Source organism: Micromonospora rifamycinica (assembly GCF_900090265.1).
Lineage (GTDB): Bacteria > Actinomycetota > Actinomycetes > Mycobacteriales > Micromonosporaceae > Micromonospora > Micromonospora rifamycinica.
Genome location: NZ_LT607752.1, coordinates 5917601 through 6032943 on the forward strand (window position 1 = coordinate 5917601; position 115343 = coordinate 6032943).

Genomic DNA, 115343 nt, shown 5'->3' on the forward strand with positions numbered 1-115343 from the left:
ACGGTCGGACGTACGCCGCGGCGAGCGTCGCACTGCCCTCGTTGACCGTGACGGCGCTCCAGCTCGCGGTGGCGTCGGCGGCGGCGGCCGGGGCGACCCGGCTGGAGGCGGCGGTGGTGGTGACCGAGGCGTCGACGCTGGACGGGGCGGGTCACGCCGCGGTCCGGGACCTGGCCGCCGACGCGCCGATCCACGTGGCCGCGCCGGACGGGACCGTCCTCGGCACGGTGGTCGAGTGACCGGGGTGGAGCAGCGGCCGTACCGGGCGGGTTTCGGGTGTTTCGTCGGACGGCCGAACGCCGGCAAGTCGACGCTGACCAACGCGATCGTGGGCACCAAGATCGCGATCACCTCGAACAAGCCGCAGACCACCCGGCACGTCATCCGGGCGGTGCTGCACCGGCCGGAGTCGCAGCTGGTGCTGGTCGACACCCCGGGTCTGCACCGGCCGCGCACCCTGCTCGGCGAGCGCCTCAACGACCTGGTCCGCACCACCTGGACGGAGGTCGACGTGATCGGCCTCTGCATTCCGGCGGACGAGCCGGTGGGCCGAGGCGACCGGTTCATCAGCGGCGAGCTGAGCGAGCTGAAGGCCACCGTCCTCGCCGTGGTCACCAAGACCGACCTGGTCGACAAGCGACGGCTGGCCGAGCAGTTGCTGGCGGTCAGCGAGCTGGGTGACTTCGCCGCCGTGGTGCCGGTCAGCGCGGTCTCCGGGCACCAGGTGGACACCCTGGTCGACGTGATGACCGGCCACCTGCCGCCGTCGCCGCAGCTCTACCCGGACGACATGCTCACCGACGAGCCGGAGCAGGTGCTGGTCGCCGAGCTGATCCGGGAGGCGGCGCTGGAGGGGGTCCGCGACGAGCTGCCGCACTCCATCGCCGTGGTGGTGGAGGAGATGATCCCGGAGGGTCAGCTCACCAAGATCTACGCCGACCTCTACGTGGAGCGGCCCAGCCAGAAGGCGATCGTGCTCGGCCACCGGGCCAGCCGGCTCAAGGAGGTCGGCACCACCGCCCGTAGGCAGATCGAGGAGCTGCTCGGCACCCGGGTCTATCTGGATCTGCACGTGCGGGTGGCGAAGGAGTGGCAGCGCGACCCGAAGCAGCTGCGCAAGCTGGGTTTCTGAGCCGGTCGGCGGCCGGGGGTAGGTCGGGGACTGATATGGGAATTTTCACGTCAGGGCCTCATTAGCAGCTGTTTCACAGGTCGGGTGCGCAGGGTAGGGGTCCTTCATCCCGCCCCCCACATAGATGCAGCCTGATGCGTAACCGATATCTGGACCTGCTCCGTTTCCTGGCCATCGTCCGGGTCGTGGTCTACCACGTCACCGGACTGGCCACGCTGACGCTCGTCTTCCCGGCCATGTCGATCATGTTCGCGCTGGCCGGGTCGCTGATGGCGGCGTCGCTGGACCGGTCCGGCGGGGCCGCGCTACGGCGTCGGCTGCGCCGCCTGCTGCCCTCGCTCTGGGTGGTGGCGATGGTCTTCGTGCCGGCCATGCTGCTCACCGGGCTGGTGTTCACCCCCCGGGTGCTGCTGTGGCTGTTCCCGGTCACCGACCCGCCGGCCAACTACTGGGGTGGGCTCGCGCTCAGCCCGATCTGGTACCTGCGGGACTACCTGTGGTTCGTGCTCGCCTCCCCGGCGGCACTGTGGCTCTTCCGCCGCGCGCCGCTGCCCACCCTGGCCGCCCCCTACCTGCTGCTGGTCGCGATCGAGGTGGGCATCCTGCCGACCACCTCGGCGGTGCCGCGCGACTTCGGTCTCTACTTCGGCGCCTGGCTGCTCGGCTTCGCCCACCACGACGGCATGCTGCGCCGGCTGGCCGACCGGGTGCTGGTGCCGGTGGCGGTGCTGCTGGCCGGAGCCGGCGGGGCCTGGATCCTCAGCCACCCCGGACCGCGCGGCTACGACCTCAACGACATCCCGCTGGGCAACGCCCTGTGGTCGGCGGCGTTCATCCTGGTGGTGATCGGTCGTGCCCCGGCCGCCGCCGCCTGGGTGGACCGCAACCGCGCCTTCGGCCGGCTGGTGACGTTCACGAACCGGCGGGCGCTGACCGTCTACCTGTGGCACATGCCCTTCGTGGTGGCACTCACCCCGCTGGTGGGCCTGGTGGGCTGGTCACCCCGCGACCCGTGGGGGCTGGCGATCCGGGTGGTGCTGGTCTTCCTGCTGGTCGGCGTGGTGACCCTGCTGGTCGGCTGGGTGGAGGACGTGGCCGCCGGCCGCCGCCCCGAGCTGGTCCCCGGTGGTCGCCCCGATCCGGCCCCCGGCCGTCGGTCGTCCCGGCCGGAGCCGGTGTCGCCCGGCCCGGCGGTGTCGCCGGACCCGGTGTCGCCCGGTGGCGAGCGGGCCACCGCCGTGCCCGGCCCCCGGGTGCCCGGACCGGGGGCCGTCGAGGCCCGGTGAGACACGTCGGCCGGCTCAGCGCTGCACGACGGTCACGTTCCCGCTGCCGGTCGCCAGGTCCAGCAGCAGCGGTGCGCCCGGGTCATTGGTGACCCCGATCTCGGTGTCCCCCGAGCCGACGTCCGCCTTCACCCGGTACCGGCCGGTCGGCACGGTCAGCTCGACGTCCCCGCTGCCCGCGTGCGCCCGCGTCGAGGCCGGCTTGGCCAGGGTGAGGGTGATGTTGCCGGAGCTGGTCTCGGCGGAGACCTCGCCGCCCAGCCTGGTCCCGGTGACGTCGCCGGACGACGCCCGCAGGTCGACCGGGCCGGTGACGTTGACCACCTCGATATTGCCCGATCCGGTCTCCACCCGCACCGGGCCGGTGACGTCGACGACCCGGATGTCGCCCGAACCGAGGGTGAAGTCGACCGACCCGGTCCTGCTGAGCTCCACCTCACCGGAGCCCGCCTCGCCCTGCACCCGTACCCCCGGCGGGGCGGTCACGTCGTACGACACCGAGCAGCGGGGACCGCACTCGGTGTCCAGCACCAACTCGTCACCGGTGATCTCGTACGTGGTGTCGGGTTGCTCCCCCTGGTAGCGCAGCACCCGCTTGACGCGTACCCCGGTGGCCGGACCGGTGGCGCGGACCGCCACGTCCCCGGAACCGGGCCGGACGGTGATCCGGGCGATCTTCGCCGGCTCGGTGGTGTCGAAGTCCAGCCGCCGGAACGCCAGCGTGTCGCACCCGGTGGCGAGGATGAGGGCGGCGGTCGCACCCAGGGCGACCATGCTGCGGGGATGAGCCATGCCCAGCAACCTACGACCGCCCCCACCTGCCGCACATCCGGGGCGAAGCGCCGGGCCACCCCGAGCCGACCCTGATTTCCCACCCCGAGGGAGAATGGCCCGATGGCCGGGTACCGCCGACAGCTCTACCGCGACGACGCGGTGGTGCTGCGTGTGCAGAAGCTGGGCGAGTCCGACCGGATCATCACCCTGCTGACCCGCCGGCACGGCCGGTTGCGCGCGGTGGCCCGGGGGGTACGCCGCACCACCAGCAAGTTCGGCGCCCGGCTGGAGCCGTTCGGCCACGTCGACCTCCAGCTCGCCGGTGACCCGAAGGGCAACACCGGCAGCTCGCTGCACAGCGTCAGCCAGGTCGAGGGCATCGACCTGTACGGCAAGCGCTTCCTCGGGGACTACCCCCGGTACACGGCGGCCAGCGCTATCGCGGAGACCGCCGAGCGCCTCACCCCGGTCGAGCGGGAGCCGTCGCTGCGGCTGTTCCAGCTCACCCTCGGCGCGCTCAAGGCGCTGTCCCGGGGCGAACACGCCACCACGCTGGTGCTCGACGCGTACCTGCTGCGGGGGATGACCCTGGCCGGGTGGGCACCCGCGCTGACCGCCTGCGCGGTCTGCGGCACCCCGGGGCGGCACCGGGCGTTCTCCGTGCCGGCCGGGGGTGCGGTCTGCCCGGACTGCCGGCCACCCGGCGCGGCCCACCCCGCGCCGGCCACCATCGACCTGATGTCCGCGCTCACCAGCGGCGACTGGCAGGTCGCCGACGCCACCGAGACCGGGGTACGCCGGGAGTGCAGCGGCCTGGTCGCGGCGCACCTGCAGTGGCACCTGGAACGCGCGCTACGCTCGCTGCCGCTGGTCGACCGGGGCGGCCCGACGGGCGGCGGTCCGGGGCGACCGCCCCGGGCCGGTGTGGAGGGTGGGCACGTCGGTGTGCAGGGTGGGGACAAGGAGATGACCGAGTGATCCGATCGTTGAGGGCCGGCCGGCGGGAGCCGGTGCCGCCGACGCCGCACCCGTCGGGCGCCCGGCCGCCGGTGCTGCCCGCCGAGGCGCTGCCGAAGCACGTCGCGGTGGTGATGGACGGCAACGGCCGCTGGGCCAAGGAGCGCGGCCTGCCCCGCACCAAGGGCCACGAGCAGGGCGAGTACAGCCTCTTCGACACCGTCGAGGGGGCGATCGAGCTGGGCGTGCCCTATCTGTCGGCGTACGCCTTCTCCACCGAGAACTGGCGGCGCTCGCCGGACGAGGTCCGGTTCCTGATGGGCTTCAACCGGGACGTCATCCGCCGCCGCCGCGACCAGCTCGTCGACCTGGGGGTGCGGGTGGTCTGGTCGGGGCGGGCCGGTCGGCTGTGGAAGAGCGTCATCGCCGAGTTGCAGACCGCCGAGGAGATGTCCCGGGGCAACTCGACGCTGACCCTCCAGTTCTGCGTCAACTACGGCGGCCAGGCCGAGATCGCCGACGCCGCCGCCGCGATCGCCCGGGAGGTGGCCGCCGGCCGGCTCGACCCGGACAGGGTCACCGAGAAGACCGTGGCGAAGTACCTCTACCACCCGGAGGTCCCCGCGGTGGACCTCTTCCTGCGCCCGTCCGGCGAGGAACGGATCTCCAACTTCATGCTCTGGCAGTCGGCGTACGCGGAGCTGGTGTTCCTGGACACCCTCTGGCCGGACTTCGACCGTCGCCACCTCTGGTACGCCTGCGAGCTGTACGCCCAGCGGGACCGCCGCTTCGGCGGCGCGCTGCCCAACCCGGTCGCCCCACCGCGCTGACCGGACCACGGTTGGTGATCTCACCGACGGGGTATCCCCTGGTGACCAGCCAATCGCGGAGGTGAGCACTCATGATTCAGAAGCGGATCGCACAGTGGGCGGTCATGGCGGTCGCCGTGCCGCTGGCCGCGGCCGGTGCCCGTCGGCTGAGCCACACCCTGGAGTCCCGGCGTGGACCCAGCGGGGTGAGCCGGATGCTGACCCGGGGCGCCGACGTGCTGCGCCCCCGCAAGGCCGCCCGGCGTCGCCGGTTCTGGTGACCACCCGGCACCGGCTTCCCCGGTGACCAGCGGTCACCACCGACCTCACGGCGAACGCCCCGCCACCCGGTTGTCACCGGGACGGCGGGGCGTTCGCGTGGCACTGGTGCGGGGCCGGCGGGGGACACCGCGGCACGCCGGGAAGGTGTGGTGGGTCAGCCGGCCACTTCGGCGCGGTCGGCGGTCGCCCACAGGGTGTGGAACGCGCCCTCCCGGTCGACCCGGTGGTAGGTGTGCGCGCCGAAGTTGTCCCGCAGGCCCTGGATCAGGGCCGCCGGCAGCCGCTCCGCGCGCAGCGCGTCGAAGTAGGCCAGCGACGAGGAGAAGGCCGGGGTGGGCACGCCGGCCCGCGCCGAGTCCGCCACCACCCGCCGCCAGCTCGGCACGCCGTCGCTCACCGCGTCGGCGAAGTACGGCGCGACCAGCAGCGTCGGCAGCTCCGGCTGCGAGTCGTACGCCTCCCGGATGCGGTCCAGGAAGCGCGCCCGGATGATGCAGCCGCCCCGCCAGATGGTGGCGGTGCCGCCCAGGTCGATGTCCCAGTGGTACTCGCGGCTGCCGGCCCGGATCTGGTCGAAGCCCTGCGCGTACGCGACGATCTTGCTGGCCAGCAGTGCCCGGCGGACGTCCTCGACGAAGGCGTCCCGGTCCTCGACCTGCCACTTCTCGCCCGCGTCGCCGAAGGTGCGGCGGGCCGCCTCACGCTGGCCGGCGTGCCCGGACAGCGACCGGGCGAAGGTCGCCTCGGCGATGCCGGTGATCGGGATGCCCAGGTCGAGGGCGATCTGCACCGTCCAGCGGCCGGTGCCCTTCTGCTCGGCCTGGTCGAGCACCACGTCGACGAACGCCTTGCCGGTGGCGGCGTCGGTGTGCGCCAGCACGTCGGCGGTGATCTCGATGAGGAACGACTCCAGCTCGCCGGTGTTCCACTCCCGGAAGATCTCCGCGATCTCCGCCGGGGTCGCGCCCAGCCCGGCCCGCAGCAGGTCGTACGCCTCGGCGATGAGCTGCATGTCGGCGTACTCGATGCCGTTGTGGACCATCTTGACGAAGTGGCCGGCGCCGTCGGGGCCGACGTGCTGGCAGCATGGGACGCCGTCCACCTGCGCGGCGATCTTCTCGAACATCGGCCCGAGCTTCTGGTAGGACTCCGCCGAGCCGCCCGGCATGATGCTCGGGCCGAGCAGCGCGCCCTCCTCGCCCCCGGAGACGCCGGTGCCGACGAAGTGCAGCCCGTGCTCGCGCAGCGTCTCCTCCCGGCGACGGGTGTCGGCGAAGTGCGCGTTGCCGGCGTCGACGACGATGTCGCCCTCCTCCAGCAGCGGCACCAGCTCGTCGATGACCGCGTCGGTGGGGGCACCCGCCTTGACCATGACGATCACCGCGCGGGGCCGCTCCAGCGAGCCGACGAAGTCCGCCAGGGACTCCGACGGCACGAAGGTGCCCTCGTCGCCGTGCTCGGCCACCAGGCTGCGGGTGCGCTCCGGGGAGCGGTTGTGCACCGCCACGGTGAACCCGTTCCGGGCCAGGTTCCGGGCCAGGTTGCGACCCATCACCGCCAGCCCGGTCACGCCGATCTGCGCCGTCGCCTGTTGCGTCATCCGTACCCGCCACCTCTCACGTCACCTGTGTGCTGCGACGGTATCGTGCGCGCCCGAGGGCCGGCAGCCGCCGTCCACCCAGTGTCACAGGGTGGTCGCGTCGGCACGCCGGCACGGTGCCGGGCGTCGGGCGGAAAAGCGGGTGCGCCGGCCGGCCGGGTCGGTTAGCGTGACGGCATGCGTATCTGACGCCCTTTCTGAGAGCCGACCCGCCGCCGTGGCCGCGGGTCCGCGTGCTCGGGCGTCCGCGTCTTCCACCGTCCCGTCGCAGGGGTGTCGGGTGGGCGGCGTCCGAGGCCGATCCCTGTCCGTCGCCCGCCCGCCCGCCGTCCGCGGGCCGGTGTGGTCCTCCGCACCCAGAAGGAGGCAGCGTATGCCCACCAAGCGCAGTCCGAAGAAGTCCCGCCGTCCCGGAACCGCCCCGCTGGAGGTGGATCCGGCGGTGCTCGCGGCGCTCACCGTGACGCCCGCGGATCCGGTCCCGCTGGCCGTCGCGCCGGCGCAGGCCGGCACCCGGTCGACCCCGCCGCCGCCGTCCCGGGCGCGGTCGGCCCGGTCGGTCCGGGCCGGCTCCACCACCGTCCAGGGCCAGAACCGCCGGTACGCCTTCCGGCGGAGCTGACCGGGCCACGGGCCGGGTGAGCGGTGCACGCCCGGCGCACCAGCGGTGCGCGGTGCACGCCCCGGAGCACCAGCGGTGTCCGGTCCGCCGTGACGCCGCTGGTGCGCCGGGGTGCCCGCCGTCGTGACGGTCAGCCGATCAGGGGGCGGAAGGTGCCGAGCGTCACGCTCACCGCGAGCGCCCCGCCGGCCAGCACGGCGGCCCCCACTATCAGCAGCCAGTCGGCCGGGCCGAACACCTGCCGGCGGGCCACCGTGCGCGGGAAACCGGCGTCGAAGCCCCGGGCGTCCATCGCCACCGCCAGCCGGGTGCCGCGCCGGATCGCGCCCACCAGTAGGGCGAACGCCGTCGAGACGAAGAGCCGCAGCCGGGCCAGCGGGTTGCGGCCGGCGTCCACCCCCCGGGCCCGGCGGGCCATGGTCAACATCTGCCACTCCAGCCCGAGCAGCGGCACCAGCCGGAACGCGGCCAGCGCGCCGATCGCGAACCGGGCCGGTGCCCGCGCGTTCTGGACCAGCGCGTCGGCCAGGTCGGTCGGATCCGTGGTGGCGAAGACGATCACGCCCGGTAGGGCCACCGCGAACATCCGCAGCACCAGGCCGAGCGCGGTGACCAGCACCCCCGAGGTGACCAGCAGCGGCCCGGCCGCCCACAGCACCGGGCCGGACCGGTCGGCGGCGAACAGGACCAGCGTGACCAGGACGCCGACCGCGCCGGCCAGCAGCGGCAGGGCGCGGCGGGCCAGCACCCGGTAGCGGATGCCGAACAGCGGCAGCAGCGCCAACTCGACGGTGATCGCGACCGCCGGTGCCACCGGATCGAGGCTGGCCACCAGGACGAACGAGAAGACCAGCCCGGCGGCCAGCTTCGCCACCGGGTTGCGCCGGGCCAGCGGCGCACCGGGCGTCGCGACGGGTCCGAGGCCGATCACGACCCCTCCCGGGCGGAGTGCAGGGTGACCGTCCGGTCGGCGAGCGCGGCCACGAAGTCCACGTCGTGGGTGACGCAGACGACGCCGTGCCCGCCGTCGCGCAGGTCGGCGAAGAGGTCGACCAGCTCGCCCCAGGTCCGGCGGTCCTGGCCGAAGGTGGGTTCGTCGCAGATCAGCAGCCGGGGCGCGGTGGCCAGGGCGGTCGCCACGCTGAGCCGGCGGGCCTCCCCGCCGGAGAGGGTGTACGGGTTGGCCCCGGCGAGCCGGGTCAGCCGCAGCCGCTCCAGCAACCCGTCGACGGTGGCCCGGACGGCGGTCTCCGGGCGGCCGGTCCGGCGCGGGCCGAGGGCCAGCTCGTCGCGGACGGTGCCGGTGACGAACTGGTGCTCCGGATCCTGGAACACCGAACCGATCCGGCCGGTCAGGGCCGCGGCCCGCCACCGGTGCGGGGGCGTGCGGGTGTCCCCGCCGGCCAGCGCGGCGGTGGCGGTGGACCGGCCGGTGCCGGGGCGGAGCAGGCCGCCGAGCAGCAGGGCCAGGGTGGACTTGCCGGCCCCGTTGGGGCCCCGGACGGCGAGCGCCTCGCCGGCGCGTACCACCAGGTCGGTGGGGGCCAGCCGGGGCGGCAGGCCGAGCCGGTCGACGGTGAGCAGCTCCGCGCCCGGCGGCCCGGCGGCCCGCCGGGGCACGGTGGGGTGGCCGGGCACCCAGACGCCGTCGGCGGCGAGCGCGGCACCGTGGGCGGCGAAGACCGCCTCCGGTGGCCCGTCGGCCCGGACCCCGCCGCCGGGGGCCAGCACCACCACCCGGTCGACCAGGGCGAGCGCGTCGGCGACCCGGTGTTCGACCAGGACCAGGGTGGTGTCGGCGTCCAGCGCGCCGGCCACCGCCCGGCGGACCAGCTCCGCGCCGGCCGGGTCGAGGTTGGCGGTCGGCTCGTCGAGCAGCAGCAGCCCGGGGCGCAGCGCCAGCACGCCGGCCAGCGCGAGCCGCTGCTGTTCGCCGCCGGACAGCGCGGCGGTGGGCCGGTCCCGGTGGTACGGGAAGCCGACCCGGCGCAGCGCCTCGTCCACCCGGGGCCAGATCTCGTCGCCGGGCACCCCCCGGTTCTCCAGGCCGAACGCCACGTCGTCGCCGCTGCGGGCCATCACCAGCTGGGACTGCGGGTCCTGGAACACGGTGCCGACCCGCTCGCGGGCCTTGGCCGGATCGAGGCCGTCGACCTCGACGGTGCCCTCCTGCTCGCCGGAGTCCGCCGGCAGCAGCCCGGCCAGCGCGGCCAGCAGGGTGCTCTTGCCGGCCCCGGAGGGACCGAGCAGCAGCACCCGTTCGCCGTGGTCGACGCGCAGGTCCACCCCGCGTACCGCCCAGGCCCGCCGCCCGGCGTGCCGCCAGCCGAAGCCGGCCAGCCTCACACTCGCCACGTCGCCGGCACCTCCATGGTCGCCAGGGGAGGGTCAGACCAGGCTGCGGTCACGCCCGGCGGGGAAGCGGTCCAGCACCCCGGTCTCGGCCAGCGCGCGGGTGAGGTACCAGCCGCCGAGCCCGGCGACCACGGCGGCGCTCACCACGGTCAGTGCCGCGTACGGCAGGCGGTAGCTGGTCAGCGCGTACTCCGCGTTCCAGACGAAGAAGTCGAACAGGGCGGCGCTCAGCCCGGTCAGCGCGCCGGCCAGCACCGCCACCGGCAGCCGGTACGACCGGTAGCGGAACGCGGCGAAGGCCAGCTCCGCGCCGAGCCCCTGGATCAGCCCCTGGACGATGGTGACCCCGCCCCACTCCGCGCCGAGCAGCGCGGAGACGGTGGCGGCGACGGCCTCGCAGAACAGGGCCGCCCCGGGCTTGCGGATCACCAGGCCGCCGAGGACCGCGGGGACCAGCCAGACGCCGTACATCACCGCCTGGCTGGCCGGTGCGGCGGCGAACGCCGGGTCGGCGGCCTTCCAGACCAGGCCCCAGGCCCAGAAGATGACGCCGAAGGCCACGGCGATCACGGCGGCGACCACGATGTCGATGGTGCGCCACCGGTTGCTGTCGGTGTGCTGCATGTCGGTACTCCCAGTCCAGCGAGCGAACCAGGAGAAGACGCACGCCGCGCCCGGTTGCTGCCGGACGGCGGCGCGGCTGGAGGTCGACCGAACTCCCTGCGCTGGCATTACCCAGATCAGGTTCGAGGGTCTGCGGGCGGTGCCCGCACTCTCAGCGCTGTGCGCTCCCCTGTCGGATGTGAAGTTGTCTCGGCAGACGCTAGCACCGACCTGCGGCGACGACCCAGCAGGCCACGGTTCCCGGCATTCGTCCCGGTCCGCCGGGCGTCCGGGTCCGCCGACCACCGGCGGGCGTCCGCCCGGGGTGCGGCACCGTCGGGGCTGGGTAGGCTGCCGGTCATGCGGGTACCGGCGCGGGGGCTGACGTTCGACGTTCGGGCGGGCGGCCCCGATGGTGGCGCGGTCGTGCTGCTGCACGGCTTCCCCCAGCACGGCGGGGAGTGGGACGCGGTGGTGCCCGCCCTGCACGCCGCCGGGCTGCGCACCTACGCCCCGGACCAGCGGGGCTACTCGCCCGACGCCCGGCCCGCCGGGGTGGCCGGGTACCGGCTGCCGGAGCTGGTCGCCGACGCGGTGGCGGTGCTGGACGCGCTGGGCGTCGACGCCGCGCACGTGGTGGGGCACGACTGGGGCGCGATCGTCGCCTGGGCGCTGGCCGCCCGGCACCCGGAGCGGGTGCGTACCCTCACCGCGGTCTCGGTGCCCCATCCGGCGGCCTTCGGGTACGCGCTGACCGCCGACCGGGCGCAGCGGGCGCGCTCGGCGTACATGGCGTTGTTCCGCCGGGCGGGCCTGGCGGAGAGGGTGCTGCTGGCCTGGCGGGGGGCGGTGCTGCGCCGGTTGCTGGCGGGCGTCGGCGATTCCGCCCGGGTGGCCCGGTACGCCGGGCCGATGCTGCTGCCGGGCGCGCTGACCGGGGCACTGAACTGGTACCGGGCGATGGCGGGGCGGGACCTGAAGGAGGTCGGCCCGGTGCCGGTGCCGACCAGCTACGTGTGGAGCGACCGGGACGTGGCGGTCGGGCGTACCGCCGCGCAGGCCTGCGCCCGGCACGTGTCGGGGGACTACCGGTTCGTGGTGCTGGCCGGGGTCAGCCACTGGATTCCCGACCGTGCCCCGGGGCCGCTGGCCGAGGCGATCCTGGCCCGGGTGCGCGGGGCCGGCTGACCTCTGCCGGACAGCGGGGTCACGCCCGATCCCGGTAGTGCCCGATCCCGGTAGTTGTGCTCGATCCCGGTAGTAGTGGTGCTCGATCCCGGTAGTAGTGGTATCCGTGCGGAGGGAGGCCACTACGACATGGATCGAGCACGATCTTGCGGAGCGGGGATCGTGAATCGGTTTCGGTCAGGTATCGATGGGGCACAGGCGTTGCTGCCGACGGGGACGCCCCCGCCGGCCGTACGTCTCACCCGGAGGTAGCGCGTGTCGAAGGAATCCGAGAAGCAGCGCTGGCAGCGCAACTTCGCCGATCTGCTCCAGGAGCTGCGGGTCGCCCAAACCGGCGTGCAGATCCTCTTCGCCTTCCTGCTGACCCTCCCGTTCAGCAACGGCTTCACCCGGACGAGCGAGTTCCAGAGGGACGTCTACATTCTCGCGTTGCTGTCCGCCGCCGCGGCCACCGCGATGATCATCTCGCCGGTCGCCTTCCACCGGGCGCTGTTCCGCCAGGGTCGCAAGCCGGAGCTGGTCCGCTTCGCCCACCGGATGGCGACCGGCGGCCTGGCCTTCATGCTGGTCGCCATGGTGAGCGCGGTCCTGCTGATCGCCGACTTCGTGCTCGACACCGGCATCGCCGTGGTGCTCACCGTGATCACCGGCCTGTGGTTCCTGACGTTCTGGGTGGTCCTGCCGTTCGTCCGGCGTAACTGGGGCGAGGACGACATCGACGACGACGATGACGACCCGGTGGTGCTGAACGGCGACTGACCCTGCGTGGGGTGGTGGATGGTGTGGGCCGGGGGCTCACCCGGGCCGACGGTGGCCGGGGTGAGCCCCCGACGCGTGGCGGGTGGCCGGGTCTCCGGCGTGTGGCGGGTGGCCGGCGCGTGGCGGGCCGGCGTGTGGCGGTGGCCGGCGCGTGGCGGCCGGTGTGTGTCGGCGGGTGCGTCAGCGGGCGACGGCCCAGGCCAGCACGGCCGCCAGGATGAGCCCGTTGAGCAGGGCCAGCACCAGGTACGCCTGCGGCGGGATCTTGCGTCCGCGCCGGACGAAGCTGACCAGCACGGCGGCGTACGCCAGCAGCAGCACGGCGATGACGATCAGGAAGTAGAGCACCGCACCACCCTAGACGAGCCGGTGCCGGTGCCCGGCGGCCGACCGTGACCGCCCCACGGCCCGGCGGCACCCACCCCGGTGCGTCGGATCCACCCGTCGTGGCTGATCAGGGGACGCGGTGCGCGGATCGGCATCGAGTAGTATCGATTATTATCTCTTCCTGCCCCGGGTGCGTCACCGGCCCTGCCCTCGTTGCCGGGCGCGGCAGCCGTCCAGCTGGGGGCGGGCCGGCACCAGCGACGAGGAGTGGACCATGAGAGCAGCGCGACGACGGGTCGCCGGACTGGGCGTGATCACGCTGGCGGTCCTCGCCGGCGGGGTGGCGGTCGCGGCCGGTGCCGGGGCGGCGGCGGCCGGCTGCCGGGTCGACTACAAGGTCACCAGCGAATGGCAGGGCGGCTTCGGGGCGGACGTCACCATCACCAACCTCGGCGACCCGGTCTCCGGCTGGACGCTCACCTGGGCCTTCGCCAGCGGACAGCAGGTCACCCAGGCGTGGAACGCGACGGTCACCCAGAACGGGACGGCGGTCAGCGCGAAGGACGCCGGGTACAACGCCGCCATCGCGACCGGGGCCGGCGTCAGCTTCGGCTTCAACGGCGGGTGGACCACCGCGAACCCGGTCCCCACCGCGTTCGCGCTCAACGGGGTCTCCTGCACCGGGGCGACGCCGACCGCCACGCCCTGCCCGCCACCGTCCACCCCGTCGACCCCCACCCCCACGCCGACCCTGACCCCGACGCCCACGCCGACGACGACCCCGACCCGGACGCCCACGCCCACCCCGACCCCCTCGACGCAGGCCAAGGTCACCGTGTGGCTGGCGGGCGACTCCACGGTCGCCAACCCCTCGTCCAGCGGCGTCTGCCCGGTCGGCTGGGGCAACCAGTTCGGCCAGTACCTCAACGGCAACGCGACGGTGGTGAACAGCGCGGTCGGCGGACGCAGCATCCAGACCTGGCTGTACGACCCGAACGTCACCACCACGATGAACTCGGCCGGCGAGTGCGTGGTCAGCCCGCAGACCTACTCGACCCGCTGGCAGGCCATGCTGAACGCCAACGGCGGGATGAAGGCCGGCGACTACCTGTTCATCCAGTTCGGCATCAACGACGGCAGCACCACCTGCAACCGGCACGTCGGCTCGGCCCGCTACAAGGAGCTGCTCGGGGTGATGGCCCGGGCGGCCCAGCAGCGCGGCGCGTACCCGGTCTTCCTCACCCCGGCCGCCGCGATCACCTGCTCGGGCAGCACCGCCGTCGGCAACCGGGGCTTCCTCACCGAGACGTTCGACGCGGGCCGGGCCAACAACGTCCCCGTCATCGACCTGCACAAGCTGAGCTACACGCTCTACAACACGCTGCGGCTCTGCCCCAACAACGGCGACTACAACTCGGGCGCGGTCGGCGCGTTCTTCTGCGCCGACCACACCCACTTCGAGACGGCGGGTGCCCGGCAGATCGCCGGCGTGGTGGCCACCGCGCTGCGCAACCAGCAGCTCGGTCTCGCGGCCTACCTGCGGTGACGGTACGCGGTCCGGCCGGACCGCACCGTGGCCGCCGGTGCCGTGGTCCGTCGCCCCCGGGCGACGGACCACGGGTGGCGGTCAGGAGAGCGCGCAGGCGGTGCCGTTGAGGGCGTACCCGGTGGGGCGGTTGTTGGTGCCGGCGACGTCGGCGAGGAAGCCGAAGCTGACCGACCCGCCGGCCGCGATCGTGCCGTTCCAACCGGCGTTGGTCGCCCGGACGGTGCCGCCGCTCTGCGTGTAGCTGGCGTTCCACGCCTGGTTGACCCGCTGGCCGTCGGCGAACGTCCACTGGAGCGTCCAGCCGTCGACCGGGACCGCGCCGGTGTTGCGGATCGTCACCTCGCCCTGGAAGCCACCCTGCCACTGCCCGGTGACCGCGTACCCGACGGCGCAGCCGGTGCCGCCGGCCGGCGGGGTGGTCACCGGGGGCGTGGTGCTGGGCGGTGCGGTGGTCACCGGCGGGGTGGTCACCGGGGGCGTGGTGGTGGTGGGTGGCACGGTGGTGGGGGTCGGCGTCGGGGTGGTGGACAGCTGCGCGGCGATGACCGGGGCGAGGCGGGCCGTGATCGCCCGGTGGCCGGCGTCGTTGGGGTGCACCGAGTCGCTGAGCCCGTCGGCGGGCAGCCAGCCGGTGGTGTCCACGTAGAACACGTTGCGGTCGCCGCCCCCGGTGACCGCCGTGACGGCGGCGGCGGTCTCGGCGGCGTACCGGCCGCTGAAGGTGCGCAGCGCGAAGATCGCCGCGCGCGGGTACCTGCCCCGCACGGTACGGATGAAGGTGGCGTACTGGTTCTGGAAGTCCGCGCCGCTCACCCCGTGGCTGCGGTCGTTGGTGCCCAGGTTGATCACCACGGCGTCCGCCTGGTAGCGGCTGAAGTCCCAGGCGGGGCTGTTCGCCGCGTACCCGGTGCGGAGGAACTGGGTGGCCACGCTGACGCAGCCGTCGGCGGTGGCCACCAGGCAGCCTCCGCCGTAGCCGAGCTGGGTGTGCTCGGTGCCGAGCTGCTCCCCGGTCAGCCACCCGTACGCGGTCAGCGCCGTCCGTGACGAGGTGGTGCCGAGGGTGATGGAGTCGCCGACGAACTCGATCAGCCGGGGCCGGACCGCCGCCGGCAGGGTACGCGCGCCGGAGTCGAGGGTGAGCCCCTGGAACACCGCGTCCCCGGTGTAGGAGCCGGCGACCACCCGGTACGACACCACCAGCGTGTGGTTGCCGGCGCGCAGCGGGGTGGGGGTCAGGTTCACCGTGCCGCTGACGTTGGTCAGGTACCGGAAGTCGGCCCCGTCGATGCTGTAGTAGAGGTCGATGGTGCGGCGTTGCCGCAGTTTGACGGTGGTGCCGGTGAACCCGGTCTTGAGGTAGGCACCGGCCCAGTTCGGCACGTACGCGGTGCTGTTGCTGCGGTCCCAGCGACCGACGAAGGCGATGTTCGCGTCGGTGGGGGAGCCGTCACCGGTGGCGGCGCTGGCCGGGGGCAGGCCGATGAGGGTGGCGGCCAGCACCGCCACCACCCCGGCGGCTCCCGCCGCGAGGATCGACCGACTGCGGGACACGGGCATGGGGACGCTCCCTCTCCGGGCCGTCCGTGCCGACGCACGCCGACGGCCTGCAGACCTAAGACATTTACCATCATCTAAGCCTGCGGGCCGGGGGGACACAACAGGTGACGGTGCCTAACGGCCGCCGCGCAGGCCGAGTCGACGCAGCTCCAGGGCGGCGAGCGCGTCGACGGTGGCGTCGTCGCCGCGCCGCCACGCCTGGGCCACGTCCGGATCGATCCTGGTCAGCCGGCGCAGCGGCTGGCTGGTCAGCGCGCGCAGCGCCAGCAGGTCCCGACCGGCCGGGCCGGCGGCGAGCGCCTTCGCCGAGGCCGCCCGACGCATCCAGCGCAGCCGCAGCGGCAGCCAGCCGAACAGCACCAGCCCGAGCGGGAAGACCAGCACCGCGACGCTCAGCGCCAGGGCGAGCTGGCCGACCAGCTCCTGCTGGTCACGGCCCGCCTCGGCCATCGCCCGGGCGGCGTCGGCGGCCTTGGTGAACGGCCCGGTCAGCTCGTCGCCGACCAGCGGCACCCGGCCCACCTTGCCGCCGGCGTCGGCCAGGTTGTCGGCGAGTCCACCGCCGGCCCCCTCCAGCTTCCGCCCCGGTACGGCGAGCTTCTCCACCAGGTCGTACAGCCACAGCGCGAAGCGGACCGCCGCGTAGACCCAGACGACGACGAGCAGGTCGGTGAGGAACTGACGGAGGGCGACCGGAAAACGGTCAGCGTAGATCTTCACGGCCGACAGCGTGCCACGACGCGGGCCGCCCGGCACCCCCCGTACGGCCGGCCGCCGGCTCGCCGGAAGGTGACGCCCCCTCCCCGGCGTGACTGACCGCGTCCGCCACGATGTGCGCGACGTGCTCGTCGACCAGGGCGTAGGCGATCTCCCGGCCGCGTCGGGATCCCCGCACCACTCCGGCGCCGCGCAGCACCCGCAGGTGCTGGGAGACCAGCGGCTGCGGTGCGCCGAGCTGCTCGACCAGCTCGTGCACGCACCGTTCACCCTGGGCCAGCTCGCTGACGATGGCCAGCCGGATCGGGGCGGACAGCGCCCGGAGCAGCTCGCCCGCGCCCTCGAAGGCGTCGTAGCCGTGGGTGCCGGTCACCCCGTAACGGTAACCAATACCGGTGACGACGCACCGGTCGGCGTCACCGGAGCACCACCTCGTGCGGCTCCGGCGTGCCGGCCACCACCGGGGCGGACCGGCGGCGCAGCACCCGCCAGGCAGCGGCGGCCAACGCCACCACCAGGAAGGACGCGATCGCCAGCAGCACCACCGAGGCGCCGGGGGCGGTGTCGGCGGTGGCCGCCACCCAGATCCCCGCCCCGGCGGCGAACAGGCCGAGCGCCATGGCCGCCGTCATGGTGCTGCGGAAGCCCCGGGTGACCTGCTGCGCGGTGGCCACCGGGACCACCATCAGGGCGCTGATCAGCAGCACGCCGACGGCGCGCATGGCGATGGTGACGGTGACCGCGGTGGCGACCGCCAGCAGCAGGTTCAGCGCCCGGACGGGCAGCCCGGCCACCCGGGCGTACTCCTCGTCGTGGCAGACCGCGAAGAGCGCCGGGCGCAGCGCCAGCATCAGCACCGCGATGGTCGCGCCGAGCACCGCGATGGTGGTCAGGTCGGCGGGAGAGGTGGTGGTGAGCGACCCGAACAGGTAGGCGTTGAGGTTGGCGCTGCTGGCGTCGGAGAGGCCGACCAGCATCACACCACCGGCGATGCCGCCGTAGAACAGCAGCGCCAGCGCCAGGTCGCCGGAGGTGCGCCCGCGGGCCCGGACCAGCTCGATGGTGACCGCGCCGAGGATTGCCGCGACCACCGCCACCAGCACCGGCGAGCGGTTGAGCAGCAGGCCCGCGCCGACGCCGGTGAGCGCGACGTGACCGATGCCGTCACCGATCAGGGCCAGCCGTCGCTGCACCAGGTAGATGCCGAGCGCCGGGGCGGTCAGCCCGATCACCAGCGCGCCGAGCAGCGCCCGCTGCATGAAGTCGTACTGGAAGAGGTCCATCGTTCAGCTGCTCCACAGCCCGGCGGGCTCCTCGGGACCGTGCGGGTGCACGTGGTCGTGGTCGGGCTCGGCGTGGTGCCCGGCCGGTTCCGGCACCGCGCCGTCGTGACAGACGCCGCCCTGGTGCACCACCACGGCCCGGCTGATCAGCGGACGCAGCGGCCCCAGCTCGTGGGCGACCAGCAGCACGGTGCCCCCGGTGCCGAGGAAGTCGTGCAGCGCCCCGGCGAACGCCTCCTGGCTGGCCGCGTCGACCCCGGCGGTCGGCTCGTCGAGCACCAGCAGCTCCGGCTCGCCGGCCAGGGCGCGGGCGATCAGGGTGCGCTGCTGCTGGCCGCCGGAGAGGGTGGCCACCGGGTCACCGGCCCGGTCGGCGAGCCCGACCGCGCGCAGCGCCGCGGCGACCGCGGCCCGGTCGGCGCGGCCGGGTGGGCGCAGCACCCCCCGGCGGGCCAGCCGCCCGGAGGCGACCACCTCCCGGACGGTGGCCGGCACGCCGCTGCCGGCGCCGAGCCGCTGCGGGACGTACCCGATCCGGTGCCACTGCCGGAACCGCCGCTGCGGGACGCCGAACAGCGTGACCGTGCCGGTGCCGAGCGGGACCAGCCCGAGCACGGCGCGGATCAGGGTGGACTTGCCGGAGCCGTTGGCCCCCAGCACCGCCACCACCTCGCCGGCGGTGACCGTCAACGAGACGTCCCGCAGCACCGGTCGGCCGTCGTAGCCGACCGAGGCGTGCCCGACCTGGATCACGGGTGTGGTCACGAGCACCCCAGGGCGGTACGGAGCGTGGTCAGATTCGCGCGCATCACCGAAAGGTAGTCCCCACCCCCGTCAGTGGAGAGCCCTTCGATCGGGTCGAGCACCGCGGTCTTCGCGCCGACCTCGGCGGCGATGGTCTCGGCGACCTTCGGGCTGACCAGCGTCTCGAAGAAGATCGTGGTGGCCTTGTGCTCGCGGGCCTCCCGGGCGACCTCGGCCAGCCGCTGCGGGGCGGGCTCGGTGTCCGGGGTGAGCCCGGTGAGGCCGATCTGCTCCAGCCGGTAACGCTCGGCGAGGTAGCCGAAGGCGGCGTGGCTGACCACGATCTCCCGGCGCTGGCAGGTTGCCAGGCCGGCGGTGTACTCGGCGTCGAGCTTGTCCAGCTCGCCGCGCAGTGTCCGGGCCCGGGTGGTGTAGTCGGCGGCCCGGTCCGGGTCGACGGCGCCGAGCCGTTCGGCGAGCTTGTCGGCGACGGTGGCCAGCCGGGTCGGGTCCAGCCAGAGGTGCGGGTCCTTGCCGCCGTCCTCCTCCTCGGCGTGACCGTCCTCACCCTCGTGGTCGTGTCCGCCGGCCGCCGCGTCGCGCAGCGGCACGACGGTGGTCACGTCGAGGGCCCGGTCGGCGGCGTTCTGCGCGACGGCCTCGTCCACCGCCGGCTGGAAGCCCTTGAGGTAGAAGACCAGCTCGGCGTCGCTGACCTGGCCGACCTGCCGGGGGTTGAGCTCCAGGTCGTGCGGTTCGGCGCCCGGCTTGGCCAGGTTGGTGACGGTGACCGCGCCGCCGCCGACCCGCTCGGCGACGTACTGGAGGGGGTAGAAGGCGGCGACCACGTCCACCCGGTCCGGGTCGGCTCCGGCCTGCGAGGTCGAGCAGGCGGTCCCGCCGGCCAGGACGAGCAGGGCGGTGGCGGCGGCGGTCAGGGCGCGGGGGAGGGTACGGGCGGTCATGTCGGCAACTGTCCGTGAAAACGAGAATGATTGTCAAAAACGCATGCGTGCATGTCAGAAGATCTTGACCAGGGCCACCGTGACCAGCAGCGTCACCATCACCAACCGGAGCACCCGGGTCTGCGGCGCCTGCACCGGCCAGGTGACGGCCAGCAGGTAGACCAGCCCGGTGGCCAGCGCCAACAGCAGCACCCCGCCGACCGGGCCGGGCGCGAAGAGCGCCACCAGCACCAGCGCCAGGGCGGCGAGGAACACCGACGTCGGGTTCACCCGGGCCAACCGGACCAACAGGGGGCGCTGCGTAGGCTGCATCCCACAGACTCTACGAGGAGGAACCCGGTGCTGGTCACCAACCGGTTCGTGGTCGCCGTCGAGGCGGCGGACGACTTCACCGTCCGGGCGCACGCCGCGCTGGCCGCGCTCGCCGCCCGCCCCGGCTACCGGCGCGGCGAGCTGCTGCGCGCCCTCGACGACCCCCGGCACTGGTGCCTGCTCACCGAATGGGAGTCGGTCGGGACCTACCGCCGGGCGCTCGGCGGCTTCGACGTCAAGATCACCGCCGTGCCGCTGCTCGCCGAGTCGCTCGACGAGCCCTCGGCGTACGAGACGCTGGCCGGCGCCGCCCCCGAGGGCGAGGTGGTGGTCGTGGAGAGCGATCGGGCCGCGCGTCCGCAGCGTTGAGCCCGGGGGCACTACCCTGCTCCTATGACCGCTCCCGGCCCGGCAGCCCCACCGCCGCACCCCGCGACACCCGGCCCGGGCGGCAGCCCGCCGCCGGCCGCCCCGGGCGTGCCCGCCCCGCCGGGGGCCGCGGGGACGTTCGACCCGCCCGGGGCCACCGGGATGCCCACCCCGACCGGTGACCCGGGGGTGCCCGCTCCGCCCCCCGGCCCGGGAGTGGCACCGCCGTTCGCCGCCCCGCCCACCGAGGGTGGCCGCAAGCGGCTCTGGCTGGGGCTCGGCGTCGGGGCGCTGGCCCTGGTGATCTGCTGCGGCGGCGGTGGCGCGGCGGCCGTCGGGCTGGTGGTCAGCAACGTGCAGGCGATCGAGGAACAGGGCCAGGCGGTCACCGACGACTACTACCGGGCACTGGTCGACAAGCAGTACGGCAGGGCGTACGAGAAGCTCTGCGACGACGCCCGGCGGCGGGAGTCCCGGGGCGAGTTCACCCGCCGGGTCGCCGAGGAGCCGGCGGTCGCCAGTTACCGGGTCGGCGACGTCGACCCGCAGACCCTGACCGTGCCCGTCGACGTCACCTTCAGCGGCGGCGGGCGGGGCACCCAGCAGGTCACCCTCGCCGCCGACCAGCAGACCGGCGGCATGGAGGTCTGCGGGGTGAGCTGAGCCGGCACCGGTATTCTGCTGGGTCCGGGGCGCTGCTGGTCGTACCGTTGTCCCGGACCGTCCGGTCCCACCCACCTCGAAGCCACGCCGACCGCCAGCCGGCGTAGGAGGAAACATGCCAGCCGACCGTATCGACGCCGTCGTCAGCCTCGCCAAGCGCCGAGGCTTCGTCTTCCCCTCCAGCGAGATCTACGGGGGCACCCGGTCGGCGTGGGACTACGGCCCGCTCGGCGTGGAGCTGAAGGAGAACGTCCGTCGGCAGTGGTGGAAGGCCATGGTCCAGCAGCGCGACGACGTGGTCGGCCTCGACTCGGCCGTCATCCTGGCCCGTCGGGTCTGGGAGGCCAGCGGCCATCTCGCCGAGTTCGTCGACCCGCTCACCGAGTGCCAGTCCTGCCACAAGCGGTTCCGCGCCGACCACCTGGAGGAGGCGTACGCCGAGAAGCACGGCAAGCCGCTGACCTCGTTGCAGGAGCTGAACTGCCCCAACTGCGGCAACAAGGGCACCTTCACCGAGCCGAAGATGTTCAACGGCCTGATGAAGACCTACCTCGGCCCGGTGGAGAGCGACGAGGGCCTGCACTACCTGCGCCCGGAGACCGCCCAGGGCATCTTCGTCAACTACAACAACGTGGCGACCGCGGCCCGCAAGAAGCCGCCGTTCGGCATCGCGCAGACCGGCAAGTCGTTCCGCAACGAGATCACCCCGGGCAACTTCATCTTCCGCACCCGCGAGTTCGAGCAGATGGAGATGGAGTTCTTCGTCGAGCCCGGCTCCGACGAGCAGTGGCACGAGTACTGGTTGCAGGAGCGTTGGAACTGGTACCTCGACCTCGGCCTGTCGGAGGAGAACCTGCGCTTCTACGAGCACCCCAAGGAGAAGCTCTCGCACTACTCGAAGCGCACCGTCGACATCGAGTACCGGTTCCGGTTCGGCGGCACCGAGTTCGCCGAGCTGGAGGGGGTGGCCAACCGCACCGACTTCGACCTGTCCACGCACAGCAAGCACTCCGGCGTGGACCTGTCGTACTTCGACCAGACCCGCAACGAGCGCTGGGTGCCGTACGTCATCGAACCGGCCGCCGGCCTGACCCGCGCGGTGCTGGCCTTCCTGCTGGAGGCGTACGACGAGGACGAGGCCCCGAACACCAAGGGCGGCGTCGACAAGCGCACCGTGATGCGGTTCGACCCCCGGCTGGCCCCGGTCAAGGTGGCGGTGCTGCCGTTGTCCCGCAACGAGGCGCTCTCGCCGAAGGCCAAGGGGCTGGCCGCCCAGCTCCGCAAGCGCTGGGTGGTGGAGTTCGACGACTCGCAGGCGATCGGTCGCCGCTACCGCCGGCAGGACGAGATCGGCACCCCGTTCTGCGTCACCGTCGACTTCGACACCCTCGACGACGACGCGGTGACCGTGCGGAACCGGGACACCATGGCCCAGGAGCGGGTGGCCCTGGACCAGGTCGAGCGCTACCTGATCGAGCGGCTGCCCGGCTGCTGACCCCGGTCGCCGTCGTGCCGGCCCCGCCCGTCCACGGAGCGGGGCCGGCGTGCGTTCCGTCGATCTCTGGCCGTCCGGTCCTTGAGCCGGTGGGTGGGCCGTGCCAGCATTCCCGGTGCTGGATCTCTACCGGGGGTGGGCATGACGGGTGCGGCGCGACCTGACCACGATCACTCCCCGGACCGTCGCCGGCTGCTGCGCCGGGCCGTGACGGTCGCCGTCGCCAGCGCGGGCACCGGCGTCGCCGCCACCGTCGGCCTGGTCGGCACCGCCCGGGCCGCCCCGGGCGACCACCTCACCATGGGTACGACAAACGACTCCGGCCCGGCGACCACCACGCTCGACGTCGGCTACGCCGGGCTGACCCTGCGCAACACCGCCGGTGCGCCTTTGCGGCTGGTGCCCGGCGAGCAGGTCTACCCGCAGGTGCAGGATGCGGTGGCCGGCACCGTCGCGGTGGACCCGGCGGGGGACCTGTTCGTGCGGGCCGGTCCGCCCGGCGGGGAGGTCGACAGTTGGCTGTGGACGAGCGAGTGGGCGACCACCTCGGTCCCGGTGCGGCCGACCCGGGTGCTCGACAGCCGGGATCCGGACCTGCGCCGCACCATCGTCTCGGGGGCCTCGACGCTCGACCCGACCGGCCGGCTGACCCCCGGCAACCCGATCGTGCTGAGCCTGGACCACCTGGTCCGGGACGGCCGGGCCGTCAAGGGCAACGTGACGGTGGTCGGGATGGCCGGTCCGGGCTTCCTGACCGCGTGGGGCAGTGGTGCCAGGCCGACCGCGTCGACGGTGAACTGGTCGGCCGCCGGTCAGATCCTGTCCAACTTCCTCTTCGCCGAGCTGGGCACCGTCGGCGGGTACCGCAGCGTGCTGACGGTGCAGGTCTCCGCACCGACCCATGTGATCGTCGACCTGACCGGTCTGCTGGTCGGCCACCCGGGCCAGGTCCCCGCGGGCACCGCCGCTGCCGCCGCCGCGCCCCCGGTGGAGCCGGCCCGGGTGGCGGTCGCCCCCGGTGAGCCGGTCGTCATCGGCGTGCCGAACAGCCCCGGCGTCACCACGCTGACCAGTGCCGCCCCGGACGGCGCCGCCACGCTGGCGCTGCGGAACCCGACCGGGGCGACCCTGGAGCTGACCCCGGAGGCCGGTCGCCGTCCCGGCATGCTGGACGTGGGCGTCGTCGGCGTCGACCCGGGCGGGCTGTACGTCGGCGACGGCAGCTCCGGCGGGCACACCGCGTACAGCACGGCGAACGCGACCATGCTGGTGCCGGTCCCGCCGACCCGGATCCTCGACACCCGCAGCGCCGCCGGTCGGTCCCGGCTGCTGGAGGGCGCCGCCCGGATCGACGCCCGGGGCCGGGTGCTGGCCGAGACGCTGCTGGTCGTGCACCTGCGCGGCCTCGTCGAGTACGGCGACGGGATGCTGGGGAACCTCACCGTGGCGGACACCACCCGGGGTGGCTTCGCCACGGTGTGGGGGACCGGCGGCCTGCCCGTCGCATCCACCGTCAACTGGTGGACCGCCGGCCAGCTGCTGTCCAACGGGGTGATCACCCAGCTCGGCGACTACGAGACGGTCGGCGGCGACCACTACCCGGATGTGGTCGGCATCCACCTCCAGAAGAGCGCGGCGGCGGTGGTCCTCGACCTGACCGGCCTGCTGGTCCACCACCCGGACTCCGCCGTCGGCGCCCGTCCGGGGCCGGCCCGCACCACCGCCGGCTCCGCCGGCCGCCGGGCGCGGGCCCGGGCGATCAGACAGGCCGCCGCGCCCGGCGCTCCGGTGGTCGGCGGGCAGACCAACGACGCGGGTACGGCCGAGACGGTGCTGGTCGGTGGCTCGGCGACGGCCCCGACGCTGGCGCTGCGGGGCACCGGCCCGATGCTGCGGCTGTTCCCCACGCCGGAGAGCGCCGTCCCGGTGGAGCTGCCGACCGGTTCCCTCGCCGTGACCCCCGTCGGCGATCTGGTCGTCGGTGGCCGGGACGGCCGGCGGGCGTACGTCCACACGTCGCGCTGGGCCAACCGGACGGTGGCCGTCCCCCCGGTGCGTCTGCTGGACACCCGGGCACTGGCCAGCTATTCCGCCAACGTCCTCGCCGGTGCCGACGGGGTGGTGTCGGGCAGGTTGCAGGCGGGCCGCACCCTGCACCTGACCCTCGGCCGCGTCCCGTCGGTGCCGGACGGGGTGGCGGTCGGTGCCTTCCTCAACGTCACCGTTGCGGACACGGTCGCCGGGGGAGTGCTCACCGCCTTCCAGGCGGGGGTGACCAGGCCGGAGACCTCCTCGCTGAACTGGTGGGGGCCGAACCAGGTCCTGTCCAACCTGGTGGAGGTGCCGCTGGGCGTCCACGACGGCGAGCCGTTCGCGTTCGCCGTCCACGTCCGGGCCGCGACCGCGGTGATCGTGGACGTCTCGGCCCTGATCCTGTCGCGTCCGGGCAGGGGCTACTGACCGGCGGCCGCCGTCGCGGTGTGGCTTCGCCCACCGTCGGGTCGGTGGACCGGCCACCGCGGGTGGGCGGTCCACCGACGGCATGGGATTCTGGGGTACGTGACCAGTCCCGCTGCGGTCCCGCGCCCGCTCACCATCGGCCCCCACCAGGTGTGGCCGCCGGTGGTGCTCGCGCCGATGGCCGGCATCACCAACGTCGGTTTCCGGCAGCTCTGCCGGGAGCAGGGCGGTGGCATCTACGTCTGCGAGATGATCACTACGATCGCGCTGGTCCAGCGGAACCCGAAGACCCTGCGCATGATCGCCTTCGGTGCCGACGAGCAGCCGCGCAGTCTCCAGCTCTACGGCACCGACCCGGAGGTCACCGCGGCGGCGGTGCGGATCGTGGTGGAGCGTGACCTGGCCGACCACATCGACCTGAACTTCGGCTGCCCGGTGCCGAAGGTGACCCGGCGGGGCGGCGGGTCGGCCCTGCCCTGGCGTCGCCGGCTCTTCGCCCGGCTGGTCCGGGCCGCGGTGGACGCCGCGTCACCCGCCGGGGTGCCGGTCACGGTCAAGATGCGCAAGGGCATCGACGACGACCACCTGACGTACGTCGAGGCGGGGCTGGCCGCCCAGGACGCCGGGGTCGCGGCGGTCGCCCTGCACGGGCGTACCGCCGCGCAGCGGTACTCCGGCACCGCCGACTGGGACGCCATCGCCACCCTCAAGCAGGCGCTCGACGTGCCGGTGCTCGGCAACGGCGACATCTGGGAGGCCGACGACGCGCTGCGGATGGTGGCCCACACCGGGGTGGACGGGGTGGTGGTGGGCCGGGGCTGCCTGGGGCGGCCGTGGCTCTTCGCCGACCTGGAGGCGGCGTTCGACGGCCGGCCGGAGCGCCGGCTGCCGACCCTCGGCGAGGTCGCGGTGACCATGCGGCGGCACGCCGAACTGCTGGTGGACCAGTTCACCGCCGGTTCACGCACCCCGGCCCGGGGCGAGCGGGACGGCTGCACCGACTTCCGCAAGCATGTCGCCTGGTATCTCAAGGGCTTCCCGGTGGGTAGCGGGCTGCGCCGGGAGCTCGCCATGATCGAGAGCCTGGCCCAGCTGGACGACCTGCTGGGCAAGCTCGACGCGGCCGAGCCCTTCCCGGTGGCCGCCCTCGGCCAGCCGCGCGGCCGGACGAACTCCCCCGGCAAGGTCTTCCTGCCCGAAGGCTGGCTGGCGAGCCGGGACGACGACACCGTCCCCGAGGGCGCCGAGCTGGACGACTCGGGCGGCTGAGACCACCGGCGGCGTCCCGGCCACCCTTCGGCGGCGCTGCCTGCCGGCCGTGCCGTCTCGTGACCGTGCTGCGCGGCGCCGCACGGCGAAGGGCCGGCCCCTCGGGGTCGGCCCTTCGCCCGTGCCGGGTGGGACGGGTCAGGAGGCGTAGCCGCGACTGGCGATCCAGTGGGCCAACTCGTCGACGTCGATCCGGTAGGCGGCGGTGTCCGGGTTGGCCGAGTCGGCGATCGTCACGACCCGCCCACCGTCGCGGTAACCGACGACGCTGATGTAGTGCCCGCCCTCGAAGGAGTGGGTGTTGCCGTCGGTGTCGGTGGCGGTGCCGGCGATGTTGGCGACCACGGCGCGGCCGTCGTCCACCGCCCGGACGATGTCGGCGCGCAGCTGCTCCACGCGCTTGCCGTCGACCTTGCCAGCCGGGATCTCGGTGCTCCGGTAGGCGTCCTTGCGGCCGGTCTCCTTGTTCAGGATCGGGGTGATGTCGTTGATGCTGTCCGTGCCGCTCTCGGTGGTGCCCATCTCCTTGGCCATGGCGTCCACGTCGATCTTCTTACCCTGGACGCTCAGCGCGTTACGGGCGGCGGCGGGGCCGCAGTAGTAGAAGTTCGGCTGGGCCGCGTAGTCGACCTTCAGCTCCCGCTCGTCGGCGGGCCGGCGGTCGGTCTGCACCACGGCGGCGGGCCGGTTGGTCTCGGCGGCGTGCGCGGCCAGCGCGGGGCCGGCGATGCCACCGGCGGTGACGGCCAGGCCGGCAGCGGTCAGCACGGTCTTACGCAGGATGTCGGTACGCATGGCGGGGGTGCTCCTCTGCATCTCGGGGGTCCACGCCCGGACACGTCCGCAGGGGGTGCGGGACGGGCATGGTCGCGCCGTGGGGCAGGTGAAGAGGTAGCTCGGACCGGCGGTTCGCGGGGTGCCGGCCGGGGATGTGTAACCGAGCCGGTGGCGCAGGCATTCCGCGCCCGCCCGGCCGGCTCGCTGGCGCAGCGCATCCGCGCTGGGCGCATCCGCGCTGGGCGCATCCGCGCTGGGCGCATCCGCGTCCGGGCCAGGCCGGCCGGGGGACGGGATCGCGCCGATGCCAGGTGTAACGACCCCGCCCGGCCGACGATTCCACCCTGCGGGTGACCCCCGTCACCCGGACCGTGGCCGATCCGCCAGCGCAGACCCCGCATCCGACGACACCGTCACCGACCCCCAATCCGGTCACTGAGCGTCATGGACCACACCCCCACCCCTGACCCGTCCCCATCCTTTGCTCTGCCGCCCTCGGCGCGACAGTCACGGCGGGTGTCTGGTGCGTATGTGGCGGCAGAGCAAAGGATGGGGACGGGGGTTGGTGGTGGTTGCTGGGGTTGGTGGGAACGGGCAGGTCAGGCCAATTCAAGGGGCGGAGGGGTTGGGTGGCCTGCTCGATGAGGTCGAGAATTGCTCACTCTGCGTAGTTGTGGGCGGTCTCCGTCTGGATGTGACGGAACGTGGTTCTGGGGCCATCGGGTCGGGGCCTGGGCCTGCCGGCGGATCGGAGAGGTACAGCAGCCGCCGGTCAGGAGGTGCGGGTGTCGTTGGCCCGTGGCACCGGCGCCGGCATCGGCTGCGGTGTCTCGGGGGCGGGTGTGTGAGCGGGTGAGGGCTGGTCGAGGGCGGGACTGCGGGGCGCGTCTGCGGCGGGGGGAAGGTGCCGGCTGGTTGCGGTGTGTGTGGGGCGGGAGGTGGGTGCGGTGCGGGGGAGGTGGCGGACGGGCGGTGCAGCCGGCCAGGGGATCTCCGGGGACGGGTGGAAGGCGATGCCGGCGGCGTGCCAGCGGGGGCCGTGGCCGGCGAGCCGGTCCCGGAAGCCGGCCCAGCTGCGGGTGGACGGGGTGGACCAGGCCACCTCGGCGAGGGCGGGCAGGCGGGGGAGGAGCAGGAACTCGATCTCGGCCATCGAGGTCACCGACTCGGTCCAGAGCGGGGCCTCCAGGCCGAGCACCGCCTCGGCGGGGACGCCGGCCAGGTGGGTCGCCGGATCCCAGTGGTACGCCCGGTGCACGTCGATCAGGCCCGCCCAGTCGTGTCCGAGCGGGGTGTCCGGGGTGTACTTCATGTCCAGGTACGCGTGGTTGCCGGGGGAGAGGATCAGCCGCGCGCCCCGCCGTACCGCCTCGGCCACGGTGGGGTCGTCGCCGTCGGTGCCCCACCACTGGAGCACCCGGCCGTCGACCTGCCCGGCGGGGGCGATCTGGTGCCAGCCGACCACGGTCCGGCCGAGCCCGGCGACGATCCGCTGCACCCGCTCCACGAAGCCGGTGTAGGCCACCCCCTTGACCTTGTACGCCTCGTCGCCGCCGATGTGCAGCCACGGCCCGGGGGTCGCCGCGGCCAGCTCGCCGAGCACGTCGGCGACGAAGGCGTACGTCCGCTCGTCGGCGGGGTCGACATGGCTGAAGCCGACCTCGGTGCCGGTGTACGGCGGCGGCGCGACCTTGTCCGGCGCGAGTTCGGGGTACGCGACCAGCGCCGCATTGGTGTGGCCGGGCAGGTCGACCTCGGGGACGACGGTGATGTGCCGGCGGGCGGCGTACTCGACGATGCGCCGGTAGTCGGCGGCCGTGTACCAGCCGCCGGGGCCACCGCCCACCTCGGTGCGCCCGCCGACGGCGGTCAGCCGGGGCCAGGAGTCGACGGCGATCCGCCAGCCCTGGTCGTCGGTGAGGTGCAGGTGCAGGTGGTTGAGCTTGTACCGGGCCAGGTGGTCGAGCACCCGGCACACGTCGTCGACCCCGAAGAAGTGCCGGGCCACGTCGAGCATCGCGCCCCGGTAGGGGAAGCGGGGTCGGTCGACGATCGTCCCGCCGGGTACCACCCAGCGTTCGGCCACCGGCGTCCGGCTCTCCACCGCCGTGGGCAGCAGTTGCCGCAGTGTCTGTACGCCGTGGAAGAGGCCGGTCGCGGTGTCGGCGGTGATCCGTACCCCGTCGGGGTCGACGTCGAGCCGGTATCCCTCCTCGTCGCCGGCCGCCGCCCCCGTCGGGCGGGGCGCTGCGGCAGCGCCCAGGGTGAGCTGTAGCGGACCCGGGGCGGTCGGCAGGTCGGCGACCGGGAGCGGGTAGCCGGTGGCCGGGCGGAGCAGCTCCGCGAGGTGCTCCGCGACCTCCCTGGCGGCCGGGTCGGCGCTCACCCGTACCGCCGCGTCGGCGGGGAGGACGAGGTCGGCGGCCGGCCGCGGGCGCACCGACACGGGCGCGGGCACCACGTCACCCAACCCGACGGTCGGCCGGGCGAGCAGCCGACCGGCGGCCTCCGCCGCGCTACGGGCCAGCGCGGTCGCGGACGGCGTCACCGTGGGCGACCCCTGCGGCGTGGCCGTCGCCGCCCCTGCCGGCGTCACGGTGGGCGACCCCTGCGGCGTGACCGGGGCCGGTGCGGCCAGCGGTGCGGCCGGGGGTGGGCCGGCGTCGGCCCGCCGCGGCTGCTCGGGGACGGGGGCGACGCCGGTACGTGGGGTGCGCGACACGGGGCGGCTCCGGGGGTGTATTCGCGAGGGATATGGCAAAGGTCAGGTTTGGCGAAACCGGTGACGTCAAGGGTACGAGGAGAAACCGGAATTGCGTGATCGTGCTCGTGGAAGCGTTCCCAGAAACCCGCGCGAACGCGGATAGTCGTGACGGCTGTGCCTATTGTCACCGAACGGTCCCGGGCCGCCCGATGTTCGCTTAACCTTCGCCCACCGATCGCTGACCAGGCCCGATGGCCGCAGGTTGGCCCCGGGGTAGGTCAGAACTGAACCTTCGTTAAGTGTCAATTCCGGCGCGCGTGGGAGGCTTCTGGTGACAGTGCAGGAGAAGGCTGGCGACAAGTACGTCTACGACTTCGCCGAGGGCAACAAGGAACTCAAGGACCTGCTCGGCGGCAAGGGGGCCAACCTCGCCGAGATGACCAACCTCGGCCTGCCGGTGCCGCCCGGCTTCACCATCACCACCGAGGCCTGCCAGGCGTACCTGGCGACCGGACGGGAGCCGGACGGGCTGGCCGGGCAGATCGAGACCCACCTGGAGGCGCTGGAACGTGGGATGGGCCGGCGGCTCGGCGACCCGCAGGACCCGCTGCTCGTCTCGGTACGCTCCGGCGCCAGGTTCTCCATGCCCGGCATGATGGAGACCGTCCTCAACGTCGGCCTCAACGACCGCAGCGTCGAGGGGCTCGCCCGGCAGGCGAGCAGCGCCGACCCGGACTCCTCCGGCAGCGCCGACCGGTTCGCCTGGGACTCCTACCGCCGGCTGATCCAGATGTTCGGCAAGACCGTCTGCGAGGTGCCGGGCGAGCAGTTCGAGCACGCCCTCGACGAGGCCAAGCGCGCCAAGGGCGCCCACGACGACCTCGACCTCGACGCCGACGACCTGCGCGGACTGGTGGAGACGTACAAGAAGATCTTCGCCGAGCACACCGGGCGGGAGTTCCCGCAGGAGCCGCGGGAACAGCTCGACCTGGCCATCCGGGCGGTCTTCGCGTCGTGGAACGCCGAGCGGGCGATCCTCTACCGCCGCCAGGAACGCATCCCCGCCGACCTGGGCACCGCCGTCAACGTGGTGGCGATGGTCTTCGGCAACCTCGGCCCCGACTCCGGCACCGGGGTCGCCTTCACCCGCGACCCGGGCAGCGGCGCGCAGGGCATCTACGGCGACTACCTGGCCAACGCCCAGGGGGAGGACGTCGTCGCCGGCATCCGCAACACCGTGCCGTTGCAGGAGCTGGAACGGCTCGACCCGAAGTCCTACCGCGAACTGCTCGACATCATGGCCCGGCTGGAGGGTCACTACCGGGACCTCTGCGACATCGAGTTCACCATCGAGCGGGGCAAGCTGTGGATGCTCCAGACCCGGGTGGGCAAGCGCACCGCCGCCGCCGCGTTCGTCATCGCCGGCCAGCTCGTCGACGAAGGCCTGATCGACCTGGACGAGGCGCTGCACCGGGTCAACGGGGCGCAGCTCGCCCAGCTCATGTTCCCCCGCTTCCAGCTCGACCACGAGTTCGAGGCGGTCGCCCGGGGCATCGGGGCCTCCCCGGGGGCCGCGTCCGGCGCGGTGGTCTTCACCTCGGCCCGCGCGGTCGAGCTGGCCGCCGAGGGGAAGTCGGTGATCCTGGTCCGCCGGGAGACCAACCCCGACGACCTCAACGGCATGATCGCCGCCCAGGGCATCCTCACCTCGCGCGGCGGCAAGACCAGCCACGCCGCCGTGGTGGCCCGGGGGATGGGCAAGACCTGCGTCTCCGGGGCCGACGGGCTCGAGGTCGACGTGCCGGCCAGGCGGTTCACCGTCGGCGGGCACACCGTCGTCGAGGGCGACGTCGTCTCCATCGACGGCACCACCGGCAGGGTCTACCTGGGCGAGGTGCCGGTCACGCCGTCCGAGGTGGTGCAGTACTTCGAGGGCAGCCTCGACCCGGAGCGGACCGACGACGCGCTCGTCCGGGCCGTACACCGGATCATGACGCATGCCGACACGCGACGGCGGCTGGCCGTGCGGACGAACGCCGACACCGGGGCCGACGCGGCGCGTGCCCGGCGCTTCGGCGCCGAGGGCATCGGCCTGTGCCGCACCGAGCACATGTTCCTCGGTGACCGGCGGGAACTGGTCGAGCGGCTGATCCTCGCCGCCACCGACGCCGACCGCACCGCCGCCCTCGCCGCTCTGCTGCCCCTGCAGCGCCGGGACTTCGTGGAGATCTTCCGCGAGATGGCCGGGCTGCCGGTCACCGTCCGGCTGATCGACCCGCCGCTGCACGAGTTCCTGCCCCCGCTGGAGCAGCTCGCGGTCAACGTCGCGGTCGCCCAGGAACGCGGCGAGGACGTCGCCAAGGAGGAGGCGCTGCTCGCCGCCGTCCGGCGTATGCACGAGGAGAACCCGATGCTCGGCCTGCGCGGCGTGCGCCTCGGCCTGGTCATCCCCGGCCTGTTCGCGATGCAGGTCCGGGCCATCGCCGAGGCGGCCGTCGCGGTCACCCGCGACGGCGGCACCGCCTGCCCGGAGATCATGGTCCCGCTGGTCGGCGCGGTCCAGGAGCTGGAGACGGTACGCGCCGAAGCCGAGAAGATCATCGCCGAGGTGGTCGGGGACAGCGGGGTCGAGGTGCTGATCGGCACGATGATCGAGGTGCCCCGGGCGGCGCTGACCGCCGGCCAGATCGCCGAGGCGGCGCAGTTCTTCTCCTTCGGCACCAACGACCTCACCCAGATGGGCTGGGGCTTCTCCCGCGACGACGTCGAGGGCGCGTTCTTCTGGCGCTACCTGGAACTGGGCATCTTCGGCATCTCCCCGTTCGAGTCGATCGACCGTGACGGCGTGGGCCGGCTGATCCGGATCGCCGCCGAGGAGGGCCGGGCCGCCCGCCCCGGGCTGAAACTCGGCGTCTGCGGCGAACACGGCGGCGACCCCGACTCGGTGCACTTCTTCCACGAGGTGGGGCTGGACTACGTCTCCTGCTCGCCGTTCCGGGTGCCGGTCGCCCGGCTGGAGGCCGGCCGGGCCGCCATCGAGACCGCCGGCTCCGACAGCCGCTGACCGCCCGCGACGCCCACCGGCCGCTTGTCGGTGGGCGTCGCGCGTCCGGCGTCTGGCTGTCCGGTGCCCTGTGCCCGGTGTCTGGTGCCCGGTGTCCGGCGCGGCTGGGCGTCCGCGTCCCGATGCCCGGGCTGTCCGGGCGCGTCGCGGCGTAACCTGGGTGCCCACGACCACGGGGTACGACCGGGAAGGGTGGCCGGATGGTGGAGTTTCCCGCCGCACCAGCCGCCGGGCAGGCGTCCGACGCCCAGGGGTTCGACGCGCAGGCGTTCGACGCGCAGCGGTGGGCCGAGGAGCCGCCGAAGGACACCGGCCACGGCCGGTCGCCGTACGAGCGAGACCGGGCCCGGGTGCTGCACTCGGCGGCCTTCCGCCGGCTCGCCGCGAAGACCCAGGTGCACGTGGCCGGGACCGACGACTTTCTGCGTACCCGGCTGACCCACTCGCTGGAGGTGGCCCAGATCGCCCGGGAGATGGGTGCCCGGCTCGGCTGCGACCCCGACCTGGTGGACACCGCCGGGCTGGCCCACGACCTCGGGCACCCGCCGTTCGGGCACAACGGGGAGGACACCCTCGACGGGCTCGCCGCGTCCTGCGGCGGCTTCGAGGGCAACGCGCAGACGCTGCGGGTGCTCACCCGGCTGGAGGCCAAGGTGCTCGCCCCGGACGGCCGCCCCGCCGGGCTGAACCTCACCCGGGCCGCGCTCGACGCGGTCAGCAAGTACCCCTGGCCCCGCCGCCCCGGGCTGCGCAAGTTCGGCGTGTACGGCGACGACCGCCCGGTCTTCGACTGGCTGCGCGCCGGCAGCCCCGCCACCCCGTCCGGCGTCGGTGTGCCCGGTGCCGGGGTGGCCGCCGGCGGGGACAGGGCCGGCGTGGACCCGTTCGACGGTGCCCGTCGCTGCCTGGAGGCGCAGGTCATGGACTGGGCCGATGACGTGGCGTACTCGGTGCACGACGTCGAGGACGGCATCCACGGCGGCTACGTCTCGCTGCGTCCCCTCCTGCACGACCCCGACGAGCGCGCCGCGCTCTGCGCCGACGTGGCCGCCGTCTACTCGGGGGAGTCCCCGGACGACCTCGGCGAGGTGCTGGTCGAGCTGCTCGCCGATCCGGCGCTCACCCCGCTGGCCGGGTACGACGGCAGTCACCGGGCGCAGGTCGCCCTGAAGGCCACGACCAGCGTCCTCACCGGCCGGTTCGTGGCGACCGTCGTCGGGGCCACCCGGGAGCGCTTCGGCCCCGGCCCCCACCACCGGTACGCCGCCGACCTGGTGGTGCCGCGCCGGATCAGGGCACAGTGCGCGCTGCTCAAGGGCATCGCCTGGCGGTACGTCATGTGCCGCCCCGACGCCCGCGCCCGCTACCTGCGACAACGCGAGGTGATCACCGAACTGGTCACCGCGCTCACCGACCGCGCCCCGGACGCCCTCGACCCGGTCTTCGCCCCGCTGTGGCGGCAGGCCGCAGACGACGGTGCCCGCCTGCGCGTGGTCATCGACCAGGTCGCCTCCCTCACCGACCCCGCCGCCCTGACCTGGCACACCCGCCTCACCTGAACACCCTCCACCCGCCCCACCCCACCCGCCCCCGCCTGCTCGCCTCGTCCCGCCTGCTCGCCTCGGTCCACCCGCCCCGCCTGCTCGTCCCGCCCGCCCCTCGCCCCGGCCCGGTGATCAAGAGATTTGCGTCAGGTGATCAAGAGGTCTGCGTCAAAGTTGATCACTAACGTGACGCAAACCTCTTGATCACGGGGGCCTGGCGGGGTGGGTGCGGCGGGGCGGGGGGAGAGGGGGAGGGAGGGAGGGGTGGGGGGAGGGAGGGGTGGGGGGAGGGAGGGGTGGGGGAGTTAGGGTAGCCTTAGTTTTATGGCGGAGCGCTCCAAGATGGTTACTGCGGCACGGGTGGTGCGGACCGGACGGCCCACCCCGCACCTGGTCCGGCTCGTTCTCGGTGGGGAGGAGTTGGCCGGGCTGCCGGTGGGGGATTTCACCGACCACTACGTCAAGCTGGTCTTCCCGCCCGAGGGGGTGGAGCTGCCGAGGCCGTTGGACCTGACGGCGGTCAAGCGGGAGCTGCCCCGGGAGCAGTGGCCCAGGCTGCGGGCGTACACGGTGCGGGCCTGGGATGCGGCGGCCGGCGAGCTGACCATCGACGTGGTGCACCACGGGGACGAGGGGTTGGCCGGGCCGTGGGCGGCGCGGCTGCGTCCCGGCGACGAGGTGCTGTTCGTCGGCCCGGGTGGGGCGTACGCGCCGGACCCGACGGCCGACTGGCACCTGCTGGTGGGCGACGAGAGCGCCCTGCCGGCGATCGGTGCCGCGCTGGAACGGCTGCCCGAGGGCGCCCCGGCGGTCGTCCTGGTCGAGGTCGCCGACCCGGCCGACGAGCAGGTGTTGCCCAGCCCCGGCGCGGTGGCGTTGACCTGGCTGCACCGGGCCGGTCGGCCGGTCGGCGAGGCCCTGGTCGCGGCCGTCCGGGAGCTGGAGTTCCCGCCCGGTCGGGTGCACGCGTTCGTGCACGGCGAGGCCACCTTCGTCAAGGAGCTGCGCCGGCTGCTGCGGGTCGAGCGGGGGGTGCCCCGGGAGGCGCTGTCGATCTCCGGCTACTGGCGACAGGGCATGGACGACGAGGGTTGGCGCTCCACCAAGCCGGACTGGAACCGGCAGGTCGAGGCCGAGGAGGCCGCCGCCGTCGGCTGAGCATCATCCACGGATCCGGAGATTGGGCGGAATCACCTGCTGCCGGGGTCATCGGCCGGGACGATACGACCATGGCTGAACGGGTGCGGGACGTCGGTACGCGAGCGGGCGGCAGACCCGACCCGGTGGTGCTCGCCCTGGGCGTCGGCGGGGTGCTGGCGGTCGTGCTCTGGGGGGTGTCCGCGCGCGGTTCGCTGGCCAGCTTCGGCGAGGCCGGGTTGGCCTGGGTGATCGGCACCTTCGGCTGGTTCTTCGTCGTCGCGGCGGATGCCTTCCTGGTGCTCGCGTTGGTCATCGCGGCCTCCCGGTACGGCCGGATCCGGCTGGGCGCCGACGAGGACCAGCCGGAGTTCAACACGGTGGCCTGGATCGCCATGATGTTCAGCGCGGGGATGGGCATCGGGCTGGTCTTCTTCGCGGTGGCCGAGCCGATCCAGCACTACGCCACGCCGCCGCCGGCCACCGGGGTCGCGGCACAGACCCCGGCTGCCGGGGCGGCGGCCATGCAGTACACGCTGTTCCACTGGACGCTGCACCCGTGGGGGATCTACGCCGTCACCGCGCTCGCGCTGGCGTACTCGACGTTCCGCCGGGGGCGGGACAACCGGATCTCGGCTGCGTTCCGTCCGCTGCTCGGCGCGCGGGCCGACGGGGTGCCCGGGAAGGCCGTCGACCTGCTCGCCGTCTTCGCCACGGTCTTCGGTTCGGCCACCAGCCTCGGGCTCGGCGCGCTCCAGGTGGCCGCCGGTCTGGACCTGGTGGCCGGGGTGCCGGACACCCGGGCGGTGGAGCTGATCGTGATCGGCGCGCTCACCCTGGCCTTCGTGGCCTCGGCCTTCTCCGGCCTGCACCGGGGGGTCAAGTGGCTGTCCACCACCAACGTCCTGCTGGCCGTACTGCTGATGATCTTCGTGTTCGTGGTGGGGCCGACGATCTACACGCTGGAGGTGCTGCCCGCGTCGATCGGCGACTACCTCAGCAGCCTGGTGTTCATGTCCACCCGTACCGGCGCGTTCTCCGACCCGGCGTGGCTCGGGTCCTGGACGATCTTCTACTGGGCCTGGTGGATCTCCTGGGCACCGTTCGTCGGCACCTTCATCGCGCGGATCTCGCGCGGGCGGACCGTGCGCCAGTTCCTGGTCGGGGTCCTGCTGGTGCCCAGCGGGGCGAGCGCGATCTGGTTCGCGATCATGGGCGGCAGCGCCCTGCGTACCCAGGCCAGCGGCACCCGCGATCTGGTGGCCGACGTCGGGGCGGGCAGCGAGCAGGCGCTGTTCGGGCTGCTGGACGCGCTACCGCTGGGGACCGTCACCAGCGTGCTGGCCATGGTGCTCATCGCGCTCTACTTCGTGACCAGCGCCGACTCGGCGTCGCTGGTGCTGGGGTCGCTCAGCTCGGGCGGCGCACTGCGCCCGCACCGCGTACTCGTGGTGCTCTGGGGGGTCCTGATCGGCGCGGTCGCCGCCGCGCTGCTGCTCGCCGGCGGCCTGGCCGCCCTGCAACAGGCGACCATCATGGTGGCGCTGCCGTTCGTGGTGGTGATGCTCGGGCTCGCCGTGGCGCTGCTGCGAGACATGGCCCGGGATCCGGCGGTCGACCTGCACCCGGACCGGGGCCGTCGGTCCGGCCTGGCCGCCGCGGTACGGGCCGCCCGGTCGTACGACGAGGAGAACCCGCCGCCGGTCACCCACTGGCTGCACCGGCGTCCCCGCTGAGTCGGGCGTTCGCCACCCGCCCGACGGATCGTCGGTCCGGCAGGGCAGGATGTAGCCCGAGGAGGTGGCGTCGGTGGCTGGCCGGATCCGGGACGAGGACATCGCGTTGGTCCGCGAGCGCACCTCCATCGCCGAGGTCATCTCGGACACGGTGACCCTCAAGTCGGCCGGCGGCGGAAACCTCAAGGGCCTCTGCCCGTTCCACGACGAGAAGAGCCCGTCGTTCAACGTCTCGCCGGCCCGTAACGTCTTCTACTGCTTCGGCTGCGGGGTCGGCGGCGACGCGATCAAGTTCCTGATGGACGCCGAGCATCTCAGCTTCATCGAGTCCGTCGAGCGGCTCGCCGACCGGGCCGGCATCCAGCTCCGTTACGTCGAGGGTGACCAGGCCGCCCCCCGGTCCCGCCCGCAGCAGGGGCAGAAGCAGCGGCTGGTGGCGGCGCACGCCGCCGCCGTGGAGTTCTACCAGTCGCAGCTCAGCACGGCCGGCGCCCGTCCGGCCCGGGAGTTCCTGGCCCGTCGCGGCTTCGACCGGGCCGCCGCGCAGCGGTACGGCTGCGGCTTCGCCCCGGACGCCTGGGACCTGCTCACCAAGCACCTGCGTCAGCAGGGGTTCACCCACGACGAGCTGGTCACCGGCGGGCTGTCCCGCCCGTCCCGCTCGGGCACCCTGATCGACCGGTTCCGTCGCCGGCTGATGTGGCCGATCCGGGACATCGCCGGTGACGTGATCGGGTTCGGGGCGCGGAAACTCTTCGACGACGACGACGGCCCGAAGTACCTCAACACCCCCGAGACGCCGATCTACAAGAAGTCGCACGTCCTCTACGGCATCGACCAGGCCAAGCGGGAGATCGCCAAGCAGGGCCGGGTGGTCGTCGTCGAGGGGTACACCGACGTGATGGCCTGTCACCTGGCCGGGGTGCCCACCGCTGTGGCGACCTGCGGCACCGCCTTCGGCGCCGACCACATCGGCGTACTGCGCCGGCTGCTGCTCGACACCGACGCGGTGGCCGGTGAGGTCATCTTCACCTTCGACGGGGACGCCGCCGGCCAGAAGGCCGCGCTCCGCGCCTTCGAGGACGACCAGCGCTTCGTCGGGCGTACCTTCATCGCGGTCAGCCCGGACAACATGGACCCGTGCGACCTGCGGTTGGCAAAGGGCGACCTGGCGATCCGCGACCTGGTGGCCCGCCGGGAGCCGCTCGTCGACTTCGCCCTCCGACACGTGATCAACCGCTACGACCTGGACACGGTGGACGGCCGGGTGGAGGCGATGCGCCGGGCCGCCCCGCTGGTCGCCAAGATCAAAGACCGGGAGAAGCGCCCCGAGTACGTCCGCAAGCTCGCCGGTGACCTCGGTATGGAGATCGAGCCGGTGCAGCGGGCCGTGCTGGCCGCCGCCCATGCCCCGGGCGAGCGGGAGACGGCCGACCCGCCCCGGGGCCGGACCCGTCCGGCCGCGCCGGCCGTGGACAGTCCGGAGTCGATGGTCGAGCGGGAGGCGCTGAAGCTCGCCCTCCAGGAGCCGGTCCTCGCCGGGCCGATGTTCGACGCGGTCGAGGCCGCCGAGTACCGGCACCCGGTGCACGCGGCGGTCCGTACCGCGATCACGGCGGCCGGCGGGGTGGCGGCGGCCGGCGGCGGCGCGGTGTGGATCGAGGCGGTCCGGGACGCCTGCGCGGACCTCGCCGCCCAGGCGCTGGTCAGCGAGCTGGCCGTGGAGCCACTGCGGATCGACGGCGAACCCGACCCGAGGTACGTCTCCAGCACCCTCGCCCAGTTGCAGTGGGGCTCGGTGACCGCCCGGATCCGGGACCTCAAGTCCAAGATCCAGCGGATCAACCCGGTCAACCAGAAGGACGAGTACTTCGCCCTCTTCGGGGAACTGCTCTCGCTGGAACAGCACGCGCGGGCACTGCGCGAGCAGGCCGCAGGAGGACTCTGATGGGACTGTTCGGCCGCAAACCCAAGCTGCCATCCACCGCCCGTCCCGCGCTGGCCGCCGGTGAACGGGTGCTCGCCTGGGCCGCCGTCACCGGAAACAGCGTAAGCACCACCGCCCCGGCCACCCCGGGTGCCGATGCCACCGCCCCGGCCACCACCGGTTCCGGTGTCGGCGTATCGGCCGCCCCGGGTGACGGTGCCGCCGCCTCGGCCGTCACGGGTGACGGTGCCGCCGCCTCGGCCGTCACGGGTGCCGGTGCCGCCGCCCCGGCCGTCACGGGTGCCGGTGCCGCCGCCCCGGCGAACACCGGTGCCGCCGCCTCGGCCGCCGAAGGTGCCGCTGCGCCGGTCACCACCGGTTCCGGTGCCGGGGTGCTGGTGGCCACCAACCTCGGGCTCTGGCTGCCCGGCCGGGAGGACCGGCTGGGCTGGCACGACATCCTCAAGGCCGTCTGGTCCGGGCGTGAGCTGACCGTCACGGTGGCGGAGACGGTCGCCGAGCGGGACGGCTACCAGGTGGTCGCCGACCGGCCCGCCGGGACGTACCTGCTGCTCGATCCGGGGGACCTGCCGCACCAGGTACGTGCCAGGGTGACCCGCTCGGTGGCGTACACCCAGCAGCACCCGGTGCCCGGCGGCTCGGGCCGGATCGCGGCCCGGAGGGTGGCCGGGGTGGACGGTCTGACCTGGACGGTCCGCTACGACCCCGGCACCCCGATCGACGCCGACGAGGTACGCGACGAGACCGATCAGCTCGTCGCCGCCGCCCGCGCCGCCACCGCTCCCGCCGACCTCTGACAGCCCCAGCCCGCCCGACGCGCCACCGGACGCTGGGTGGTGCACACCCGCCCCCGGGCCTGCCCGAGCCACCCCGCCGCATGGCTGGTGGTGCCGTGCCGGCCTGACCCGCGTCGACTGAACGGCAGGTGGTGCCGCCGAACCGCCGGCCGAGCGGTCACCGGCCGACCGGCGGGTGTCGGTCACCAGCATGCCGTCGACCCCTCGGGTCAGAGTAGATCTTGGAGGGAAATGGCCCCTCTGGGGGCGAGAATCTTCCAAGATCTATCCGCGCCGGGCTTGTCATCGGGTTCGTGCCCACGTCACGATGCGTTCGGTGAGGCCCTGCGGTGTTTCCCCGTCGTGCAGGGTGGCGAAATCGCTCATCGCCTCGCAGAGCAGGGTGCCGAGGTAGACCAGCAGGGCGGTCCGGTCCTCGCGGTACTCCCCGAGCAGCGCCAGCCGGGCGGCGGAGCACGGCCAGGCGGCCCCGCACACCCGGCAACGCCAGGAAGGGCGGGCGGCCACGTGCGGACGGTAACGGGGCATCACCGCAGCCCCGATCCGTCGTGCCCCGATCCGTCGTGGCCCCATTCGTCGTGCCCCGATCGGTGGTGCCGCGAGAGTCCGGTACACGGCCATAGTGGCAGTCGCATGGTCGAGCCTCCGTCCACGATGGAGAGGAGCGCCCGCCGATGTGGTCACCGGCGGACGCTCCCGGCCTGGTTCCGCCCGCCGTCCGATCCCGGGAGCGGTTCCGCTGGGTGACAGTCTGTCGATGCTGCGGCTACGGTGAGGGTTCCGGCCCGTCGACGACGGGGGCGTGAGCCGGTCGGTTTCAGCAGGTACGAGGATGTATGGAGGCTGTCCGTTGGAGCGCTCGTCGATGCTGGACCACTTCGCGGAGGAGTTACGGCTCGTACGGGCCACCCACGGCATGACCCAGGCGGCGCTGGCCGAGGCGCTGAGCTATTCGGGCGCGCTGGTCGCCAAGGTGGAAACCTGCGAGCGTCGGCCGAGCCTGGACTTCGCCCGCCGGTGCGACACGGTGTTCACCACCGACGGCCGGTTCGAGCGCATCCAGAAACGGATCAGCCGGGAAACCGTGGTGCCGTGGGCGCGGGACTGGACGGCGGTGGAGTCGGAGGCGGTGGCCTTCCGCTGGTTCGAGCCGCTCTATGTGCCCGGTCTGCTCCAGACCGAAGAATACGCCCGTGCCATTCTGACCGGTGCCGGGCTCTTCGGGGTCGACGAAATCGAACAGCAGGTGGCCACGCGCATCGAACGTCAGGTCGTGCTTACCCGGGACCGGCCGCCACTGCTCACTGCCGTCATCGACGAGTATGTGTTGCGCCGCCGGGTTGGTCAGCCGGAGGTGATGTGTGCGCAGTTGCAGCACCTGGTGAAGCTCGGCACCACTCTGCCGCGAGTCCGAATCCAGGTGGTGCCCCTGTCCGCCGGTGCCTATCCCGGTCTTGACGGCCCCTTGGTGATTGCCACCGCGCCCACCGGCGAGGACGTCGTCTACCTGGAGGGGCAGCGCCACGGTCAGGTGGTCGACCGCACCGACTACCTGCGGGAGGTGGTCGAGGTATGGGAGTCGATCCGTGGTGAGACACTTTCGCAGCAGCAGTCCATCGAGTTGATAGCGGAGGTTGCGGAAACATGGATCTGAGCGACGCTCGGTGGCGCAAGAGCACCCGTAGCAACGGCGGCGGCGGTGCCTGTGTCGAGGTGGCGGACAACCTGTCCGGCGTGGTGGCCGTGCGTGATTCCAAGGACCCGGACGGGCCGGTGCTGGCCTTCGGCCCCGCGACATGGCAGCAATTCGTGTCAAGCGTGGCGAGGCGCTATCGCAACAGCAGTTCCTCGAACTGATGTCGGAGGTGGCGGAGACGTGGATCTGAGCGGCGCTCGATGGCGATAGAGCACCTGTAGCAACGGTGGCGGCGGTGCCTGCCTCGAGGTGGCCGGCAATCTGCCCGGTGTGGTGGCGGTGCGGGATTCCAAGGACCGGTGTGGGTCGGTGCTGACTTTCGAGTCATCAGCCTGGCGTGCGTTCGTGGCGCGGGTGGGTGGCCGGTCCTGACGGTGGAGATTCGTGGCGTTGCGTTCCCGGGCAGGGCCGCCACTCCGGATTTCCCTCGGGCCGCCGTTTTTTGGGGAGAGTTGTTGTCGCTCCAGCGACAACAACTCTCCCCAAGCCTGCGGAAGCCCCCGGACCTTGGATCTTCACGGATCATGAACCTGGTCGGGACGGCTGATCAAGGGGCGCTCGGGATCAGCCGAATTCCATCCATGTTCTCGGATCTTGTGGCCGAGGCCCGGCGTTCGTGGCCTCGACCTGCCTCGGACCGGTCGTCGTCTGCCGGCGAGGTGACGGGTCTGTGCTGCCGGTTTAGTCGGCGGGGTCGGTGGGGCATGTCGGAGGGCGACATCCGCAGATCCCCGAGGAGGGGCGATGGCCTCCGACGAGACCCACGCCGACCGCGACGACGCGGCCACCGTGGCCGCTGCCCGGCGTGCCCGGGACCGGTCGGGTGACCGACCGGCCGGTGACCGCCCGTCGGGCGAGCGCGTGTCCGGCGAGTCCGTGTCCGGTGACCGGCCGCGAGGTGACCGGCGGGACGCGGACGTCCGTACCCGGCCGGTCGGTCCCGACGACGGCCCGGACAGCCCCGCCGACCTGCACCGAGCGGACTGGAAGGCGGCGCTCAAGCGCACCGGTCGGGAGTTCCAGGAGGACAGCCTGACCGACTGGGCCGCCGCCCTGACCTACTACGGGGTGTTGTCGATCTTCCCCGGGATGCTGGTGCTGATCTCGATCCTCGGCCTGCTCGGCGAGCGGGCCACCAGCGGGGTGCGGGACACGGTCGGCCAGGTGGTGCCGGAGGAGAACATCCGCACCATCATCGAGACCGCGATCGACCAGGCCGGTCAGTCCGGTGGACTGGCCAGCATCGCCGCGATCGTCGGTCTGGTCGCCGCCTTCTGGTCGGCCTCCGGCTACGTGGGCGCGTTCATGCGTGCCTCGAACAGCATCTACGACGTGCCGGAGGGGCGGCCGGTGTGGAAGACGCTGCCGATCCGGCTCGGGGTGACCGCCCTGGTCGGGGTGCTGCTGCTCGCGGCTGCGGTGATCGTGGTCTTCACCGGCGGGCTGGCCGAGCAGGCGGGCAGCGCCATCGGGCTCGGCTCCACGGCGGTGACGGTGTGGAACATCGTCAAGTGGCCGGTGCTGCTGGTGCTGGTCAGCCTGATGTTCGCCATCCTCTACTGGGCCTCGCCGAACGCCCGGCACGGTGGTTTCCGCTGGGTCAGCCCGGGTGGCGTGCTCGCGGTGCTGCTCTGGCTGCTCGTCTCCGGCCTCTTCGCGGCGTACGTGAGCAACTTCGGGTCGTACAACAAGACCTACGGCGCGCTCGCGGGCGTGATCATCTTCTTGATCTGGCTCTGGCTGAGCAACATCGCCATCCTGCTCGGTGCCGAGTTCGACGCCGAGCTGGAGCGGGGCCGAGCCATCGCCGCCGGTCACGACCCCGACGAGGAGCCGTACGTGGAGCTGCGGGACGACCGTAAGCTGCGCAAGAAGCGCAACGCCGCCCCCGGCCGCTGACGCCTCCCGACGTCGACCCGCCCGGCTGCGACGCCCATAGCCGCCGGCACCCCCTGACCGCCGACATGCCCGGCCGTCGGCACGCCCGGCCGCTGACTCCGCAGACCTCTTCCGCCCCGCCGCGCTCCCTGCGGCGGGGCGGAAGTTTGCCGCGACACGGCCTGCTCTGGTAGGGGTTTCGCCCCCGTCGCCGGCCCGGTGTGTGAGGGTCACCACCGGGGCGGTAGCAGGTCGTTGCGGGTGTTTCTCGTTCTGTCAACCTTTTCTTGATCCACTATTAGCTTTTGTTCGTTCGGACAAAAGTTGCCATCGGAACGACTGAAGGTATGGACACGTGCCTCGGAAGTCTCTTACTGTGTCGACCACAACACAACGGCGTGACGTGAATGTGAACCCTGAGGCGGAGGTGAGTCCCGTGCGGACGGCAGATCCCCTGCACGTGCAGCTCTTGCGGCTGCTCCGTGACGAGGGGCCCGCGTCCCGGGCCGAGTTGGGCGATCGGTTGCAGATGCCCCGCCCCCGGCTCCTCGCCGAGCTGGAACGCCTGGTCGGGCTCGGCCTGGTGGCCGAGGCCGGACTGGCCGCCTCCCGTGGCGGACGCCGGTCCACCCTCGTCGAGTTGAACCCCGACCTCCGGTTCGCCGCCGTCGACATGGGCGCCAGCTCGATCGACGTCGAGGTGGTCAACGGGCGGCTGGAGCCGGTCGCCGCGTACGCCGAGGCCGCCGACATCCGCTCCGGCCCGAAAGTCATCCTGCACCGGGTCAACGAGCTGCTGCACAAGGCCCGGGTGGACGGGGCGTACGAGCGGCTCAACGGGGTGGGCGTCGGCGTACCCGGGCCGGTGAGCTTCCGCGACGGGCTGCCGGTGTCGCCGCCGATCATGCCCGGGTGGGACCGCTACCCGGTGCGCGAACTGCTCAGCCGGGAGCACGGCTGCCCGGCGGTGGTCGACAACGACGTCAACATCATGGCGATCGGTGAGCGGCACGGGGGGGTGGCGCACTCGGTCGACGACTTCCTCTTCGTCAAGATCGGCACCGGAATAGGGTGCGGGATCTACCTCAGCGGCGACGTCTACCGGGGCACCGACGGCTGCGCCGGGGACATCGGGCACATCCAGGCCGACGCCGGGGGGCCGACCTGCTCCTGCGGCAACGCCGGGTGCCTGGAGGCCGTGTTCAGCGGTGCGGCCCTGGCCCGGGAGGCCGGCGTCGCCGCCCGTACCGGCAGCTCGCCGGCGCTGGCCGAGCGGCTCGCCGAGCGGGGCGCGGTGTCCGCCCGCGACGTGGCCGAGGCGGCGATCGAGGGCGACGTGGTCTGCATCCAGCTCATCCGCGACGGGGGTCGCCGGGTCGGGCAGGTGCTGGCCGGGCTGGTCAGCTTCACCAACCCGTCGATGATCGTCATCGGCGGCGGGCTGGCCCACCTCGGGCACATCCTGCTCGCCGAGATCCGCAGTGTGGTCTACCGCCGGTCCCTGCCGCTGGCCACCGGCAACCTACCGGTCGTCCTGTCCGAGCTGGGACCGCGCGCCGGTGTCGCCGGTGCGGCCGTCCTCGCCAGCGACGTCGCCTTCGGGGAGGCATCATGAGCAAGCAACCGACCTCCCCCACCGGGGACAAGGCCGCCGCCGGGGACAAAGCCGCCGCCGGGGACAAGGCCCCGCTGGTCGAGGCACCCGCCGATACCGTCGCCGGTGAGGTGGTGCTGCGGCTGACCGACGTGGTCAAGACCTTCCCCGGGGTGCGCGCCCTGGACGGCGTGCAGCTCGAGGTGCGCGCCGGTGAGGTGCACTGCCTGCTCGGGCAGAACGGCGCCGGCAAGTCCACCCTGATCAAGGTGCTCGCCGGGGTGCACCGGCCGGACTCCGGGCAGGTGGAGTGGCGCGGCGAGCCGGCGCACTTCACCAACCCGCAGGCCGCCATGCGTGCCGGCATCGCCACCATCTACCAGGAACTCGACCTGGTGGACGACCTGTCGGTGGCCGAGAACGCCTTTCTCGGCCACGAGCCGAAGGTCGCCGGGTTCGTCCGGCGGGGGCTGATGGCCCGGCGTACCCGGGAGATCCTGAGCCGGCTCGGCCACGGTGAGATCCCGCCCGGCCGGATGGTCCGCGCGCTGCCGGCCGCCGGCAAGCAGGTGGTCAGCATGGCCCGCGCGCTCTCCCACGAGGCCCGGCTGATCATCATGGACGAGCCGAGCGCGGTGCTGGCCCACGACGAGGTGGACAACCTCTTCCGGATCATCCGGGAACTCACCGCCCAGGGCATCGCGGTCATCTACATCTCGCACCGGATGGAGGAGATCCGCGAGATCGGCGACCGGGTCACCGTACTCAAGGATGGCCGGACCACCGCGGCGAACCTGCCGGCCCGGGACACCCCGACCCGCGACCTGGTCGCCCGGATGACCGGCCGGAACATCGAGTACGTCTTCCCGGACCGCCCGACCGCGCCGACCGCCGGCGACGAGCTGCTGCGGGTCGAGGGGCTGAGCCGGGCCGGTGAGTTCGCCGACGTGTCGCTCAGCGTCCGCCCGGGTGAGATCGTCGGCATCGCCGGTCTGGTCGGCTCCGGCCGCTCGGAACTGCTGGAGACGATCTACGGGGCCCGCCGCGCCGAGTCCGGCACCGTCCGGATGGCCGGCAGGGCACTGCGTCCGGGCAGCGTCGGCGCGGCCGTCCGGGCCGGCATGGGGATGGCGCCGGAGGAGCGCAAGAGCCAGGCGCTGCTGCTCGGCGAGCCGATCCACCGCAACGTCACCCTGGCCACCTTCACCCGGTACGCCCGCCTCGGCTTCACCAACGCCGGGCGGGAGCGCAAGGAGGCGGAGCGGATCGCCGACGACCTCCAGCTGCGGCCCAACGACGTGCGCCGGGCGGTACGCACCCTGTCCGGCGGCAACCAGCAGAAGGTGGTGGTCGGGCGCTGGCTGCTCGGCGACACCCGGCTGCTGCTGCTCGACGAGCCGACCCGGGGGGTGGACGTGGGCGCCCGTGCCGAGCTGTACCGGGTGATCCGCGGGCTGGCCGCCAAGGGGGTCGGCGTGCTGCTGGTCTCCAGCGAGGTGCCCGAGGTGCTCGGTCTGGCCGACCGGGTGCTGGTGATGCGCGAGGGCCGGATGGTGCGCGAGGCGCCCGCCGGCGAACTGGACGAGAACACCGTGCTCGACCTCGTGATGGCGGGGTCTCTGATGGAAGGCGCGCCGGCATGAGCGAGCGCAGTGAGCATAACGAGGTGACCGCATGAGTGAGTCGACCGGTACCGCGACGCCGGACCGGCCGGCGGACCTGCCGGCCCAGTCTCCGCCGGTCGATCCGGCGGTGACCGAGTCGATCAAGGAGAAGCCCAGGACGGGCGGGTTGTCCTTCTGGGCCGGCGACGGGGGCGAGGGGGCGAAGCGCAACCTCGGCCTGATCGGGGTGCTGGTGGTGCTGGTCGTGATCGGCGCCGCCACCCGCTGGGACCTCTACTCCAACCCGGACTGGGTGTGGGGCAACACGCTGACCATCCTCAAGCTCGCCTCGGTGGTCGGGGTGGTCACCGTCGGGATGACCTTCGTGATCATCGGCGGCGGCATCGACCTGTCGGTCGGCGCGATCGTCGCCCTCGCCGGGGTGTGGGCGACCACGGTCGCCACGCAGAGCTACGGCGCGGGCGGCATGATCTTCACGGCGATCGTGGTCGGTGTGGCGGTCGGCCTGGTCAACGGCATTCTCATCTCGTACGGCCGGCTGGTGGCGTTCATCGCCACGCTGGCCATGATGGTCGCCGCCCGGGGTCTGGCCGCCCAGATCTCCGGCAAGCAGACCCAGGTGTCGAGCAACTCCTTCATCAACGGTATCGCCAGCACCGACCTGCTCGGCATCCCGCTGCTGGTCTACATCCTGGCCGCCGTGGTCGCCGCCGGGTGGGTGCTGCTCAACCGGACCACCTTCGGCCGGCGTACGGTCGCCGTCGGCGGCAACCCGGAGGCGGCCCGGCTCGCCGGCATCAACGTCCGGCGGCACACCCTGCTGCTCTACGCGCTCTCCGGCCTCTGCTGCGGCATCGCCGCGATCATGCTGACCGCACAGGCCAACTCCGCCCAGGCGGCCATGGCCAACCTGTACGAGCTGGACGCGATCGCCGCGGCCATCATCGGCGGCACGCTGCTCAGCGGCGGCCGGGGCACCATCGTCGGCTCCCTGCTCGGGGTGCTGATCTTCTCCACCATCACCAACCTCTTCGCCATCAACGGCCTCTCCACCGAGGCGCAGAACATGGTCAAGGGCGGCATCATCGTCGGCGCCGTCCTGATCCAGCAGGTGCAGTTCCGCAGCGTCAGCCAGTTCTTCAGCCGTAACAAGATCACCACTGCCTGACCCGGACGCGTCGCCCCACCGGGCGCGTCCCGCCCCTCCGCAACACCGCATTCCGGCGGCCGCCGACGGTGGCCGGGATCAGTACGCCCCTTTCACCCCACCATCCGTCATTTCAGGAGGTCGTCATGACCCACCCCCGTGACCTGTCCCGTCGCCGGTTGCTCTTCGGCGGCGCGGCGGTCGGCGCCGGTGTGCTCCTCGCCGGCTGCACCAGCAACGAGTCCGCCCCGACCGCAGCGCAGACCAAGGCGGCCGACAACGCGCAGAGCGGCAACAGCGCCCCCGGCAAGAAGGTCACCATCGGCTTCTCCGCGCCGGCCGCCGACCACGGCTGGATCGCCGCCATCACCAACAACGCCAAGGCGCAGGCCGGCGCGTACTCGGACGTGGACTTCAAGACCGTCGAGGCCGGCGCGGACGCGGCGGCCCAGCGGGCGGCGCTGTCCACCCTGGTCGCCCAGAAGCCGGACGTCATCGTGGTGCTGCCGCACGACGGCAAGGAGCTCAACGCCTTCGGCCTGGAGGCGATGAAGGCCGGTATCCCGGTGGTCAACCTGGACCGGGCCTTCCCCGACGCGCTGGCCTACCGGCTGCAGATCATGGGCGACAACTACGGCATGGGCGTGGCCGCCGCGAACTTCATCGTGGCGCAGCTCAAGGCCAAGGGCGTCAGCAACCCGGTCATCGGTGAGATCCCCGGCATCGACTCGCTGGAGCTGACCCAGCAGCGCTCCAAGGGCTTCGCCGACACCCTCGCCACGGCCGGCTTCAAGGTGGCCAACCGGCGCCCGGCGGAGTTCACCGCCGACTCCGGCCAGCAGGCCGCCACCGGCCTGTTCCAGGCGCTGCCGAAGATCGACGCGGTCTGGAACCACGACGACGACCAGGGCATCGGTGTCCTGGCCGCGGTCAACCAGGCCAACCGCAAGGAGTTCTTCATGGTCGGCGGCGCCGGCTCGAAGAAGGCCATGGAGGACATCCAGGCCGACAACACGGTGCTGAAGGCGACCGTGACCTACAGCCCGTCGATGGCCTCCTCGGCCATCTCCCTGGCCCGCCTGATCGGCCAGGGCAAGGGTATGTCCGACCTGGTGGAACTCCAGGTGCCCAAGGAGATCGTGCTCGCCTCGGAGACGATCACCAAGGAGAACGCGAGCAACTACCTCAAGCTCGGGTTCTGATACACGGGGGGAGACCCACCTTGTCCACTCACCACAGCGAACTCCGGGTCGGCATGATCGGATACTCGTTCATGGGCGCCGCGCACTCACAGGCGTGGCGCACCGTGAACCGGGTGTACGAGCTGCCCGCCCGGGTGCGAATGGCGCAGATCTGCGGCCGGGACGCCGCGAAGGTCGCCGAGGCAGCCGACCGGCTGGGCTGGGACACGCACACCACAGACTGGCGTGCCCTGGTCGCCTCGGACGACATCGACGTGGTCGACATCTGCACACCAGGTGACAGCCACGCCGAGATCGCCCTCGCTGCGCTCGCCGCCGGCAAGCACGTGATCTGCGAGAAGCCGCTGGCCAACACGGTGGCCGAGGCGCGGGCGATGACCGCCGCCGCGGCCACCGCCGGTGCCGCCGGGGTCCGGTCCATGTGCGGGTTCAACTACCGCCGGGTGCCCGCCGTCGCCCTGATGCGGCAGCTCGTCGCCGAGGGGCGGCTCGGGACGATCCGCCACGTCCGGGCGACGTACCTCCAGGACTGGATCGTCGATCCGCAGTTCCCGCTGGTCTGGAGGTTGCAGAAGGACAAGGCGGGCTCCGGTGCCCTCGGTGACATCGGGGCGCACATCATCGACCTGACCCAGTACGTGACCGGGCAACTGGTCACCGGGGTCAGCGCGGTGACCGAGACGTTCGTCAAGGAGCGCCCGTTGCCGGGTGCGTCGAGCGGCCTGGCCGCGCAGGTCGACGGCAGTGCGGCGGAGACCGGCACGGTCACCGTCGACGACGCCGCGATCTTCGTGGCCCGGCTCGACGACGGCGCGCTGGCCACGTACGAGGCGACCCGGTTCGCCACCGGCCGCAAGAACGCCCTCCGGGTGGAGATCAACGGTTCGCTCGGCTCGGTGGTGTTCGACCTGGAACGCCTCAACGAGCTGGAGTTCTACGACGCCTCCCGGCCGGCGACCGAGCAGGGATTCACCCGGATCCTGGTCACCGAGGCGGAGCACCCGTACATGTCGGCGTGGTGGCCGCCGGGCCACATCATCGGCTACGAGCACTCCTTCACGCACGAGATGCGCGATTTCGTCGAGGCGGTCGCCAACGGCGTCGACCCCACCCCGTCGTTCGCCGACGCGTTGCAGGTCCAGCTGGTGCTGGACGCGGTGACCCGCTCGGCGGAGGCCGGTTCACAGTGGACCGACGTCGAGCCGGCACTGGCCGCGCTCGTCGTCTGACCAGCCACCTCCGCCGTCGACCGGCGAGGGACCGGCCGCGGTTGCGCCCCGCGGCCGGGCCGGGGTCGACAGCGGAGGGCGTGCACCGGGCCACCCGGCCCGGGACACGCACCCGATGGCCGTCCGGTGCGGCCGGACCGGGATTCCCCGGTCGCACCGGAGGGCCGCGAGACATAGATAATGGTGATTCCGGGTACCGCTGTGGAGCCCGGACCGCCACACCATTCGTCCGGTCGAGGGCGCGCCGCCGCCGTCGGCCGGATGCGGGGAGACAGGGCCGAGACGCCGAACCGGCCCTGCCTGCCGGCCCCGCCCGCACGCCGTACGGGAGCCGGGTGTGGCGTCGACGCCGCCGACGTCGACGCCGCACCCGGCACCACCCCGGACGACCGGGCGGGCGGGGCCACCCGTGCCCCGGCGGTACGACTCGACCGACAGCACGTTCCGCCCGACGGAAGGAGCACCATGCGTACGGGTGTCTGGCTGGTGGGAGCGCGCGGTTCCGTCGCGACCACCGGCATCGTCGGGGGGCTCGCCCTGCGGGCCGGCCTCACCGGCCCCACCGGTTGCGTCACCGAACTGCCCGACCTGCGGGGACCGGCCCTGCCCACCTTCGCCGACCTGGTCTTCGGCGGCCACGACGTGGCCACCACCCCGCTGACCAAGCGGGCCGAGGCGCTCGCCGCCGCCGGGGTGCTGCCCGGCCGGCTGGCCACCGCGCTCGCCGCCGACCTGGCCGCCGTCGAGGACGACCTGCGGCCCGCGCCGACCGGTGGCAGCCAGGCCGAACGGGCCGCCACCATCACCGCCGACCTGACCGCCTTCCGGGAGCGGCACCGGCTGGACCGGGTGGTGGTGGTCAACGTCTCGGCCACCGAACCCGCCCCCGCCGCGCACCCCGGCCACGCCGACCCGGACGCCCTGCGGGCCGCGCTCACCGGCCCGGACGAGGTGCTGCCGCCCAGCTCGCTCTACGCGTACGCGGCCGTCGAGGCGGGCTGCCCGTACGTCGACTTCACCCCGTCCACCGGGCTGCGCCTGCCGGCGCTCGCGGCGCTGGCCGCCCAGCGTGGCCTGCCGTACGCCGGGCACGACGGCAAGACCGGGGAGACCCTGGTCAAGTCGGTGCTCGCGCCGATGTTCGCGATGCGTCACCTCGCGGTGCGGTCCTGGTCCGGGGTCAACCTGCTCGGCGGCGGCGACGGGGCGACCCTGGCCGAGCCGGGCGCCAACGCCGCCAAGGTGGACAGCAAGCAGCGGGTCCTCGGCGAGACGCTCGGCTACGTGCCGCAGGGCGGCACCCGGATCGACTACGTGGAGGACCTGGGCGACTTCAAGACCGCCTGGGACCTGATCACCTTCGCCGGCTTCCTCGGCACCGGGATGCGGATGGAGTTCACCTGGCACGGCTGCGACTCCGCGCTGGCCGCCCCGCTCGTGCTCGACCTGGCCCGGCTCACCGCCGCCGCGCACGCCGCCGGCCGCGCCGGACCCCTGCCCGAGCTGGCGTTCTTCTTCAAGGACCCGATCGACTCGCCCACCCACTCGCTGAGCGAGCAGTGGCAGCGGCTGGTCGACTTCACCCGGGAGCTGCACGCCGGCGGTGCCGGGTGACCAGCCTGGCCGACCTGGCCGAGCTGGTCCGGGCACCGGCCGCCCTCTCGGTACCCGGGGACCTGGTGGCCGGGGCGGCGGCGGCCGGGGTGCTCGGCCCGCGTACCGCCGGGCTGGCCGGCGCGTCGGTGCTGCTCTACTGGGCCGGGATGGCCGCCAACGACTGGGCGGACCACCGGCTGGACGCCGAGGAACGCCCGGAACGGCCGATCCCCAGTGGCCGGGTCAGCCCGGTCGCCGCCGCCGGGGTCGCCGCCGGGCTCACCGCCGCCGGCCTGAGCCTGGCCGCCGCCGTGGGCGGTCGCCGGGCCGCCGCCGTCGCGCTCCCGCTCGCCGCCACCATCTGGGGGTACGACCTGGTGGCGAAGAACACCGCCGCCGGCCCCGCCGTGATGGCCGCCTGCCGGGGGCTGGATGTGCTGCTCGGCGCATCGTCCGGGCGACCGGTCCGGGCACTGCCGGCGGCGCTGACCGTCGCCGCGCACACCTGGACGGTCACCGCGCTGTCCCGGCGGGAGGTGACCGGGGCCGACACCGCGCTGCCCCGGCGTACCCTCGCCGGCACCGCGCTGGTCGCGTTGGCCGCCACCACCCTGCCCCGGCCCGCCGCCCCGACGCCGGCCCCGCGTCGCCGCACCGCGTCGGTCGCCGCCGCGCTGCCGGCGGCGCTGGCCGGCTGGTACGTGGCCCGCTACGGCGGCGCGCAGGCCCGGGTGGCGGCCGAGCCCACCGCCGGCCGGGTCCGGGCGGCCGTCGGCGCGGGGATCACCGGGCTGCCCTCGTTGCAGGGCGCGCTCACCGCACGGGCCGGCGCCGGACTGCTCGGCGCGGTGGTCGCGCTCGCCGCGCCGCTGGGCGGCCGGCTGGCCCGGAAGCTGTCCCCGACATGACCGCCCCGCAGCCCACCGCCCCGCAGCCCACCGCCCCGGCGGCCGTGGACCGGCTCCGGTTCGGCTACGGCACCAACGGCTTCGCCAACCACCGGCTCGACGACGCCCTGACCGTGCTGGCCGACCTCGGGTACGAGGGGGTCGCGCTCACCCTGGACCACGACCACCTCGACCCGTACGCGCCGGGGCTGGCCCGCCGGGTCGACGCGGTGGCGCGGCGGCTGGCCGCGCTCGGTCTCGGCGTGGTGGTCGAGACCGGTGCCCGCTACCTGCTCGACCCGTGGCGCAAGCACGCCCCGACGCTGCTGCACGACGACCCGACCGGCCGGATCGACTTCCTGGAACGGGCCGTACGGGTCGGCGCGGACCTCGGCGCGGAGGCGGTCTCCTTCTGGGCCGGGGTCCGGCCCGGCCACGTCGCGCCGGAGGTCGCCCACGACCGGCTGGTCGCCGGGTGCGCCACGGTGGTGGCCGCCGCCGACCGGGCCGGGGTGACCCTGGGCTTCGAGCCGGAGCCGGGGATGCTCGTCGAGGACATCGCCGGCTGGCGGCGGCTGCGCCACGCCCTCGGCGACCCGGAACGGTTCGGCATCACCCTCGACATCGGACACTGCCGCTGCCTGGAGTCGTCGACCGTGCCGGAGTGCGTGCTGGAGGTCGCCGGGCACCTGGTCAACGTGCAGATCGACGACATGCGCCGGGGGGTGCACGAGCACCTGGAGTTCGGCACCGGCGAGATCGACTTCCCGCCGGTGCTGCGCGCCCTGGCCGACGCCGGCTACCGGGGGCTGGTCGCCGTGGAACTGCCCCGGCACTCGCACGCCGCACCCACCGTGGCGGCCCGGTCGCTGGACTTCCTGCGTACCGCCGCCCGGCAGGCCGGCCTCGACCCGGGCACCCCGCCGGTGCCCGTCGGGGCCGACCGCAGCACCGGGGTGGACTGACCACCGTCCACCGCGGCACGGGTGGACCGACCACCGTCCACCGCACACACCTGGGGAGGGGAGACGGATGACACCGGATCGACTGCGGGCCGCGCTGGAGGGCGTACCCGATCCCGACTGGCTGGCGACCGCGCTGCGGCGCGTCGCGGCCGAGCCCGGCGCGGTGGCGCGGTACTTCCCGGCCGCCGGCCGGCGGTGCGGGCGGCACGAGCTGCCGGGCGCACCGGGCTGGACCGCCGACGAGGCGGCCCGGACGCTGCTGCTCGCCGCGCTCCCCGCCGACCAGGCCGCCGGGCGGGCCGAGGAGGTGTACCGGTACGGCGACGCCGCCGAGAAGCGGGCCGTGCTCAAGGCCCTGCCACTGCTGCCGATCGACGCGGCCGGGGTGCCGCTGCTGCACGACGCGATCCGCACCAACGACACCCGGCTGGTCGCCGCCGCGCTCGGCCCGTACGCCCGGCACCTGACCGCGGAAGCCTGGCGGCAGGCGGTGCTCAAGTGCGTCTTCATCGGGGTGCCGCTGGCCGCCGTGGCCGACCTGGACGACCGGGCCGACGGGGAGCTGGCCACCATGCTCGCCGCGCTCGCCGCGGAACGGCACGCCGCCGGTCGGCAGCTCCCCGCCGACGCCACCGCACTGCTCGACCGGCTCACCATCAGAGAGGCGTGACATGCGCATCTTCGACCCGCACATCCACATGACGTCGCGGACCACCGACGACTACGAGCGGATGGCCGCCGCCGGGGTCCGCGCCGTGGTCGAGCCGGCCTTCTGGCTGGGGCAGCCGCGCACCAGCGCCGCCTCCTTCGCCGACTACTTCGACTCGCTGATCGGCTGGGAGCCTTTCCGGGCCGGGCAGTTCGGCGTCCGGCACCACGCCACCGTGGCGTTGAACCCCAAGGAGGCCAACGACCCGCGCTGCCGTCCGGTGCTCGACCTGCTGCCCCGCTACCTGGAGAAGGACGCCGTGGTCGCGGTCGGCGAGATCGGCTACGACGACATGACCCCGGCCGAGGACGAGGCGTTCGCCACCCAGCTCGCCCTGGCCGTCGACCACGACCTGCCCGCCCTGGTGCACACCCCGCACCGGGACAAGGCGCGCGGTGTCGAACGCAGCCTCGCGGTGGTCGCCGAGAGCGGCATCGCCCCCGGCCGGGTGGCGCTGGACCACCTCAACGAGGTGACCGTCAAGCTGGCCCGGGACAGCGGCTGCTGGCTGGGATTCTCCATCTACCCCGACACCAAGATGTCGCCGCCGCGGATGGTGGAGCTGCTGCGCACCTACGGCACCGAGCGGATGCTGGTCAACTCGGCCGCCGACTGGGGCCGCTCCGACCCGCTGCTGACCCGGGCCACCGGTGAGGCGATGCTGGCCGCCGGATTCTCCGACGACGACGTCGACCTGGTGCTCTGGCGCAACCCGGTGGAGTTCTACGGGCAGTCCGGCCGGCTCGACCTGACCGCCCTGGACGCCCCGGCCGCCGGCACCTTCGAGGGCAACTCGATCCTGCGCGGCGGCGACTGATGCGGCTGCGGCACGCCGACGGCAGCACCGTCCACCTCGGCTACTGCACCAACGTGCACCCCGCCGAGGACACCGCCGGCATCCTCGCCCAGCTCGACACGTACGCCCTGCCGGTGCGGGAGGCGCTCGGCACCGATCTGCTCGGCCTGGGGCTGTGGTTGGCCGCCCCGGTCGCCGCCGAGCTGGCCGCCGACCCGGCCGCCCGTCGCCGGCTGCGCGCCGAGCTGACCCACCGGGGGCTGGAGGTGGTCACCCTCAACGGCTTCCCGTACGCGGCCTTCCAGGCCCCGGTGGTCAAGGGGGCGGTCTACCACCCGGACTGGACCACCGGCCAGCGGCTGCGCTACACCCTCGACCTGGCCCGGGTCCTGGCCGACCTGCTCCCCGACGACGCCGCCCGGGGATCGGTCTCGACCCTGCCGCTGGCCTGGCGGCACCCCTGGGACGCCGGCCACGCCGAGGCCGCCCGCCGCCGGCTCGACGCGCTCACCGCCGGCCTGGCCGAGGTGGAACGCGACACCGGCCGCCCGGTGCGGGTCGGGTTCGAGCCGGAGCCGGGGTGCGTGGTGGAGAGCAGCGGGCAGGCCGCCGCGCTGCTGGCCGACCTCGACCCGGACCGGCTCGGGATCTGTCTCGACCTGGCCCATCTCGCCTGCGCCTGGGAGGAGCCGGTGGCGGCGCTGGCCCGGCTGCGCGCCGCCGGCCTGCCGGTGGTCAAGGTGCAGGTGTCCGCCGCGCTGGAGTCGGCCGACCCGGTCGCCGACGCCGAGGCGCTGGGCCGCTGGGTGGAGCCCCGGTTCCTGCACCAGACCCGCACCGCCGGCTGCGCCCACGCCGCCGACCCGGCCGACCCGGCGTACGCCGCCGACGACCTGGACGCGGCGCTGGCCGCACGGTTGCCCGGGGCGTGGCGGGTGCACTACCACGTGCCGCTGCACGCCCCGCCCGAGCCGCCGCTGACCTCGACCCTGCCGGTGCTGCGCGCCGCGCTGGCCGCGCTGCTCGGCGGCCCCACCGCCGGCTGCGACCACCTGGACGTCGAGACGTACACCTGGGGGGTGCTGCCGGCGGCACGGCGGCCGGGCACCGACGCGGAGCTGGCCCTCGGGATCGCCGCCGAGCTGGCCTTCGCCCGCGACGAACTGGTCACCCTCGGCCTGACCCCGGCCGACGGTGCCGTTCCCGGCCAGCCACCGGCCGACCGTGCCGTTCCCGGCCAGCCACCGGCCGACCGAGCCGTCCCGACGACCCTGGGAGTACCACGATGAGCGAGCAGCCCCGACCCGGGACGAGGTCCCACCGCCGTGCCGGGCGCAGCGGGGTGCCGGCGTGAGCCGCCGGCTGGTGGTGCTGGACGTGGTCGGGCTGACCCCCCGGCTGCTGGCCCACATGCCCCGGTTGCGCGCCGTCGCCGAGCAGGGGTTCTCGGCCGAACTGGGCACCGTGCTGCCGGCCGTCACCTGCTCGGCGCAGGCCACCCTGCTCACCGGTGAGCAGCCGTCCGGGCACGGCATCGTCGGCAACGGCTGGTACTTCCGCGACCTCGGCGAGGTGCTGCTGTGGCGGCAGCACCACGCGCTGGTCGGCGGGGAGAAGGTGTGGCAGGCGGCCCGCCGGGTCGAGCCCGGCTACACGGTGGCCAACGTCTGCTGGTGGTACGCGATGGGCGCGGACGTCGACTGGACCGTCACGCCCCGCCCGATCTACTACGCCGACGGGCGCAAGGAGCCGGACTGCTGGACCGACCCGCCGGAGCTGCACGACACGCTCACCGACGCGCTCGGCACCTTCCCGCTGTTCACCTACTGGGGGCCGGGCGCGGGGCTGACCTCGTCCCGGTGGATCTGCCGGGCCGCCGAGCGGATCCTCGCCGACCAGGCCCCCGACCTGACCCTGGTCTACGTCCCGCACCTCGACTACGACCTGCAACGCTTCGGCCCGTCCTCGCCGCAGGCCGCCGCCGCGGCGGCGGAGCTGGACGCGGTGCTCGCCCCGCTGCTGGACGCCGCCCGGGCCGCCGACGCGACAGTGGTGGCGCTGTCGGAGTACGGCATCACCGACGTCTCCCGCCCGGTGGATGTCAACCGGCTGCTGCGCACCGAGGGGCTGCTGCGGGTCTACACCCAGGACGGCATGGAGTACCTGGATCCGTGGACGTCCCGCGCGTTCGCGGTCGCCGACCACCAGATCGCCCACGTCTACGTGAAGGACCCGGCGGACGTGGCGACGGTGGCGAAGCTGTGCGCCGGGCTGCCCGGGGTGGCCGAGGTGCTCGACGCCGAGGGCAAGGCGGCGGCCGGGCTGGACCACGAGCGGGCCGGTGAGCTGGTGCTGGTCGCCGAGCCGGACTCCTGGTTCACCTACTACTACTGGCTGGACGACGCCCGCGCCCCGGACTTCGCCCGGAACGTGGAGATCCACCGCAAGCCCGGGTACGACCCGGCGGAGCTGTTCTTCGACCCGGCCGCGCCGGGTGCGGCGAAGCGGCGGGCGGGGGTGGCCCTGGCCCGCAAGAAGCTCGGCATGCGGTACCTGATGAGCGTGGTCGGCCTGGACGCGGGGGCGCGGGCGGTCCGGGGGTCGCACGGCCGGCTGCCGGCGGACCCGGCGGACGGTCCGGTGCTGCTCTGCTCCGACCCGTCGCCCGCCCGGGACACCTTCGCCGCGACCGAGGTCAAGGCGTTGCTGCTGGAGCTGGCCGGGTTGGGTGGGGCCACCGCCGCGGCGTCGGCGGCCGGGCCGGCACCGTCGGGTACGCCGGGTGCGGGAGCTGCCGGTGCGCCGTCGTCGACGCCGACCGGTCCGCCGGGCGCGGAGGACCGACGGTGACGGTCATCGCCGCCCCGACCGACGCCAGTGAGCTGCGGACCCGCTTCGACGCCGAGCTGGTGGCCTTTCTCGACCGGCAGGGGCCGGACTGGCCGGACGGCGCTCCGCGGGGCATCTTCACCGCGCTGCACCGGTTCGTGCTGGCCGGCGGGAAGCGGCTGCGTCCGCTGTTCTGCTACTGGGGTTGGCGGGGGGCCGGGGGCATCGACGACCGGCCGATCGTGGTGGCCGCGGCGGCGCTGGAGCTGTTCCACGCGTTCGCGCTGATCCACGACGACATCCTGGACGGCAGCGACCACCGCCGGGGTTCCCCGTCGGTGCACCGGGTCTTCGCCGAGCTGCACACCCGGTCGGCGTGGCGCGGCGACCCGGAGACCTACGGCCGGAACACCGCGCTGCTCTGCGGGGATCTCTGCGCGGCCTGGTCGGACCAGATGTTCCACGAGTGCGGGTTGACCTCCGCGCAGATCTGGCAGGGGTACCGGGTCTTCGCCCGGATGCGGACCGAGGTGATCGCGGGGGAGTACCTGGACCTGGTCTCGGGGGTGGGGGACGGCTCGGTGGCCAGTGCGCTCACCGTGATCCGGATGAAGGCGGCCCGGTACACGGTGACCCGGCCGTTGCAGATCGGTGCGGCGCTGGCCGGGGCCCCGGCGGAGCTGATCGCCGCGCTGGTCGACTTCGGCGACCCGCTGGGGGACGCGTTCCAGCTCCGCGACGACGTGCTGGGGGTCTTCGGTGACCCGGCGGTGACCGGGAAGTCGATCCTGGACGACCTGCGGGAGGGCAAACCGACGGTGATGATGGCGTTGGCCCGGGACGCCGCCGACCGGGGTCAGGCGGCCCGGCTGCGCGACCTGTTCGGCAATCCGGAGCTGGACGCGGCCGGTGGCGCCGAGCTGCGGGCGATCATCGAGAGCACCGGGGCGCGGGAGCAGATCGAGCGCCTGATCCGGGTCCGTGCCGACGCGGCACGGGTCGCGTTGGCCCAGGTGCCGCTGGCGGAGCCGGCGCGGGCCGCCCTGGCCGCCCTGGCCGACCAGGCCGTGCACCGCCAGCACTGAGTCACCCGGCCCGGGCCGGATCTTCCGTTGCGGTGCCGACTACTGCTGTCGCGGTCGAAACTTTCCACTCGGGAACCGAAAGTCCCTGGTGGTCCGGCAGAAGGTATGGACATCGAAATAGATAGGCCTTAATGTTCGTGGCATCACGAGTGTGTTTCGTCGAGGTGAACCGGCGGCGCGGCGACCTATCGACGAGAAGGGCCTTGCGGCGGCGGCTCGCGCCCCGGCCGAAGGGCAGGCTCGGCCGACCGGCACTCGGCCGACCCTGCCACGTCTCCACCACCACCCAACACCACCACCCCCCGGCATCCGGCGCGGCGGCGCGGGCTCCGCCCTGGCCGTGATCCGTCAGGAAGGGACAGCCCAGCAATGTCCACAAAGGACGCAACCACCCACCGTCCCCGACGATGGCTCTCCTCCGCCGCCGTGCTGCTCCTGGCCGCCACGGCCGGCACGGTCACCGCCACCACCGGCCCGACCGCCCTCGGCGGACCCGCCCCGGCCGCCGCGCACACCATCAACGCCAGTGACTTCCAGCAGGTCGAGCTGGCCCGCGGGGTCAACGAGATGGGCGAGCCGATGTCGCTCGCCGTACTGCCGGACCGCTCCGTGCTGCACACCGCCCGCAACGGCACCGTGCGTCGTACCGACTCCGCCGGCGTCACCCGGGTGATCGGCAGCATCCCCGTCTACACCCACGACGAGGAGGGGTTGCAGAGCCTCGGGGTCGACCCGAACTTCGCCACCAACCGGCACATCTTCCTCTTCTACGCGCCGCCGCTGTCCACCCCGGGCGGCGACGCGCCCGCGACCGGCAGCAACTGGTCCGCCTGGCAGGGCGTGAACCGGCTGTCCCGGTTCACCCTGAACGCCGACTTCACCATCAACCAGGCCAGCAAGGTCGACGTGCTGGACGTCGGGACCGACCGGGGCATCTGCTGCCACGTCGGCAGCGACATGGACTTCGACGCCGCCGGGAACCTCTACCTGTCCACCGGCGACGACAGCAACCCCTTCGACTCCGCCGGCTACTCGCCGCTGGACGAGCGGACCAACCGCAACCCGGCGTACGACTCGCAGCGCGGCGCCGGCAACACCAACGACCTGCGGGGCAAGCTCCTGCGGATCAAGATGAACCCCGATGGGACGTACTCGATCCCGAGTGGGAACCTGTTCCCCCCGGGCACCGCGAAGACCCGCCCCGAGATCTACGCGATGGGCTTCCGCAACCCGTTCCGGATCAGCGTCGACAAGGCCACCGGCGTCGTCTACGTCGGCGACTACGGGCCGGACGCCGGCAGCACCAACGCCAACCGGGGCCCCTCCGGTCAGGTCGAGTTCAACCGGGTCACCGGCCCGGGCAACTACGGCTGGCCGTACTGCACCGGCACCAACACCACGTCCGAGACGTACAACGAGTGGAACTTCGCCACCAACTCCACCGGCCCCAAGTACAACTGCACCGGCGGGCCGACCAACAACTCGTTCCGCAACACCGGCCTGACCACCCTCCCGCCGGCCAAGCCCTCCTGGATCCGGTACGGCGGGGACGCCGGCAGCCCGGCCGCGTTCGGCGGCGGCTCCGAGTCGCCGGCCGCCGGCCCGGTCTACCGGTACGACCCGAACAACCCCTCGGCGACGAAGTTCCCGCAGAGCTTCGACGGGCAGTTCTTCGCCACCGAGTTCGGTCGGGGCTGGGTCAAGCCGATCCACGTCAACGCCGACGGGTCGCCCGGCACCATCGACAGCTTCCCCTGGGTGGGCAAGCAGGTGATGGACTCCGCGTTCGGCCCTGACGGGGCGTACTACCTGCTCGACTACGGCACCGGCTACTACAACGGTGACGCCAACTCCGCCCTGTACCGCTTCGACTACGTCGGTGTCGGCAACCGGGCACCGGCGGCCCGGGCGAGCGCCGACCGGACCTCCGGCCCCGCACCGCTGACCGTGAACTTCTCCTCGGCCGGATCCGCCGACCCCGAGGGCGGGGCGCTGACCTACTCGTGGGCGTTCGGCGACGGCACCACCTCCACGGCGGCCAACCCGACCAAGACGTACACCACGGACGGCTCGTACACCGCGACGCTCACCGTGCGGGATCCGCAGGGGGCGACCGGAACCACCAGCGTGACGATCAACGTGGGGAACACCGCCCCGACGGTCAGGATCAACAGCCCGGGTGACGGCTCGCTGTTCTCCTTCGGGGACACCGTGCCGTTCAGCATCACCGTCACCGACCCCGAGGACGGCGCGGTCGACTGCACCAAGGTCAAGATGACCTACGTGCTCGGCCACGACCAGCACGGTCACCAGATCTCCTCGGTCGACGGCTGCTCCGGCACGATCACCATCCCGGTCGACGGCGAGCACGACGACGCGGCGAACATCTTCGCGATCTTCGACGCCGAGTACACCGACGCCGGTGGGCTCACCACGCACACCCAGTACACCCTCCAGCCCCGGCACCGGCAGGCCGAGCACTTCAAGACCTCGTCCGGCGTGACCCTCTACGACAAGACCCCCGCCGAGGGCGGCAAGACCGTCGGCAACATCGAGAACGGGGAGTGGATCGGGTTCTCCCCGTACCAGATCGGCAACGTCACCTCGTTCACCGCGCGGGTCTCCTCGGCCGGTGCCGGCGGAACCCTCCAGATCCGCGCCGGCTCGCCCACCGGCACCGTGCTCGGGCAGGCCAACGTGCCGGTCACCGGCGGCTGGGAAACCTTCACCACCGTCACCGGTACGGTGTCCGGCGCACCCACTGGCACCACCACGCTCTACCTGACCTTCGCCGGTGGCACCGGACTGCTCTACGACGTGGACGCGTTCACCCTGAACACCGGCACCGTCCCGCCGCCGACCAACGGCACCGGGCCGATCAAGGGGCTGGGCGGCAAGTGTCTGGACGTGCGTAACGCGGCCACCGCCGACGGCACCCAGGTGCAGATCCTCACCTGCAACGGTGGGGCCGGGCAGACCTGGACGGTGACCCCGAACGGCCCGATCAAGGCGCTGGGCAAGTGCCTGGACGTCAACGGCGGCGGCACCGCCGACGGTACGAAGATCCAGCTGTGGACCTGTACCGGTGGCAGCCCGCAGGTCTGGTCGTCCCAGTCCGACGGCACCCTGCGCAACCCGGCGTCGGGCAAGTGCCTGGACGTCTCCGGCAACAACTCGGCCGACGGCACCGTGGTCCTGCTCTGGACCTGCAGCTCCTCCGCCGCCAACCAGAAGTGGACCCTGCCCTGACCTGCCGGGCGCGGGACCGGCGGTGTCCGGTCCCGCGCCCCCCGGCGTACTGGAGCACGACATGAGACTCTTCCGACCCCTTCTCGGCGCGGCCACCGCCGTCCTCGCCGCCCTCGCCTGCACCGCCCCGGCCACCCCCGCGACCGCCGCCGACGTCGCCTACGACGTGCTGGTCTTCTCCAAGACCGCCGGCTTCCGGCACGACTCCATCGCGGTCGGCACCCAGGCCATCCGTGACCTGGGCGCGGCCAACAACTTCACCGTCACCGCCACCGAGGACGGTGGCCAGTTCACCACCGCCAACCTCGCCCGGTTCGAGGCGGTGATCTTCCTCAACACCACCGGTGACGTGCTCAACGCCAGCCAGCAGAGCGCCTTCGAGTCGTACATCGCGGCCGGCGGCGGGTACGTCGGGGTGCACTCCGCCGCCGACACCGAGTACGACTGGCCGTTCTACGGCAACCTGGTCGGGGCGTGGTTCGCCTCCCACCCGGCCATCCAGCAGGCCACCGTCCGGGTGGAGGACCGCGCGCACGCGGCCACCGCCCACCTCGGCCCGACCTGGCAGCGCACCGACGAGTGGTACAACTTCCGCACCAACGCCCGCTCCACCGCGCACGTGCTGGCCAACCTCGACGAGTCGTCGTACTCGGGGGGTGGGATGGGGGCCGACCACCCGCACGTGTGGTGCAAGACGTACAACGGCGGCCGGTCGTTCTACACCGGCGCCGGGCACAACCAGTCGGCGTACTCCGAGCCGGCCTTCCGGGCCCATCTGCTCGGCGGCATCCGGTACGCGGCCGGCCGGACGAAGGCCGACTGCCGGCCGGAGACCGGCTACACCGCGCTCTACAACGGCTCCACCAACGGCTGGTCGCAGGCCGGGCCGGGCAGCTTCACCAACACCAACGCCACCCTCAGCTCGGTCGGCGGGCTGGGCATGCTCTGGTACAGCGCGAAGCAGTTCACCAACTACTCGCTCAAGCTGGACTGGAAGGTCGACGGGGACGACAACTCCGGCGTCCTGATCGGCTTCCCGCCGTCGAGCGACCCGAACTCGGCGATGGACAACGGCTACGAGGTGCAGATCGACGCCACCGACACCGTCGACCGGACCACCGGTTCGGTCTACTCGTTCCAGGCCGCCGACCAGGCGGCCCGGGACGCGGCGCTGAACCCGCCGGGGGAGTGGAACACCTACGAGCTGCTGGTCGAGGGGGAGCGGCTCCAGGTCTTCCTCAACGGGTCGAAGATCAACGACTTCACCAACACCGACCCGGTCCGCTCGCTCGCCGGCCACATCGGCATCCAGAACCACGGCACCGGTGACGACGCCTCGTTCCGCAACATCCGGATCAAGGAGCTGGGCGGCACCACGCCGACCAACGGCACCGGGCCGATCAAGGGGCTGGCCGGCAAGTGCCTGGACGTGCGCAACGGTTCCACCGCCGACGGCACCCAGATCCAGATCTTCACCTGCAACGGCAGTGCCCGGCAGACCTGGACGGTGACCCCGAACGGCCCGATCAAGGCGCTGGGCAAGTGCCTGGACGTCTCCGGTGGCGGCACCGCCAACGGCACCAAGATCCAGCTCTGGACCTGCACCGGTGGCAGCCCGCAGGTCTGGTCGTCCCAGTCCGACGGCACCCTGCGCAACCCCGCCTCGGGCAAGTGCCTGGACGTCAACGGCAACAACTCGGCCGACAGCACCGTGGTCCTCCTCTGGACCTGCAACTCCTCCGCCCCCAACCAGAAGTGGACCCTTCCCCAGTAACCCCACCCGATCCCGCCCCCGGCCGCCCACCTCCGGCCGGCCGGGGGCCGCGCTTCGCCCGGGGCTTCGCCCGGGGCCTCGCTCGGGCCTCGCCCAGGCCTCGCCCAGGCCTCGCTCGGGCCTCGCTCGGGCCTCGCTCGGGCCTCGCCCAGGCCTCGCCCAGGCCTCGCTCGGCCCTCGCTCGGGCCTCGCCCAGGCTTCGGTGATCAAGAGGTTTGCGTCACGACGGGGCAACCCGCATGACGCAAACCTCTTGATCGTCGCGGGCGGGCGGCGGGCGGCGGGCGGCGGGCGGGCGGCGGTGGGCGGTGGGTGGGACGGGGTTGGGCAGGCGGGGGTGGCTGGGCGGTGGAGTGGGCGGGTGGGGGCGGGGTGCGGTGGGTGTGGGAGAGGGGTTTCGTGGGGGGTGGGGTGGGCTTAGAGTGGTGGGCGGCGACCCGTGGGTGGCCGGTGACCCGACGGGAGGCGCAACCCGTTGGGCCCAGGTGCGTGTGCACCCACCGGTGACCCGGCGCGGCCGTCGACGTACCGGCCCGGCCCGGTCACCCTCGCCCCGGTCCGCTCAGGAATCCCCACCACAACAGGGGAGAGAGACAGACGATGGCGCGACCGATCACGCTCTTCACCGGCCAGTGGGCCGACCTGCCGTTCGAGGAGGTCTGCCGGCTCGCCTCCGAATGGGGCTACGACGGGCTGGAGATCGCCTGCTGGGGCGATCACTTCGAGGTGGACAAGGCGCTCGCCGACGACTCGTACGTCGAGCGCAAGCGGGAGACACTAGCCAAGCACAACCTGAAGGTCTTCACCATCTCCAACCACCTGGTCGGCCAGGCCGTCTGCGACCACCCGATCGACGAGCGGCACCAGGACATCCTGCCCGCCCGGATCTGGGGCGACGGCGAAGCCGAGGGGGTACGCCAGCGGGCCGCCGAGGAGATCAAGGACACCGCGCGGGCGGCGGCGAAGCTCGGCGTGGACACGGTGGTCGGCTTCACCGGCTCGTCCATCTGGCACACCCTGGCGATGTTCCCGCCGGTGCCGCCCGCGATGATCGAGCGCGGCTACCAGGACTTCGCCGACCGGTGGAACCCGATCCTCGACGTCTTCGACGAGGTGGGGGTGCGGTTCGCCCACGAGGTGCACCCCAGCGAGATCGCGTACGACTACTACACGACCAAGCGGACCCTGGAGGCGATCGGCCACCGGCCCGCGTTCGGGCTCAACTGGGATCCGTCGCACTTCGTGTGGCAGGAGCTCGACCCGGTGAACTTCATCTTCGACTTCGCCGACCGGATCTACCACGTCGACTGCAAGGACGCGAAGGTGCGGACCGGGGACGGCCGGCGCGGCCGGCTCGCCTCCCACCTGCCCTGGGCGGACCTGCGGCGCGGCTGGGACTTCGTCTCCACCGGTCACGGGGACGTCCCGTGGGAGGACTGCTTCCGGGCGTTGAACGCGATCGGCTACACCGGCCCCATCTCGGTGGAGTGGGAGGACGCCGGGATGGACCGGCTGGTCGGCGCACCGGAGGCGCTGGAGTTCGTCCGTCGGCTCGCCTTCGACGCCCCGACGGCGGCGTTCGACGCGGCGTTCAGCAGCGGCAAGGACTGAGACGCACGTCGGGCCGGTCGCCGAGTGGCGACCGGCCCGACGACGTACGGATGATCAGAGCGTGCTGCCGTTGGCACCGGTACCCGGGGCCTTGGGCTTCGGGGTGGTCGTCGACGAGCTGGTCGGGGTGACGCCCGACGTGGCGCCGACACCGGCCGGGGTGCCCGCGAAGACGTCGTCCGCCGGGGTCAGCTCCGGCTTGCCGGTGGTGCCGGTGTGCAGCTTCTCGCCGAGCCTGGACTGGCCGAGCTTGTCCTTGCCCTCGCTGTACAGGCGGGTGGCCTGGGCCTGGGCGACCCCGGCCGCCTCCTGGACGGTCGGGTGGTCGAGCACCTTGCGGCCCCGCACGACCAGCTCCTCGTACTTCTCCCGGCCGGCACGGGCGCCCAGGACGAAGCCCGCAGCCAGCCCGCCAAGAAACATGATCTTTCCGCGCATGGCGGCTCCTTCCGTACCTGACGCTCCCGTCGTTCCCCGCCGGTGATTCCCGGCCGGGACCGACCATCTTCGCGCCCCACGTTTTTCTCGGTCTACAACTCAGTACCCATCCTGCTCCGCGCTCATGCCTGGTTGCGCCAGGATGACGATTTGTCCGTCTTGGTGGTGTCGAGGATCCCGGGCCATGACGGTGTGGCCGAATGCGGCAACCCCCTGGACCGAACCCCCCCGAAGTCCTGTACTCTTGTGCCGTCGCCGAGCGCCGGAGAGATCCGGTACGACGCGGCGCAGCAGTCCCCCGTAGCTCAATTGGCAGAGCAGCCGGCTGTTAACCGGCAGGTTTTTGGTTCGAGTCCAAACGGGGGAGCACAGCCTCCCACTCACGCCCGTCGGCCCTGCCGGCGGGCGTTCCCTTGTGTCCGGTGCGCGCCCGCTCCACCGCCGGCCGGATCGGCCGATCGGGTCGCCGGTGCTCCGGGAGCGGGGGCGGATGGGCGGTTTCGGCTCCGAACGGGGTATTCGGACGGCAGGATGACAACTGTCGACTTAGACTCCCGCTGCGTCGATCGGCGCGTCGAATCGAGGGGTGGGCCGGAAGATGGCCGGTGGACGGGGCCGGGGCGCGGCCACGCTGACCGCCGTGGCGGTCGTCCTGGCCTGGCTGGTCGTCGGCGCCGTCGCCGGGCCGTACGCGGGGAAGCTGGGCGACGTCGCGACCAACGACAACGCCGCCTTCCTGCCCGCCGACGCCGAGGCGACCCGGGCGCAGGAGCTGGCCGCCGGCTTCGTCACGGAGCCGACCACCCCGGCCCTGGTGGTGTACGCGCGCAGCACCGGCATCACCCCCGCCGACACGCAGCGGGCGGTCGCCGACAGCACCCGCTTCGCCCGGGTCGCCGGGGTGGTCGGGCCGCTTCCCCCACCGATCGCCAGCCAGGACGGGCAGGCCCTCCAGGTGGTGGTGCCGATCGACGACTCGCAGGGGGAGCGGATCGGCCAGGTGGTCGACGAGCTGCGGACCATCGCGGGAGGCGACCGCGACGGGCTCACCGTCGACGTCGCCGGTCCGGCCGGGCTGCTCGCCGACCTGATCGAGGTCTTCTCCGCCATCGACGGGCCACTGCTGCTGGTCACCCTGGTGGTGGTGCTGGTCATCCTGCTGATCGTCTACCGCAGCCCGGTGCTCTGGGTCTTTCCGCTGCTGGCGGCCGGGATGTCGTACGCGCTGGCCTCGGTCTTCGTCTACCAGCTGGCCAAGAACGACGTGATCAAGCTGAACGGGCAGGCGCAGGGCATCCTCACCGTGCTCGTCTTCGGCGCCGGCACCGACTACGCGCTGCTGCTGATCGCCCGCTACCGGGAGGAGTTGCACCGGCACCAGCGGCCCTGGGACGCCATGCGCGCCGCCTGGCGGGGTGCCGCCCCGGCCATCGGCGCCTCCGGCGCGACCGTCATCGTCAGCCTGCTCTGCCTGCTGCTGTCCAGCCTGAACTCCAACCGGGCGCTCGGTCCGGTGGCGGCCATCGGCATCGCCGCGACCCTGCTGGTGATGCTGACCTTCCTGCCCGCCCTGCTGGTGCTCGGCGGCCGGTGGGCGTTCTGGCCGCGTACCCCCGGGGTGGACCGGGCGGACCCGCAGGCCGAACACGGCCTGTGGTCCCGGATCGCCCGCTTCGTCGCCCGGCGGGCCCGGGTGGTCTGGCTGACCACGGCCGGGGTGCTGGCCCTGCTCGTCCTCGGCCTCACCCAGCTCGGCGCGACCACCCTCGGCCAGTCCGAGCTGTTCACCGACCGCACCGACTCGGTCGCCGGGCAGGAGGTGATCGCCCGGCACTACCCGGCCGGCACCGGCAGCCCGGCGACCATCTTCACCCGGCAGCAGACCGCCGGCCAGGTCGCCCAGGTCGCGCAGGGCGTCGCCGGGGTGGCCGCCGTCCGCCCGGTCACCGGGCGGGACCAGACCGGCCCGCCGGACCCGAACGCCCCGCCCCTGGTCGTCGACGGACGGGTCCAGCTGGAGGCGACCCTGACCGACCCGCCGGACAGCGACGCGGCCGAGCTGACCATCCGGGACCTCCGCGAGGCGGTGCACCGGGTGCCGGCCGCCGACGCCGTGGTGGGCGGATTCACCGCGATCGACGTGGACACCTCCGACGCCTCCACCCGGGACCGCAACGTGATCATCCCGGTCGTGCTGGCGGTGATCGCGGTGATCCTGGCGTTGCTGCTGCGGGCGCTGGTCGCGCCGCTGCTGCTGATCGCGACGGTGGTGCTGTCGTTCCTGGCCACCCTCGGGCTGTGCGCGGTGATCTTCCGGTACCTGCTGGACTTCCCCGGGGTCGACGCGTCCTTCCCGCTGTTCGCCTTCGTCTTCCTGGTCGCCCTGGGCATCGACTACAACATCTTCCTGATGAGCCGGGTCCGCGAGGAGTCGGTCCGCCGGGGCACCCGGGCCGGGGTGCTGGCCGGGCTGACCGTCACCGGCGGGGTGATCACCTCGGCCGGCATCGTGCTCGCCGCCACCTTCTCCGCGCTGGCCGTGCTGCCGCTGGTGGTGCTGGTGGAGCTGGGCGTGGCGGTCGCGGTCGGCGTCCTGCTGGACACCATCGTGGTCCGCTCGCTGCTGGTGCCCGCGCTGGCGTACGACATCGGGCCGAAGATCTGGTGGCCGAGCCGGTTGTCCCGGTCGGCGCGCGACGACACGGAGGTGGAACGTGCCCGGTGAGACGGACGTGGTGATCGTCGGCGGTGGCCTGGCCGGGCTGGCGGTCGCCCGCCGGCTGCACCGGGCCGGAGTGCCCTGGCGGCTGCTGGAGGCCGGCGACCGGCTCGGCGGCCGGGTCGCCACCGACCTGGTCGACGGGTACCTGCTCGACCGGGGTTTCCAGGTGCTCAACACCGCCTACCCGAGGCTCGGCACCCTGCTCGACCTGGGCACCCTCGACCTGGGCTGGTTCACCTCCGGGGTGCTGGTCCGCCGGAGCGACCGCCTCCACCGGCTGGTCCACCCGGTACGCGAACCCGGCGGCACACCGGCCACCGCGCTCGCCGGCATCGGTTCGCTGGTCGACCGGCTGCGCTTCGCCGCCCTCGCCACCGGCTGCGCCACCCTGCCGGCGCACCGACTGCTCACCGCGCCGGAGACCACCAGCGAGACGGCCTTGCGCCGGGCCGGGCTCTCCGACACCATCATCGAGGAGTTGATCCGGCCGTTCCTGTCCGGCGTGCTCATCGACCGGGAGCTGGAGACCTCCAGCCACGTGCTGGCGATGATCCTGCGTTCCTTCGCCCGGGGCCGGATCGGCCTGCCCGCCCGGGGGATGGCCGCGCTGCCGCAGGCCGTGGCCGCCCCGCTGCCCGCCGACCTGATCACCTGCGCCGCGCCGGTCACCGGGGTCGCCCCCGGCCGGGTCCGTACCCCGACCGGTGAGATCCGGTGCCGCGCCGTGGTGGTCGCGGTCGATCCGGCGGCGGTGGGCACGCTGCTGCCGGCCCTGCCCCGGGTACGCACCCACAGCTACACCACCTACTACCACAGCACCCCGGAAGCGCCGTTGGGCGAGCCGATCCTGCTGGTCGACGGCGACCGGCGGGAACTCGTCGCCAACACGGTGGTCGTCAGCCGGGCCGTGCCGTCGTACGCCCCACCCGGCCGGCACCTGGTGGCGACCTCCGTGGTCGGCCCGTCCGCCCCGGCCGAGCCGGTGGTCCGGGGCGAACTGGAGCGCCTGTACGGATGCTCCACTGCCGACTGGGAACACCTGAGCACGGTGTCGATCCCGGACGCCCTGCCCGCCGCGCCACCGCCGCAGGGCCGGCTGCGCAAGCCGGTGGCGCTCGGCGACGGGCTCTTCGTGGCCGGCGACCACCGGGACAGCCCGTCCATCCAGGGGGCACTGGCCAGCGGCTGGCGTACGGCCGGGGCGGTGCTCGCGGAACTCCGCGCGGCGGGCTGAATCGGGTGCCGCCGGGGTGACTGCTGACTGTTATTCTCGCGTAGCCCATCGTGCCGTCAGGTGTCGCCGGGCGTACCGGTTCGGTGGTGGCCGGTGGTCCGCCGGGCGGGTTACGATCCGGCCCGGCATCGGGGGCGGTAGCTCAGCGGGTTAGAGCAGGGGACTCATAATCCCTCGGTCGCGGGTTCGAACCCCGCCCGCCCCACCAGCGAGAACGCTGGATCGGCGATTTTCGCGTGGGGCTGTTCGTGGGGTGAGCGCGGCACGGTCTGTCCCCGTGGGGACAGCGAACGGGCGTGCGGAGCGGCAGCGAGGCGAGATCGAGGAGCTGCCCAGCGGCTCATTGCGGGCGAAGCGCTACGCGGGCATCGACCCATCACCACAAGGTGGCACTACCTGACCGAGGTGATCCGCAGATGCCAACGTCGTGAGGCGAATCAACCAGTTGAGCTGGGGAAACGCATGTCTATCTTGCTAGACTGAGTGCGTCTAGCACGCTAGACTGCCGGCATGAAGCGGGCCGACCTCATCATGAAGATCGGCAAAGCTGCCGCGAACGCCGGCATCGGCTTCGACCTCATACGCGAGGGTTCCCACCACAGCATCTACCGCTACGGCAGCCAGCACGTCGTCATACCGCGACATAGGGAGATCAACGAACTGACCGCGCGAGGTATTCTGCGCGACCTCGGCCTGAGGTAGAAGGGACTGACGCCGATGACGAAGTACACCGCCGTATGCGTGCGTTCGGGGAAGTGGTGGTCAATCAGCGTCCCCGAGCTGCGTGGTGTTCACTCGCAGGCGCGCAGGCTCGACCAGGTTGAGGACATGGCTCGGGAAGCTGTCGCCCTGATGCTCGACGTGTCGCCGCGCAGCTTCGAGGTTGAGGTTCGACCCGAAGTCTCGGCCGAGGTAGCAGCGGCCCGACAGGCGCGGGCCAAGCTGGTGGAGGCTGAGCGGTCGGCGGAGAGGGCAACGGTTGACGCGGCGAAGACGCTGCTGGAACAGGGTTACACGGTGCGGGATGCCGGGAGTCTGCTGGGCATCTCTCCGCAACGGGTCTCGCAACTGACGTCACCGCTTCGGCAGGTGAGGCGGGCCGGTCGGAGCCCTCAGACGGCGCGGTCAGCGGCACGGAAGCGTAAGGCTGTTTCCTGATTTGTGCCACCGGTAGGCCGGCCATCGGCCAGTAGTCGGATCCGGAAACGCCGAACTGCCGGCCGAACAGCAGATCCCCGGATCCGCCGCCCGACCCGAACCGGGTCGGGCGGCGGTCCACCTCCGGAGGTGACAGTCCACCTCCGGAGGTGGGTCGCGCCGGTCAGGCGACCGTGCAGGCGGCGCCGTTGAGGGTGAACGAGGAGGGCTTGGCGGTGTTGCCGGTGTGGTTGGCCTGGAATCCGATGTCGACCGAACCGCCGGCCGGGATGGCGGCGTTGTAGCTGGCGTTCCGGGCCGTCACCTGCCCGGACGAGGGCGCGTAGGAGGCGTTCCAGCCGGAGGTGATGGTCTGCCCGCCGGGCAGGGTGAAGACCAGGGACCAGCCGCTGACGGCGCTGGCACCGGTGTTGGTGATGGTGATGCTCTCGGTCAGCCCGGAGTTCCAGGCGTTGACGGTCGCGGTGACCCGGCAGGCCCCGGAGGCCGGCGGCGTGGTCGGCGGCGGGGTGGTGACCGGCGGCGTGGTCGGCGGCGGCGTGGTGACCGGCGGCGTGGTGACCGGGGGCGTGGTCGGCACCGGCGGGGTGGTCACCGGCGGCGTGGTGGGCGTCGGGTTGGTCAGGCCGAAGAACTGGAGGGCGACGGCGGCCATCCCGCCCGAGGGCAGGCTGTGCCCCGCCCCCTGGACGCTGTACGCCTCGACCAGGACGTTACCGCTGGCGTCGGCGTACCGGCGGCGGTTCCAGTTGGCCTGCGGGGTGTCGGTGGAGGTGGGGGTCTGGCTCAGCCCGAACACGTTGGTCCACTGCTCGATGGTCTCCTGGAGCAGGGAGTACGGCACCAGCGTGTCGGCGGTGCCGTGCCAGAGCTGCACCTTCGGGCGGGGACCGGAGTAGCCGGGGTACGCCTGTTGCCGGACCGCGTCACCCCACTGCTGCGGGGTGCGGTTCATGGTGCCGTTGGTGCACTTGCTGGCGCCGGGCGGGTAGTCGGCCGCGTTGGCGAAGCAGTTGTAGGGAACCCCCATGAACGCGGCGCCGGCGGCGAACACGTCAGGGTAGAGCGCCAGCATGTGGTTGGTCATCATGCCGCCGGACGAGCTGCCGGTGGCGTACACCCGACGGGGGTCGCCGCCGTACTGTCGCTGGGCATAGTTGATCATCGAGACGATCGACACCGGGTCGCTGCCGCCGCCGCGCCGCTTCGCGGCGTCCGACCAGGTGTCGAAGCAGTTGCCGAAGCCGGCCTGCTGCATCGCGGACGGGTAGATCACGATGTATCCGTACCGGTCGGCCAGCGAGGCGAACTCGCTGCTGGAGTAGAAGCCCGGCCCGGTGCCGCCGCAGCCGTGCATGGCCACCACGACCGCCGGGTTGGCCGGGCGGGTGTCCGGCACGTAGATGTGCATCCGCATCCGGCCGGGGTTGTCGCCGAAGTTGGTCACCTCGACCAACGACGCGGCGTACGCCGGTTGGAGCGTCGGTATCACCAGGGCCGCCGCCGCCAGCGTCGCCACCAGTGGCGCCGCCAGGGCGAGCAGCATCTTCCGTCTGATCTTCATGGGCGTGACTCCCTCACAGGTCGAGATCGGCCGCGCGCCCCTGCGGCACGGGTGCGCCCGGTTGCCCGTGTCGTTCGCGCCGGCCTGTTACCGCTGGCATGCCCTGCCCCGGCCCAGGTGGCATTGCATGGCACTTAGTGTTCTCCTCGGCCCGACAAGTGTCAATCGAATGACCTCGATACACTGGGCGGTCGTCGAGGTCGCCCCGGATCCACCCTGGACCCGCGTCCCGGTAGGCGTGCCCGGCGGTGCCGTCTACAGTCGGTGCCACCGTCACCGAGCCGAGCCCGGAGCGTCCCCGTGCCACACCCGTTCGACATCGAGGAGATCTTTCCCGACGACGGGGACCACCCGGTACGGCTGCCCCGCCGGCAGGCCGGCAACTCGCCGCAGGGTGTCGCGGTGACCCTGCTGGCCGACTACACGCTGCGGACCCGGGCCTGGCTGCCGTCCGCCGCCATCGTCGCGCTGCTCGCCGAGTCGCACGTCAGCCTCGCCGGGGCGCGGACCGTGATCAGTCGGCTGGCCCGCCGGGGCGTCCTGGAGGGCAGCCGGCAGGGACGGCGCAGCTCGTACCGGCTCAGCCGGTCCGCCGCCGTCAGCCTCTCGGTCGGCGGGAGCTGGGTGATGGCGGCCACCACCACGACCCAGGCATGGGACGAGTGCTGGACGCTGGTCGCGTTCTCGCTGCCCCAGGAGCGCAGCGCGCAGCGGCGGGCGCTGCGCGGGCAGCTCCGCTGGCTGGGCTACGCGCCGCTGTACGACGGGCTGTGGATCTCGCCGCACGAGCTGACCCCGAAGGCGCGGGCCCAGCTCACCCAGCTCCACCTCGGGGCGGTCACCGTGTTCCGCGGTCGCCGGGTCGACCTCGACGCGGTCGCCGGCCGTGACCCGCTCGACGCCTGGGACGTCGCGGCGGTCGCCGAGCAGTACGAGAGCTTCCTGCGGCGGTGGCGACCGCTCCTGCCACGGATCGCCGCCGGCCAGGTCGACGGCGCGGAGGCGGTCCGGGCCCGGACCGAGGTGATGGACACCTTCCGTCGGTTCCCCACCCTCGACCCGCAGCTACCGCTGCGGCTGCTGCCCGCCGGCTGGCTGCGCGGCCCGGCCCGGGAGACCTTCGCCGCCGTCTACGACGGACTCGCCGACACCGCAGAGCGGCACGTCCGGGCCGTCGTGGCACGGTTCGCCGACGGTACGCACGCCGACGTCCGGGCGCACACCACCGCCGACCTCCTCGCCGGCCTCTCCGCCACCGAACCCCGGGGTGCCGCGCCCGCGGCCACCGACCTGGCCGAGTCGTCCCCGTCGTACTGACCCGGCCCCGCTCTAGAGCTTCAGCCCCTCGACGGTGCCCAGGTCGTACCAGGTGAGGGAGAACTCGCTGCCGGAGGGCGGGACGACCGGGAACACGCCCCAGCTCTCCAGGACCGCACCGGAGCGCAGGGTGAAGTCCTCACCGGGCCGCTGCGAGGTGCAGTACGTGTCGACCGGGTAGACCTGCTTTCCACCGGCCAGCGTGAGACGCGACGACCGGAGATCCGCGGCCGGTTCCGGGCAGCTCAGCGACCATCCGTTGGCCGCACTGCTCTGGTAGCGCAGTCGTACCCGCAGCTTTCCCTCCGTGGTCACCTCCAGGCCGGTGACGGTCGCTCTGTTCGCTCCGTCGTCGTAGAGGAGGCGACTCGTCGGCCGGAGGCCGGTGCCCGCCGACTGCGGGGCGGCTGTGCTCCCCTCTGCGGCGGGGTCGGCCCCGCCGGTCGTCGGGGCAGGGCTCCCGGAGGCCGGCGGCGCGGAGTCGGAGAGGGCGTCCGCGACGGATGACCCGAGGTCCGGGTCCGTGGAACCTGGCTCCGGCCCGCCGAACTTCAGCCAGGCCAGCACGGCGGCGCCGAGCACCGCGACGACGACGCCGACAATCACCTCGACCAGGTGCTTCCGCAACATCGATGATCCCTTACTGCCGGTGGACAGGCGCCCTCCACGCTAGGCGTCAGCAGCAAACCTGGCCACCGGGCGGACACCCGCGCGCCGTTCCCGGCCGGCTGGGACCGGGCTGGATCGGGTGCACGGACCGCCCGTCCGGGCTCACCGGCGGCGGGCCCGGTCCAGCACCTCCTCGGCGGTGAGCGGGCTGCGGGGATGGTGGCTCAGGCACAACGGTGCCTGGAGTTTGGTGAACTCGCTTCCCTCGACGGTGGCGTAGAATTGTCCTGCTCGCAGCCGGGCGACATCGCTGATCTCGCTGCCCTTGGCCCGGGCCAGTTCCTTCGCCGCGTCGATCTGGGCAGGGCTGTTCAGCAGGCCGAAGAACTGGGTCGCCGCGTTTCCGGGGATCTGGTTGTGTAGACCCTTTGGTGCCTGGGTTGCGAAGACTAGGCCGAGCCCGTACTTGCGGGCCTGCGATGCCAGCGCGAGCGTACTCTGGGTGCAGGCGGTCAACGCCCCGGACGGGGCCAGGGTCTGCGCCTCGTCCATCACGAACAGCCCGCCGAGCGGCCGGTCTCCCGCCGGATTCCGCTTGATCCAGGCAAAGAGCGACAGCTGGAGCTGATTGACGAAACTCTGGCGTTGTTGATCATCGGGTAGGCCGACGAAGCTGATCACCGACACCCGGGCACGTCGGCCCGGTGGAGGAGTCAGGAGCACACCCGGGTCTACCGGTGCGCCGGTGCCGCCGAACAGCGGGTCATTGACCATTGCCGCAGTCAGCAACTGAGCCATGTTCGCGCCCAGCCGAGGTGCGTCGTCCAACAGGCTGACACCATCCGGGAGCGCATTGAGCAAGCCGATGAAACCCCGTAACTCGCTGGCTCCGGTCCGCGCGTAGCTCCTGAGTGCTTCGCGTAGCACGGCCCGGCCCAGCCTGGCCTTGTCCGTCCCGCCGTCCACCCGGGCATGCGGGGCGAGCGAGGCCACAGCGGCGTCCACACCAGCGGCGAATGCATCCGGGTCGTCAAGGATGTCGGCGAAGTTGGGCAGCGGCTGAAAGGTCAGTGGTCGTCCACCCGTCAGGCGGGGAGTCCACACGGTCACCTCGGTCTGTGCGAGGTAGGCCGCTGCCCGCTCGGTGTCCGCGTTCTCCCATGCGTCGGGTGGAGTGGGCCATCGGTCGCCGAGTCGGGCGAGGTCGTTGTTCGGGTCGAGCACGATCGAGGAGACCCCCCGCAGGGCGCACTCCTCGACCAACCGCCGGATCAGCACTGTCTTGCCCGAGCCTGACCCGGCGAAGATGGCGACGTGCCGTCGCAACACCTCCAGATCAATGTCCACGGGCGTGCCGTTTGTGACCATCCGCCCGATCGGCAGGGCCGCACCCGGAGTTGGGGAGACAGCTGATGCTGGAAGGTCATTGCCGTCGGAACGCCCTGCCCCGGGCGGCATCGTCGTTTCGGACCGGCCGGCCGCCTCGGACGGTCCCACCACCGCTGGTGGACCGACCGGTTCGGCAGCGGCGGCCGCCCTCGACGAGGCGGCGTCGGGTGGGACGGTGACATCGGCGAACGCTTGGCGGAAAATGACCACCTCATCGGCCGGGCAGCGGGTGATGAACCACTCCCGGAGGCCCTCCAGCCCGAACTCGCCGATCAGATCACGCAACGCCATGAGCCGGACCACATCCGGTTCATCGAAGGGCAGTGTTCTTCCCCCGGCGTCCTGGAACGCCTTGATGACTTCCTGGGTGCGGGTTCCCGGCGACCATGCAGGCGTGCGGAGCAGGAACAGCCGGCGTTCCGACACTCCGGCGGTGAGCCCTGCGGTGGTGACGGCGTTCCGGATCCGGTTCAGGGCGGCGATGTGGTGTGGTGCGCGGACAGCGCGGAACGACCAGTGCTCCTGGCGTTCGGTCTCCTCGTCGACATTACGCCGCAGCCGCGCATGGAGTGCGGGCTTACCGCCGGCGCGAGGGTCGATGCTGAACGGTCGTGTGGTCGGGCCTTGCGCGGCGATCCAGGCAGTGAGACCGGCCGTGAGTAGTTCGGGTACTACCGCGTCCTCGGTCTCCGGTCGCAGCGCCGAGGAAGGATCCACCTGCGCCAGCAATTCAGCGAACCGGCTGTCGATCCGGCTCGGGTCCCCTTGACCCGCTATCGGTCCGGAGGTCTCGTCAACGGTCCGAACCGGTGCCCGTGCTGCGCCCGCGGACTCCGTCAGGTGTGCCAGCTCATGGACCTCGCCACCGGACAGGCAGGCTCGGATGTGTGCGTCGACCGTGCGGAGCAACTCACGCGGGGTGAAGTCCACCGCCTCGTCGAAGGCGCCCGGCAACACCGGCCAGGTGTCGTACGGCGGAGTGAAGTCCACCTCCGCGAAGCAGCGGGCGAATCGCCGAGCGACCAGATCGCGGGCGACCTCTGCGGAGGGGAGCCCATCGAGCTGGATGGCCTCCCGGAACCGGTCCTGGACCGTGTCTGTCGCCTCATTCTTGATCTTTGCCCACACCTGGGGAAGGCAGGAGACCACCGACAGCGACCGGCGGGTGTGCTCCCGCAGCGCCATCAGCCCACCGGCGATCTGCTCCAGCAACAACGTCGCCTGCCAGCGGGCCTGCTCGTCGTGAGCCTGCATCTTCTCCGACTGGTTGACCAGGATGTCGATCTGGTCGACGGCGATGACCGTCGGTCCGGTCAGGGCCAGGAGGCGGGACACGTCCCGAACGACCTCCTGGGCGGACCTCTTCCCTCGCCGCATGCCCCAAGCCGCCCGCTGGCCGGACTCCTCCTCGTCGTTCGAGCAGAGGAACTCGTAACCGATGTCCTGAAGTCGCGGATTCTCCGCAGCCTGGAGGACGAGGGCGCGGATGGTGTCCTGGCACTCCATTCCAACCTGACGGTCGAGCTTGCGGATCAGGTCGACGAAGGCATCGAGATTCGGTCGGGTCAGCTCGGTGTCCCCGATCACCGCCCGACGGACCGCCCGGGGTGCGCTGACCTGCTCCGCAAGTCGGCGCAGGAAGGTTCTGAGCTGGGTCTCCCCGCTGGGTAGCTCGCGGAAGAAACCGTCGAGGACGGACAGCGCCGTGCTGCGCCAGAACGCGCTTGCCTCCAGCAGGCTCACCAGGAAGAAATAGCCGCCCTCCGCATGCACCTGCTCCCTGACCGCGCCCAACAGATGGGTCTTGCCGGTGCCGCGAATACCGAGGATGGCGAAGCCGATCGGACTGGAGTCGCCGGACTTGCTCGCCTCGGCGACCCCGCCGAGAACCTGGCGCAGGATGCCGTCATGCAGCGCCGGGACGTGTACGTCGGTCAGCGGTTGCCAGACATCGTCCGGCGTGGGAGCCCAATCGAAACGGAGCGCCGTCAATGCGCGCTGGTGCGCCTCGTCCATCACGAGGTGATGGAGATCAGGTGCCGGTCCTGGTTTCCGATGCGGACTGCCGCGGCGCGGTCCTCGGCGGTGAGATCCCCCTGCTGGGAGTTGGGGATAATCTGTACGCCCGGTTCCCGGTTCATCCGGACGAGGGTGGCATCGATCTGGCTCTTGAGCGCGGTGCGCAGTTGGGTGAGGGGGAGCAACTCCCCGCTCTGCGCCACCGTTCCGTACGCCTCGCGGATGGCGGATGCCACGTCGAGCCGCGTGGTGGTGGAGGGCTCAGCCTGGGCCGGAGCCAAGGTGGCGTCGCTGGCGGCGAACCGTAGGGTGAACAACTCGGATGGCGCGACCTCCAAGTGGTCGAGGAGGCTGCGGAGGAATCCCAGTGCGATATAGAGCGCACCGCCGGCCGCGCCGGCCCGGGGCGGAACACTCCCGCCCAACTCTTCAATCGCCTGACCCCACCCTTTCTCGGTGAGTTCCAGGACGAGCGGCTTCTCGGTGACGGCGATGAATCCGCGATCGCGCAGATCATCGCGGTATGGTCGGCTCAGGCTGATGCCGGCGACGTTTCGGAGATAGGTGTTCGGCACAGCGCTGCCTTTGATCATCAGGGTGATCAGAACGAACCGCTGGACGGATGACAGCTCTGCGCCGGCCATGCGGACGCTCCTTCGGGCAGGGAACACGGTTTTTGTCGAAGTCGACAAGCCGAGGGTTGCTCGGCACCTCGCCGATTCTGCACACGGTGTGGGGACCGCGCAAGCTCCACGAATAGCTGCCGATATCCGACAGCTGACCGCTGCCTGGACAGAAAAACCGCTGCTCACCAGGTGTTTGGCAAGTCGAGAGGGAGGCATGAGCGGGGCTTGTGGGCGGGGCTTGTGCGCTATGGTCGGCGATCTGTCCTGGTTGCTGCGGCCGGCCCGGCGTGCTGCCGACTGCCTGCCGATCCGCCCGCTCCGAGGCTGCGTGCGGATGAGCGACGAGAGGTGACGTAGGTGTCCTCCGAGGTTGTCAGTTACGAGTTGGCCGATACGTCGACGGTGCGGTTCGAGATCGAGCCGGTCGCGGGGTTCCAGCCCGCTGGAGTAGGGGACATCGCCGGTTGCGTGAAGGACGCCGCGGGCCAGGCGATCGAGGCTGCCCGCGAAGTGCTTGAGCAGGTCAGGTCCCTCGCCCCCGATGGGGTCGATGTCAAGTTCGGTATCAAGGTGACCGGCACCACGAACTGGTTGGTGGCCAAAGCGGCCACCGAGGGCAATTTTGAGATCACCCTCTCCTGGCGGCCGGGAAGCCCGTTGGCCGTCGCCGATCGGGCGGAGGGCTGAGAGCGGTGCCGCGATGACCGCGCCGGTGGACCCCTGGGCCGTCGCCCTCCACATCGGTGGGCGGAGCATGCAACCGCCGATTGGCTCCGGAGTGGTGATCGACACCAATCTCGTGCTGGCCTGCGAGCACGTGGTGTGCCGCAACGGTGAACTGCGGGACGATCTGTGGGTGTCGTTCCCCAGGGCCGCAGGGGTCGGCTACTGGGACCGGCGACAGGTGGGTCAGTGTCTGCACAACGGCAGGGTGGACAAGAATGTCGACCTGGTCCTGCTGGAACTCGTCGAGCCGGTACCCGCATCGGTCATCCCCGCGAGGCTGCGGTGTCTGACCTCGAAGGAACTGCTGGAAAAGCCGTGGTGGGCGTATGGCTTCCCGGCGCATACCGAGGGCGGTCGTTCCGCCCAGGGGACGATCCGCTCCGAAGGGGGATGGGGGCGGGTCCACCTGGTGCCCGACTCCGGCACCGAAGTGGTCGGTGGTTTCAGCGGGGCAGGACTCTGGTCCCCCGACTACCACGCAGTCGTGGGCGTCATCATCGAGGCGGCCGGCCAGACGGGCGACGGGCACGCGCTCACCCTTGCCCACGCCGAGGAACAGTTGCCGGAGTTCAAGCTCTCCGCGTTCGCCGCCTGGCGGGTCGAGGATGCGGGTGACTCCGCCCTCGCTGCCTGGGGCTGGTCGCTCAGCAGCGATGAGGAGGCGGGGCGGCACTGGTCACCCCGGGCGCGTGGGGTGGCGTCCAACACCGAGGGAGGATCGCGCTTTCGTGGTCGTACCGTGGCGCTGCGCCGGCTGGTCGACTGGCTCGACCAGCCGCTTGCCGCCGGTCGGCCCCTGGTCGTCACGGGATCACCCGGGGTCGGAAAGTCGGCGGTGCTGGGTCGGATCGTGACCACTGCGGACTCCAGCTTCCGGGCCATGTCCCGCGCCGACGACACGGCGGAGCGGGCGACCATCGGCTCGGTCTCCTGCGCAGTACACGTCAAGGGCAAGACGGCCTTGGAGGTGGCGACGGAGATAGCCCGGGCAGCAGCCGTGGCGCTGCCCGCAGCCCCGGTGGACCTGGTACCCGCTCTGCGGGACCGGTTGGCGTTGCATCAGGACCGCTTCACCCTGGTGGTCGACGCGCTTGACGAGGCGGTCGCGCCGCAACACGCGAGGAGCCTGATCAGCGACGTGCTCGCCCCGCTCGCCCGGACAGGCGGCGTGCAGGTCGTCGTCGGGATGCGGCGGGCCGACAGCCGTGGGGACCTGCTCACTGACTTCGGGAGCGACGTGGAGATCGTCGACCTGGACGCACCCGAGTTCTTCGCCGAGACAGACCTTGCCGACTACGCTCAGGCCACGCTCCAACTCCTCGGGGCGGAACGTCCTGACAACCCGTACCGGGATGCCAAAGTCGCGGCACCGGTCGCCCGCCGGATCGCTAGCCTGGCCAACGGGAACTTCCTGATTGCCGGACTGATCGCCCGTGCCCGTGCCCTGCGGGACACCGAGGCCGTCGCGCCGCACCGGGTCGACTTCACCGCCACGGTGGCGGACGCCCTTGACACCTACGTGGCGGGGCTGCCACCGATCGGTGTGTTGCCGGCCCGGTTGGCGCTCACCGTGCTCGCCTACGCCGAGACGCCGGGCCTGCCGATCGCTCTGTGGCAGGCAGGGACCGAGGCGCTCGGTGGGGTGGTGAGTGGATCCCAGCTCACCGAGTTCGCCCGGACGTCGGCGGCGAACTTCCTGGTTGAGTCGGGCGGTGCCGGCAGCCCCACTTACCGCCTGTTCCACCAGGCCCTCAACGAGGCGCTACTGGCCAACCGGGAGGAGGTGGGCATTCGGTTGTCCGACGAACAGCGGCTCGTGCGGACCTGGATGACTCTGGGTCGTTCGGGTGGCTGGGAGGCCGCTCCTGAGTACCTGCTCCGTTCGTTGCCCCAGCACGCGGCGCACATCGGCCTGGTGGACGAACTGCTGACCGACGACGGCTATCTGCGGCACACCCACCTCGACCGGCTGATGCCGTTCGCCGAGGCGGCAACCGGCACGTCGGCGCGAGCCCGCGCCCAACTGCTGTTGCGTACCCCTGCCGCACTGGCCGCCCGTCCCACTGAGCGGGCCGCCCTCTGGTCGGTGGTCGATCGGCTCGACCAACTCGGTGGAGAGGTGCCCGCGGACGATGCCCCGTACTTCGCCCGCTGGGCGAACACCCCCGCGCGCACCGAGCGCACCGTGCTCGAAGGGCACTCCCAGGCGGTACACGACGTGTGCGCGGTGCCGGTAGGCGGCCGTCACCTGTTGGCCTCGGTGGGGGAGGACGGCACCGTCCGGCTTTGGGACCCACTGACCAACCAGAGCGAGTACGCCTTCGACTGCCACGACGACTGCGTCCGGGCCGTTCATGCGGTGCACCTCGGCAACGAAGCACTTGTTGCCACGGGAAGCCACGACGGCACCGTCGCCCTCTGGGATCCGCTCACCGGGCTGCGCTCGCACGAACTGCGTGGGCACCAGGACTGGGTCCGCAACCTGTGCACCGTACAGACAGTGGACGGCCCGCTGCTTGCCTCGGCAAGCGATGACCGCACGGTCCGGCTGTGGGATCCCGTCACCGGAACCTTGCGCCACCTCCTGACCGGCCACCGGGGTTGGGTGACCGCCGTGACCGAGGTGCCGGTGGCGACGGGGTCGCTTCTCGCCTCCACCGGATTCGACGGAACGATCCGGCTCTGGAACCCGGTGACCGGCCGGCAGGTGCGGGTACTGGGCGGCCATGGCGGCTGGGTCACCACCCTGTGCGCGGTGCGCTCCTCCGGACGGGTGCTGCTGGCCTCGGCCGGCTACGACGGGGTGGTACGGCTGTGGAATCCATTCGACGGTGAGCTGGTCGATGAGTTCTCGGTTGGCGGCAGTCCCCTCACCGACCTCTGCACGGTCGACGGTGACGACAGGTGCCTGCTCGTTGCCACGGGGGAGGACGGTGTGATCCGGCTCTGGGATGCCGGCACCGGCCGGCACGAGAACAGCCTGCGCGGGCAATCCGACTGGATCCGGGCCGTCTGCGAGGTCCCGATGGCGGATCGGAAGCTGATCGCTACGGCTGGTGATGACGGCATGGTGCGACTGTGGGATCCCCGCAGCTTGGCCGCCGCCCCGGTGGTCAGCGGCGGGTGGTCCGGACCGGTCACCGCCGTCTGCGCGGTACCGACAGCCGGTGAGGCGCTCGTCGCCTCGGCCGGTCTGGACGGCTCTGTGCGGCTCTGGTCGCCGGTCGACGGCAGTTCCCGGGGGGAACCGCTGACTACGGGTGGCGAGGGCGCGATTCATGATCTGTGCGTCATCGATGACGAACCTCAGCAACTGGCTGCCGCCTACGAAAACCATTTCGTACAGCTCTGGGAAGTCGACTCAGGCCAGGCTGGCTGCCGAATGGCAGAGCACTACGGCGCGGTCAACGCGGTTCGGGCCATCCACACGGCGGCCGGGATGACCATGGTTTCAGCCGGGGAGGACGTGACCCTCCGGCTGTGGCATCCCTTGCGGGGCCTCATCCGTAATCGACTCACCGGGCACAGCGACTGGGTGACCGCACTGGCGGTCGTCGAGTCGGCGGGGGTCCAGATGCTCGCCTCGGGCGACAAGAGCGGCGTCGTACGGCTCTGGAGCGACGACGGGAGCCAGCGGTGGCAGCAACTCGCCCACCACGACGCGGTCACCGCACTGGGCGCGGTGCCCCTTGACGACCGGGTGTACCTCGCGTCAGCCAGCGCTGATCGGACCGTTGGGCTCTGGGACTGCACGGACGGCCGCCGGCTGCATGCTCTCATCGGACACACCGGTCAGGTCACCGGTGTATGCACGGTTCCGGTCGGCCAGCGGACCCTGCTGGCGTCCACCAGCCGTGACCGGACGGTACGGCTCTGGGATCCGGGTACCGGTCGTGCTGTGCTGACGATTCCGGTTCATCACCCTGCGTTGACCTGCTGCTATGTTGACGACACGCTGGTGGTGGGGCTCGATCGAGGGCTGCTGGCACTGACGATTCGGCCCTGAGGCACTCCATCGAGCCCGAGCTCGGGTCGACGGATGGGGTTGCTGAGCAGCTATGCGTCCGTGCCGGGTTGTCCGTCGGCGAGCGACTGGGCCTGCCGGCTGAGCGACTCGACCCGGGCGGTCAGCGCCCGGACGGCCGCGTCGTCGGTGCCGTCCAGGGTCGCCAACCGGTCGAGCAGGGCGGCGTGGTCCGAGGTCAGCTGCCGGTAGCGGCGGACGAAGCTGCTGTCGTCGCCGTCCCGACGGGCGTTCAGCAGGGCGTACTGCGGATCGAGGTCGATGATCTGCTGGGCGAGCCCGGCGGTGGCGGCGCTGAGCGCGCTGCGGCTGTCGGTCAGCTCGTCGCGCCGGATCCGGCGGGCCGCCGCCAGCCGGCCCGCCCGCCGGCCGCCGAGGTAGAGCGCGGTCGCGGCGGCGACGACGCCCAGCACGGCGGCGACGGCGAGCAGGAAGCGGGGCAGCGACGGGCTGATCGTCCGGGAGCCGTCTGGCACGGTGCCCGCCTTGACCAGCCGGTCGTAGTTGACGGCGATGACCTTCACCGCCTCCAGCGGACGGTCGGCGAAGGTGTCGATGCCCCGGCCGATGATCATTTCGGCGGCGGCGGCCTTGCCCAGGTTCTTCTTCTCGTAGCCGGGCACCAGCGCGCAGCCGTAGGTGTCGTAGTCGTCGCCGTCGCGGCTGAGCACCAGCACGACGGTCCCGTCGGCGGCCCGGGACACCTGCTTGCAGGTGTCCCGCAGGTCGGCGTCGGGGGAGCGCAGCACCACCACCAGCCGGCGGTTGCCGATGATCCGTTCCGCCGCCGCCCGGTCGACGTCGAGCCCCGGGTCGGCGTAGAACGACGAGGTGCGTACGTGCCGGGCGATCGGCCCGTCCAGCGCCCCACCGCTCCACACCGCCCAGCCGGCCAGCGCCAGACAGGCCAGGACGGCCAGGCCGAACGGGGTACCGAGCAGGCCCACGACACGCTGCCGCGGGGAGGGGGCGGCACCGGTCCGCCGGGAGCGGTCGGCGGGCTGCCGTCGGGAACGACCGGCACCGGTCCGCCGGGAGTCGGAACGGGTCATGACAGCCGGCCTCGCAGGTAGTTGTCCGGGCGGTAGCTGGCGATGCCGACCTGGCGGGCGGTGTCGTCCAGCTCGGTCGCCGCTTCGTCGAGCAGGGCGCGTACGTGCCGGGCGGGCAGCTTCTCCTCCCACGCCGACCGGGCCGCCTGGAGCGCGACGATGCTCCGGGTCAGCGCCGGATTGCTGCGGGCGTCGGTCAGCAGGGACACCTCGACGGCCAGCGCGGTCAACCCGGCCAGCCGGACCGGGGCGGCGTCGCGTCGGCGGCCCGGCCCCCGCCCGGGGCGGCGCAGCGACCGGGCCGACAGGACCAGGAACGCCGCCACGCAGCCGGCGAAGACCCACGGCAGCGCCGGCAGCGCCACCCGCAGCGGATCGGCCGGCCGGTACGGCAGGGGCCGCTCGAACAGGCCGGCGTAACGGATGTCGGTGACCCGGTTGAGGTAGACCCCCAGCACGTTGCGCTGCGGGTAGTCGGAGCGGCTGAGCACGCTGGCGAACTGGCCGTAGAAGCTCGCCCCGGCCAGCTCCGCGAAGTCCGCCGCGCCGGGGCCGTGGTACTCGACCCACAGCCCGTACATCACCACGATCGGTTGGTCGGGGAAGCGGGCGCTCAGCGCGGGGCCGTACCGGGCCAGCGGTTCGCCGTACCGCTGCACGGGCAGCGCGACGTACCACGCGCCGTCCGGGAAGGCGTTGCGGGCGGCGGCCTCGGGGACGTCGGTCAGGGTCGCGCCGGGTGCGACGTGCCGACCGGTCGCCCGCAGATCGGTCAGCACGGCGGTCAGCTCCGGCCCGCTCGGCTCGCGCCAGCGCAGCTCGTCCCGGTCGGCCGGGGTGGACTCCTTGCGCAGCGCGGTGATCAGGGCGATCAGCAGGTCGGTCACGTCCCCGGTGGCGAACTGCGCCCGCCAGGCCGGCAACGTGTCGGAGCTGGCCTGGTAGAAACCGCCGCTGACCTCGGTGCCGATCACCCGGATGGTGGCGTTCTCCACGTCCCGGACCCGCTCGCGTTCGTCGGAGTCGAGGCCGGGCGGGGCGACCAGGATCCGGGTGTCGCCGGCCACCTCCCGGACCCGCTGCTCGTTCCAGTACGCCACCGAGCCGGGCAGGCGTACCACCGGCGCGGCGGCGACCAGCGCGGTCATCTCGTCCACCGACGGCACGGTGGCCCGCTCGGTGGTGCCGGCGGTGTCCGTGTCGACCCCCGCCGTCGACGACGGTGACCGTCCGTAGCTGACGTCGATGCCCTGCTGCCGCTGGGCGAGCAGGAAGACCACCAGCACGAGCACGGCGACCCCGAGCAGCGTCCAGCGCACCGGCTCCGCCCAGCGGCGGTACCCCCGGGCGGTCACCGGTGCTCCCGCCACAGCCGGTCGGCCCGGCGGGCGTGCTCGGCCGCCTCCCGCGCCGCGTCCGGCCCGCCGCGGGCGCCCGCGAGCGACTCGGCACGGGCGAACAACCGTTCCGCCTCGGGCACCCGGCCCGGGGCGGCGTCCCGGCTGACGGCCGCGCTGTCGATCGCCGCGCGGGCGGTCGACCAGGCGGTGCGGCGCTGCTCCGCCCGGGCCCGGTGGTGGGGCAGCAGGGTCGTCACCACGCCCGCGGCCACCAGCAGCACCGCGCCGGCCAGCCAGAACAGGTAGGGGTGTGCCATGGGCTCCAACCGTCCGACGGGTCCGGGGAGACTCCCCCGGGGGTGGTCGGACCGAGTCTCGCTGATCGGGTCAACCCGCGCCACACGGCCCCCGACCAGGGCGGTTGCGGCTGCGAAGGGTGGTGTGACGGTGATCGTGAGTGGCCGGGGCGCGGGTCAGCCGTCAGCGAGCTCGCGGGCGTACGTGTCGCGCAACTGCGCCCAGCCGTGGGCGAGGGCGGCGCGGCCCCGGACCGGGCCGACCGGGTCGCCGGCGAGCAGCCGGTCGGCGACGTCGACGCAGAGGTGCCAGCCGGCGGCCACCATCGGCAGCGTCCCCCGGTCGGCGACGGTGTGCCACAGGGTGAGGCGGGTGCCGTCGGCGGTCGGGGTCAGCTCCCAGCGGAGCAGGTCCCCACCCCAGGTGTGTTCCAGCAGGCGCGGCGCCTCGGCCCGGCGTACGGTGGCCGGCTGCGCGTCGGTCGTGTCGCCGTCGACCAGGGTGAGCACCACGTCGCCGGGGGTGCCGAGGTCACGGTCGGCCAGGAACGGCGCCCACTCGCCCAGTTGGGCCGGGTCGGTCAGCGCCGCCCAGACCCGCTGTGGCGGGTGCCGCAGTTCGCGGACGAAGCGCAGGGTCCACCGGTCGTCGGCGGGGGTCGCGGTGACCTCGGCCGGTGGGCCGGGGCGCAGCGGGGCAGGGTCCATGGTCACTCCTTGTCGAGGTGACGCTCCAGGGCGTCGAGGTGGGTCTCCCACATCCGCCGGTACGGGGCCAGCCAGCCGTCCACCGCTCGCAGTTGACGCAGGTCGAGCCGGTAGATGCGGTGCTGGGCGACCGTCCGGCAGGAGACGAAACCGGCCTCGCGGAGCACCCGCAGGTGCTTGGAGACGGCCGGCTGGCTCAGCTCCAGGGTGTCGACCAGCTCGCCGACGCTGCACTCGGCCTGCCGGAGCGTGTCGAGGATGCGGCGGCGACTCGGCTCGGCCAGGACGGCGAAGGCGTCAACGGACACGCAGGCAATATGCCCCCATCGGCATATTCCTGTCAAGGCATATGCTGGTCCGGCGGGGCCTGAGCGGGTGTGCGCCCGGCTCCCTATGCTCGGGGCATGGAACTGCGGATCTTCACCGAGCCCCAGCAGGGCGCCAGCTACGACCAACTGCTCACGGTGGCCCGCGCCGCCGAGGACGCCGGCTACGGCGCGTTCTTCCGCTCCGACCACTACCTGGCGATGGGGTCGGCCAGCGGCGAGCCCGGCCCCACCGACGCCTGGACCACCCTGGCCGGGCTGGCCCGGGACACCTCCCGGATCCGGCTCGGCACGCTGGTGACGGCGGCCACCTTCCGGCTGCCCGGTCCGCTCGCCATCACCGTCGCCCAGGTCGACCAGATGAGCGGCGGCCGGGTCGAGCTGGGCATCGGGGCCGGCTGGTTCGCCGACGAGCACACCGCGTACGGCATCCCGTTCCCGTCGGTGGGGGAGCGCTTCGACCGGCTGGAGGAGCAGCTCGCCGTGATCACCGGGCTGTGGGCGACCCCGGCCGGCGAGACGTTCGACTTCGCCGGGACGTACTACCCGGTCGCCGACTCCCCGGCGCTGCCCAAGCCGGTGCAGCAGCCCCGCCCGCCGATCCTGCTCGGCGGCAAGGGACCGAAGCGCACTCCCCGGCTGGCCGCCCGGTACGCCGACGAGTTCAACCTGCCCTTCGTCTCGCTCGACGAGACGGTGGCCCAGTTCGGCCGGGTCCGCGCGGCCTGCGCCGAGGTGGGCCGCGAACCGGGCACCCTGCGCTGGTCCAACGCGCTGGTGCTCTGCTGCGGCCGGGACGACGCCGAGGTGGCCCGCCGGGCCGCCGTCCTCGGCCGGGAGCCGGCCGAGCTGCGGGAGAACGGCCTCGCCGGCACCCCCGCCGAGGTGGTCGACAAGATCGGCCGGTACGCCGAGGCGGGCAGCGAGCGGATCTACCTCCAGGTGCTCGACCTGGCCGACCTGGACCACCTGGAGCTGGTCGCCGCCGAGGTGATGCCGCAGGTGTGACCCCGGTCGGCGCGGTCAGCGGCGACGGGTGACCCCGCCCGGTTCGCGCAGCACCGTGTCCAGCCGACCGTCCCGGTCGCTGTCCAGGTAGGTGATGTCCGGTACGCCGTCCCCGTCCAGGTCGAACTGGACCACGTCGGCGATGCCGTCGCCGTCCAGGTCCGTCACCACCTGCGTCGACCCGTCCAGGTGGTGGGTGACGATCGAGTGCGCCCCGGTCTCCACCGGCCGGGGCGCGGGCGGCGGCTCGGGTGCCGGCGCGGTCCGGGTCGGGTACGCCGTGGGCGGGGCGCCGGTCGGCTCCGGGCCGATCCCGGTCGGGTCGATCTCCTCCTCCGACGGGTAGACGTCACCGTGCAGGATGGGGTCGGGATAGCTGCTCATCGCGCCATGGTTCCCCGTCGACGGCACCGACAACCGTGCCGGATCCGGTCCGGCCGCGCACCGCCCAGCGGCGGCCGGGCTTCGCCACCGCTGCGCGCGGGTACAGTTCCGACGTGATCGACACACCGGTGGGACACGTCCAGGCGGCATCCGACCCGGCGCGACGCCGGGCCGCCGGTGCCGGCCGCCGCAGCGTGGCCCGGCCCGGGGGCGGTGCGGCGTGAGCGGCGTCGCACGGCGCAACTGGGCCGGCAACGTCCACTACGCCGCCCGTGCCTTCCACCAGCCGACGACGCTGGACGAGCTGCGCCGGCTGGTCGCGGGCAGCGACCGGCTCCGGGCGGTCGGCAGCGGCCACTCGTTCAACCGGATCGGCGACACCACCGGCGACCTGGTCTCGCTGGCCGGGCTGCCGCCCACCGTCGAGATCGACCGGGAGCGCGGCACGGTCACCGTCGCCGCCGGGCTGCGCTACGGGGACGTGGCGACCCGGCTGCACGAGCAGGGGCTGGCCCTGGCCAACCTCGCCTCGCTGCCGCACATCTCGGTGGCCGGTGCGGTCGCCACCGGCACCCACGGCTCCGGCGACGGCAACCGCAACCTGGCCGCCGCCGTGGCCGGGCTGGAACTCGTCACCGCCGACGGGGAGGTGCTCACCGTCGACCGGTCGGCCGGCGACCGGTTCGCCGGCATGGTGGTCGCGCTCGGCGCGCTCGGCGTCGTCACCCGGGTCACCCTGGACGTGCTGCCCACCTTCACCGTCCGTCAGTACGTACACGAGGGCCTGCCGGTCGGGTCGCTGGACGCGGCGTTCGCCTCGGCGTACAGCGTCAGCGGGTTCACCACCTGGCGCTCGACGGACATCGACCAGGTCTGGCGCAAGCAGCTCGCCGACGCCCCGCCGCCGGAGCCGGACTGGCTCGGCACCACCCCCGCCGGGCAGCCGGCGCACCCGGTGCCCGGGATGGACCCGGTGAGCTGCACCCCGCAGTTCGGCGAGCCCGGCCCGTGGCACGAGCGGCTGCCGCACTTCCGGCTCGGTTTCATGCCGAGCAGCGGCGACGAGCTCCAGTCCGAGTACCACCTGCCCCGGTCGGCGGGGGCCGAGGCACTGGCCGCGCTGGACGGGATGCGGGACCGGATCGTCCCCGTGCTGCAGATCTGTGAGCTGCGGACGGTCGCCGCCGACGAGCTGTGGCTCAGCCCCAACCAGGGGCGCGACACGCTGGCCGTGCACTTCACCTGGGTCGCCGACACGGCGGCGGTGCTGCCCGTGCTGGCCGAGGTCGAGGCCCGGCTGGCCCCGTTCGCGCCCCGCCCGCACTGGGGCAAGGTGTTCACCCTCGACCCGGCCCTGGTCGCCGCCACCTACCCCCGGTACGCCGACTTCGTCGCCCTGCTCACCGAGCTGGACCCGGCCGGGGTGTTCCGCACCGACCTGCTGGACCGCTACTTCCCCCGGCCCTGAGCATCCCGGCCGCCACGCCCCACCGGGCACCCGGCCGCCGCTTCCCCGGACCCGGGCGCCCCGACCGCGGCGGGCACCGGAAGTCGGGTCCGGCCGTTGCCGGCCGCCTAGCGTGGAGCACGCAAGGGAGAAGGAGACCAGGTGCTGGACCGGCTGAACGAGGCACTGGCGCATGTGGAACGGCACCTCGACGAACCGGTCGAGGTGGCGGACCTGGCGCGGATCACGCTCACCTCGGAGTACCACTTCCGGCGGATGTTCTCGGCGCTGGCCGGGATGCCCCTGTCGGAGTACGTCCGTCGGCGGCGGCTCACCGTCGCGGCGGCCGAGGTGCTGGCCGGGGAGCGGACGTTGCTCGACGTCGCCACCCGTCACGGGTACGGCTCGACCGAGGCGTTCACCCGGGCGTTCCGCGCGATGCACGGTGTCGGGCCGGGCGAAGCGCGGCGCACGGGGGCCGCGCTGCGTTCCCAGCAGCGGTTGTCCTTCCGGCTGGTCGTCGAGGGGAGTGGCAGCATGCGGTACCGAGTGGTGGAGAAGCCGGCGTTCCGGCTGGTGGGTAAGCGGGCCCGGGTGCCCCTGGTGCACCAGGGGATGAACCCGGCGATCGTGGCCTTCGTCAAGGGCATGCCGGCGGAGACGAAGGCCCGGATCGAGGCCCTGTCCGACCAGGAGCCGGCGGGCATCGTCAACGTCAGCGACCTGCTCGGCGAGGACCGCTCCGAGGGCGTCGAGCTGGACTACTGGTACGGCGCGGTGACCGGCGCGGACGTGCCGGACGACCTGGAGGCGCTCGACGTCCCGGCGGGGACCTGGGCGGTCTTCGACACCTCCGGCGAGTTCCCGGCGGCCGTGCAGAACCTGTGGCGGGACGTGTTCACCCAGTGGTTCCCGTCCAACCCGTACCGCAGCCGGCCGGGGCCGGAGATCTCCAGCACCCGCCTCTCGGCCGACGGCAGCCACGCCGACGCCGAGCTGTGGATCCCGGTGGAGCGGGACGCCGGCTAGCGGTGTCCGGCGGGCTGGTCGCGCAGGCTGGCCCGCTGGACGGCGCGGCTGATGTCGCTGGGGGAGACGATGCCCACGAGCTGGTCACCGGTCACCACCAGCGCCCGGCCGTCGGCACATCCGGTGAGCCGGGGGAGCAGGTCGGTGAGCTGCTCCTCCGGCCGGGCCAGCACCAGGTCGTCGGCCCGGCAGGACACCTCACCCAGCGTGGTGGCGGCCCGCCGGTCGGTCGGGGTGCCCCGGACCCGGTCCAGGGTGACCAGGCCGACCGGCCGGCCGTCCTCGGTGAGCGGCAACGCCGTGTGCCGGTAGGCGAAGAGGTAGTGGTCGACGAAGTCGGCGACGGTCAGCTCCGCCGAGGCGGTCTGCGGCTGCGGGGTCATCACCTCGCCGACCCGGACACCGGACAGCGCGCTGCCCAGCCGGGCCTGGCGTTCCTCCAGCCCGGCCGCGCCGATCAGGAACCAGCCGATCAGCGCCAGCCAGATCCCGCCCACCCCGTAGCCGGCCAGGAACTGCCAGAGACCCAGGCCGATCAGCAGCACGCCGAGCACCCAGCCGGCGCGGGCGGCCACCACCGATGCCCTGGCCCGGTCGCCGGTGGCCTTCCAGACGGCGGCGCTGAGCAACCGGCCGCCGTCCAGCGGAGCGGCGGGCAGGATGTTGAAGACCGCCAGCAGCACGTTGATCCCGGCCAGCCAGGACACCGAGCCGAGCAGCAGCCCGTCCTGCCCGGCCAGGGCCAGCACCACCGCGATCGCCCCGAAGAAGACCCCGAGGAGCAGGCTGACCAGCGGGCCGACCCCGGCGATGCGCAGCTCCGCACCCGGGTCGGGGGCCTCGCCGCGTAGCTCGGCGACGCCGCCGAAGAGCCACAGCGTGATCCCCGCCACCTCGATACCGTGCCGTTTCGCCACCACCGCGTGGGACACCTCGTGGGCCAGCAGCCCGAGGAAGAAGACCACCGCCGCCGCCAGCCCGGCCGACAGGTACGCCCAACCGGACCGGTCGGGGTACGAGCGGGGGAACTGGTCGGCGGAGAGCAGCCACCCGATCAGCGCGAAGATGACCAGGACGCTCCAGTTGACCCCGACGGGCACCCCCGCGATCCGGCCGAGCCGGAAGGTCGCCCTCATGCCTGCGGCATACCCGGCGACGCCGCTCCCATGCCCGGGCGTCAGCTCCCCGCCGCCCCGGTCGCCGACCGGGCACCCCCGTCGGGTCGGCCGGAACCGGTCGGCGCGGTTGACCGGTTCGGGAATAGTGGCAGGGGTGACGCTGATCGATGAGGGTGACGATCCGTACCGCTGGTTGGAGGACCTGGACGGGGCGGACGCCGCCGGCTGGGTCCGCGACCGCAACGCGGCGACCGTCGCGGCGCTGACCGGTGACGACGCGTTCGTCGCGGCGCAGGCCGAGATCCGCCAGGTGCTCGACGCCGACGACCGCATCCCGTACCCGGGCTGGCGCGGCGACGGGCACTACTACGACTACTGGCGGGACGCGGTGCACCCCCGGGGGCTGTGGCGGCGTACCACGTTGGCGCAGTACCGGCGGCCCGAACCGGCCTGGGACGTGCTGCTCGACCTGGACGCGCTGGCCGCCGCCGAGGACGAGAACTGGGTCTGGGGCGGGGTGACGGTGCTCAAACCCGGCCACCGGCGCTGCCTGGTCAGCCTGTCCCGGGGCGGCAAGGACGCGGTGGTGGTCCGCGAGTACGACCTGGACACCCGCACCTTCGTCGCCGACGGGTTCACCCTCGCCGAGGCCAAGAGCGACGTCACCTGGATCGACGTCGACCGGATCTACGTCGGCACCGATCTCGGCCCCGGTTCGCTGACCGCCTCCGGCTATCCGAGGGTGATCCGCCGGTGGCGGCGGGGCACCCCGCTGACCGAGGCCGAGATCGTGTACGAGGGACAGGTCGACGACGTGTCCGTGTACGCCTCGCACGACCCGACGCCCGGGTACGAGCGCGACTTCGTGGGCCGCAGCCTGGACTTCTACCGGACCCGGAGCCTGCTGCTGACCCCCGACGGGAGGCAGCTCCCGGTCCCGGTCCCCGATGACGCCCAGTGGGACGTGCACCGGGAGTGGCTGCTGGTCCGGACGCGGTCGCCGTGGGAGGTCGCCGGGGTGACCCATCCGGCCGGGGCGCTGCTGGCGGCCCGGTTCGACGACTTCCTCGCCGGTGGCCGTGAGCTGACGGTGCTGTTCGAGCCCGACGAGCGGACCGCGCTCAGCTACCACGTCTGGACCCGGCACCACCTGATCCTGGCCACCCTGGTCGACGTACGACGGCGGTTGGCCGTGCTGACCCCCGACGGCCCGGAACCGGCCGATGCCCCGCAGCCGGCCGTCGGGTCGGGGTCTCCCGACCGGCCGGTGGCGGGCGGTGGCGGGCGGTGGCGGCGGGAGCCGTTGGCCGGGGCGGCGGAGGACGACGACAGCTGGATCGTGGACACCGATCCGGATCTCGGCGACGACTACCTGATCGCCTCGACCGGCTACCTGCGGCCGGCGACGCTGGGGCTGGGGCGGATCGGCGGCCCGGTCGAGGTCCTCAAGCGGGAACCGGCTTTCTTCGACGCCACCGGCATGACCGTGCGCCAGTTCTTCGCCACCTCCGCCGACGGAACCCGGGTGCCGTACTCCGTGGTGGGCGACCCGACGGCGGCCGCCGGGCCGACGCTGCTCACCGGGTACGGCGGGTTCGAGGTGTCGCTGACCGCCCACTACGACGGGGTGGTCGGCCGGTGCTGGCTGGCCCGGGGCGGCAGCTACGTGGTGGCGAACATCCGGGGCGGCGGGGAGTACGGCCCGCGGTGGCACCGGGCGGCGCTGCGCGAGAACCGCCCCCGGGCGTACGAGGACTTCGCCGCGGTCGCCGAAGACCTGGTGGCGCGGGGGATCACCACCCCGGAGAAGCTCGGCATCGAGGGCGGCAGCAACGGCGGGCTGCTGATGGGGGCGATGCTGACCCGCTACCCGATGCTGGTCGGCGCGGTGGTGGCGAACGTGCCGCTGCTGGACATGCGGCGCTTCCACCGGCTGCTCGCCGGGGCATCCTGGATGGCCGAGTACGGCGACCCGGACCTGCCCGCCGACTGGGCGTTCCTGCGGGGCTACTCGCCGTACCACAACGTGCGGCCCGGGGTGCGGTACCCGCCGGTCCTGCTGGTCACCTCGACCCGGGACGACCGGGTGCACCCGGGGCACGCCCGCAAGATGGCCGCGCTGCTGGGCGAGCACGGCTACGACGTGTCGTACTACGAGAACGTCGAGGGCGGGCACGGCGCGGCGAGCAACAACGAGCAACGGGCGTTCCTGTCGGCGTTGACGTTCCGCTTTCTGTGGCGGCGGTTGGGTGGCCGTTGATCGGGTTTCGTGGGGGTGCACCGCGATATCTCCCGGGAATAACGGTCCCCGACATCGGCGGGAACGGGAATTCCAAAGTGGACGTGAATGCGTATTCACTCTATTCATTTGTCGGTGACGTGACTCGATACCGTAGTTCCTTGAAGTCGGCGTGTGCAAATGACTACTATCTGTAGTTGCCGACTTCGGGGAGGGGACATGAGGCTTCGTTTTCTCGCCACGTCCAGCAACTCTGGATCGTGTCCGAGCCTGTACGAGACCGACAACGGTGACATCGTGGTGCAGGGCTACCGGTTGACCGACCCGGAGGCGCTCGGCCAACTGCGGGACGTGTTGCCCGACGAGACATTCGTCGTGGTGCCCCGGGAACTGATGTCCTGGTTCGAGCAGAAGGACTGAGATGGGGTCGCCCGTCACCGACCCCACCGCTTTCCGACGCCTTTTCGAGAGTTTCCAGCACGCCGCCTTCAAGCTGGAGGTCCGCCGGTCGTACGGCGTGCCCGCCGAGGACGAGCCGTTCCGGGTCTTTCTCACCGGGGCGGACCCGGGCATCGACTGGCTGCGGCCGTGGCTCGACCTGATGCGGGCCGAGACGGCACGGGGCAAGCGGGTGGAGCGGGTCCGGGTCGTCGACGAGCCGCCGAGCGACTACCTGCGGTTCGAGATGTCGGTGACGCCCCACAACATCGCGGCGGGCGAGGACATCCGCTACCTCGACCGTCGCCGGGCGACCGAGCTGGCGCTGCCGCACTACGACTTCTGGCTGTTCGACTCGCAGCTCGTCGCGTTCCTGCACTTCACCGAGGACGACCGGTTCGTGGGCTTCAGCACCACCGAGGACCCGGCCGAGGTGTTGCGGCACTGCCAGTCCCGCGACCGGGCCTGGACGCGGGCCACTCCCTTCTCGGCGCCGCCGGCCCCGGTGGCGGCAGCGGCCTGATCGCGGACCATCGCGTGGCCAGTGTCATGGGTGACGACCGGAACCGGGCGGACAACGACTTTTCCGGCCGCAGCGCGGCGGTGGTGCAGGCCGGGCTCATCCAGGGCGACGTGCACCTGCGGACGGTCACCGAGACGCCGTTGCCGTCACCACGGCAGTTGCCGCCCGCGACCAAGGGTTTCATCGACCGCGAGGTGCACATCCAGCAACTCGACTCGCTGCTCGACGAGGTGGAACTGATCACCGACAAGGCCCGGTTGCCCGTCGTCACCATCTCCACCATCTCGGGCAGCGCCGGGGTGGGAAAGACGGCACTGGCCGTGCACTGGGCGCACCGGGTGCGGGAACGCTTCCCCGACGGTGACCTCTACATCAACCTGCGTGGCTACGACGCCGTGCCGCCGCTGACCCCGCACGAGGCCCTCGACGGGTTCCTCCGGGCGATGGACGTGCCCGCCGAGAAGGTCCCCCGGGACCTGCACGACCGCACCGCGCTGTACCGGTCGCTGACCACCGGCCGGCGGATGCTGATCCTGCTCGACAACGCCGCCACCGCCGAGCAGGTGCGGCCACTGCTCCCCGCCGCACCGAGCTGCATGGTGCTCATCACGAGCCGCAGCCGGCTCTCCGGGCTGGCCGTCCGCGACGGTGCCATCCGGGCGGTGCTGGACGTGCTGTCGCACCAGGACGCGACCCGGCTGCTCAGGGTGACCATCGGGGCCGAGCGGGTGGACCGGCAACCCGAGGCGGCGGCGCGGCTGATCGCGCTCTGCTCGCACCTGCCGCTCGCCCTGCGGATCGTCGCCGACCGCGCCCGGCTCGACGAGGAGCGACCGCTCGGGGAGCTGGTCGAGGAGTTGGCCGCCGAGGAGAGCCGCCTCGACGCGCTGGCCGTCGAGGACGACGACCTGTCGGCCGTCCGCACGGTCTTCTCCTGGTCCTACCAGGCCCTGCGGGCCGAGACGGCGCGGATGTTCCGGCTGGTCGGCCTGCACCCCGGAGCCGACATCGCGCTCGACGCGGCGGCCCGCCTCGCCGGCTGCGCCCCGTCGGTTGCGCGCCGGCACCTCGAATCGCTCGTCGGACTGCACCTGCTCACCCGCAGCGGACCCCACCGGTTCCGGCTGCACGACCTGCTGAGGCTGTACGCGATGGAACGAGCGACCCTCGACGAGAGCCCGGAGGCCGTCCACGCCGCCCGGGAGCGACTGCTGCGGTGGTACCTGCACCACACCTACGCGGCCTACCGGGCGATCCTGCCGCAGGGGCGGCCGCTGCCCGGCGTCGACGTCCCACCCGACGCGACGCTCGACGACGCGCTGCGGTGGTGCGAGCACGAACGGCTCAACCTGCTCGACGTCGTCCGCGCCGCGCCCGGGTGGGGCCATCACCGGCTCGGGTGGCAGATCGCGCTCGCCAGCATGGCCTTCTTCGAGCGCAGGTCCTACTGGAAGGCGTGGATCGACAGTCACCTGGCGGGCCTGGACTGCGCCCGGCACCTGAGCGACCGCCAGGCCGAGGGGTGGCTGATGCTCAGCCTCGGCGACGCCTGGTGGGACCGGGGTGACCTCGACGAGGCCGGACGCTGCTACGCCGGCTCACTGGAAGCGGCACGGGACGTCGCCGACGCGTGGACCACCGGGTACGCCCTGCGCGGATGCGGCCTGGTCGAGGAGGACCGGGGAGACTTCGCCGAGGCGACCCGCTACGCCCGGGAGGCGCTGCTGACCTTCCGGCAGTCGGGCGAGGAACGCGGCACCGGCCTGGCCCTGATGAGCCTCGGCAACGCGCTACGCGGCGCCGGCCGCTACGCCGAGGCCCTCGCCTCGTACGACGACGCGATGACGGTCTTCGAGCGGCTGCGGAACCGGTGGAGTCAGGGGCTGGTCGCCCTCCACCGGGGGCAGACGCTGCTGCACGCCGGTGAGCCCGCCCCGGCGTTGGCGGCGGTCACCTCGGCCGCCGCGCTGTTCCGCGAACTCGGCGACCGCCGGCACGCCGCCCTGGCCCGCTCGTACGAGGGCGACGCCCAGCTCCGGCTCCATCAGCCGCACGCCGCCCGCGAAGCGCTCGCCGACGCGCTGCTGACCCTGCTGGAACTCGACGACCCCCTCGCGGCGGACGTGCGCCGACGCCTGGCCGCCCTCGACCACGACACCACCACTCCGGACCAGCAGGAGGAGCAGGATGGATGACCCGATCCTCACGGCGGTCGCCGTGGCACTGTCGACCCGCGCCGTCGAAGGCCTCACCGACGCGGCACGGGAAGCCCTGGCGTCGGTGATGCGCCTCGTCCGTCGCAAGGCGACGGAACACCGCGCGCTGCGGGCCGCGCTCGCCGCCGAGCCCGCGTCCGGCGGGGGCGACGACCGGGCCGTCGCGGTGCGCCGGGCACTGGCCGACGCCGCCGACCATGATCCGGACTTCGACCAGGAACTACGCCGCCGCTGGGCGACCTTCCACCAGACGTCCGTACGGGCTGACGCAGTGACCAACACGGTGTCGGGTCGGGTCACCGGCCCGGTGGTGCAGGCGCGCGACATCTCCGGCGGGGTGCACCTGGACCTGTCCGCACAGCAGCACCCCCGGCGGTGACGGCGCGTCGTGACGTGATGGCCAATCGTCAGTATGCAGCGGCTATGCTGAGAGTATGACTCGCCGTATCACGATCAGCTTGCCCGACGACGTGGCCGCCTACGTCGAACGCACCCAGGGCAACACGTCCGGTTTCATCGCGGGGGTCCTCCGGCGGAAGATGCGGGCGGACGGCCTCCGGGCGCGCTGGGCGCAGCTCGGTTACGTCGTCACCGATGAGGACGTCGAGTCGACGAGGAGCCGCCTGGCGGCTCTGCCACCGATCAGTGACGAGCAGCATGCCCGGAATCTCGAATGGCTCCGCCAGTTCGACGAGGACGGCAGCGCCGCCGCGTGAACGGCCTGGTCCTCGACACCTCTGCGCTGCTCGCTTACGCCTCGGGAACCAGTGTCGAGCCCGGTTCCATGATCACTCTCGCCGAGGAGGACCCGGAGCAGCAGCTGTGGGTGCCCGCGCTCTGCCTCGGGCAGGCGCAGCTCGAACTGGCGGGTACCGCCTCCGCCGCCCTCCTCGACCTGCTGTTCACCGAGGACCGTGACATTCAGGTGGCCGTATACGACGCCGCCACGAGCCGGCGGGTGGCGCGGCTGGCGGCGCGTACACAGGTGTCGTTGGATGCCGCGCACGCCGTCACCACCGCCGTGCTCTACCGCTGCTATCTGGTCACCCGGGATCCGAAGGCCCTGACGCCGGCGCTGCCCCCGGGAATGGAGATCCTCGACATCAGCGAGACCTGGGACTGACGGTACCGGTCAGCCGGCTGCTCTCCAGCGGCTCGCGCTGCCTGCTCCGGCCGGACCACGAAGGCGGCTGCTCCCGGCGGCGCGGGTGGCGGTGAGCGGACGACCGGTACCGCGCTCCCGACCGAACACCCGGTCACCGTGACGCCGGGATGCCGCCCGGCTCAGCGCCGGGAGTCACCGGGACACCGGGGGTGCTGTCCGGCTCCCCGCCCGGCGTCACCGTGACGCCGGGTCGCCGTGCTCAGCGCCGGGGTGCGTCGCCCGCCGCCACCGGGGCCTGCGTCATCCGGGTCGCCCAGTCCAGGGCGTAGTCGGCGACCGCCTCCCAGCCCGGCTCACCCACCGTGAAGTGGGAGCGGCCGGGAAACTCGTGGTAAGCGGTCACCGCCCGCGACTTCTGGTAGAGCCCGGCGTTCGCCTTGACCAGCGAGGGCGGGGCCACGTGGTCCTCGCCGCCGGCGATCAGCAGCAGCGGCGGCCGGTCGTCGCGGCCGGTGTCGACCGCTGCGGCCGAGTGCGGGTCGAGGTTGGCGAACGCCCCCTCGAACAGCACGTGCCCGGCGGCCGGGACGGCGTAGCGCCGCCAGGCCCGGTCGGAGTCGTCCGGCTGGAGGGTGTTACCGAAGGCGTACCGGAACTCGTCCGGGCTGATCTGCACCCCCCGGTGCCGGTTCACCGGGCTGTGCAGCACCGGGTACGACGCCCGCAGCGTGCTGATCGGCAGCCGGAGCACCCCCTTGACCGGGGCGGACGCCACCGCCACGACGGCCGCGCCGAGTTGCCGGTCGGCCAGCACCTGGGCGACCAGCCCGCCGAACGAGTGGCCGATCACGATCGGTGCGCTCGGCAGCTCACGGATCACCGCCGCGTAGTGGTCGATCACCTGTCGCAGGGTGGTGCCGGCGACCGTGCCCGGGTCGGCGCGCAGCGCGGTCACCTCCCGGTCGAAGCCCGGCCAGGCCGGCGCGAGCACCCGGAACCCCCGTGCCGCGTACCGCTCGGCCCACCCCTCCCAGCTCCGCGGTGTCATCCACAGCCCGTGTACGAACACCACCGTGTCGACCGGCCCGCCCGACGTGTTCCCCATGTCGTCCTCCCCACCTCACCCACCCCACCCCGACCCCGCCCGCATACCCACCTTCCACCCCCCGATGCACCCCCACCCGGGCAGGCACGCCCCCGGCGCCGCCCCGCCCCGCGCACGGCTTGAGATCGTGCTGGTTCCAGGATGTAGTGGCTTCCTGCGGCTTCGAGACCACTACATCCTGGTTCCAGCACGACCTTGGAGAGAAGCGGGTCCGCCCGGCGGGGTCAGGAGGTGGGGAGGGCGTCGACGACGACCAGTTCGGTGCCGGGGCGTATCTCGGCGAGGAGGGTCTGCTGGGCGGTGCGGGTCAGGCGGATGCAGCCGTTCGTGACGTCCTGGCCGAGGGTGTCGTCGTCCTGCCAGGTGTGCAGGCCGATGTGCGCGCCCTTGAGGCCGCTGGGGACCGCGTCCGGGTCGTCCGGGACGGCGCCGAGCGCGAAGATGTCCACCCCGCCGTAGACCGGTTCGGGTGGGGGCGTGGTGCCGAGGATGAAGGTCCGGCCGAGCGGGGTCTCCTGGCCGGGCAGGCCGAGGCTGACCGGCCAGCTGCGTACCGGCTTGCCGTGCCGGTTCCAGGTGAGCTGGTGGGTCCGTCGCTGCACCACGATCTGGTCCCGCAGGGCGACCGGGGTCCAGCCACCCTGGGGCAGCCAGGCCACCCGGCGGCTCGCCGAGGGCAGCAGGACCGCCGTCCAGCCGGTGCGGCGCTCCACCACCGGCATGGTCAGCTCGACCCCGCTGATGGTGGGCGCGAGCAGGGCGCGCGGGCGTCCGCCGGGTGCGTCGTACGCGGCGATCTTCCGGGTGGGGGTGAGCCCCTCGGTCAGCGGGGTGACGTCGAGCGGGCGGGGGTCGGCCGGGAAGCCGGCGGGGGCCGGGTCGTAGTCGACCACCGGCAGCCCGGCGGGGGCCGGTGCGGCGGGCGGCACCGTCTCGTCCTCGCCGGGGGCGGCCACGGTGGGCGACGGTGGGGCGGCCCGTTGGCCGGGAAGGGGCGTGTCGGCCCGTAGCGCCGCGCCGACCAGCAGGGCCAGTGCCAGCAGCGTCGGTACGCCGACGACAGCGGCGAGCGGACCCCGCCCCCAGCGCTCGATCATCCGGTCAAACAGCACAAATACACTCTAACGGGTACGAGGCTCCCGCCGGTGGCGAATCGTCAGGACGGGAACCCCGCGTCGTCGGGAGCCGCCACGGCGGTGCGCCGGGAGCTACACGCGTCCCGGGCCGGGCCGGTTCGAAGATCCGCCGAGAATTTTCGGCACCGGTGGTGATCCGTACGCGCCGGAGGTCCGTACTGGAGGTGGGAGCAAGGTCGGCCGGTGGTGGCGCCGCCGTTAGACGATCGAGGAGCAGATGGCCCGGGCAAAGCAGAACGAGCAGGCCGCGACCGTCCGGACCGCCACCAGCAGCCGTGGTGTCCGGACCGTGTCGAAATCCACGATGGCGTTGATGGTGGCGTCCGCCCTCGGCCTGTTCTGGGCCGGCGTCGAGATGACCGGCAACGGCACGGCGATGTACGCGTACGGCTTCTTCTTCACCGAGTTCTTCGCCGGGGTGGTCGCCCTGGTGGCGCTCAGCCTCACCGTGATGATGGGCCTGCTCGCCACCGACCGGCTGGTCCTCATGATCCGGCACCGGGTGCTGCTCCAGTCCGCGCACCGCGCCACCGGCGTCCTCGGCGTCGCCGGCCTGGTGTTCCACGTCATCACCAAGATCGCGATCGGCCGGGCCGGTCCCACCGACGCCGTGGTGCCGTTCATCGGCGGCAGCGGGCTCTACGTCGGCCTCGGCACGGTGGCCGCGTTCCTCATGGTGAGCGTCTTCTGGACCGGCATCGTCCGGGTCCGGTTCGCCGGCGTCGGCCCCAAGTGGTTCTGGCGCAGCCTGCACTCCCTGGCCTACCTCTCCTGGCCGTTCGCCCTGTTCCACGGGCTCAACGCCGGTCGCGCCGCGAAGTCCTGGGTGGTGCTCAGCTACCTGGCGTGCGTGCTGCTGGTGGTGGTGGCGCTGATGGTGCGGCTGTCGGTCTACCTCGGCAAGCGCACCCGCGAGCAGCAGCAGGCCGCCGCCCTGAACAAGGCGATGACCGCCAAGGCGGCCGACGAGGGCAAGGGCCGGACGCTGCTCAGCGGGCTCGGCCGCAAGAAGGAGGAGGAGACCAGGGACAGCCGGACCAGTTGGGCCGAGACCGCCCTGGCCCCGTCCTGGAACGCGCCGACCGGTACCGCCCGGCGACGCGACCCCGAGCGGTTCACCGTGCCGGTGGTGCCCGAGCCGGGCACCCTGCGCGAGCCGGTGCGCGGCGGTCGCAGCACCCGGGAGGCGGAGCCCACCCCGCGCCGCGAGCGCGACCTGGAGCCGGCGGCCCGCCGCCGGACCGTCGAGCGCGAGGAGCGCGCCGAGCGGCCCCGCCGCCGCGACGAGGACGTCGCCCCGGTGTCCGGCAGTCGTCGTTCCCGGTACGAGGAGGAGGACGCCCCGGTCTCCGGCGGTCGTCGTGCGCGTTACGAGGAGGACGTGGCTCCGGTGTCGGGTGGTCGTCGTTCCCGGTACGAGGAGGAGGACGCCCCGGTGTCCGGCGGTCGTCGTGCGCGTTACGAGGAGGACGTGGCTCCGGTGTCGGGTGGTCGTCGTTCCCGGTACGAGGAGGACGTCGCCCCGGTCTCCGGTGGCCGTCGTGCGCGCTATGAGGAGGACGTGGCTCCGGTGTCGGGCAGTCGTCGTTCCCGGTACGAGGAGGAGGACGCCCCGGTCTCCGGCAGCCGTCGCTCCCGGCGCGACGACGACGTGGCCGCCCGCTACTCCGCCCCGCCCCGGCGGCGCACCGACGCACCCGAAGAACCGTGGGACAGCCCGAGCCGTTGGGAGGGGTCCAACCGGCCCGTCTCGGCCGAGCCGATCTCCGCCGCCCCGCGTAGCGGCTCCGGCCGGCACAGCGTCGAACCGGACGTGCCGGAGGAGCCGGACTACTGGCGACCGCCGGCCCGCTACGTGGCCGACGACGTCCCCGTCGACGACACCCCGACCCTGGTCGACCTGGCCTCCCGGCGGGCGCGCAAGGCCACCGGCGACAGCCGGGGCCGACGCAAGGGCAAGGCCAACGCGGACGCCGTGGACGGGGCGTACTGGGCGGGGCTGCGCGGTGAGGCCAAGTGATGCGGACCAAGGTCCCCCCGGTCGCCTGCGTCGGCGAGCCCCGGCTGACCGCCGGCTTCGCCGAGTTCGGCCGGCTCGACCTGATGGCGCACGAGACGGTGCACGGCCCGATCGGTCCGATGGAACCGGCCAACCTGCTCCGGCTGGCCGAGGCCATCCAGCTCAAGGGCAAGGGCGGGGCGGGCTTCCCGTTCTACCGCAAGTTCAAGGCGGTGCTCGAGTCCTGCGAACGGCAGGACCTGCCCGCCGTGGTGGTGGTCAACGCCACCGAGGGGGAGCCTGCGAGCTGGAAGGACAAGGTGCTGCTCACCCGGGCACCGCACCTCATCCTCGACGGCGCCGCGCTGTCCGCGTACGCGCTGGACGCCGAGGAGATCGTGCTCTGCGTCGCCGACGACCTGATCGGCCGGGACTCGCTCACCGAAGCCCTCGCCGAGCGCCGGATGCCGGTGCCCACCAGCATCGTCACCGTGCCGCACCGGTTCATCTCCGGCGAGGGCGGCGCACTGGTCAACGGGATCAACGGGCTGCCGCACATCCCACCGGGCACCAAGAAGCGGTCCAGCGACTCGGGCGTGCGTAACCTGCCGACCCTGCTGTCCAACGCCGAGACGTACGCCCAGGTGGCCATCGCCGCCCGGCTCGGCCCGTACGAGTACGCCGCGCTCGGCACCGACGACGAGCCGGGCACGGTGCTGCTCACCGTCACCGGCCAGGCCAAACGCCCCGCCGTGGTGGAGTGCGCCGCCGGCACCCCGCTGCGGGACATCCTCGAACTCTGCGAGGTGCCGGAGGGGCCGGGCATCCTGATGGGCGGCTACCACGGCCGGTGGATCACCTGGGAGGCGGCGCAGCGGGCCGAGATCACCCGCAGGAGCCTCACCAGCGTCGGCGGCACCCTCGGCGCGGGCATCATCATCCCGCTCGGTCGGGACACCTGCCCGCTCGGCGAGGCCGCCCAGGTGGTCCGTTACCTGGCCGGGGAGTCCGCCGGGCAGTGCGGGCCGTGCAAGCGCGGCCTGCCCGACCTGGCCCGCGCCGTCGACCTGGCGGTCTCCGGCAGCGCACCGGTGGAGGTCGTCCGGGCCGCCGCCGGTGACGTCAAGGGCCGGGGCGCGTGCAGCCACCCCGACGGTACGTCCCGTTTCGCGCTCTCCGCGATGGAGGTGTTCGCCGACGACCTGCGGCAGCACACCACCGGCGAGGGGTGCGGCAAACGGGTCAAGGGCGTGATGGGGCTGCCCGGTGCACCCGACGCCGACCCGCGCATGCTCACCCTGGACTGGTCCCGCTGCGACGGGCACGGGCTCTGCGCCCACGTCGTGCCGGACTTCATCCGACTCGACGGCAACGGCTACCCCGCCTTCCCGTCCACCCCCGTGCCGACCTGGCTGAAGGAGGGGGCGATGAAGGCGGTCAAGGTCTGCCCCGAACTCGCGCTGCGGCTGGTCGAGGTCAAGTAGCACCGTCGAGGTCACCCGGCACCGTCCAGGTCACGTAGCACCACCGAGAGGAGATTCGGATGTGGTCGTCGTACCCCGGGACCCGGCCGGGTGGCCGCCCGGCCGCCCGGCTCGCCCTCGCCGTCACCCTGGCCGGCACCCTGTTGGCCGCCTCGGCGTGCGCCGTCGGGCCGACGACGGCGCAACCCGCCGCCGAGGTCGCCGTGCCGATCGCCACCTCGTCGCCGCTGCCCGCTGAGCCGACCCCGACCGGGGCACCCGCCACCACCGGGGCACCCGCCGTGGTGCCCGACGCGCTGCGCTTCACCGCCAGGACCCTCGACGGTACGGCGTTCTCCGCCGCCGCCCTGGCCGGCCGCCCGGTGGTGCTCTGGTTCTGGGCGCCCTGGTGCGCCACCTGCGCCAGCCAGGCCTGGACGGTGGCCGAGATCGCCCCGAAGTACCGGGAGACCGTGCCGATCGTCGGGGTGGCCGGGCTCGGCGAGCAGAAGGCGATGCGCAGCTTCGTCACCGAGTTCGAGCTCGGCGGCACCACCCAGATCGACGACCGGGCCGGCGCGCTGTGGCGGCGCTTCGAGATCGTCGAACAGAGCACCTTCCTGATCATCGATCGGGAGGGGAAGGTCGTCCACCAGGGCTTCCTCGACGGTGAGGACCTGACCCGCCGGGTCGCCGCGCTGGCCGGCTGATGACCGGCCCGCTGCTGCTCGCGCTGACCGCCGGGATGCTCGGCGCGGTCAACCCGTGCGGCTTCGCGATGCTGCCGGCGTACCTGTCGCTGCTGGTGGCCGGGCCGGCGGACGGCCGGGGCGCGATCGGCCGGGCACTCACCGCGGCGGCCGGCCTGACCTGCGGGTACGTGGTGGTGTTCGGGGCCTTCGGGCTGGCCGTGGCACCTCTGGCCGACTGGCTGCGCCCCCGGCTGCCCTGGCTGACCGTGACGCTGGGGCTGGGCCTGCTGGCGCTCGGGGTGTGGCTGCTCGCCGGCCGTCGGCTGCCCACCCCGCGCCCGTCGGCCCGCGCGCCCCGGCTGACCCGGTCGCTGCCGTCCATGGCGCTGTTCGGCATGGCGTACGCGCTGGCGTCGCTGAGCTGCTCGATCGCGCCGTTCCTGGCGATCGTGGTGACCAGCCTCCAGGCCGGCTCGACCCTGCGCGGGCTGGCGCTCTTCGTCGCGTACGCGATCGGGATGGGTCTGGTGGTGGCGGTGGCGGCGCTCGGTGTGGCGCTGCTGCGCGGCCGGGTGGTGAGCGGCCTGCGCGGGGCCGGTGCCCGGGTGCCCCGGCTCAGTGGCCTGGTGCTGCTCCTCGCCGGCGGCTACGTCGCCTGGTACGGCTGGTACGAGGTCCGGCTGGCCCAGGGCCGGCACGACGCCTTCGGCGACCCGGTGGTCGTCGGCGCGGCCCGGGTCCAGCGGACCCTGGTGACGGCGCTGGACACTGCCGGCCCGGTGGTGCTGGCCGCGACGCTGGTCGGGCTGCTCGCGGTGGCGGCGCTGCTGCACCGCCACCGCACCCGGGCGGACGACGCCGAACGGACCTGACGTGCGGCCGCCCGGTCGGGAAGCTGCCTGGCCGGTGGGGCCGGGACGGACGGGCATCGGTGGGCGGCGCTGCCCGCAGGCCCCGCCGCCCACCCGGAACCTCAGCGCAGCGGGGTGAGCCGGTCGGTGCCCAGCCGGTCGCGGAGCACCTCGGGCACCAGCACCGAGCCGTCGGGCTGCTGGAACTGCTCCAGGATGGCCGGGAAGAGCCGGCTGGTGGCCAGCGCCGACCCGTTGAGGGTGTGCACGAACCTGGTCTGCTTGCCGCCCGGTTCGCGGTAGCGGATGGCCGCCCGGCGGGCCTGGTAGTCGCCGGCCCAGGAGACCGACGACACCTCCTTGTACTTGCCGGTGCTCGGCATCCACACCTCGATGTCGAGGGTCTTCTTCATCGACGCGCTGGCGTCACCGGCCGACAGCAGGCTGCGCTGGTAGTGCAGGCCCAGCCCCTCCACCAGGCTCTCCGCGTGGGCGAGCATCTCCTCCAGCGCCGCGTCGGCCTGCTCCGGCAGGGTGAACTGGAAGATCTCCACCTTGTTGAACTGGTGACCGCGCACGGTGCCGCGCTCGTCGGAGTGCGAACCGGCCGCCTCCCGCCGGTAGCAGGGGGTGTAGGCGAACGCCTTCAGCGGCAGCTTCGAGGTCTCCAGGATCTCGTCCTGATAGGCCCCGAGGATGGCCGTCTCCGAGGTGGGCAGCAGGAACTGCCCGCGTGGGGCGGACTCCCGGTCCAGGTGGTAGACGTCGTCGTAGAACTTCGGGAACTGGCCGGCGGCGAAACCGGCGGTGTCCAGCAGCAGGTGCGGCGGGAGCAGGAACTCGTAACCGGCCCGTACGTGCTCGTCGATGAACCAGTTGATCAGCGCCCACTCCAGCCGGGCACCCAGGCCGGTGTACATCCAGAAGCCGGAGCCGCCGAGCTTGACGCCCCGCTCGTGGTCGACCAGGCCCAGCGCGCGGCTCAGCTCCACGTGGTCGCGGACCCTCTCGATGACCGGTGGCTCACCGAAGGTCTTCACCACCCGGTTGGCCTCCTTGCCGCCGGGTACCACGTCGTCGGCGGGCAGGTTGGGCAGCTCGCTCATCGTGCCGTGCAACCGGGACCGCACCTCGTCCAGCTGGGACTCCAGCTCGGCGAGCTGCTTGCGCTCGGCCTCCGGCGCGGCGGGCTCCGGCGCGGTGCCGGCCCGCTTGGCCTGCGCGTACGCCCGTGCCTCGGCCTTGCGGCGCTGCCGCTCGGCGTCGATCTCGGTGATCAGGGCGCGACGCTCCTGGTCGAGTCGCTGGATGTCGTCCAGGACCCGGTTGACCTCGGCGGGATCCAGTCGCTTCGCCAGCGCGGTCGCCACCGTCTCGCGATCCTTCCGGATCAACTCCATGTCGAGCATGCTGCTCCGTACGCTCCGTCCAGGCGGTCAGGTGGGACCTCACGATGCTACCGTCGCGCCCCCCGCCCCCCGGCCCCGGCCGGAGCTCCCCGCACCCCCGCCGCTCACGCGCACGCCGCACCGGTCGTGCACGCCGCACCGGTCGTGCACGCGGTGCCGGTCATGCGTGCCGATGTCGGCGCGCGTGCCGGCATGGGGAGCTGCGTCCGGCCCCACGGGAGCCGACCACCAGACCTTTTCGTTACCTACCGTGTTGTCAGCGGTTCCGGTCTCTTTCTTTACGCTCAGTGATCGCGCTGGCCCCCGTCCCACGGCATTCTGCCAACCCGCTCACCGCCTCATCTTCCTGAACAGGAGATTGTCTCGGTGGCTTCGCCGCCTCCACCACCCCCCTCGCCCACTTTGCTCTGCCGCCCTCGGCGCGACGATCACTTGGGGTCACCGTCGCCTATGAGGCGGCAGAGCAAAGTGGGCGTAGGGGGGATGGTGGAGGAGGAGGGAAGTGACGGTGCGTGTCGTATGACGAGGGTGGGTGTCCGGTGGTGGTTCTCGGGGTGCCCCGACGTGGGGACCATTCGGTACGGCGCGGGGAACCGGTGACCGCCGGCGGAGTGGAGACCCGGCCGGCGGGCGGCACCGTCAGAGGCGGATCGGCATCAGGATCGAGAAGGTGTCCTCGTCATCCGGGCGGCGGACGGCCAGCGGGGCGATCGGGCCGTCGAGTTCCAGCACCAGTTGCGGGCCACCGGCGGCGTCCAGCGCGTCGAGCAGGAAGTCCCCGTTCACCCCGACCAGCAGATCGGCCCGGTCCGGTCCAGCCAGGTCGCTGGCGTCGACCAGACGCAGCCCGTTGCGGTCGTCCACGCCGAGCACGGTCACCGGGAGCGGCACCCCCTCGTGATCCCGGGTGACCGTGGGGGTGCCGGCCCGCAGCGCGGCGCGCAGGGTCGCCACGTCGACCGGAACCCGCCGGGCCGGGGCGCCGGCCGGTCGGTGTAGCAGCCGCCGGTAGTCGGTGAACTCGTACGGCAGGACCGCCGAGGTGGCTTCGGCACCGGCGACGGCGAGGGTGACCAGCCCCGCGGCGACGGTCAGGTGTGCCTCCGGCTCGGTGGCGGTGTCGAGCAGCGCCCGGAACTCGTCGACGGCCGGCACCGGGAGCAGCGCCCGGACCGGCGGGCCGTCCACCCGACCGGCGGCCCGGCCCAGCGCCATCCGGTACCGGTCGGTCGCGACCAGCCGTACGCCGTCGGACTCCACGTCCAGCAGCACACCGGCGAGCACCGGCAGTTCGGGGTCGTCGCCGACGGCGAACCGGACGGCGTCGACGGCGGCGGCGAGGGCGGCGGGGGGCAGCACGATTCGGGTGGTCATCGGAGACTCCTCGGGATCGATCAGGGCACGGACCCGGGAGAGTTCGCGGCGGGCGTCGGCGAGACCGTTCTCCAGCCGGCGCAGGTGCGCGTCGAGCAACCGGCCGGCCCGCGCCGGTTCGTCGTCCCGCAGCCGCAGCACGGCGGCGATCTCGGCCAGCGGCATGCCGACCCGTCGCAGACCGGCCACAAGCCGGGCCGGCGTCACCTGCGCGTCGGTGTACCAGCGGTAACCGTTCACCGGGTCGACCAGCGTCGGGGTCAGCACCCCGGACCGGTCGTAGAACCGCAGCGCGCTGACCGTCAGGCCGCTGGTCCGGGCCAGCTCGCCGATACTCCGCAACTCGCTCTCCACGCCCATGATGCTGTCGCCTCAACCAGGTCGAGGGTCAAGCCCGCGCCGGCAGCACCCGGAACGTCATCCCGGCCTTCACCAACCGGTCCAGCAGCGCGTCACCCATCGCGGCCACCGGGGTCAGCTGCCCGGCCGTGGCCGGCAGGTCGTCGTACGCCAGGCAGAGCGCCGACTCGGCGAGCATCTTGGCCGTCTCGTCGTAGCCCGGATCACCGCCGGAGACCTCGGTGCGGACCGTGCGGCCCCCGCCCGTGCCGACGAACCGCACCCGGAACCACGACCTGGCCCGCTGCTCCGCGCTCGGCCCCTGCCCGGAGGCCCGTCGGCCGAGCAGCCAGCGCCGGGTCGGCGGCAGCCGCACCAGCCCGACGAGACCGGCCATCCCCACCCCGGCCAGCAGCACCGTCGGCAGCCGCCGGACGGCGGCGAAGTGCCGGTACCGGAAGTCCGGGCCGTACTCCGGCCGGGCGGCGGCCGACCGGCGGACCACCTGCGGGTCGATGGTGGGCAGCGGCACCGCCCACATGCCGGTCGCCGCCGAGCGGCCCACCCTGCCGGGCACCGCCCGGACCCGGCGACCGTCCGGTCGGGGCTCGACCGCCCGGCGGGCCAGCGCCGCACGCTTCGCCTCCCCGGTACGCGCGAACGCGGTGAGCGCCGAGTGGTACGTCCCCGCGGAGAACTGCCCCCCGGCCCGGACGAACCCGTCCACGGCGATCGGCCCGTCCGCCGGCAGGTGCCGGACCGTGTACCAGACGCCCAGGTCGTGCGGGACCGAGTCGAAACCGCAGGCGTGCACCAGCCGGGCACCGGTGCGTACCGCCTCGGCGTGGTGCCGCACGTACATCAGGTCCACGAACTCCGGCTCACCGGTGATGTCGAGATAGTCGGTGCCGGCGGCGGCACACGCGGCGACCAGCGGCTCGCCGTGGTGCACGTACGGCCCGACAGTGGTGGCGAGCACCCGGGTACCCTCGGCCACCGCGCGCAGCGACGCGGCGTCGGTGACGTCGGCGGTGAGCAGCGGCAGCGCGGCCAGGGCCGGGTCGATGCCGGCGAGCCGGTCCCGGACCGCGGCCAGCTTCGCGGGATCCCGTCCGGCCAGCGCCCAGCGCAACCCGGCCGGGGCGTTGCGGGCCAGGTACCCGGCGGTCAGCCCGCCGGTGAAGCCGGTCGCGCCGAACAGGACGATGTCGTACGGGCGGTCGTGGGGCATCCGCCGAGTGTGCCACCCGCGCCCGGCCGTCACCCGTGCGGTGTGAAGACGGCCCGGACGCAGCCGTCGGCCCGGTCCCGGAACAACGCGTAACCGGCCTGGCCCTGGTCCAGCCCGAACCGGTGCGTCGCCAGGTGCTCGGTCCGCAGCTCGTCGCGGGCCATCCGCTCCAGCAGCATCGGAATCCATCGCTGGCCGTGCTGCCGGGCGCTGCGCAGGGTGAGCCCCTTGTGCATCACCGCGCCCAGCGGAAAGGAGTCCACGAAGCCGCTGAAGCTGCCCGAGACGAAGACGGTGCCGCCCTTGCGGCAGGCGTGCACCGCCTCCCGGACCGCCAGCGGATCCTCGACCGGGCCGCCCCGGCCGGTGAACCGGTCGGCGAGCGAGACCGGACGGCCACCGCCGTCGGCCACCCCGGCCGCCTCCACACAGACGTCAGGACCCCGGCCGCCACTGCGTTCCCGCAGCTCGGCGGGGACGTCGGTGTGCTCGTAGTGCAACGTCTCGGCACCGGCGTGCCGTTCGGCCATCCGCAGCCGGTCCGGATACCGGTCGATCACGATCACCCGGTCCGCGCCGAGCGCCGTCGCCGCCTGCGCGGTGAGCTGCCCCACCGCGCCCGCCCCCCAGACCGCGACCACGTCACCGGGGCGGACCGCACCCAGCTCGGCCCCCATCCACCCGGCGGGGGCGGCGTCCGAGGCGAAGACCGCCCGGTCGTCGCTGATCGGGTCGGGCACGGCGAACGCCCCGACGTCGGCGTACGGCACCCGGACGTACTCGGCGTGGCCGCCGGCGAACCCGCCCGCCGCCCGGGGGTGGCCGTAGCAGCCTCCGGTGGGCTGGCCCCAGGCCGCTTCGGTGGCCGTCCCGGTGGTGGTGCCGTTGTCGCAACAGGAGTAGAGCCGCTGCCGGCAGTACCAGCAGTTTCCGCAGGCCACGGCAGCGCAGACCACCACCCGGTCGCCGACGTGGTGCCGGCGTACCGCCGGTCCGACCTCGGCCACCTCGCCGAGGAACTCGTGCCCGAGCACGTCCCCGGCGGCGAGCCCCGGCACCCGGCCGGCGAGCAGCGGCAGGTCGGCCCCGCAGGTGGCGCTACGCCGGACCCGGACGATCATGTCGTGGGCGTTACGCAGCTCCGGGTCGGGCACCTCGCGTACCGCGAGCCGGTCGGCGCCCTCCCAGCACAGCGCCCTCACCCCGGCACCACCGGGCGGACGGCGACCGGCCGGTGGTGCGCCGGCCGCTCGGCGACGGGTCGGTCGGCGCGCAGCTCCTCGCCGGTCTCGACGAGCTGCCGGACCGCGCGCAGCACCTGCCGCAGGTAGCCGTCCGGATCGTCGCCGACCAGGTGGGCGGCCATCCCGGGCAGCGCGGCGACCCCGCCGAGCGGGCGGACCGCCAACTCGGTGCCCCGGCCGCCGGGTGCCGGCCGCAGGTCGACCTCCACCGCGCCGGCGAGCGACCGCAGCGGCTCCGGCCACCGCCCCTCGGGCAGCAGCTCGACCGCCGGCACGCCGACGGTCACCACCTGCCAACGACCCGATCCCGCGCCGGCTCCGGCCGCCGGTCGGCGGTGCCACCACCGGGATACGCCCAGCCGTCCCATCCGTACCACCCGCCTCTCCCGTCGGAGCGGTCTGTTCCGCGCGGCCCGTCCCGTCCGGTCGGTCGTCCGGTCCGACCATGGTCGGCGGCGGCCGGGTGAACCGCACTCGTCCCGAAGGGGTGAACCGGGCCGCGTCGGGTAACCGCCGCCGACCGGGGGAGGCCGTGCGGACGGGGGTGGGACGGATGCCGCAGCAGCGCACCAGCACCGGGGGCGGCGAGGCGTCCGGCGGCCCGCCACTGCTGGCGTCCCGGCTCGCCCCGCCCGCCCTGCCGGAGCCGATGCTCTGGCGACCCCGGCTGCTCGGCCTGCTCGACGACGGGGTCGCCGGCAGCCTCACCCTGGTCCGGGCACCCGCCGGCTGGGGCAAGACGACGCTGCTCACCGCCTGGGCGCGCGGGTCGGACGGAGACCAGGGCCGGGACCTGCAACAGGAGTCACCGGCCTGGGTGCAGGTCGAGGCGGGCGACAGCGGGGAACGGCTGTGGGCCTACCTCGCGGCGGCCCTGCGCGGCACGGGCCGGGCCGGGCCGACCGCGTCGTCGACGGTCACCCCGCCCCGTCCCGAGCAGGTGGAGTCGCTCGCCGCGGAGCTGGCGACCCGGGAACGTCCGGTCCGGCTGGTCCTCGACGACCTGCACCGGGTCACCGATCCGGCCGTGCTGACCGGGCTGGAGTTCCTGCTCCGGCACGCGGACGGGCGGCTGCGTCTCGTCGCCGCCGCGCGGGTCGACCTCCCGCCGGCCCTGCACCGGCTGCGACTGGCCGGCGACCTGACCGAGCTGGGGCCCGACGACCTGTCCTTCACCGTCGACGAGGTGGCCGACCTGCTGGTGGCGCACGGGGTGCCGCTGCCGGCGGCGGCGGTCGGACGACTGCGGGAACGCACCGGCGGGTGGCCGGCCGGCCTGCGGTTCGCCGTGCTGGCCGCCCGGCAGCAGCCCGATCCGGCCCGGTGGGTGCAACGGTTCGGCGGCGACCATCCGGACGTGGCGGCGTACCTGCGCGCCGAGGTGCTCACCCAGCTGCCGCCGCCGGCCCGGGAACTGCTGCGGCGCTGTGCCGTCGGTGGCGCGGTCCGTGCCGACCTGGCCGACACGCTGACCGGGCGGACCGACTCCGGTCAGGTGCTGGCCGGGCTGGTCCGCGAGGGCGGATTCCTGCACCGCGACGACAGCGACCCGCCCTGGTACCGGCCGCACCCCATGCTGGGCGACCTGCTCCGGCAGGAACTCGCCGGCCTCGACGAGCGGGAACGCGGCGAGCTGCACCGCCGGGCCGCCGACTGGCACGCCGACCACGACCGACCGGCCGACGCGCTGCGCCACGCGCTCACCGCCGGGCAGTGGGACCGGGCCACCGGGCTGCTGCTGACCCACTGGCCGGAGCTGGTGCCCTACGAGACGTCGCACGTGCCACCGCCACCGCCACCGCCGGCCGAGGCGGTCCGGCGGGATCCTGAGCTGGCGTTGGCGGCCGGCACCGAACGGGCGTACGCGGGGGACACCGAGATGGCGACCGCCCGGCTGCGGGACGCGGTGGCGGCGGCCCGCACGCTGCCGGCCCCCCGCCGGGACCGGTTCCGCCGGCTGGCCGGGGCACTGGAACTCACCCTGGCCCGACTCGCCGGCGACCATCCGGAGGTACGCCGCAGAGCCGCCCGGCTGCTCGCCGTCGGTACCGCTCCCCCCGGGGTGGCGGATGCCGGCGTGGCGGGAGCGCCGACGCGGGACGGTCCACCCGCTTCCCTCGGCATGGCGGGAGCGCCGACGGACGACGATCCCCGGACCGGGGAGGACGCGGACGTGCGGGCGGTGGCGGGCACCGCGCTGGGGCTGACCGACCTGGCCGAGGGGAACCTGATGGCGGCCAGGACCCGGTTCGCCGGGGCGCTGGCGGCGGCCCGGCGGTCCGGTCGGCCCCGGACCGAGCTGGTCGGCGCGACCCGGACAGCCCTGCTGCTCGCCCTCGCCGGCGAGCTGTCGCCGGCCGACGAGACCGCCCGGGCGGCCCTGGCCATGCCACCCTGCCAGGGCTGGTCGAGCCGGATCGACTGCGGGTACGCGCACCTGGCGCTGGCCCTGGTGGCCCTGTACCGGGACCAGCCGGCGGAGGCGACCGCCGAACTGGCGGCGGCCGGTGCGGCCCTCGGCACGGTCGGCACCGACCCGGCGGTGTCGACCGTCGAGCTGGCGGCGGCCGGTGCGGCCGGTGGCGTGGTCGGCACCGACCCGGCGGCGGCGGTCGTCGGTGCGGTGGCCGCGCTGTGCCGGGCGGCGTTGTTGCGCGACTCCGGTGAACCGGCAGCGGCCATCGAGATGGCGCTACGCGCCCGGGACGCGCTGTCCGACGTCAGGGAAGCGGCCGGGAGCGGGGAGCTGGCCGACCGGCTGCTGGCCGTTGAGGTGGACGTCCGTGGCGAGCAGGGCGATCTGGACACCGCCCGTCGGCTGCTGGCCGAGCGGGCCACCCGGCAACCGGACCCGACGCCCGTGCTGGCCCTGGCGCTGGCCCGGATGGAACTGCGGGCCGGTGACGTCCGGGCCGCCACCGGCGCGCTACCCGACTGGGATGCCCCGGACGCCGCCGACTGGCCGCTGTCGGTACGGCTGGCCGCCGGTGTGCTGGACGCGGTGCTGTCCCGGCGGGCGGGTGACGGACGGCGGGCCGGCCGACAGTTGGAGCGGGTGCTCGACCTGGCCGGTCGACACGGCCACCGGCGGGTGTTCACCCGGGCCGAACCGGAGGTTCGCGATGTGCTCGCCGCTCACCTGGACTCGGGCACGGCGTACTGGCCGCAGGTCAGCGAGCTGGTGCGCGACGCCGAGACACCGGCAGGGCAGGGAGCGGGCGGCCCGCGCCGGGGAGCCGGCGAGACGGTGCCGGCGCTGGGGGAGCCGCTCACCGAGCGGGAACTGACCATCCTGCGCTACCTGCAGAGCATCCTGTCCAACGTGGAGATCGCCAGTGAACTGTCCCTGTCGGTCAACACCGTCAAGACGCACGTACGCAACATCTACCGCAAACTCGACGCCACCCGCCGCCGCGAAGCCGTCCACCGAGCCCGAGCCCTCCACCTCCTCTAACCAACCCCACCCCACCCCACACCGCACCCCGCCCAGCCCTCCCACCCCACCGTGCCCATCCCACCCAGCCCTCCTCGCCCCACCCTTCGTGCCCGCCCGCCCCCGGTGATCAAGAGGTTTGCGTCACGTGATCAAGAGGTCTGCGTCAACTTTGATCTTCAAGACGGCGTAAACCTCTTGATCACCGGGGCCGGGGCCGGGGCCGGGGCTGGGCCGGGGCGGGTGTGGGGCGCGGGCGTGGGGTGGGGTGGGGTGGGGGCGCGGGTGGTGGGGTGGGCGGGTTGGTTACGGGGTGGTGGTGTCCACTGCGGTCAACAGGGCGGGTAGGTCGA

At 73.1% G+C, this 115343-nt stretch carries 96 protein-coding genes, 2 tRNA genes, 3 pseudogenes and 1 riboswitch (2 of these 102 running past the window's edge); of the genes and pseudogenes, 65 read left to right on the plus strand and 36 right to left on the minus strand.

Features of this window, described 5'->3' with window-relative positions:
• The 3 genes from GA0070623_RS25075 to GA0070623_RS25085 all read left to right on the plus strand — a co-directional run.
• Positions 1–239: the 3' portion of a cytidine deaminase gene (locus tag GA0070623_RS25075; protein WP_067307949.1), read on the plus strand. The gene continues 148 nt to the left of window position 1, outside the view; only the last 239 of its 387 coding nucleotides appear in the window; its start codon lies beyond the left edge, outside the window; the stop codon is at positions 237–239.
• Positions 236–1132 carry a GTPase Era gene (era, locus tag GA0070623_RS25080; protein WP_067307946.1) on the plus strand — a complete coding sequence of 299 codons (897 nt, stop codon included), beginning with the start codon at positions 236–238 and terminating at the stop codon, positions 1130–1132. The genes GA0070623_RS25075 and era overlap by 4 nt, the downstream gene beginning before the upstream one ends.
• Positions 1133–1266: 134 nt before the next feature.
• A complete protein-coding gene (locus GA0070623_RS25085; protein WP_067307943.1) occupies positions 1267–2418 on the plus strand; it encodes an acyltransferase family protein in 1152 nt (383 codons plus the stop codon).
• A gap of 15 nt (positions 2419–2433) precedes the next feature.
• On the opposite strand, the gene GA0070623_RS25090 is transcribed toward GA0070623_RS25085, so the two are convergent.
• Positions 2434–3210: a DUF4097 family beta strand repeat-containing protein gene (locus GA0070623_RS25090; protein WP_231932542.1), complete on the minus strand. Its 777-nt coding sequence runs from the start codon at positions 3208–3210 to the stop codon at positions 2434–2436.
• 102 nt (positions 3211–3312) lie between these two features.
• Between GA0070623_RS25090 and recO the strand changes: the two genes are divergently transcribed.
• The 3 genes from recO to GA0070623_RS25105 all read left to right on the plus strand — a co-directional run bounded on the left by recO (position 3313) and on the right by GA0070623_RS25105 (position 5239).
• Positions 3313–4170 carry a DNA repair protein RecO gene (recO, locus tag GA0070623_RS25095; RefSeq protein WP_067307937.1) on the plus strand — a complete coding sequence of 286 codons (858 nt, stop codon included), beginning with the start codon at positions 3313–3315 and terminating at the stop codon, positions 4168–4170.
• 32 nt (positions 4171–4202) lie between these two features.
• Positions 4203–4979 carry an isoprenyl transferase gene (locus GA0070623_RS25100; RefSeq protein ID WP_172898556.1) on the plus strand — a complete coding sequence of 259 codons (777 nt, stop codon included), beginning with the start codon at positions 4203–4205 and terminating at the stop codon, positions 4977–4979.
• 71 nt (positions 4980–5050) lie between these two features.
• Entirely contained in the window at positions 5051–5239 is a 189-nt protein-coding gene (locus GA0070623_RS25105) for a hypothetical protein (protein ID WP_067307930.1), read from the plus strand.
• A 155-nt stretch (positions 5240–5394) separates the two neighbouring features.
• On the opposite strand, the gene gndA is transcribed toward GA0070623_RS25105, so the two are convergent.
• On the minus strand, positions 5395–6840 hold the full coding sequence (gene gndA / locus GA0070623_RS25110) for an NADP-dependent phosphogluconate dehydrogenase (protein WP_067307927.1): 1446 nt from the start codon (positions 6838–6840) through the stop codon (positions 5395–5397).
• Positions 6841–7213: 373 nt separating this feature from the next.
• Between gndA and GA0070623_RS25115 the strand changes: the two genes are divergently transcribed.
• On the plus strand, positions 7214–7462 hold the full coding sequence (locus GA0070623_RS25115; protein WP_067307924.1) for a hypothetical protein: 249 nt from the start codon (positions 7214–7216) through the stop codon (positions 7460–7462).
• 130 nt (positions 7463–7592) lie between these two features.
• Here the strand turns inward: GA0070623_RS25115 and GA0070623_RS25120 are convergent, their stop codons facing one another.
• Genes GA0070623_RS25120 through GA0070623_RS25130 form a run of 3 tightly spaced genes read right to left on the minus strand, consistent with a single transcriptional unit; the run spans position 7593 to position 10441 of the window.
• Positions 7593–8393, minus strand: coding sequence for an energy-coupling factor transporter transmembrane component T family protein (locus GA0070623_RS25120; protein WP_067307921.1), 801 nt, complete (start codon positions 8391–8393; stop codon positions 7593–7595).
• Positions 8390–9817, minus strand: a complete 1428-nt coding sequence (locus GA0070623_RS25125; RefSeq protein ID WP_067307918.1) for an ABC transporter ATP-binding protein — start codon at positions 9815–9817, stop codon at positions 8390–8392. The genes GA0070623_RS25120 and GA0070623_RS25125 overlap by 4 nt, the downstream gene beginning before the upstream one ends.
• Positions 9818–9850: 33 nt before the next feature.
• Positions 9851–10441, minus strand: a complete 591-nt coding sequence (locus tag GA0070623_RS25130) for an ECF transporter S component (RefSeq protein ID WP_067307915.1) — start codon at positions 10439–10441, stop codon at positions 9851–9853.
• 75 nt (positions 10442–10516) lie between these two features.
• A riboswitch (TPP riboswitch) is annotated at positions 10517–10622 on the minus strand.
• 158 nt (positions 10623–10780) lie between these two features.
• Between GA0070623_RS25130 and GA0070623_RS25135 the strand changes: the two genes are divergently transcribed.
• Complete coding sequence (locus GA0070623_RS25135; RefSeq protein WP_067307912.1) at positions 10781–11608, plus strand: alpha/beta fold hydrolase; 828 nt, start codon at positions 10781–10783, stop codon at positions 11606–11608.
• A gap of 255 nt (positions 11609–11863) precedes the next feature.
• A complete protein-coding gene (locus GA0070623_RS25140; protein WP_067307910.1) occupies positions 11864–12367 on the plus strand; it encodes a DUF6328 family protein in 504 nt (167 codons plus the stop codon).
• Between the two features lie 180 nt (positions 12368–12547).
• Here the strand turns inward: GA0070623_RS25140 and GA0070623_RS30465 are convergent, their stop codons facing one another.
• Positions 12548–12715, minus strand: a complete 168-nt coding sequence (locus GA0070623_RS30465) for a hypothetical protein (RefSeq protein WP_172898462.1) — start codon at positions 12713–12715, stop codon at positions 12548–12550.
• Positions 12716–12968: 253 nt separating this feature from the next.
• Between GA0070623_RS30465 and GA0070623_RS31180 the strand changes: the two genes are divergently transcribed.
• Complete coding sequence (locus GA0070623_RS31180; protein ID WP_084261290.1) at positions 12969–14240, plus strand: cellulose binding domain-containing protein; 1272 nt, start codon at positions 12969–12971, stop codon at positions 14238–14240.
• An 81-nt stretch (positions 14241–14321) separates the two neighbouring features.
• Here the strand turns inward: GA0070623_RS31180 and GA0070623_RS25150 are convergent, their stop codons facing one another.
• From GA0070623_RS25150 to GA0070623_RS25180, 7 genes and pseudogenes are all read right to left on the minus strand, one after another.
• Complete coding sequence (locus tag GA0070623_RS25150) at positions 14322–15803, minus strand: cellulose binding domain-containing protein (protein WP_067307907.1); 1482 nt, start codon at positions 15801–15803, stop codon at positions 14322–14324.
• Positions 15804–15917: 114 nt separating this feature from the next.
• Complete coding sequence (locus tag GA0070623_RS25155) at positions 15918–16523, minus strand: hypothetical protein (RefSeq protein ID WP_067307903.1); 606 nt, start codon at positions 16521–16523, stop codon at positions 15918–15920.
• Between the two features lie 70 nt (positions 16524–16593).
• Positions 16594–16893 (minus strand): annotated as a pseudogene (locus tag GA0070623_RS25160) (ArsR/SmtB family transcription factor); the annotation flags it as partial.
• A 43-nt stretch (positions 16894–16936) separates the two neighbouring features.
• Positions 16937–17803: a metal ABC transporter permease gene (locus GA0070623_RS25165; RefSeq protein ID WP_067307900.1), complete on the minus strand. Its 867-nt coding sequence runs from the start codon at positions 17801–17803 to the stop codon at positions 16937–16939.
• A gap of 3 nt (positions 17804–17806) precedes the next feature.
• On the minus strand, positions 17807–18568 hold the full coding sequence (locus GA0070623_RS25170; protein ID WP_067307966.1) for a metal ABC transporter ATP-binding protein: 762 nt from the start codon (positions 18566–18568) through the stop codon (positions 17807–17809).
• Positions 18565–19512, minus strand: a complete 948-nt coding sequence (locus GA0070623_RS25175) for a metal ABC transporter substrate-binding protein (protein ID WP_067307897.1) — start codon at positions 19510–19512, stop codon at positions 18565–18567. The genes GA0070623_RS25170 and GA0070623_RS25175 overlap by 4 nt, the downstream gene beginning before the upstream one ends.
• Before the next feature lie 54 nt (positions 19513–19566).
• The gene (locus GA0070623_RS25180) at positions 19567–19824 is read right to left on the minus strand and encodes a DUF6703 family protein (protein WP_067307895.1); all 258 of its coding nucleotides are present in this window, start codon (positions 19822–19824) and stop codon (positions 19567–19569) included.
• A gap of 27 nt (positions 19825–19851) precedes the next feature.
• Here GA0070623_RS25180 and GA0070623_RS25185 point away from each other — a divergent pair, with 27 nt between their 5' ends.
• From GA0070623_RS25185 to dusB, 5 genes are all read left to right on the plus strand, one after another.
• Positions 19852–20193 (plus strand): antibiotic biosynthesis monooxygenase family protein, encoded by a 342-nt coding sequence (locus GA0070623_RS25185; protein WP_067307892.1) that lies wholly within the window; start codon positions 19852–19854, stop codon positions 20191–20193.
• Positions 20194–20382: 189 nt separating this feature from the next.
• Positions 20383–20856, plus strand: coding sequence for an Rv0361 family membrane protein (locus tag GA0070623_RS25190; RefSeq protein WP_067307963.1), 474 nt, complete (start codon positions 20383–20385; stop codon positions 20854–20856).
• Positions 20857–20971: 115 nt separating this feature from the next.
• Positions 20972–22351 carry a glycine--tRNA ligase gene (locus GA0070623_RS25195; protein ID WP_067307889.1) on the plus strand — a complete coding sequence of 460 codons (1380 nt, stop codon included), beginning with the start codon at positions 20972–20974 and terminating at the stop codon, positions 22349–22351.
• A 141-nt stretch (positions 22352–22492) separates the two neighbouring features.
• Entirely contained in the window at positions 22493–24811 is a 2319-nt protein-coding gene (locus GA0070623_RS25200; protein WP_157517537.1) for a hypothetical protein, read from the plus strand.
• 177 nt (positions 24812–24988) lie between these two features.
• Positions 24989–26080 carry a tRNA dihydrouridine synthase DusB gene (dusB, locus tag GA0070623_RS25205; protein WP_231932866.1) on the plus strand — a complete coding sequence of 364 codons (1092 nt, stop codon included), beginning with the start codon at positions 24989–24991 and terminating at the stop codon, positions 26078–26080.
• A gap of 138 nt (positions 26081–26218) precedes the next feature.
• On the opposite strand, the gene GA0070623_RS25210 is transcribed toward dusB, so the two are convergent.
• Both GA0070623_RS25210 and GA0070623_RS25215 read right to left on the minus strand, forming a co-directional pair.
• A complete protein-coding gene (locus GA0070623_RS25210; protein WP_067307881.1) occupies positions 26219–26875 on the minus strand; it encodes a C39 family peptidase in 657 nt (218 codons plus the stop codon).
• 901 nt (positions 26876–27776) lie between these two features.
• Positions 27777–29579: pseudogene (locus GA0070623_RS25215) on the minus strand (beta-N-acetylhexosaminidase); the annotation flags it as partial.
• A 313-nt stretch (positions 29580–29892) separates the two neighbouring features.
• Here GA0070623_RS25215 and ppdK point away from each other — a divergent pair.
• From ppdK to GA0070623_RS25245, 6 genes and pseudogenes are all read left to right on the plus strand, one after another.
• Positions 29893–32625: a pyruvate, phosphate dikinase gene (gene ppdK / locus GA0070623_RS25220; protein ID WP_067315230.1), complete on the plus strand. Its 2733-nt coding sequence runs from the start codon at positions 29893–29895 to the stop codon at positions 32623–32625.
• A 200-nt stretch (positions 32626–32825) separates the two neighbouring features.
• Positions 32826–34184 (plus strand): deoxyguanosinetriphosphate triphosphohydrolase family protein, encoded by a 1359-nt coding sequence (locus GA0070623_RS25225; protein ID WP_084261630.1) that lies wholly within the window; start codon positions 32826–32828, stop codon positions 34182–34184.
• A gap of 309 nt (positions 34185–34493) precedes the next feature.
• Complete coding sequence (locus tag GA0070623_RS25230; RefSeq protein ID WP_067312944.1) at positions 34494–35327, plus strand: siderophore-interacting protein; 834 nt, start codon at positions 34494–34496, stop codon at positions 35325–35327.
• Between the two features lie 71 nt (positions 35328–35398).
• Positions 35399–37042, plus strand: coding sequence for a BCCT family transporter (locus GA0070623_RS25235; RefSeq protein WP_067312942.1), 1644 nt, complete (start codon positions 35399–35401; stop codon positions 37040–37042).
• Positions 37043–37106: 64 nt separating this feature from the next.
• The gene (dnaG, locus tag GA0070623_RS25240; RefSeq protein ID WP_172898464.1) at positions 37107–38990 is read left to right on the plus strand and encodes a DNA primase; all 1884 of its coding nucleotides are present in this window, start codon (positions 37107–37109) and stop codon (positions 38988–38990) included.
• Positions 38991–39325: 335 nt separating this feature from the next.
• Positions 39326–39787: pseudogene (locus tag GA0070623_RS25245) on the plus strand (hypothetical protein); the annotation flags it as partial.
• A 282-nt stretch (positions 39788–40069) separates the two neighbouring features.
• Here GA0070623_RS25245 and GA0070623_RS25250 read toward each other — a convergent pair.
• Positions 40070–40294, minus strand: a complete 225-nt coding sequence (locus tag GA0070623_RS25250; protein WP_231932543.1) for a flavin reductase — start codon at positions 40292–40294, stop codon at positions 40070–40072.
• Positions 40295–40652: 358 nt separating this feature from the next.
• Here GA0070623_RS25250 and GA0070623_RS25255 point away from each other — a divergent pair, with 358 nt between their 5' ends.
• The 20 genes from GA0070623_RS25255 to GA0070623_RS25350 all read left to right on the plus strand — a co-directional run bounded on the left by GA0070623_RS25255 (position 40653) and on the right by GA0070623_RS25350 (position 65659).
• Entirely contained in the window at positions 40653–41441 is a 789-nt protein-coding gene (locus tag GA0070623_RS25255) for a helix-turn-helix domain-containing protein (protein ID WP_067312941.1), read from the plus strand.
• Complete coding sequence (locus tag GA0070623_RS25260; RefSeq protein ID WP_084261499.1) at positions 41432–41644, plus strand: DUF397 domain-containing protein; 213 nt, start codon at positions 41432–41434, stop codon at positions 41642–41644. The genes GA0070623_RS25255 and GA0070623_RS25260 overlap by 10 nt, the downstream gene beginning before the upstream one ends.
• Positions 41645–41753: 109 nt before the next feature.
• Complete coding sequence (locus GA0070623_RS31725; protein ID WP_407938011.1) at positions 41754–41855, plus strand: DUF397 domain-containing protein; 102 nt, start codon at positions 41754–41756, stop codon at positions 41853–41855.
• A gap of 372 nt (positions 41856–42227) precedes the next feature.
• Entirely contained in the window at positions 42228–43382 is a 1155-nt protein-coding gene (locus GA0070623_RS25270) for a YihY/virulence factor BrkB family protein (RefSeq protein ID WP_231932544.1), read from the plus strand.
• Positions 43383–43797: 415 nt separating this feature from the next.
• The gene (locus GA0070623_RS25275; protein WP_067312949.1) at positions 43798–44976 is read left to right on the plus strand and encodes an ROK family transcriptional regulator; all 1179 of its coding nucleotides are present in this window, start codon (positions 43798–43800) and stop codon (positions 44974–44976) included.
• Positions 44973–46598, plus strand: a complete 1626-nt coding sequence (locus tag GA0070623_RS25280) for a sugar ABC transporter ATP-binding protein (protein WP_407937951.1) — start codon at positions 44973–44975, stop codon at positions 46596–46598. Before GA0070623_RS25275 ends, GA0070623_RS25280 begins: the two co-directional genes overlap by 4 nt.
• Before the next feature lie 31 nt (positions 46599–46629).
• A complete protein-coding gene (locus GA0070623_RS25285; protein ID WP_067312940.1) occupies positions 46630–47748 on the plus strand; it encodes an ABC transporter permease in 1119 nt (372 codons plus the stop codon).
• A gap of 125 nt (positions 47749–47873) precedes the next feature.
• On the plus strand, positions 47874–48929 hold the full coding sequence (locus GA0070623_RS25290) for a substrate-binding domain-containing protein (protein ID WP_089004177.1): 1056 nt from the start codon (positions 47874–47876) through the stop codon (positions 48927–48929).
• Positions 48930–48949: 20 nt separating this feature from the next.
• Positions 48950–50158, plus strand: coding sequence for a Gfo/Idh/MocA family protein (locus tag GA0070623_RS25295; RefSeq protein ID WP_067312937.1), 1209 nt, complete (start codon positions 48950–48952; stop codon positions 50156–50158).
• Between the two features lie 465 nt (positions 50159–50623).
• The gene (locus tag GA0070623_RS25300) at positions 50624–51772 is read left to right on the plus strand and encodes an inositol-3-phosphate synthase (protein ID WP_067312934.1); all 1149 of its coding nucleotides are present in this window, start codon (positions 50624–50626) and stop codon (positions 51770–51772) included.
• A complete protein-coding gene (locus GA0070623_RS25305; protein WP_089004178.1) occupies positions 51769–52662 on the plus strand; it encodes an SCO3242 family prenyltransferase in 894 nt (297 codons plus the stop codon). The genes GA0070623_RS25300 and GA0070623_RS25305 overlap by 4 nt, the downstream gene beginning before the upstream one ends.
• Positions 52659–53606, plus strand: coding sequence for a sugar phosphate isomerase/epimerase family protein (locus GA0070623_RS25310; protein ID WP_067314905.1), 948 nt, complete (start codon positions 52659–52661; stop codon positions 53604–53606). The genes GA0070623_RS25305 and GA0070623_RS25310 overlap by 4 nt, the downstream gene beginning before the upstream one ends.
• Before the next feature lie 67 nt (positions 53607–53673).
• Complete coding sequence (locus tag GA0070623_RS25315; protein WP_067314902.1) at positions 53674–54276, plus strand: EboA domain-containing protein; 603 nt, start codon at positions 53674–53676, stop codon at positions 54274–54276.
• A 1-nt stretch (position 54277) separates the two neighbouring features.
• Complete coding sequence (locus GA0070623_RS25320; protein WP_067314900.1) at positions 54278–55132, plus strand: TatD family hydrolase; 855 nt, start codon at positions 54278–54280, stop codon at positions 55130–55132.
• On the plus strand, positions 55132–56400 hold the full coding sequence (gene eboE / locus GA0070623_RS25325) for a metabolite traffic protein EboE (RefSeq protein WP_084261609.1): 1269 nt from the start codon (positions 55132–55134) through the stop codon (positions 56398–56400). Before GA0070623_RS25320 ends, eboE begins: the two co-directional genes overlap by 1 nt.
• Positions 56401–56461: 61 nt before the next feature.
• Positions 56462–57961 carry an alkaline phosphatase family protein gene (locus tag GA0070623_RS25330; RefSeq protein WP_084261610.1) on the plus strand — a complete coding sequence of 500 codons (1500 nt, stop codon included), beginning with the start codon at positions 56462–56464 and terminating at the stop codon, positions 57959–57961.
• A complete protein-coding gene (locus GA0070623_RS25335; RefSeq protein WP_067314898.1) occupies positions 57958–59025 on the plus strand; it encodes a polyprenyl synthetase family protein in 1068 nt (355 codons plus the stop codon). The genes GA0070623_RS25330 and GA0070623_RS25335 overlap by 4 nt, the downstream gene beginning before the upstream one ends.
• Positions 59026–59394: 369 nt before the next feature.
• Positions 59395–62274, plus strand: a complete 2880-nt coding sequence (locus GA0070623_RS25340) for a carbohydrate-binding protein (RefSeq protein WP_089004179.1) — start codon at positions 59395–59397, stop codon at positions 62272–62274.
• A gap of 61 nt (positions 62275–62335) precedes the next feature.
• Positions 62336–64048, plus strand: a complete 1713-nt coding sequence (locus tag GA0070623_RS25345; protein ID WP_089004370.1) for a ThuA domain-containing protein — start codon at positions 62336–62338, stop codon at positions 64046–64048.
• A gap of 600 nt (positions 64049–64648) precedes the next feature.
• Positions 64649–65659 (plus strand): sugar phosphate isomerase/epimerase family protein, encoded by a 1011-nt coding sequence (locus tag GA0070623_RS25350; RefSeq protein WP_067306733.1) that lies wholly within the window; start codon positions 64649–64651, stop codon positions 65657–65659.
• 54 nt (positions 65660–65713) lie between these two features.
• On the opposite strand, the gene GA0070623_RS25355 is transcribed toward GA0070623_RS25350, so the two are convergent.
• Positions 65714–66097, minus strand: coding sequence for a hypothetical protein (locus GA0070623_RS25355; RefSeq protein WP_067306737.1), 384 nt, complete (start codon positions 66095–66097; stop codon positions 65714–65716).
• A 294-nt stretch (positions 66098–66391) separates the two neighbouring features.
• Here GA0070623_RS25355 and GA0070623_RS25360 point away from each other — a divergent pair.
• The 6 genes from GA0070623_RS25360 (at position 66392) to GA0070623_RS25385 (ending at position 71211) form a co-directional block, all read left to right on the plus strand.
• Positions 66392–66464: transfer RNA gene (locus tag GA0070623_RS25360), tRNA-Asn, on the plus strand.
• A 231-nt stretch (positions 66465–66695) separates the two neighbouring features.
• A complete protein-coding gene (locus GA0070623_RS25365; RefSeq protein ID WP_067306829.1) occupies positions 66696–68822 on the plus strand; it encodes an MMPL family transporter in 2127 nt (708 codons plus the stop codon).
• On the plus strand, positions 68812–70053 hold the full coding sequence (locus tag GA0070623_RS25370; RefSeq protein ID WP_067306740.1) for an FAD-dependent oxidoreductase: 1242 nt from the start codon (positions 68812–68814) through the stop codon (positions 70051–70053). Before GA0070623_RS25365 ends, GA0070623_RS25370 begins: the two co-directional genes overlap by 11 nt.
• 131 nt (positions 70054–70184) lie before the next feature.
• Positions 70185–70261: transfer RNA gene (locus GA0070623_RS25375), tRNA-Ile, on the plus strand.
• Positions 70262–70563: 302 nt separating this feature from the next.
• Positions 70564–70755, plus strand: a complete 192-nt coding sequence (locus tag GA0070623_RS25380) for a type II toxin-antitoxin system HicA family toxin (RefSeq protein ID WP_067306743.1) — start codon at positions 70564–70566, stop codon at positions 70753–70755.
• Between the two features lie 15 nt (positions 70756–70770).
• Positions 70771–71211 (plus strand): type II toxin-antitoxin system HicB family antitoxin, encoded by a 441-nt coding sequence (locus GA0070623_RS25385; protein WP_067306747.1) that lies wholly within the window; start codon positions 70771–70773, stop codon positions 71209–71211.
• A 163-nt stretch (positions 71212–71374) separates the two neighbouring features.
• Here the strand turns inward: GA0070623_RS25385 and GA0070623_RS25390 are convergent, their stop codons facing one another.
• Complete coding sequence (locus GA0070623_RS25390) at positions 71375–72775, minus strand: extracellular catalytic domain type 1 short-chain-length polyhydroxyalkanoate depolymerase (protein WP_067306750.1); 1401 nt, start codon at positions 72773–72775, stop codon at positions 71375–71377.
• 300 nt (positions 72776–73075) lie between these two features.
• Between GA0070623_RS25390 and GA0070623_RS25395 the strand changes: the two genes are divergently transcribed.
• Positions 73076–74092, plus strand: a complete 1017-nt coding sequence (locus tag GA0070623_RS25395; RefSeq protein WP_067306753.1) for a PaaX family transcriptional regulator — start codon at positions 73076–73078, stop codon at positions 74090–74092.
• 12 nt (positions 74093–74104) lie between these two features.
• Here the strand turns inward: GA0070623_RS25395 and GA0070623_RS25400 are convergent, their stop codons facing one another.
• The 3 genes from GA0070623_RS25400 to GA0070623_RS25410 all read right to left on the minus strand — a co-directional run bounded on the left by GA0070623_RS25400 (position 74105) and on the right by GA0070623_RS25410 (position 78753).
• Positions 74105–74722: a hypothetical protein gene (locus tag GA0070623_RS25400; protein WP_067306756.1), complete on the minus strand. Its 618-nt coding sequence runs from the start codon at positions 74720–74722 to the stop codon at positions 74105–74107.
• A 141-nt stretch (positions 74723–74863) separates the two neighbouring features.
• Positions 74864–78106: an ATP-binding protein gene (locus GA0070623_RS25405; protein WP_067306832.1), complete on the minus strand. Its 3243-nt coding sequence runs from the start codon at positions 78104–78106 to the stop codon at positions 74864–74866.
• Positions 78106–78753 carry a hypothetical protein gene (locus tag GA0070623_RS25410; protein ID WP_089004180.1) on the minus strand — a complete coding sequence of 216 codons (648 nt, stop codon included), beginning with the start codon at positions 78751–78753 and terminating at the stop codon, positions 78106–78108. The genes GA0070623_RS25405 and GA0070623_RS25410 overlap by 1 nt, the downstream gene beginning before the upstream one ends.
• A gap of 339 nt (positions 78754–79092) precedes the next feature.
• Between GA0070623_RS25410 and GA0070623_RS25415 the strand changes: the two genes are divergently transcribed.
• Positions 79093–79422 (plus strand): CU044_2847 family protein, encoded by a 330-nt coding sequence (locus GA0070623_RS25415; RefSeq protein ID WP_067306763.1) that lies wholly within the window; start codon positions 79093–79095, stop codon positions 79420–79422.
• A 13-nt stretch (positions 79423–79435) separates the two neighbouring features.
• On the plus strand, positions 79436–83467 hold the full coding sequence (locus GA0070623_RS25420) for a trypsin-like peptidase domain-containing protein (RefSeq protein WP_089004181.1): 4032 nt from the start codon (positions 79436–79438) through the stop codon (positions 83465–83467).
• A 50-nt stretch (positions 83468–83517) separates the two neighbouring features.
• Here GA0070623_RS25420 and GA0070623_RS25425 read toward each other — a convergent pair whose 3' ends face one another.
• The 5 genes from GA0070623_RS25425 to GA0070623_RS25445 form a co-directional block, all read right to left on the minus strand.
• The gene (locus tag GA0070623_RS25425; protein WP_084261248.1) at positions 83518–84537 is read right to left on the minus strand and encodes a hypothetical protein; all 1020 of its coding nucleotides are present in this window, start codon (positions 84535–84537) and stop codon (positions 83518–83520) included.
• Positions 84534–85892 (minus strand): hypothetical protein, encoded by a 1359-nt coding sequence (locus GA0070623_RS25430; RefSeq protein WP_067306771.1) that lies wholly within the window; start codon positions 85890–85892, stop codon positions 84534–84536. The genes GA0070623_RS25425 and GA0070623_RS25430 overlap by 4 nt, the downstream gene beginning before the upstream one ends.
• Positions 85889–86194: a DUF6403 family protein gene (locus GA0070623_RS25435; protein ID WP_067306774.1), complete on the minus strand. Its 306-nt coding sequence runs from the start codon at positions 86192–86194 to the stop codon at positions 85889–85891. Before GA0070623_RS25435 ends, GA0070623_RS25430 begins: the two co-directional genes overlap by 4 nt.
• Before the next feature lie 156 nt (positions 86195–86350).
• The gene (locus tag GA0070623_RS25440) at positions 86351–86881 is read right to left on the minus strand and encodes an SRPBCC family protein (protein ID WP_067306777.1); all 531 of its coding nucleotides are present in this window, start codon (positions 86879–86881) and stop codon (positions 86351–86353) included.
• A 2-nt stretch (positions 86882–86883) separates the two neighbouring features.
• Entirely contained in the window at positions 86884–87189 is a 306-nt protein-coding gene (locus GA0070623_RS25445) for an ArsR/SmtB family transcription factor (protein ID WP_067306780.1), read from the minus strand.
• A 96-nt stretch (positions 87190–87285) separates the two neighbouring features.
• Here GA0070623_RS25445 and GA0070623_RS25450 point away from each other — a divergent pair, with 96 nt between their 5' ends.
• Entirely contained in the window at positions 87286–88215 is a 930-nt protein-coding gene (locus tag GA0070623_RS25450; RefSeq protein ID WP_067306783.1) for an LLM class F420-dependent oxidoreductase, read from the plus strand.
• Positions 88216–88230: 15 nt separating this feature from the next.
• Here GA0070623_RS25450 and GA0070623_RS25455 read toward each other — a convergent pair whose 3' ends face one another.
• On the minus strand, positions 88231–88599 hold the full coding sequence (locus tag GA0070623_RS25455; protein ID WP_067306786.1) for a hypothetical protein: 369 nt from the start codon (positions 88597–88599) through the stop codon (positions 88231–88233).
• 220 nt (positions 88600–88819) lie between these two features.
• Here GA0070623_RS25455 and GA0070623_RS25465 point away from each other — a divergent pair, with 220 nt between their 5' ends.
• Both GA0070623_RS25465 and GA0070623_RS25470 read left to right on the plus strand, forming a co-directional pair.
• Positions 88820–90067 (plus strand): FAD-binding protein, encoded by a 1248-nt coding sequence (locus GA0070623_RS25465; protein WP_067306793.1) that lies wholly within the window; start codon positions 88820–88822, stop codon positions 90065–90067.
• 141 nt (positions 90068–90208) lie between these two features.
• Positions 90209–91075 (plus strand): AraC family transcriptional regulator, encoded by an 867-nt coding sequence (locus GA0070623_RS25470; protein ID WP_067306796.1) that lies wholly within the window; start codon positions 90209–90211, stop codon positions 91073–91075.
• On the opposite strand, the gene GA0070623_RS25475 is transcribed toward GA0070623_RS25470, so the two are convergent.
• On the minus strand, positions 91072–92211 hold the full coding sequence (locus tag GA0070623_RS25475; RefSeq protein ID WP_067306798.1) for a site-2 protease family protein: 1140 nt from the start codon (positions 92209–92211) through the stop codon (positions 91072–91074). The two genes, GA0070623_RS25470 and GA0070623_RS25475, sit on opposite strands and share 4 nt — an antisense overlap.
• Positions 92212–92347: 136 nt before the next feature.
• On the opposite strand from GA0070623_RS25475, the gene GA0070623_RS25480 reads away from it, so the two are divergent.
• The 7 genes from GA0070623_RS25480 (at position 92348) to GA0070623_RS25510 (ending at position 98732) form a co-directional block, all read left to right on the plus strand.
• Entirely contained in the window at positions 92348–94453 is a 2106-nt protein-coding gene (locus GA0070623_RS25480) for a prolyl oligopeptidase family serine peptidase (protein WP_231932545.1), read from the plus strand.
• Positions 94454–94651: 198 nt separating this feature from the next.
• On the plus strand, positions 94652–94852 hold the full coding sequence (locus GA0070623_RS25485; protein ID WP_067306804.1) for a hypothetical protein: 201 nt from the start codon (positions 94652–94654) through the stop codon (positions 94850–94852).
• A gap of 1 nt (position 94853) precedes the next feature.
• On the plus strand, positions 94854–95393 hold the full coding sequence (locus GA0070623_RS25490) for a DUF6879 family protein (RefSeq protein ID WP_067306807.1): 540 nt from the start codon (positions 94854–94856) through the stop codon (positions 95391–95393).
• Between the two features lie 14 nt (positions 95394–95407).
• Positions 95408–97588, plus strand: coding sequence for an ATP-binding protein (locus GA0070623_RS25495; protein WP_157746992.1), 2181 nt, complete (start codon positions 95408–95410; stop codon positions 97586–97588).
• Positions 97581–97988: a hypothetical protein gene (locus tag GA0070623_RS25500; protein ID WP_067306813.1), complete on the plus strand. Its 408-nt coding sequence runs from the start codon at positions 97581–97583 to the stop codon at positions 97986–97988. The genes GA0070623_RS25495 and GA0070623_RS25500 overlap by 8 nt, the downstream gene beginning before the upstream one ends.
• A gap of 55 nt (positions 97989–98043) precedes the next feature.
• Complete coding sequence (locus GA0070623_RS25505) at positions 98044–98325, plus strand: hypothetical protein (protein ID WP_067306816.1); 282 nt, start codon at positions 98044–98046, stop codon at positions 98323–98325.
• A complete protein-coding gene (locus tag GA0070623_RS25510; RefSeq protein WP_067306819.1) occupies positions 98322–98732 on the plus strand; it encodes a PIN domain-containing protein in 411 nt (136 codons plus the stop codon). Before GA0070623_RS25505 ends, GA0070623_RS25510 begins: the two co-directional genes overlap by 4 nt.
• A gap of 241 nt (positions 98733–98973) precedes the next feature.
• Here the strand turns inward: GA0070623_RS25510 and GA0070623_RS25515 are convergent, their stop codons facing one another.
• Together GA0070623_RS25515 and GA0070623_RS25520 are read right to left on the minus strand one after the other, a co-directional pair.
• The gene (locus tag GA0070623_RS25515) at positions 98974–99819 is read right to left on the minus strand and encodes an alpha/beta hydrolase (protein ID WP_067306823.1); all 846 of its coding nucleotides are present in this window, start codon (positions 99817–99819) and stop codon (positions 98974–98976) included.
• 224 nt (positions 99820–100043) lie between these two features.
• Positions 100044–100931: a L,D-transpeptidase gene (locus GA0070623_RS25520; RefSeq protein ID WP_067306826.1), complete on the minus strand. Its 888-nt coding sequence runs from the start codon at positions 100929–100931 to the stop codon at positions 100044–100046.
• Between the two features lie 241 nt (positions 100932–101172).
• Between GA0070623_RS25520 and GA0070623_RS25525 the strand changes: the two genes are divergently transcribed.
• From GA0070623_RS25525 to GA0070623_RS25540, 4 genes are read left to right on the plus strand one after another with little or no spacing between them, the layout of a single operon-like run.
• Complete coding sequence (locus tag GA0070623_RS25525) at positions 101173–102975, plus strand: hypothetical protein (protein WP_089004182.1); 1803 nt, start codon at positions 101173–101175, stop codon at positions 102973–102975.
• Complete coding sequence (locus GA0070623_RS25530) at positions 102972–104438, plus strand: NADH-quinone oxidoreductase subunit NuoF family protein (protein ID WP_067309415.1); 1467 nt, start codon at positions 102972–102974, stop codon at positions 104436–104438. Before GA0070623_RS25525 ends, GA0070623_RS25530 begins: the two co-directional genes overlap by 4 nt.
• Positions 104439–104497: 59 nt before the next feature.
• Positions 104498–105127, plus strand: a complete 630-nt coding sequence (locus tag GA0070623_RS25535) for a TlpA family protein disulfide reductase (RefSeq protein ID WP_067309412.1) — start codon at positions 104498–104500, stop codon at positions 105125–105127.
• Entirely contained in the window at positions 105127–105981 is an 855-nt protein-coding gene (locus GA0070623_RS25540) for a cytochrome c biogenesis CcdA family protein (RefSeq protein ID WP_084261354.1), read from the plus strand. Before GA0070623_RS25535 ends, GA0070623_RS25540 begins: the two co-directional genes overlap by 1 nt.
• 101 nt (positions 105982–106082) lie before the next feature.
• Here the strand turns inward: GA0070623_RS25540 and serS are convergent, their stop codons facing one another.
• The 5 genes from serS to GA0070623_RS25565 form a co-directional block, all read right to left on the minus strand.
• On the minus strand, positions 106083–107369 hold the full coding sequence (gene serS, locus GA0070623_RS25545) for a serine--tRNA ligase (protein WP_067309406.1): 1287 nt from the start codon (positions 107367–107369) through the stop codon (positions 106083–106085).
• Positions 107370–108008: 639 nt separating this feature from the next.
• Complete coding sequence (locus tag GA0070623_RS25550; protein ID WP_067309430.1) at positions 108009–109085, minus strand: DNA polymerase III subunit beta family protein; 1077 nt, start codon at positions 109083–109085, stop codon at positions 108009–108011.
• A gap of 46 nt (positions 109086–109131) precedes the next feature.
• Positions 109132–110313: a saccharopine dehydrogenase family protein gene (locus GA0070623_RS25555; protein ID WP_067309403.1), complete on the minus strand. Its 1182-nt coding sequence runs from the start codon at positions 110311–110313 to the stop codon at positions 109132–109134.
• Between the two features lie 29 nt (positions 110314–110342).
• Positions 110343–111515 (minus strand): alcohol dehydrogenase catalytic domain-containing protein, encoded by a 1173-nt coding sequence (locus GA0070623_RS25560; RefSeq protein ID WP_067309400.1) that lies wholly within the window; start codon positions 111513–111515, stop codon positions 110343–110345.
• Positions 111512–111925, minus strand: coding sequence for a hypothetical protein (locus tag GA0070623_RS25565; protein ID WP_407937952.1), 414 nt, complete (start codon positions 111923–111925; stop codon positions 111512–111514). The genes GA0070623_RS25560 and GA0070623_RS25565 overlap by 4 nt, the downstream gene beginning before the upstream one ends.
• 77 nt (positions 111926–112002) lie before the next feature.
• On the opposite strand from GA0070623_RS25565, the gene GA0070623_RS25570 reads away from it, so the two are divergent.
• Positions 112003–115011, plus strand: a complete 3009-nt coding sequence (locus GA0070623_RS25570) for a LuxR C-terminal-related transcriptional regulator (RefSeq protein WP_084261353.1) — start codon at positions 112003–112005, stop codon at positions 115009–115011.
• 285 nt (positions 115012–115296) lie between these two features.
• Here the strand turns inward: GA0070623_RS25570 and GA0070623_RS25575 are convergent, their stop codons facing one another.
• Positions 115297–115343 carry the 3' portion of a DsbA family protein gene (locus tag GA0070623_RS25575; RefSeq protein WP_067309392.1) on the minus strand. Its footprint extends 499 nt past the window's final position, so only the last 47 of its 546 coding nucleotides appear in the window; the start codon falls outside the window, past its right edge — the gene reads right to left on this strand; its stop codon occupies positions 115297–115299.

Bases quoted from the DNA above. Each gene is read 5' to 3' on its own strand.
- GA0070623_RS25085 (WP_067307943.1), top strand. From the start codon at position 1,267: ATGCGTAACCGATATCTGGACCTGCTCCGTTTCCTGGCCATCGTCCGG.
- GA0070623_RS25090 (WP_231932542.1), bottom strand. From the start codon at position 3,210: ATGGCTCATCCCCGCAGCATGGTCGCCCTGGGTGCGACCGCCGCCCTC.
- recO (WP_067307937.1), top strand. From the start codon at position 3,313: ATGGCCGGGTACCGCCGACAGCTCTACCGCGACGACGCGGTGGTGCTG.
- GA0070623_RS25105 (WP_067307930.1), top strand. From the start codon at position 5,051: ATGATTCAGAAGCGGATCGCACAGTGGGCGGTCATGGCGGTCGCCGTG.
- gndA (WP_067307927.1), bottom strand. From the start codon at position 6,840: ATGACGCAACAGGCGACGGCGCAGATCGGCGTGACCGGGCTGGCGGTG.
- GA0070623_RS25115 (WP_067307924.1), top strand. From the start codon at position 7,214: ATGCCCACCAAGCGCAGTCCGAAGAAGTCCCGCCGTCCCGGAACCGCC.
- GA0070623_RS25130 (WP_067307915.1), bottom strand. From the start codon at position 10,441: ATGCAGCACACCGACAGCAACCGGTGGCGCACCATCGACATCGTGGTC.
- GA0070623_RS25135 (WP_067307912.1), top strand. From the start codon at position 10,781: ATGCGGGTACCGGCGCGGGGGCTGACGTTCGACGTTCGGGCGGGCGGC.
- GA0070623_RS31180 (WP_084261290.1), top strand. From the start codon at position 12,969: ATGAGAGCAGCGCGACGACGGGTCGCCGGACTGGGCGTGATCACGCTG.
- GA0070623_RS25150 (WP_067307907.1), bottom strand. From the start codon at position 15,803: ATGCCCGTGTCCCGCAGTCGGTCGATCCTCGCGGCGGGAGCCGCCGGG.
- GA0070623_RS25165 (WP_067307900.1), bottom strand. From the start codon at position 17,803: ATGGACCTCTTCCAGTACGACTTCATGCAGCGGGCGCTGCTCGGCGCG.
- GA0070623_RS25175 (WP_067307897.1), bottom strand. From the start codon at position 19,512: ATGACCGCCCGTACCCTCCCCCGCGCCCTGACCGCCGCCGCCACCGCC.
- GA0070623_RS25180 (WP_067307895.1), bottom strand. From the start codon at position 19,824: ATGCAGCCTACGCAGCGCCCCCTGTTGGTCCGGTTGGCCCGGGTGAAC.
- GA0070623_RS25195 (WP_067307889.1), top strand. From the start codon at position 20,972: ATGCCAGCCGACCGTATCGACGCCGTCGTCAGCCTCGCCAAGCGCCGA.
- GA0070623_RS25200 (WP_157517537.1), top strand. From the start codon at position 22,493: ATGACGGGTGCGGCGCGACCTGACCACGATCACTCCCCGGACCGTCGC.
- dusB (WP_231932866.1), top strand. From the start codon at position 24,989: ATGGCCGGCATCACCAACGTCGGTTTCCGGCAGCTCTGCCGGGAGCAG.
- GA0070623_RS25210 (WP_067307881.1), bottom strand. From the start codon at position 26,875: ATGCGTACCGACATCCTGCGTAAGACCGTGCTGACCGCTGCCGGCCTG.
- GA0070623_RS25225 (WP_084261630.1), top strand. From the start codon at position 32,826: ATGGTGGAGTTTCCCGCCGCACCAGCCGCCGGGCAGGCGTCCGACGCC.
- GA0070623_RS25230 (WP_067312944.1), top strand. From the start codon at position 34,494: ATGGCGGAGCGCTCCAAGATGGTTACTGCGGCACGGGTGGTGCGGACC.
- GA0070623_RS25235 (WP_067312942.1), top strand. From the start codon at position 35,399: ATGGCTGAACGGGTGCGGGACGTCGGTACGCGAGCGGGCGGCAGACCC.
- GA0070623_RS25255 (WP_067312941.1), top strand. From the start codon at position 40,653: ATGCTGGACCACTTCGCGGAGGAGTTACGGCTCGTACGGGCCACCCAC.
- GA0070623_RS25260 (WP_084261499.1), top strand. From the start codon at position 41,432: ATGGATCTGAGCGACGCTCGGTGGCGCAAGAGCACCCGTAGCAACGGC.
- GA0070623_RS25270 (WP_231932544.1), top strand. From the start codon at position 42,228: ATGGCCTCCGACGAGACCCACGCCGACCGCGACGACGCGGCCACCGTG.
- GA0070623_RS25280 (WP_407937951.1), top strand. From the start codon at position 44,973: ATGAGCAAGCAACCGACCTCCCCCACCGGGGACAAGGCCGCCGCCGGG.
- GA0070623_RS25285 (WP_067312940.1), top strand. From the start codon at position 46,630: ATGAGTGAGTCGACCGGTACCGCGACGCCGGACCGGCCGGCGGACCTG.
- GA0070623_RS25290 (WP_089004177.1), top strand. From the start codon at position 47,874: ATGACCCACCCCCGTGACCTGTCCCGTCGCCGGTTGCTCTTCGGCGGC.
- GA0070623_RS25300 (WP_067312934.1), top strand. From the start codon at position 50,624: ATGCGTACGGGTGTCTGGCTGGTGGGAGCGCGCGGTTCCGTCGCGACC.
- GA0070623_RS25310 (WP_067314905.1), top strand. From the start codon at position 52,659: ATGACCGCCCCGCAGCCCACCGCCCCGCAGCCCACCGCCCCGGCGGCC.
- GA0070623_RS25315 (WP_067314902.1), top strand. From the start codon at position 53,674: ATGACACCGGATCGACTGCGGGCCGCGCTGGAGGGCGTACCCGATCCC.
- GA0070623_RS25320 (WP_067314900.1), top strand. From the start codon at position 54,278: ATGCGCATCTTCGACCCGCACATCCACATGACGTCGCGGACCACCGAC.
- eboE (WP_084261609.1), top strand. From the start codon at position 55,132: ATGCGGCTGCGGCACGCCGACGGCAGCACCGTCCACCTCGGCTACTGC.
- GA0070623_RS25340 (WP_089004179.1), top strand. From the start codon at position 59,395: ATGTCCACAAAGGACGCAACCACCCACCGTCCCCGACGATGGCTCTCC.
- GA0070623_RS25345 (WP_089004370.1), top strand. From the start codon at position 62,336: ATGAGACTCTTCCGACCCCTTCTCGGCGCGGCCACCGCCGTCCTCGCC.
- GA0070623_RS25350 (WP_067306733.1), top strand. From the start codon at position 64,649: ATGGCGCGACCGATCACGCTCTTCACCGGCCAGTGGGCCGACCTGCCG.
- GA0070623_RS25355 (WP_067306737.1), bottom strand. From the start codon at position 66,097: ATGCGCGGAAAGATCATGTTTCTTGGCGGGCTGGCTGCGGGCTTCGTC.
- GA0070623_RS25365 (WP_067306829.1), top strand. From the start codon at position 66,696: ATGGCCGGTGGACGGGGCCGGGGCGCGGCCACGCTGACCGCCGTGGCG.
- GA0070623_RS25380 (WP_067306743.1), top strand. From the start codon at position 70,564: ATGAAGCGGGCCGACCTCATCATGAAGATCGGCAAAGCTGCCGCGAAC.
- GA0070623_RS25385 (WP_067306747.1), top strand. From the start codon at position 70,771: ATGACGAAGTACACCGCCGTATGCGTGCGTTCGGGGAAGTGGTGGTCA.
- GA0070623_RS25390 (WP_067306750.1), bottom strand. From the start codon at position 72,775: ATGAAGATCAGACGGAAGATGCTGCTCGCCCTGGCGGCGCCACTGGTG.
- GA0070623_RS25400 (WP_067306756.1), bottom strand. From the start codon at position 74,722: ATGTTGCGGAAGCACCTGGTCGAGGTGATTGTCGGCGTCGTCGTCGCG.
- GA0070623_RS25405 (WP_067306832.1), bottom strand. From the start codon at position 78,106: ATGGACGAGGCGCACCAGCGCGCATTGACGGCGCTCCGTTTCGATTGG.
- GA0070623_RS25410 (WP_089004180.1), bottom strand. From the start codon at position 78,753: ATGGCCGGCGCAGAGCTGTCATCCGTCCAGCGGTTCGTTCTGATCACC.
- GA0070623_RS25420 (WP_089004181.1), top strand. From the start codon at position 79,436: ATGACCGCGCCGGTGGACCCCTGGGCCGTCGCCCTCCACATCGGTGGG.
- GA0070623_RS25425 (WP_084261248.1), bottom strand. From the start codon at position 84,537: ATGACCCGTTCCGACTCCCGGCGGACCGGTGCCGGTCGTTCCCGACGG.
- GA0070623_RS25435 (WP_067306774.1), bottom strand. From the start codon at position 86,194: ATGGCACACCCCTACCTGTTCTGGCTGGCCGGCGCGGTGCTGCTGGTG.
- GA0070623_RS25440 (WP_067306777.1), bottom strand. From the start codon at position 86,881: ATGGACCCTGCCCCGCTGCGCCCCGGCCCACCGGCCGAGGTCACCGCG.
- GA0070623_RS25450 (WP_067306783.1), top strand. From the start codon at position 87,286: ATGGAACTGCGGATCTTCACCGAGCCCCAGCAGGGCGCCAGCTACGAC.
- GA0070623_RS25455 (WP_067306786.1), bottom strand. From the start codon at position 88,599: ATGAGCAGCTATCCCGACCCCATCCTGCACGGTGACGTCTACCCGTCG.
- GA0070623_RS25475 (WP_067306798.1), bottom strand. From the start codon at position 92,211: ATGAGGGCGACCTTCCGGCTCGGCCGGATCGCGGGGGTGCCCGTCGGG.
- GA0070623_RS25485 (WP_067306804.1), top strand. From the start codon at position 94,652: ATGAGGCTTCGTTTTCTCGCCACGTCCAGCAACTCTGGATCGTGTCCG.
- GA0070623_RS25490 (WP_067306807.1), top strand. From the start codon at position 94,854: ATGGGGTCGCCCGTCACCGACCCCACCGCTTTCCGACGCCTTTTCGAG.
- GA0070623_RS25500 (WP_067306813.1), top strand. From the start codon at position 97,581: ATGGATGACCCGATCCTCACGGCGGTCGCCGTGGCACTGTCGACCCGC.
- GA0070623_RS25505 (WP_067306816.1), top strand. From the start codon at position 98,044: ATGACTCGCCGTATCACGATCAGCTTGCCCGACGACGTGGCCGCCTAC.
- GA0070623_RS25515 (WP_067306823.1), bottom strand. From the start codon at position 99,819: ATGGGGAACACGTCGGGCGGGCCGGTCGACACGGTGGTGTTCGTACAC.
- GA0070623_RS25525 (WP_089004182.1), top strand. From the start codon at position 101,173: ATGGCCCGGGCAAAGCAGAACGAGCAGGCCGCGACCGTCCGGACCGCC.
- GA0070623_RS25535 (WP_067309412.1), top strand. From the start codon at position 104,498: ATGTGGTCGTCGTACCCCGGGACCCGGCCGGGTGGCCGCCCGGCCGCC.
- GA0070623_RS25540 (WP_084261354.1), top strand. From the start codon at position 105,127: ATGACCGGCCCGCTGCTGCTCGCGCTGACCGCCGGGATGCTCGGCGCG.
- serS (WP_067309406.1), bottom strand. From the start codon at position 107,369: ATGCTCGACATGGAGTTGATCCGGAAGGATCGCGAGACGGTGGCGACC.
- GA0070623_RS25555 (WP_067309403.1), bottom strand. From the start codon at position 110,313: ATGCCCCACGACCGCCCGTACGACATCGTCCTGTTCGGCGCGACCGGC.
- GA0070623_RS25565 (WP_407937952.1), bottom strand. From the start codon at position 111,925: ATGGGACGGCTGGGCGTATCCCGGTGGTGGCACCGCCGACCGGCGGCC.
- GA0070623_RS25570 (WP_084261353.1), top strand. From the start codon at position 112,003: ATGGTCGGCGGCGGCCGGGTGAACCGCACTCGTCCCGAAGGGGTGAAC.